The sequence below is a fragment of the Streptomyces sp. NPDC091209 genome (assembly GCF_044757755.1).
GTDB lineage: Bacteria > Actinomycetota > Actinomycetes > Streptomycetales > Streptomycetaceae > Streptomyces.
In genome coordinates this window covers 286,782-371,853 of the sequence record NZ_JBIVVR010000010.1, presented here as the reverse complement: position 1 = coordinate 371,853, position 85,072 = coordinate 286,782, and the positions used below count along the sequence as shown (strand labels likewise).

Annotated in this window: 85 protein-coding genes and 4 pseudogenes (1 of these 89 running past the window's edge); 51 read left to right on the top strand and 38 right to left on the bottom strand. The window is 68.9% G+C overall.

From position 1 onward, the window contains the following. The first annotated feature begins 818 nt into the window (after positions 1-818). Both ACIQRL_RS28940 and ACIQRL_RS28935 read left to right on the top strand, forming a co-directional pair. The gene (locus ACIQRL_RS28940; protein WP_401337022.1) at positions 819-1,466 is read left to right on the top strand and encodes a type III effector protein; all 648 of its coding nucleotides are present in this window, start codon (positions 819-821) and stop codon (positions 1,464-1,466) included. Positions 1,467-1,755: 289 nt separating this feature from the next. Further along, on the top strand, positions 1,756-2,487 hold the full coding sequence (locus ACIQRL_RS28935) for an STAS domain-containing protein (RefSeq protein ID WP_401337020.1): 732 nt from the start codon (positions 1,756-1,758) through the stop codon (positions 2,485-2,487). Positions 2,488-2,575: 88 nt separating this feature from the next. Here the strand turns inward: ACIQRL_RS28935 and ACIQRL_RS28930 are convergent, their stop codons facing one another. The 6 genes and pseudogenes from ACIQRL_RS28930 to ACIQRL_RS28905 all read right to left on the bottom strand — a co-directional run. After that, positions 2,576-2,848, bottom strand: coding sequence for a hypothetical protein (locus ACIQRL_RS28930; protein ID WP_401337018.1), 273 nt, complete (start codon positions 2,846-2,848; stop codon positions 2,576-2,578). 140 nt (positions 2,849-2,988) lie between these two features. Then, positions 2,989-3,987, bottom strand: a complete 999-nt coding sequence (locus tag ACIQRL_RS28925; protein WP_401337016.1) for an iron-containing redox enzyme family protein — start codon at positions 3,985-3,987, stop codon at positions 2,989-2,991. After that, positions 3,984-4,193: a CDGSH iron-sulfur domain-containing protein gene (locus ACIQRL_RS28920; protein ID WP_401337015.1), complete on the bottom strand. Its 210-nt coding sequence runs from the start codon at positions 4,191-4,193 to the stop codon at positions 3,984-3,986. Before ACIQRL_RS28920 ends, ACIQRL_RS28925 begins: the two co-directional genes overlap by 4 nt. After that, the gene (locus ACIQRL_RS28915) at positions 4,177-4,842 is read right to left on the bottom strand and encodes a HemK2/MTQ2 family protein methyltransferase (RefSeq protein ID WP_401337014.1); all 666 of its coding nucleotides are present in this window, start codon (positions 4,840-4,842) and stop codon (positions 4,177-4,179) included. The genes ACIQRL_RS28920 and ACIQRL_RS28915 overlap by 17 nt, the downstream gene beginning before the upstream one ends. 651 nt (positions 4,843-5,493) lie before the next feature. After that, positions 5,494-6,426, bottom strand: a complete 933-nt coding sequence (locus tag ACIQRL_RS28910; RefSeq protein ID WP_401337012.1) for an SDR family NAD(P)-dependent oxidoreductase — start codon at positions 6,424-6,426, stop codon at positions 5,494-5,496. A gap of 119 nt (positions 6,427-6,545) precedes the next feature. Next, positions 6,546-7,616, bottom strand: a pseudogene (locus ACIQRL_RS28905) (complex I subunit 5 family protein); the annotation flags it as partial. Between the two features lie 358 nt (positions 7,617-7,974). On the opposite strand from ACIQRL_RS28905, the gene ACIQRL_RS28900 reads away from it, so the two are divergent. From ACIQRL_RS28900 to ACIQRL_RS28870, 7 genes are all read left to right on the top strand, one after another. Beyond that, positions 7,975-8,166, top strand: coding sequence for a hypothetical protein (locus ACIQRL_RS28900; protein WP_401337011.1), 192 nt, complete (start codon positions 7,975-7,977; stop codon positions 8,164-8,166). An 88-nt stretch (positions 8,167-8,254) separates the two neighbouring features. Further along, on the top strand, positions 8,255-11,500 hold the full coding sequence (fdh, locus tag ACIQRL_RS28895) for a formate dehydrogenase (RefSeq protein ID WP_401337010.1): 3,246 nt from the start codon (positions 8,255-8,257) through the stop codon (positions 11,498-11,500). Beyond that, positions 11,497-12,411, top strand: coding sequence for a 4Fe-4S dicluster domain-containing protein (locus ACIQRL_RS28890; RefSeq protein WP_401337009.1), 915 nt, complete (start codon positions 11,497-11,499; stop codon positions 12,409-12,411). Before fdh ends, ACIQRL_RS28890 begins: the two co-directional genes overlap by 4 nt. After that, entirely contained in the window at positions 12,408-13,322 is a 915-nt protein-coding gene (gene nrfD / locus ACIQRL_RS28885; protein ID WP_401337007.1) for an NrfD/PsrC family molybdoenzyme membrane anchor subunit, read from the top strand. Before ACIQRL_RS28890 ends, nrfD begins: the two co-directional genes overlap by 4 nt. A 4-nt stretch (positions 13,323-13,326) precedes the next feature. Then, positions 13,327-13,671 (top strand): hypothetical protein, encoded by a 345-nt coding sequence (locus ACIQRL_RS28880; RefSeq protein WP_401337006.1) that lies wholly within the window; start codon positions 13,327-13,329, stop codon positions 13,669-13,671. Between the two features lie 137 nt (positions 13,672-13,808). Continuing rightward, complete coding sequence (locus ACIQRL_RS28875) at positions 13,809-14,774, top strand: LLM class F420-dependent oxidoreductase (RefSeq protein ID WP_401337004.1); 966 nt, start codon at positions 13,809-13,811, stop codon at positions 14,772-14,774. 19 nt (positions 14,775-14,793) lie between these two features. Beyond that, the gene (locus ACIQRL_RS28870; RefSeq protein WP_401337003.1) at positions 14,794-15,465 is read left to right on the top strand and encodes an HAD family hydrolase; all 672 of its coding nucleotides are present in this window, start codon (positions 14,794-14,796) and stop codon (positions 15,463-15,465) included. Between the two features lie 127 nt (positions 15,466-15,592). On the opposite strand, the gene ACIQRL_RS28865 is transcribed toward ACIQRL_RS28870, so the two are convergent. From ACIQRL_RS28865 to ACIQRL_RS28855, 3 genes are all read right to left on the bottom strand, one after another. Continuing rightward, entirely contained in the window at positions 15,593-16,135 is a 543-nt protein-coding gene (locus tag ACIQRL_RS28865; protein ID WP_401337001.1) for a type 1 glutamine amidotransferase domain-containing protein, read from the bottom strand. Between the two features lie 179 nt (positions 16,136-16,314). Next, positions 16,315-16,788 (bottom strand): hemerythrin domain-containing protein, encoded by a 474-nt coding sequence (locus ACIQRL_RS28860; protein ID WP_401336999.1) that lies wholly within the window; start codon positions 16,786-16,788, stop codon positions 16,315-16,317. Between the two features lie 335 nt (positions 16,789-17,123). Continuing rightward, positions 17,124-17,519 carry a helix-turn-helix transcriptional regulator gene (locus tag ACIQRL_RS28855; RefSeq protein WP_401336997.1) on the bottom strand — a complete coding sequence of 132 codons (396 nt, stop codon included), beginning with the start codon at positions 17,517-17,519 and terminating at the stop codon, positions 17,124-17,126. A gap of 99 nt (positions 17,520-17,618) precedes the next feature. Between ACIQRL_RS28855 and ACIQRL_RS28850 the strand changes: the two genes are divergently transcribed. Next, a complete protein-coding gene (locus ACIQRL_RS28850; protein ID WP_401336995.1) occupies positions 17,619-18,404 on the top strand; it encodes an ANTAR domain-containing protein in 786 nt (261 codons plus the stop codon). A gap of 274 nt (positions 18,405-18,678) precedes the next feature. Here the strand turns inward: ACIQRL_RS28850 and ACIQRL_RS28845 are convergent, their stop codons facing one another. The 4 genes from ACIQRL_RS28845 to ACIQRL_RS28830 all read right to left on the bottom strand — a co-directional run bounded on the left by ACIQRL_RS28845 (position 18,679) and on the right by ACIQRL_RS28830 (position 22,319). Then, entirely contained in the window at positions 18,679-19,731 is a 1,053-nt protein-coding gene (locus ACIQRL_RS28845) for a YihY/virulence factor BrkB family protein (protein WP_401336993.1), read from the bottom strand. 520 nt (positions 19,732-20,251) lie between these two features. After that, on the bottom strand, positions 20,252-20,767 hold the full coding sequence (locus ACIQRL_RS28840; protein ID WP_401336991.1) for a hypothetical protein: 516 nt from the start codon (positions 20,765-20,767) through the stop codon (positions 20,252-20,254). A gap of 49 nt (positions 20,768-20,816) precedes the next feature. Then, entirely contained in the window at positions 20,817-21,374 is a 558-nt protein-coding gene (locus ACIQRL_RS28835; RefSeq protein ID WP_401336989.1) for a hypothetical protein, read from the bottom strand. A 306-nt stretch (positions 21,375-21,680) separates the two neighbouring features. Further along, on the bottom strand, positions 21,681-22,319 hold the full coding sequence (locus ACIQRL_RS28830) for a hypothetical protein (RefSeq protein WP_401336988.1): 639 nt from the start codon (positions 22,317-22,319) through the stop codon (positions 21,681-21,683). 709 nt (positions 22,320-23,028) lie between these two features. On the opposite strand from ACIQRL_RS28830, the gene ACIQRL_RS28825 reads away from it, so the two are divergent. The 4 genes from ACIQRL_RS28825 (at position 23,029) to ACIQRL_RS28810 (ending at position 25,679) form a co-directional block, all read left to right on the top strand. Continuing rightward, positions 23,029-23,691 carry a hemerythrin domain-containing protein gene (locus ACIQRL_RS28825; protein WP_401336986.1) on the top strand — a complete coding sequence of 221 codons (663 nt, stop codon included), beginning with the start codon at positions 23,029-23,031 and terminating at the stop codon, positions 23,689-23,691. A gap of 1 nt (position 23,692) precedes the next feature. Next, entirely contained in the window at positions 23,693-24,553 is an 861-nt protein-coding gene (locus tag ACIQRL_RS28820; protein ID WP_401336984.1) for a SigB/SigF/SigG family RNA polymerase sigma factor, read from the top strand. Between the two features lie 107 nt (positions 24,554-24,660). Continuing rightward, the gene (locus ACIQRL_RS28815; protein ID WP_401336982.1) at positions 24,661-24,975 is read left to right on the top strand and encodes a DUF5133 domain-containing protein; all 315 of its coding nucleotides are present in this window, start codon (positions 24,661-24,663) and stop codon (positions 24,973-24,975) included. 56 nt (positions 24,976-25,031) lie between these two features. Next, a complete protein-coding gene (locus tag ACIQRL_RS28810; RefSeq protein ID WP_401336980.1) occupies positions 25,032-25,679 on the top strand; it encodes a diguanylate cyclase in 648 nt (215 codons plus the stop codon). Between the two features lie 529 nt (positions 25,680-26,208). Here the strand turns inward: ACIQRL_RS28810 and ACIQRL_RS28805 are convergent. Next, positions 26,209-27,048, bottom strand: a complete 840-nt coding sequence (locus ACIQRL_RS28805) for an RNA polymerase sigma factor SigF (protein WP_401336978.1) — start codon at positions 27,046-27,048, stop codon at positions 26,209-26,211. Between the two features lie 1,297 nt (positions 27,049-28,345). Between ACIQRL_RS28805 and ACIQRL_RS28800 the strand changes: the two genes are divergently transcribed. Beyond that, positions 28,346-28,684 carry a MerR family transcriptional regulator gene (locus ACIQRL_RS28800; RefSeq protein WP_401336976.1) on the top strand — a complete coding sequence of 113 codons (339 nt, stop codon included), beginning with the start codon at positions 28,346-28,348 and terminating at the stop codon, positions 28,682-28,684. Positions 28,685-28,785: 101 nt separating this feature from the next. Here the strand turns inward: ACIQRL_RS28800 and ACIQRL_RS28795 are convergent, their stop codons facing one another. Next, a complete protein-coding gene (locus ACIQRL_RS28795; RefSeq protein ID WP_401336974.1) occupies positions 28,786-29,139 on the bottom strand; it encodes a PRC-barrel domain-containing protein in 354 nt (117 codons plus the stop codon). 332 nt (positions 29,140-29,471) lie between these two features. Beyond that, on the bottom strand, positions 29,472-29,642 hold the full coding sequence (locus ACIQRL_RS28790) for a hydrophobic protein (protein ID WP_261710066.1): 171 nt from the start codon (positions 29,640-29,642) through the stop codon (positions 29,472-29,474). Between the two features lie 183 nt (positions 29,643-29,825). On the opposite strand from ACIQRL_RS28790, the gene ACIQRL_RS28785 reads away from it, so the two are divergent. Further along, positions 29,826-30,002 carry a CsbD family protein gene (locus tag ACIQRL_RS28785; RefSeq protein ID WP_401336972.1) on the top strand — a complete coding sequence of 59 codons (177 nt, stop codon included), beginning with the start codon at positions 29,826-29,828 and terminating at the stop codon, positions 30,000-30,002. Positions 30,003-30,245: 243 nt separating this feature from the next. Here ACIQRL_RS28785 and ACIQRL_RS28780 read toward each other — a convergent pair whose 3' ends face one another. Together ACIQRL_RS28780 and ACIQRL_RS28775 are read right to left on the bottom strand one after the other, a co-directional pair. Beyond that, positions 30,246-30,686: a DUF2267 domain-containing protein gene (locus ACIQRL_RS28780; RefSeq protein WP_401336970.1), complete on the bottom strand. Its 441-nt coding sequence runs from the start codon at positions 30,684-30,686 to the stop codon at positions 30,246-30,248. 181 nt (positions 30,687-30,867) lie between these two features. Beyond that, positions 30,868-31,299, bottom strand: coding sequence for an Hsp20/alpha crystallin family protein (locus tag ACIQRL_RS28775; protein WP_401336968.1), 432 nt, complete (start codon positions 31,297-31,299; stop codon positions 30,868-30,870). Between the two features lie 573 nt (positions 31,300-31,872). Here ACIQRL_RS28775 and ACIQRL_RS28770 point away from each other — a divergent pair. From ACIQRL_RS28770 to ACIQRL_RS28760, 3 genes and pseudogenes are all read left to right on the top strand, one after another. Then, positions 31,873-32,049 (top strand): CsbD family protein, encoded by a 177-nt coding sequence (locus ACIQRL_RS28770; protein ID WP_261710061.1) that lies wholly within the window; start codon positions 31,873-31,875, stop codon positions 32,047-32,049. Between the two features lie 484 nt (positions 32,050-32,533). Further along, positions 32,534-32,800, top strand: coding sequence for a hypothetical protein (locus ACIQRL_RS28765; protein WP_401336966.1), 267 nt, complete (start codon positions 32,534-32,536; stop codon positions 32,798-32,800). Between the two features lie 241 nt (positions 32,801-33,041). After that, a pseudogene (locus tag ACIQRL_RS28760) lies at positions 33,042-33,251 on the top strand (hypothetical protein); the annotation flags it as partial. Positions 33,252-33,583: 332 nt separating this feature from the next. Here ACIQRL_RS28760 and ACIQRL_RS28755 read toward each other — a convergent pair. After that, entirely contained in the window at positions 33,584-34,072 is a 489-nt protein-coding gene (locus tag ACIQRL_RS28755; RefSeq protein ID WP_401336964.1) for a flavin reductase family protein, read from the bottom strand. Positions 34,073-34,320: 248 nt separating this feature from the next. On the opposite strand from ACIQRL_RS28755, the gene ACIQRL_RS28750 reads away from it, so the two are divergent. Both ACIQRL_RS28750 and ACIQRL_RS28745 read left to right on the top strand, forming a co-directional pair. Next, a complete protein-coding gene (locus ACIQRL_RS28750) occupies positions 34,321-35,505 on the top strand; it encodes an AI-2E family transporter (protein WP_401336962.1) in 1,185 nt (394 codons plus the stop codon). A gap of 431 nt (positions 35,506-35,936) precedes the next feature. Beyond that, a complete protein-coding gene (locus ACIQRL_RS28745; RefSeq protein WP_401336960.1) occupies positions 35,937-36,602 on the top strand; it encodes an endonuclease in 666 nt (221 codons plus the stop codon). A gap of 159 nt (positions 36,603-36,761) precedes the next feature. Here ACIQRL_RS28745 and ACIQRL_RS28740 read toward each other — a convergent pair whose 3' ends face one another. Next, complete coding sequence (locus tag ACIQRL_RS28740) at positions 36,762-38,300, bottom strand: CHAD domain-containing protein (protein ID WP_401336958.1); 1,539 nt, start codon at positions 38,298-38,300, stop codon at positions 36,762-36,764. Positions 38,301-38,973: 673 nt separating this feature from the next. Here ACIQRL_RS28740 and ACIQRL_RS28735 point away from each other — a divergent pair. Further along, complete coding sequence (locus tag ACIQRL_RS28735) at positions 38,974-39,300, top strand: plasmid stabilization protein (protein WP_261709731.1); 327 nt, start codon at positions 38,974-38,976, stop codon at positions 39,298-39,300. 200 nt (positions 39,301-39,500) lie between these two features. On the opposite strand, the gene ACIQRL_RS28730 is transcribed toward ACIQRL_RS28735, so the two are convergent. From ACIQRL_RS28730 to ACIQRL_RS28705, 6 genes and pseudogenes are all read right to left on the bottom strand, one after another. Next, positions 39,501-40,940: a tetratricopeptide repeat protein gene (locus ACIQRL_RS28730; protein ID WP_401336956.1), complete on the bottom strand. Its 1,440-nt coding sequence runs from the start codon at positions 40,938-40,940 to the stop codon at positions 39,501-39,503. A gap of 142 nt (positions 40,941-41,082) precedes the next feature. Further along, positions 41,083-41,415 (bottom strand): annotated as a pseudogene (locus ACIQRL_RS28725) (AAA family ATPase); the annotation flags it as partial. 874 nt (positions 41,416-42,289) lie between these two features. Beyond that, positions 42,290-42,739 carry a DUF3618 domain-containing protein gene (locus tag ACIQRL_RS28720; protein ID WP_401336954.1) on the bottom strand — a complete coding sequence of 150 codons (450 nt, stop codon included), beginning with the start codon at positions 42,737-42,739 and terminating at the stop codon, positions 42,290-42,292. Continuing rightward, positions 42,736-43,107, bottom strand: a complete 372-nt coding sequence (locus ACIQRL_RS28715) for a phage holin family protein (RefSeq protein ID WP_401336952.1) — start codon at positions 43,105-43,107, stop codon at positions 42,736-42,738. The genes ACIQRL_RS28720 and ACIQRL_RS28715 overlap by 4 nt, the downstream gene beginning before the upstream one ends. Further along, complete coding sequence (locus tag ACIQRL_RS28710; RefSeq protein WP_401337057.1) at positions 43,071-43,430, bottom strand: hypothetical protein; 360 nt, start codon at positions 43,428-43,430, stop codon at positions 43,071-43,073. The genes ACIQRL_RS28715 and ACIQRL_RS28710 overlap by 37 nt, the downstream gene beginning before the upstream one ends. A gap of 1,171 nt (positions 43,431-44,601) precedes the next feature. Further along, on the bottom strand, positions 44,602-45,063 hold the full coding sequence (locus tag ACIQRL_RS28705; protein WP_401336951.1) for an ATP-binding protein: 462 nt from the start codon (positions 45,061-45,063) through the stop codon (positions 44,602-44,604). 178 nt (positions 45,064-45,241) lie between these two features. Here ACIQRL_RS28705 and ACIQRL_RS28700 point away from each other — a divergent pair, with 178 nt between their 5' ends. Both ACIQRL_RS28700 and ACIQRL_RS28695 read left to right on the top strand, forming a co-directional pair. Then, entirely contained in the window at positions 45,242-45,598 is a 357-nt protein-coding gene (locus ACIQRL_RS28700) for an STAS domain-containing protein (protein ID WP_401337055.1), read from the top strand. Between the two features lie 937 nt (positions 45,599-46,535). Then, positions 46,536-46,754 carry a hypothetical protein gene (locus tag ACIQRL_RS28695; protein WP_392958230.1) on the top strand — a complete coding sequence of 73 codons (219 nt, stop codon included), beginning with the start codon at positions 46,536-46,538 and terminating at the stop codon, positions 46,752-46,754. Positions 46,755-47,051: 297 nt separating this feature from the next. On the opposite strand, the gene ACIQRL_RS28690 is transcribed toward ACIQRL_RS28695, so the two are convergent. Both ACIQRL_RS28690 and ACIQRL_RS28685 read right to left on the bottom strand, forming a co-directional pair. Further along, the gene (locus tag ACIQRL_RS28690; protein ID WP_401336949.1) at positions 47,052-47,282 is read right to left on the bottom strand and encodes a DUF6479 family protein; all 231 of its coding nucleotides are present in this window, start codon (positions 47,280-47,282) and stop codon (positions 47,052-47,054) included. Positions 47,283-47,686: 404 nt separating this feature from the next. After that, a complete protein-coding gene (locus ACIQRL_RS28685) occupies positions 47,687-48,001 on the bottom strand; it encodes a hypothetical protein (RefSeq protein ID WP_401336947.1) in 315 nt (104 codons plus the stop codon). A gap of 690 nt (positions 48,002-48,691) precedes the next feature. On the opposite strand from ACIQRL_RS28685, the gene ACIQRL_RS28680 reads away from it, so the two are divergent. Together ACIQRL_RS28680 and ACIQRL_RS28675 are read left to right on the top strand one after the other, a co-directional pair. Further along, a complete protein-coding gene (locus tag ACIQRL_RS28680; protein WP_401336945.1) occupies positions 48,692-50,062 on the top strand; it encodes a hypothetical protein in 1,371 nt (456 codons plus the stop codon). Between the two features lie 346 nt (positions 50,063-50,408). Next, complete coding sequence (locus ACIQRL_RS28675) at positions 50,409-50,801, top strand: ANTAR domain-containing protein (RefSeq protein ID WP_401336943.1); 393 nt, start codon at positions 50,409-50,411, stop codon at positions 50,799-50,801. Between the two features lie 509 nt (positions 50,802-51,310). Here ACIQRL_RS28675 and ACIQRL_RS28670 read toward each other — a convergent pair. Continuing rightward, positions 51,311-51,649, bottom strand: coding sequence for a MerR family transcriptional regulator (locus ACIQRL_RS28670; protein ID WP_401336941.1), 339 nt, complete (start codon positions 51,647-51,649; stop codon positions 51,311-51,313). A 1,088-nt stretch (positions 51,650-52,737) separates the two neighbouring features. On the opposite strand from ACIQRL_RS28670, the gene ACIQRL_RS28665 reads away from it, so the two are divergent. From ACIQRL_RS28665 to ACIQRL_RS28595, 15 genes are all read left to right on the top strand, one after another. After that, positions 52,738-53,742, top strand: a complete 1,005-nt coding sequence (locus ACIQRL_RS28665; RefSeq protein WP_401336940.1) for an acyl-CoA dehydrogenase family protein — start codon at positions 52,738-52,740, stop codon at positions 53,740-53,742. Beyond that, a complete protein-coding gene (locus ACIQRL_RS28660; protein ID WP_401336939.1) occupies positions 53,739-54,512 on the top strand; it encodes a PIG-L deacetylase family protein in 774 nt (257 codons plus the stop codon). Before ACIQRL_RS28665 ends, ACIQRL_RS28660 begins: the two co-directional genes overlap by 4 nt. Next, positions 54,509-55,123, top strand: a complete 615-nt coding sequence (locus ACIQRL_RS28655; protein ID WP_401336937.1) for a class I SAM-dependent methyltransferase — start codon at positions 54,509-54,511, stop codon at positions 55,121-55,123. Before ACIQRL_RS28660 ends, ACIQRL_RS28655 begins: the two co-directional genes overlap by 4 nt. Beyond that, a complete protein-coding gene (locus ACIQRL_RS28650) occupies positions 55,120-55,890 on the top strand; it encodes a glycosyltransferase (RefSeq protein ID WP_401336935.1) in 771 nt (256 codons plus the stop codon). Before ACIQRL_RS28655 ends, ACIQRL_RS28650 begins: the two co-directional genes overlap by 4 nt. A 132-nt stretch (positions 55,891-56,022) precedes the next feature. Further along, on the top strand, positions 56,023-56,583 hold the full coding sequence (locus ACIQRL_RS28645; protein WP_401337053.1) for a Dps family protein: 561 nt from the start codon (positions 56,023-56,025) through the stop codon (positions 56,581-56,583). 828 nt (positions 56,584-57,411) lie between these two features. Then, positions 57,412-57,732, top strand: coding sequence for a gas vesicle protein (locus ACIQRL_RS28640; RefSeq protein WP_401336933.1), 321 nt, complete (start codon positions 57,412-57,414; stop codon positions 57,730-57,732). 40 nt (positions 57,733-57,772) lie between these two features. Beyond that, the gene (locus ACIQRL_RS28635) at positions 57,773-58,243 is read left to right on the top strand and encodes a gas vesicle structural protein GvpA (protein ID WP_401336931.1); all 471 of its coding nucleotides are present in this window, start codon (positions 57,773-57,775) and stop codon (positions 58,241-58,243) included. A 3-nt stretch (positions 58,244-58,246) separates the two neighbouring features. Further along, on the top strand, positions 58,247-58,996 hold the full coding sequence (locus ACIQRL_RS28630; RefSeq protein WP_401336929.1) for a GvpL/GvpF family gas vesicle protein: 750 nt from the start codon (positions 58,247-58,249) through the stop codon (positions 58,994-58,996). Position 58,997: 1 nt separating this feature from the next. Beyond that, complete coding sequence (locus tag ACIQRL_RS28625; protein ID WP_401336928.1) at positions 58,998-59,252, top strand: gas vesicle protein GvpG; 255 nt, start codon at positions 58,998-59,000, stop codon at positions 59,250-59,252. A gap of 7 nt (positions 59,253-59,259) precedes the next feature. Then, on the top strand, positions 59,260-60,141 hold the full coding sequence (locus tag ACIQRL_RS28620) for a histone protein (protein WP_401336927.1): 882 nt from the start codon (positions 59,260-59,262) through the stop codon (positions 60,139-60,141). A 6-nt stretch (positions 60,142-60,147) separates the two neighbouring features. Continuing rightward, entirely contained in the window at positions 60,148-61,248 is a 1,101-nt protein-coding gene (locus ACIQRL_RS28615) for an SRPBCC family protein (RefSeq protein WP_401336926.1), read from the top strand. After that, the gene (locus ACIQRL_RS28610; RefSeq protein WP_401336924.1) at positions 61,241-61,591 is read left to right on the top strand and encodes a gas vesicle protein; all 351 of its coding nucleotides are present in this window, start codon (positions 61,241-61,243) and stop codon (positions 61,589-61,591) included. Before ACIQRL_RS28615 ends, ACIQRL_RS28610 begins: the two co-directional genes overlap by 8 nt. A 63-nt stretch (positions 61,592-61,654) precedes the next feature. Then, entirely contained in the window at positions 61,655-62,467 is an 813-nt protein-coding gene (locus ACIQRL_RS28605; RefSeq protein WP_401336922.1) for a GvpL/GvpF family gas vesicle protein, read from the top strand. 3 nt (positions 62,468-62,470) lie between these two features. Beyond that, positions 62,471-62,698: a gas vesicle protein gene (locus ACIQRL_RS28600; RefSeq protein WP_401336920.1), complete on the top strand. Its 228-nt coding sequence runs from the start codon at positions 62,471-62,473 to the stop codon at positions 62,696-62,698. Continuing rightward, on the top strand, positions 62,695-62,973 hold the full coding sequence (locus ACIQRL_RS28595) for a gas vesicle protein K (protein WP_351130956.1): 279 nt from the start codon (positions 62,695-62,697) through the stop codon (positions 62,971-62,973). Before ACIQRL_RS28600 ends, ACIQRL_RS28595 begins: the two co-directional genes overlap by 4 nt. Before the next feature lie 137 nt (positions 62,974-63,110). On the opposite strand, the gene ACIQRL_RS28590 is transcribed toward ACIQRL_RS28595, so the two are convergent. Together ACIQRL_RS28590 and ACIQRL_RS28585 are read right to left on the bottom strand one after the other, a co-directional pair. Continuing rightward, a complete protein-coding gene (locus ACIQRL_RS28590; RefSeq protein WP_401336918.1) occupies positions 63,111-63,266 on the bottom strand; it encodes a hypothetical protein in 156 nt (51 codons plus the stop codon). Positions 63,267-63,500: 234 nt separating this feature from the next. Beyond that, positions 63,501-64,088 (bottom strand): DUF2231 domain-containing protein, encoded by a 588-nt coding sequence (locus ACIQRL_RS28585; protein WP_401336916.1) that lies wholly within the window; start codon positions 64,086-64,088, stop codon positions 63,501-63,503. A 202-nt stretch (positions 64,089-64,290) separates the two neighbouring features. Here ACIQRL_RS28585 and ACIQRL_RS28580 point away from each other — a divergent pair, with 202 nt between their 5' ends. Beyond that, positions 64,291-64,788 (top strand): SRPBCC family protein, encoded by a 498-nt coding sequence (locus ACIQRL_RS28580; protein WP_401336915.1) that lies wholly within the window; start codon positions 64,291-64,293, stop codon positions 64,786-64,788. 292 nt (positions 64,789-65,080) lie between these two features. Here ACIQRL_RS28580 and ACIQRL_RS28575 read toward each other — a convergent pair whose 3' ends face one another. After that, positions 65,081-65,251, bottom strand: coding sequence for a hypothetical protein (locus ACIQRL_RS28575; RefSeq protein WP_033279275.1), 171 nt, complete (start codon positions 65,249-65,251; stop codon positions 65,081-65,083). A 179-nt stretch (positions 65,252-65,430) separates the two neighbouring features. Here ACIQRL_RS28575 and ACIQRL_RS28570 point away from each other — a divergent pair, with 179 nt between their 5' ends. The 3 genes from ACIQRL_RS28570 to ACIQRL_RS28560 all read left to right on the top strand — a co-directional run bounded on the left by ACIQRL_RS28570 (position 65,431) and on the right by ACIQRL_RS28560 (position 69,446). Continuing rightward, positions 65,431-65,607, top strand: coding sequence for a CsbD family protein (locus ACIQRL_RS28570; RefSeq protein ID WP_369481069.1), 177 nt, complete (start codon positions 65,431-65,433; stop codon positions 65,605-65,607). A 1,008-nt stretch (positions 65,608-66,615) separates the two neighbouring features. Continuing rightward, complete coding sequence (locus ACIQRL_RS28565; protein WP_401336913.1) at positions 66,616-66,954, top strand: MerR family transcriptional regulator; 339 nt, start codon at positions 66,616-66,618, stop codon at positions 66,952-66,954. Positions 66,955-67,922: 968 nt separating this feature from the next. Beyond that, complete coding sequence (locus ACIQRL_RS28560) at positions 67,923-69,446, top strand: GMC family oxidoreductase (protein ID WP_401336912.1); 1,524 nt, start codon at positions 67,923-67,925, stop codon at positions 69,444-69,446. A gap of 260 nt (positions 69,447-69,706) precedes the next feature. Here the strand turns inward: ACIQRL_RS28560 and ACIQRL_RS28555 are convergent, their stop codons facing one another. Continuing rightward, the gene (locus ACIQRL_RS28555; protein WP_401336911.1) at positions 69,707-70,738 is read right to left on the bottom strand and encodes a helix-turn-helix domain-containing protein; all 1,032 of its coding nucleotides are present in this window, start codon (positions 70,736-70,738) and stop codon (positions 69,707-69,709) included. A gap of 528 nt (positions 70,739-71,266) precedes the next feature. Further along, a complete protein-coding gene (locus ACIQRL_RS28550) occupies positions 71,267-72,277 on the bottom strand; it encodes an NADP-dependent oxidoreductase (protein WP_401337051.1) in 1,011 nt (336 codons plus the stop codon). Positions 72,278-72,389: 112 nt separating this feature from the next. Here ACIQRL_RS28550 and ACIQRL_RS28545 point away from each other — a divergent pair, with 112 nt between their 5' ends. Then, positions 72,390-72,983, top strand: coding sequence for a TetR/AcrR family transcriptional regulator (locus ACIQRL_RS28545; RefSeq protein ID WP_401336909.1), 594 nt, complete (start codon positions 72,390-72,392; stop codon positions 72,981-72,983). 1 nt (position 72,984) lies between these two features. After that, positions 72,985-73,265 (top strand): annotated as a pseudogene (locus ACIQRL_RS28540) ((2Fe-2S) ferredoxin domain-containing protein); the annotation flags it as partial. 28 nt (positions 73,266-73,293) lie between these two features. Here the strand turns inward: ACIQRL_RS28540 and ACIQRL_RS28535 are convergent. Both ACIQRL_RS28535 and ACIQRL_RS28530 read right to left on the bottom strand, forming a co-directional pair. Beyond that, on the bottom strand, positions 73,294-73,617 hold the full coding sequence (locus tag ACIQRL_RS28535) for a hypothetical protein (RefSeq protein ID WP_401336908.1): 324 nt from the start codon (positions 73,615-73,617) through the stop codon (positions 73,294-73,296). Between the two features lie 15 nt (positions 73,618-73,632). Next, the gene (locus tag ACIQRL_RS28530; protein WP_401336906.1) at positions 73,633-75,288 is read right to left on the bottom strand and encodes a nickel/cobalt transporter; all 1,656 of its coding nucleotides are present in this window, start codon (positions 75,286-75,288) and stop codon (positions 73,633-73,635) included. 644 nt (positions 75,289-75,932) lie between these two features. Between ACIQRL_RS28530 and ACIQRL_RS28525 the strand changes: the two genes are divergently transcribed. The 3 genes from ACIQRL_RS28525 to ACIQRL_RS28515 are packed head-to-tail and all read left to right on the top strand — an operon-like array spanning position 75,933 to position 79,695. Further along, complete coding sequence (locus ACIQRL_RS28525; protein ID WP_401336904.1) at positions 75,933-77,612, top strand: DUF4331 domain-containing protein; 1,680 nt, start codon at positions 75,933-75,935, stop codon at positions 77,610-77,612. Next, positions 77,609-78,340: a class F sortase gene (locus ACIQRL_RS28520; protein ID WP_401336902.1), complete on the top strand. Its 732-nt coding sequence runs from the start codon at positions 77,609-77,611 to the stop codon at positions 78,338-78,340. The genes ACIQRL_RS28525 and ACIQRL_RS28520 overlap by 4 nt, the downstream gene beginning before the upstream one ends. Positions 78,341-78,342: 2 nt before the next feature. After that, a complete protein-coding gene (locus ACIQRL_RS28515) occupies positions 78,343-79,695 on the top strand; it encodes a tetratricopeptide repeat protein (protein WP_401336900.1) in 1,353 nt (450 codons plus the stop codon). Between the two features lie 400 nt (positions 79,696-80,095). On the opposite strand, the gene ACIQRL_RS28510 is transcribed toward ACIQRL_RS28515, so the two are convergent. After that, entirely contained in the window at positions 80,096-83,005 is a 2,910-nt protein-coding gene (locus tag ACIQRL_RS28510; RefSeq protein WP_401336899.1) for an ATP-binding protein, read from the bottom strand. 75 nt (positions 83,006-83,080) lie between these two features. Beyond that, positions 83,081-84,046 carry a helix-turn-helix domain-containing protein gene (locus tag ACIQRL_RS28505; protein ID WP_401336897.1) on the bottom strand — a complete coding sequence of 322 codons (966 nt, stop codon included), beginning with the start codon at positions 84,044-84,046 and terminating at the stop codon, positions 83,081-83,083. A gap of 303 nt (positions 84,047-84,349) precedes the next feature. Here ACIQRL_RS28505 and ACIQRL_RS28500 point away from each other — a divergent pair, with 303 nt between their 5' ends. After that, positions 84,350-85,072, top strand: the 5' portion of a protein-coding gene (locus tag ACIQRL_RS28500; protein WP_401336895.1) for an alpha/beta fold hydrolase. 99 nt of this gene lie beyond the right edge of the window; the window shows 723 of its 822 coding nt (coding positions 1-723); its start codon is at positions 84,350-84,352; the stop codon falls past the right edge of the window.

The following is an 85,072-nucleotide window of genomic DNA, read 5'->3' as shown; positions in this document are numbered from 1 at the left end:
GGGGCGTACTGCTGGAGGAGCAGGTTCAGAGTCCGGCAAATATCGGAAAAGGATCATTAGCCCGGGGGACCCCGCACCCGGACCGGCCCTGATGACGGTCCGCCCTGTTTCCTGCCGGACGGTAAGGCGGCGTCTGCCTCGGCTACCTCGCCGAGGTGGGGCCAGGTCTGTCAGCCGGGCCAGGTTCCTGTCAGGCTGCGGTGGTGGCGCCGGATCGACGTCCGGCGTCGGGAGCGAGGAGACGGATCGGTTGGCCCGGTTTCCGTGGAGTCTCGGTCCAGGCAGCGTGACGATAGGCGGCACCGTGATCCGCTCGGGCAACGGGACGACAGGGTCTTCACGCCACCATCGCGTTACACCTGGGTGCCACTCGTAGGCGGATTTCCGGCTCGCTCGCAGCCGCCGCGCGACCTCCGGCGGCTTGATCCTCTGCTCGATCAGCTCGGCTGCCTGCATCCGTTGTCCCGGCGCTGACGCCCCGCGGACGCCCGGGATGGTCGGCGAGCCACTGGGCGGCCGCCGACGTCGCGCGGTCCGGCAACAGGTCGACGGGCTGGTGGGATTCGATGTCGACCAGGATCGTGCCGTGGGTGTCTGGGGCCCTTGCGCAGCACGAAGTCGTCCACTCCCAGCACCCGTGGGGTCAAGGTCCATGGTCGACCCGTGTGCTTGGTCGGACCGGTGCCCACCCTTCGGATCCCGCCCATGCGCTTCACCTGACATCCGCTGTAGCATGTCATCCGAACGACGACAAACCCTGATGTCATCGAACCGATGCCGAATTCCGCTCGGACGGTACGACCTGTGAAGGAGAGGCGATGAGCGACGACAACACCCCGGCACCGGCCTCCCTCCTGGCGGCCGCCACCGCGCTCGAGGCCATCGCTCAGGCCATGCGGACGGCACAGACCGCCGAGACCGCCTCCACCGACGACCCCCAGCGAGCCCTGGCGGCCTTGCTGCTCCTGCGCGAAGTGCGCGAACAGCTGGCCCACTGGGAGCCCGGACTGATCGAGACGGCCCGGAAGGCCGGCGCCAGTTGGGCCGACCTGGCCCGCCCCCTCGGCGTCTCCAGCCGCCAAGCCGCTGAGCGGCGCTACCTCCGTGTGCGTCCCGGCGAGGCCGGCACCACCAAGGAGCAGCGTGTGCAGGCCACCCGCGGGCAGCGGGCCGCGGACCGTTCCGTGGCGTCCTGGGCCCACGACCACGCCGCCGCGCTGCGTCAGCTCGCCGGTACGATCACCGCCCTGCCCGACCTTCCGGCCACCGCGACGGACGCGCTCACGGCTCTTCGGACCGCGCTCGGAGACAGTGACCCGGCCCGTCTCCTGAGCCCCCTCGCCGAGACAGGCCCTCACCTGCGCACCGTTCATCCCGACCTGGCCGACCGTGTCAGCGACGTCGGCCGGCATGCCCGGCAGATGCGCGAGAGCGAGCAGCGCCAGCGCTCTTCCGGCGGGCCGTGACGGCTTCGCGACGACCGGCCCGCGTGTGGCATGCCGCCAGTGGACGCACGGACGCACCGGCCGGACATGCCGTCCGCTCGCGTTGAGGTGGCTTCCTGTCGCCCAGTGGCCTTGGCGCATCACGCTCGGGGAGCATCCCCGGCCGGTGTCGTGGTGGAGATAGGTCGGGGCACTCTCAGCTCGTGGCTGGGGGAGACTCTGCGGCTGATTCCTCGCGGAGCGGAGCCCGACTATTTGTGCCTGGACCAGGTGATCAGCGGCATCCTCGACGCGGAAGAGTAGAAGCTCGGTGAGCGTTCCCGCCCTGCGCGACCAGTTGCGTGCCGGCCTGACGGGCGAGCCGCCCGGTGCACCCGAAATACCCAATGGCCATGGACGCGGCGGGCCGTCCCGGCAGCAGGAGCGGGCAGCGGCCGAACCTCATGAGCCCGTCAACCGGATCGCCGTGGGGGTCCTCTCACCGTGGTCGGCCGGCAGGCCCCCTCTGGGATTTGTGGTGTTCCTGGCGCGGCGGAGTCGAACTGAAGCGGGAGAGAGGCAGGATTGGCCGTTCCTCACCCATATGCGCGTAAGTCGGCCTGAAGGGAAGCTTGCATTGATCACGATGGCGGTTGAGCGGCACGGGGGCACGGTTCTGCTCGGCATCACAGGAGAGATCGACGCGGCGGCCGCCCCGCTCCTCCGACGGGCGCTCGACGGGGTCACCCGTGACGCGGGGGTCATCATGATCGATGTGCATGGTGTCGGGTTCATGGATTCCGCCGGCCTCCTGCACTTCCTGGACCTGCACCGGCAGGCGGAGGACCGGGGACCGCGCGTTCTGGTGATCGGCTGGCAGCGTCAGCCTCAGCAGGTCATGGCGCGGGCCGCCGGCACGCGGGTGGCCGGAGCCCAGGCGGGGGAACGCTCCCCACTGGCGGGCTTTCGTCGCCTGATCGAGGATCGTGCGCGGCGGGAAGCCGATCTGGCGGAGCTCGGTGATGCTCTTCTTCGTTGGCGCAGCGTGGGACTCCTGCGCTAACGATCCACCGCTCGGGCAGGACCACGAAGCTCCCACTCCGACGGACACCCGCAGCCCGGCCAGTCCACCGGGACCCCGGCAGCGGTCCCTACAGGCGCTCCTGCTCCAGCATCTCGCGGAGCAGGAGCGCGGCAGTCCGGACCGACGCGAAGTCGTCGCCGGGCGGATCGAGATCGAAGATCAGCCGATCGGGGTGGTCCGGACGGTCCGCCTTCGACAGGAAACGGCGCGGTGTGATGCGGCCCTGGTCGACGAGATGGAGCGGGGTCGGCCTTGGTGATGCCGTCGTCGGGGAACGGCTGCTTGCCGGGCCGACTGACCCGTACGATACGGCCGCCGACCTTGAATCCGCGAGATTCAAGCGATGTCGAACTCATGTGCTTCCCGGGCCGCCGCTGCCCGTGGCGGGACGTGTTCCGACGGGGACGTTCGCTCGGCGGCGCCCGGCGCCGGCTCGACCGGCTGCGCTGACCGGACGGCGCGTCCGGCCTTTTGTGCCGGTCAGTCGCCCGCGCCGAGCGGAATCCGCAGCGCACTGCGTTGCTGCCTCCACGCGGCCAACAGGTGGGCCGCCAGCCGGTCTTCGAGGAAGCCGGTGACCCGGACGCCGAAGGCGACATCGGGTTCGAGTTCGGGTTCGCTCGCCAGCAGACCGCCGATGACGTCCCGGCGTACCACCTGCTCGTGGACGGCGTCGGCCTCGACGTGCTCGTCGTAGAAGCGTTGTGCCGCTTTGCCCGCGCCGACCCTGCGCAGGGCGGCGGCCAGGCGTCTGGACCCCGGCGAGGAGGTGACTTCCACCGCGGCGAAGTGTCCGACCAGAGCGCCCCGAAGGGCTCGATGCAGGCCCAGCAGGGACATGAGATTGACCGTGGTGACCACCTCCGTGGGGGCCGCGTCGACATAGTGGCCGTAGTCCGTGCGCAGGCCGAGGTCGGCCATGAGGTCCGCGAAGAGCCGGGAATGGACGTCCTCCTCGCGGCCGGCACCGAACTCGTCGAACTCGACCGCCACCATGGCCGCCTTGGCGCGGCCGTGCAGGCGTGGAATGACCCAGGCGTGCGGATCGGCCTCCTTGAGGTGGTACAGCGAGCGCAGGGCGGCGTACTCCCGCAGTTGCCACAGTTGGCCGTCGCGTTCGAGGAAATGACTGACACTGCCTTCGTCGTAGCCGACCGGTTCGAGCAGCAGGGCTTCGAGGGCCTTGTCGGCCTCCGGATCGGCTGTCACATCGTCGCGCAGGGCCTTCAGGAAGCGCAGCTCCAGAGACCGGCGCAGGGCCAGGAGTCCGGGGTCCCATTCTCGTTCGTCGCTCACCTCGGCGAAGCCCCGGTAGTGGAGTTCGTACAGTGTGTAGAGAGCGAGCTGGACATCGTCACCGTACGGTCGGGCATCCTCCAAGCCGTGGGGGAGCGCGGGCAGCGGGGTGCCGTAGCGCAGCGTCGAGGCGAGAGAGCGCGATATCTCGCCCCGCGGTGCCGGAAGGAGGGGGCCTCTCACGTCGTTCCCCGCCTCGCACGACGTCGGTGACTGGTGTCGCACCAGGGATAGGTGCGGCTGCGTCGGCAGGTGCAGATCGCCGCCCGGAAACGGCGGGAAGCCGCGACCGTGCCGTCCTCCAGCACCACCTCGACCGGACCCTCGACGAGGAGGGGGCCCTCGCCGTCCACGGTGACGCGACGCGGGCGCTCAGTCTTGCCAGGCACGGATGACCACCAGCTCTTCCCGGTTGTCGTTCTCGTCGGTGACCAGGCCCTGGTGCCGCAGCCAGGTCCGGCGTGAGTTCAGCACGGGGCCGAAGGGGACGAAGACGCGGTCGGTGACCGTCGCCTCGAACCCCGCGCGGGCGAGTCGCCGCAGCGTCGGCCGGGTCCCGCAGAGGGCGGAGTGGACGAGCAGCAGTACGCCTCCCGCGCGCAGAGCGGCGGGCGCCTCGTCACAGACGCGGTTCACGAAGACACGGCCGTCCGGCCCGGCGTCCCAAGCGCGTTCCGGGGATCGGGACGGCAACCGGATCCCTGGCGATGGGACGTAGGGCGGATTACTCACCACGAGGTCGTATGTCCGTCCGTGTACGGCGGCTGTGAGATCGCCGTGGCGGACGGTGACGCGACGCCTGGCGAGGAGCGCGTTGAGGCGCGTGGTGAACACAGCGCGCCAGTCGATGTCGACGGCGGTCACCCGCGCCCCCAGCCCTGCGGCCCGCAGCGCAAGGGCCCCGCTGCCGGTTCCCAGGTCGAGCACGTCGGTGCAGGGGCCCACGCTCTCCCGCGACAAGGCGTGCATCAGGAGCTCGGTGTCCTGTTGAGGCGCGTAGACACCGGGCGGCGTGATGAGCGGGACCTCGCCGGGCATATTCATCCGGCACCTCCCGATTGCGATTGGTCCGATTGATGCCTATATCTGCAACTCTGCTCTCTGGGTTCCCCTCGATCGGAGACATACGCGCGATCTTCGTGGCCGTGTGCGGGGGCGACCGGGCTCGTGTCGTCGGTCCGGTGTCCGCCGAGGCAGGTGGGAGCAGCCGACATCAGGGTGAAGGCGGCATCGTCCAGCGGCTGGGCGACACTGTCGGGCGTCGGTGACCGCTTCGGTACCCCCGCCCGTCGGTCAGTTCCTGGACGGCCCCGACCAGCTCGGCGCCGTAGCGACGTACGTCGAAGCACGTGACTCCGTGCGCGGAGGCCCCGGAGAGCCGGTCGGCGACGGGATCGATCCCGATGACCAGGCGAGCTCCGCGTTACCGCGCGATCCGTGTGGCCATGTCGCCGATGGGGCCGAGACCGAGGTCCTCGAAAAAGGCTTCGCCCTCGTCCGGGGTCGGCACGTCTCCCCTCCACGGGCCCGCCGCAGCACCTGCAGTCAAACACCGGTCGAGCCGGTACGCACGCCGGGTGGCGTCATCGGCCGCGGGTCGGCCGCTGGTCGGGGGACCCGGCAGGTGCTGGGGGTAGCGGCGGGCGGCCCGGTCGTTGAGCACACTGCCCCAACCGCGCACCTTTTCCGTCACCGTATGGGTGGGACGGCCGATGTCGTGGCCCTGTACCGTGCCGCCTTCAGTCGGGCCTTCGCGCCTTCGCCATGCCCGTCCGGCGGGTTCGGGAGCAGTCGGGCGGCGAGCCCGCTCAGACGGGTGACCGTCGCGGGCGCCACACCGTGTGTCACCGACGCGGCACGTGCCGCGGGAGTGAGGATCAAACGGGTCCGTCGCCGCTCCAGAGCTCGCAGAATGCGCTCGGCCGCGCGCTCGGCGTCCATCGAGACGACGGCGGCTCCGGCGAGCGCGGAGAACCAGGCGAACTCCTTGGAGGCCCGACCGCCGAATTCGGCCTGGAGGTGTGATCCGGTGCGCATCAGCCCGGGGCGGACCGTGGTCACGCTGACGTTCTTCCTTGCCGTCTCGGCCCGCAGCCCCTCACCCAGAGTTCCTACGGCGGCCTTGGCACACGAGTAGGGCAGCAGGTGCGGAACGGCCAGCAGACCGCCGACCGAGCCGATGAGGCAGAGACGGCCACAGGCGTCGCTGCGGTACAGAGGGGGCAGCGCGGCCATCGCCGTGTTCACGGTGCCGCCGAAGACGGTCGACATGGCGTCCTCGAAGGCACTGCTGTCGATCGACGCCACCGGAGCGACCTGGATCACCCCCGCGTTGGCGATGACGACGTCCAGGCCGCCCTGCCGACTGTCCGCCTGCTCGACCATGGCGCCGACCGCGGCCCGGTCGCGTACGCCGCACACGGCGGTGGACACCGTCACGCCGGTCCGTTCCTCGACCCAAGCGGCAACGCGCCGCAGCTCGTCCGCGTCCCGTGCCGCGATGGTCACCCGGCAGCGGCGCCGGGCCAGTCGTGCGCACAGCAACAGCCCCAGTCCCCGCGAACCACCCGTGACCAGTGCGGACAGGCCGTCGAGATCCGACCGGCGTGAGGTCGTTGCCATTTTCGTCACCTCGCCCGTGGAAGGCGTTCCGAGTACCCGCGGCGGGCGCGGGCGGACAGCCGACCGCGACGAGACCGCGGTCCGCGTCCGGCCGGGGCTCGCCGCGTCCTCTTCTCCGGTCACCCCGTGAGGATGCCGGGCAGTCCGAGCGCGCCGAGGAGGGCTGTGCCGGCCAGGAGCCAGACCACGTAGTCGCCGATGTGCCCCGAGTGCAGGCGGCGGAGCGGTTTAGTCCAGTGGTACGGCTGCCGGCCGGCCGGGCCGCGGACGCCGGCCGCGGCCAGTCCCGTCGCGAGTGCGGCCGAGGCCGACCCGAGGACGAGACCGGCCGCGGTCCAGTGCGGTGGCTCCTGCGCGCCGAACGCGTCGCCCACGGAGCCGGCGAGCCCTGGAGCCAGACCGGCCGCGAGCGCTCCGACGAGCAGGACGGTGGGGACCGCCGTCATCGTCGTGGGCACTCTGCGGATCGGCCCCTTGGTCTCCGGTTGTTCCTGCGCGCCCTTCGTCTCGTACGCCGATTCGTCGCCGGGCCGCTCCCCGGCGCCGAGGAACACCCGTGCGGCGACGCGGAGCGCTGCTCCCGCGGTGACGGCTGACACGGCGACGTACACGACGGCGAGGAGCCCACCGGCGGCTTCCTCCGTGACCGCTTTGCCGAGGCCTGTCGCAAACGGCGGCAGCCCGGACAGTGCCAGCGCACCCGCCACGAACAGCGAGCCGATCCACCTCAACTCCGTTGCGCGAGCGTACAGTTCGTGTTCGTCGACGCTGCCGTAGCGATCGCGGAGGATGCCCGTACAGGCGAAGAGGGCGGCCTTCGCCGCCGAGTGCCCCACGATGTAGAGCGCGATGCCCGCCGTCGCCTCGGGGTTCAGCAGCCCGATCCCGACGAGGAAGAGCCCGGTGTGGGCGACGGTGGAAAACGCGAGAAGGCGCTTCACGTGCCGTTGCTGCCAGCACATCACCGCGCCGATCAGCGCGGTCAGCACGCCGATCGTGACCAGGACGCGCTCGGCGTCGGGCGCGGGGATGCCGCCGGGCCCGACGAAGACCGTGTGGTAGACCCGCCACACCCCGTACGAGCCGAGTTCCACCATGACCCCCGACAGCAGCATGCAGACGGGCGTCGGCGCCACCGCGTGCGCGTCGGGCAACCAGAAGTGGAACGGGACAGCGGCGGCCTTCACCAGGTCGTAGGAAACCAGCTCCGAGGAGCCTGAGCCGTCGATGGACCTTGCCCACGCCTCACGTCAGGACGAAAGGACCTGTCCGGCCCCGCGCCGGACGGCGGAGGCCGGGCCGTGCGCGCCGGAACCGCTTCCCCTCCGTCACCGCTGACCGGCACCAGGGCGGTTCGGCGGTCACCGGCATCATCGTCGGCGAGAGGGGTACTTGCGCCTCACGCCACGCCCCGCGCGAGGAAGTGAGGACACCGTGAACGAGCGTCACCCGGATGGCCCTGGGACCGGTGGTGGGCCGGAATCGAAGCCCATACCGAGGGATCCGCCCGACCAGCAGGCCACACCCGACGAAGACCCGTGGGACGCCGTGGGTGCACCGGAGCAGTGGACCGAGGGCGAGGGGCCCGAGGCCGGGAATCCCGGTGCCGGGGGTTCCGGGGACGAGACCCCGGATCCGGAGATCCCCGACACGGACGAGGCCGGCACCGGGCGCAGAGGCACCCCTCACTCCGGCAGCCCCCACCCGGAACATCCCGTGCCCGACGAACCGTCCGACTGACGTGTCGGCGCGCCGGGGGAGCCCGGCCGGGTGAGGCTGGGACGACCCCTGACCGCAGCGAGGGCCCGGCCGCGCGAAAGGACCTGTGATGGGTGTGCGCACGTGGGTCAGTGAATGGCCCGTCTACCGTCAGCTGACCGGATCCGACCCGCTGGGACGCGGCCGGGCCGCCATGTCGCCCCGGACCCGGCAGCTGAGGCCGCGCACCGACACCGCCGAACGGGTCGTCTCCTCGGTCTGCCCCTACTGCGCGGTCGGCTGCGGTCAGCAGATCTACGTCAAGGACGACAAGGTCGTCCAGATCGAAGGCGACCCCGGCTCACCCGTCAGCCGGGGGCGCCTCTGCCCGAAGGGCTCGGCCACCCTCCAGCTCACCACCGGCCCCGCCCGTCGCCACGAGGTCCTCTACCGACGCCCGTACGCCACCGACTGGGAGCCCCTCGACCTGGAGACGGCCATGGACATGGTCGCCGACCGGGTGGTCGAGACGCGGCGCCGCACCTGGGAGTGGGAGAAGGACGGGCTGCGCACCGCCCGCACGCTCGGCATCGCCAGCCTCGGCGGCGCCACCCTCGACAACGAAGAGAACTATCTGATCAAGAAGCTGCTCACCGGCCTCGGTGTCGTCCAGGTGGAGAACCAGGCGAGGGTCTGCCACAGCTCCACCGTCGCGGGCCTCGGAACCTCCTTCGGCCGCGGCGGCGCCACCACCTTCATGCAGGACCTCCAGCACGCCGACTGCATCGTCATCCAGGGCTCCAACTACGCCGAGGCGCACCCGGTCGGCTTCCAGTGGGTCATGGAGGCCAAGAAGCGCGGCGCCCGCATCATCCACGTCGACCCGCGCTTCACACGCACCAGCGCCCTCGCCGATCTGCACGTTCCGATCCGGGCGGGCAGCGACATCGCCTTCCTCGGCGCCGTCATCAACCATGTGCTCACGGAGGAGAAGGACTTCCGGGAGTACGTCCTCGCCTACACCAACGCGGCCGCGATCGTCAGCGAGGACTTCCAGGACACCGAGGACCTGGACGGCGTCTTCTCCGGACTCGACGAGGAGGGGCACCACTACGACCCGCGCAGCTGGCAGTACGAAGGGGTTGAGGTCCAGGCGCCCGCGGGCGATGTCGACGAACAGTACGAGCAGAAGACCCAGGGCTCGGGACGCGCCGAGAGCCACGGTTCGGGAGGCGCCCGCACGGGCGCCCGCCCGCCACGCGACGAGACGCTCAGCCACCCGCGCTGCGTCTACCAGATCCTCAAACGGCACTACGCCCGCTACACCCCCGAACTCGTCGAGGAGACCTGCGGAATCCCCCGCGCGACCTTTCTGCGCGTCTGCGACTCCCTGACCGCCAACTCGGGCCGGGACCGCACCAGCGCCTTCGTGTACGCGGTCGGCTGGACCCAGCACTCCACCGGCTCCCAGTACATCCGCGCCGCCTGCATCCTCCAGCTCCTCCTCGGCAACATCGGCCGGCCCGGCGGCGGCATCCAGGCGCTGCGCGGCCACGCCTCGATCCACGGCTCCAGCGACATCCCGACCCTCTACAACCTCCTCCCGGGCTACCTGCCGATGCCGCACGCCCACGCCCACGAGGACCTGGACACGTTCGTCGAGGCGAGCCGGACCGACAAGGGCTTCTGGGGCAACATGCGGGCCTACTTCGTCAGCCTGCTCAAGGCCTACTACGGCGACGCCGCCACCGCCGACAACGACTTCTGCTTCGACCACCTGCCGCGGCTCACCGGCTCCCACTCCACCTACGAGACCGTCATGGCGCAGCTCGAAGGTGTGTGCAAGGGCTACTTCCTGATGGGCGAGAACCCGGCCGTCGGCTCCGCCAACACCCGCCTGCAACGTCTGGGCATGGCCAACCTGGAGTGGCTGGTCGTCCGGGACTTCTCCCTGATCGAGTCCGCGACCTGGTGGCTCGCCGGCCCCGAGATCGAGACCGGCGAGCTGCGCACCGAGGACGTCGGCACCGAGGTCTTCTTCTTCCCGGCCGCCGCGCACACCGAGAAGTCCGGCTCCTTCACCAACACCAACCGGTGGCTCCAGTGGCATCACGCGGCCGTGGAACCGGAAGGGGACGCGCGAAGCGACCTGTGGTTCATGTACCACCTGGGCCGGCGCGTCAAGGAGCGGCTGGCCGGCTCGACCGACCCCATGGACCGGCCCGTTCAGGACCTCACCTGGGACTACCCCGTCGAGGGCCCGCTGCGGGAACCGGTTGCCGCCAGGGTCCTGGCCGAGATCAACGGACACGGTCCCGACGGCGGACCGCTCTCCGCGTACACGGAGCTGAAGGACGACGGGTCCACCCGCTGCGGCTGCTGGATCTACTGCGGGGTGTACGCCGACGGTGTCAACCACGCCGCTCGTCGTACACCCCACACGGAACAGGACTACGTCGCCGCCGACTGGGCCTGGGCCTGGCCCGCCAACCGCCGCATCCTCTACAACCGTGCCTCCGCCGCGCCCGACGGCAGCCCGTGGAGCGACCGCAAGGCGTACGTGTGGTGGGACTCGGCAGAGGGGGAGTGGACCGGCTGTGACGTGCCCGACTTCGTCCCCGACCGGGCGCCCGACTACGTACCGGCAGAGGACGCGACCGGGCCCGACGCTCTACGCGGCGACGATCCGTTCATCATGCAGGCCGACGGCAAGGGCTGGCTGTACGCGCCCGCGGGGCTGGAGGACGGGCCGCTTCCCACTCACTACGAGCCGCAGGACTCGCACTTCCCCAACGCGCTCCACCCGTCGACTCCGCGCTCGCCGGTACGGCAGTTGCTGCCGCGCGAGGGCAATCGCTACCACCCCAGTGGCGACGAGCCGGGCGCGGAGGTCTATCCGTACATCGTCACCACCCACCGTCTCACCGAACACTTCACCGCGGGCGGCATGAGCCGTTGGTCCCCCTATCTGGCGGAGCTCCAGCCCGAGTTCTTCTGCGAGCTCTCCCCGCAGTTGGCCGCCGAGCGCGGGCTGGAGCACGGCGGCTGGGCGACGATCATCACCGCCCGCAACGCCGTCGAGGCGCGTGTCATGGTCACCGAGCGGCTCACACCCCTGACCGTGCACGGGCGGACCGTCCATCAGATCGGGCTGCCCTTCCACTGGGGGCCCAACGGCGTCTCCACAGGCGACGCGGCCAACGAACTCGTGGCCATCGCGCTCGACCCCAACGCCCACATCCAGGAAGACAAGGCACTCACGGCCGACATCCGCCCAGGCCGCCGCCCCCGCGGCCCCGATCTGCCGAAGCTGGTGGCGGAATACCGCCTACGCGCGGGAATCACCGAGACGACGGGGACGGAGACCCGGAAATGACGGAGCGGAACCTGCTGAACGGCCCCGAACCGGACCCGGCTGGCGATTCCGGCCACCTCGAACGCCCGGAACGCGTCGGCTTCTTCACCGACACATCCGTCTGCATCGGCTGCAAGGCCTGCGAAGTGGCCTGCAAGGAGTGGAACGCGATCCCGGACGACGGGATGCGGTTGAGCGGCATGAGCTACGACAACACCCAGGGGCTGGGCGCCTCCACCTGGCGCCATGTCGCCTTCATCGAGCAGAAGGTGCCCGCTCCGGAGGGGCGCACCGAACTCTCGCTCGTCGAGGAGGCGTCGTCCGCTCCCGAACTCCCGCAGGCGCCGGGCGACATGCGCTGGCTGATGTCATCGGACGTATGCAAGCACTGCACGCACGCGGCCTGCCTGGACGTCTGCCCCACCGGCTCGCTGTTCCGCACGGAATTCGGCACGGTCGTCGTACAGGAGGACATCTGCAACGGCTGCGGCTACTGCGTGCCCGCCTGCCCATACGGAGTCATCGAACAACGCCCGCACGACGGGCGGGCGTTCAAGTGCACCATGTGCTACGACCGCCTCGGTGCCGGCCAGGAACCGGCCTGTGCCAAGGCGTGCCCCACCGAGTCCATCCAGTTCGGACCGCTGGACGAACTGCGCGAACGGGCCGCGCTCCGCGTGGATCAGCTCCATGAACAGGGCGTGGATCAGGCCCAGTTGTACGGGCACGACCCGCAGGACGGGGTCGGGGGTGACGGTGCCTTCTTCCTGCTCCTCGACAAGCCGGAGGTGTACGGCCTCCCGCCTGACCCCGTGGTGACCACCCGCGACCTGCCGGTCATGTGGAAACACGCGGGCGGCGCCGCACTCTCCCTCGCGGGCGGAATCGCGCTCGCCTTCGCCGTGGCGGGCCGGACCAAGGGGACCCGATGACCAGGCAGCGGCGCGGCGAACAACTGATGGTTCCCCGCCTGGAATTCGAGTCCTACTACGGGCGTCCGATCATCCACGCCCCGTCCTGGGCGGCCCGTGACATCGCCGGATACTTCTTCCTCGGCGGCCTCGCCGGAGCAGGATCCGTCTTCGCTGCCGGGGCCCACCTCACCGGACGCCCCCGCACCGCCACCGCGATGAAGGTCTCCTCCCTCACCGCGGTGTCACTGTCCGCCGCTGCCCTCATCCACGACCTGGGCAGGCCCGGCCGGTTCGCCAACATGCTGCGCGTCTTCAAGCCCACCTCCCCGATGAGCATGGGCTCCTGGCTGCTCAGCGCCTACGGCCCGGCCGCCGGTGCGGCGGCCCTCAGCGCCGTCACGGGCCGGGCGCCCCGGGCGGGCGCCGTCGCGGCCGCGACAGCCGCGCTGCTCGGGCCGGCGCTGACCTCTTACACCGCGGTCCTCGCCGCCGACACCGCCGTGCCCGCCTGGCACGGCGCCCACCGCGAACTTCCCTATCTGTTCACGGCGTCCGCGACGGCCGCCGCGTCGGGAATGGCGCTGCTCGTGGCACCGCCGCGCGAGAACGGTCCGGCCCGCCTCGCGGCGGTCCTCGCCGCCGCGGCGGAGAGCGCGGCGACCGAGGCGGCCGAGCGACGCCTGGGCATGGTGGCCGAGACCTGGCGCGAAGGACGCGCGGGCACGCTCATGCGGGCCGCCCGTGTCCTGACCCTGACGGGTGCCGCGACGGCTGCGCTGGCCGGCGGACGCAGCAGGCCGGTCGCCGCGCTGGGCGGGTTCGCGCTGCTCGCGGGCTCGGCCTGCACCCGCTTCGGGGTCTTCGCGGCGGGCATCGCCTCCGCAAAGGACCCGAAGTACATCGTCGTACCCCAGCGGAAAGGAGTGTGACTCGATGGTCACCGTGTCTCTCACCGGAGGGTCCAAGGAGGACGTCGCGACCGTGTTCGGCGTCCTGCGGACGGCGTTCCCGACCGACCGGCCCGCCGACGACATCCCTCACGAGCAGCCGGGCGACCGCCCTCCCGTGTGGACCGCGGACTTCGATCCCACCGAGGAACGCATCCCGACCGGTCCCACCCCTCTGGACGGATCGATCAGCGCCACGTTGCAGGGTGGCTACGTCGCCGTGGACCGGCTCCGTGAAGCTCTGAGCGGCTCGTTCGCCGTCCAGGAACAGGGCACGGCGTCGGGAGACCAGGAGAAGGAGGTCGACCTGCGACTCCGCACGAAGCAATAGAGCGACAGAGTGAAAGGGCGGCAGCATCGGCGAGGAAGAAGGCCGCCAACCCACGCCCACTTGGGTTCCGGCCGCTGACAGGACAGGGGATCCCCTGGCCCACCCCAGCGGCGCCCGGCCACGAGGAGGAGAGCGACATGGTGCAGATCGGGTACACGATGATGACGGAACAGGCCGGCCCGCGTGAGCTCGTCGGTCATGTGGCCGGAGCCGAGCGTGCCGGCTTCGACTTCTCGGTCACGTCCGACCACTACTTCCCCTGGCTGGACTCACAGGGGCACGCCCCGTACGCGTGGAGTGTCCTCGGTGCCGCCGCGCAGGCCACCCAGCGCATTCCCCTGATGACGTACGTGACGTGCCCGACCACCCGCTACCACCCCGCGGTCGTCGCCCAGAAGGCCGCCACCGTGCAACTGCTTTCCCAGGGACGCTTCCGCCTGGGCCTCGGCTCCGGCGAGAACCTCAACGAGCATGTGGTGGGCGGCGGATGGCCGGCCGCACACGTCCGGCTGGAGATGCTCGATGAGGCCGTGGAGATCATCCGCTCGCTCTTCGCGGGCGGGAGCGTCAACCACCACGGTGCCCACTTCGACGTGGAGAACGCCCGACTGTGGGATCTGCCCGACAGGCCCCCGCCGATCGGCGTCGCCGTCTCCGGTGAGCGCTCGTGCGCAGTCGCCGGACACCTCGCCGACTTGCTGATCGCCACCGAACCCAAGGCCGAGCTGATCTCCGCGTTCGACCGGCACGGCGGCGCCGGCAAGCCCAAGGTGGGCCAGCTGCCCATCTGTTACGACACGGACCGGGACGCGGCCGTCGCCCGCGCCCATGACCAGTTCCGCTGGTTCGGCGGCGGCTGGCCGGTCAACGCCGAACTGCCCGGCCCCGAAGGATTCGCCGGCGCGACCCAGTTCGTACGTCCCGAGGACGTGGCCGAGTCCATTCCGTGCGGAGACGACGTGGACTCCGTGGTCGACGCCGTACGGTCCTTCGTGGAAGCGGGGTTCACCGAGGTCGCGCTCATCCAGATCGGCGGTGACCACCAGGAGCCGTACCTGGAATGGGCCGAGCGGAAGCTGCTTCCCGCCCTGCGCGGCCTGTGAGAGGGCGAGGACACCCGCGATGACCACCAAACGCGCCGCCGTCTTCGATGTCGACGGAACACTCGTCGACACCAACCACCTGCATGTCGTCACCTGGTGGGAGGCCTTCCGCCAGGCCGGCCACCGCGTCGCCATGCGTGACATCCACCGGGCCGTGGGCCTCGGCGCCGGCGACCTGATCGAGCACCTGCTCGGCAAGGACCGCGACCCCGGGGACGACGAACAGTTCGTCGCGGCCCACCACGCGCTCTACGCAACGTACTTCGACCGGTTGCCGCCACTGGACGCGGCCGGCGAACTGCTGCGTGCCCTCGCCGGCCGGGGATGGGAGATCGTCCTGGCGACCTCGGCGAGCGGTGCGGAACTCTCCGCGCTGCGCCGTGCCATCGACGCGGACGACGTCATCCTCGGCGCGGCCAGCGCTGACGACGTCGCCGAGGGCAAACCAGCCCCCGATCCTGTCGAGCGGGCCAGAAAGCTCGCCGGAGTACCGAGCGGACGGGCGGTGTTCGTCGGCGACACGGTCTGGGACATGCAGGCCGCGGTCCGGGACGGGGTGACACCCCTGGCGGTCCTGTCCGGCGGCATCCCGAGGACGGACCTGGTGTCGGCGGGCGCCCACGCGGTGTACCGAGACCCTGCCGACCTCCTCGACCACCTGGACACCAGCGTCTTCGCGGACCGGGAATGACGGAAGCCGCCCTGGACGTCACCGTTCGGGGTGCTCGCTCCCTCACCAGCATGGCACGACAGCCCCTGTCCCGAGCGGCCGGATTGCCCGGGACAGGGGTGAGCGCACGCCCGATCCGATTCCGCGTTCAGGTGGTCGCGCGACCGAACTCGTGCACCAGGGCCTCGCAGAACGCCTTCAGGTCGTCCGGCTTGCGGCTGGTGACAAGGGTGTTGGGGCCGCCGTCGCAGACCTTGACCTGTTCGTCCACCCAATTCCCGGCAGCGTTGCGGATGTCGGTACGCAGGCTCGGCCACGAGGTGAGGCTGCGCCCGTGCAGCACATCGGCCTCGACGAGAATCCACGGGGCGTGACAAATGGCCGCCACCGGCTTGCCCGCGTCGAAGAAGGCCTTCACGAAGGCCACGGCCCGCTCGTCCAGGCGCAGTTGGTCGGGGTTGGCGACTCCACCGGGCAGCACCAGACCGTCGAAATCGTCCACGGACGTGTCCCGCACCACTTGGTCGACGGGGAAGGTGTCTGCCTTGTCGAGATGCCGGAAGGCCTGCACCTCTCCCGACTCTGTGGACACGAGTACGGGGGTGCCTCCGCTGCCCGCCACAGCGGCCCACGGCTCGGTCAGTTCGATCTGCTCGATGCCTTCCGGCGCCACGAGAAAAGCGATGCGCATGTGCGTGGATCCTTTCCGCGCTGGATGCCCTGAGGAATAGTCGCGTCTGTGCTGGATGCCCTGGGGGATGGTCGCGGTTGATGCGCCGCCGGCTCGGCGGCATTCGATCGACGAAGCGGCTGTGCCCCCGTCGCCGAGGCCCGTATCGATCCACAGGCTCCTTGAGGTGCCGGTACGATCTACCGTTCGGCGCTGGGAACGGCGAGGGGCTCGCTCGGAGCCTCCTTCTTGGCCGATTCCATCTGTTCGCCCAGTTCGGTGAGCCGGTTGCGACCCATGGTCTTGCGTACGTCGGGGAACCATTCCTGCTCCTCTTCCTCGACGTGGTGGCGGACGTTCTCCATGAGGACGGTCATCTTGGCGTCGAACCGTTCGTCCGCCGCATCGAGACCCTTCAGCTCGGAGAGCATCCACAGCACGACGTGATGCTCCTCGACGCTCTCCAGGACGTGGTCCTTGGTGTCGGGGGCGGCCTCCCGGGCGGCAGGGTAGAAGATCTCCTCTTCGATCCAGGTGTGGGTGGTGAGCTCCTCGACCACCTGATCGGCGATCTTCCGCTTTTCCGCGTGGGCGTTGGCCCCCGCCTTCTCGAACCGCTTGAAGAGCTTTTCCACCCTCTTGTGGTCTTCCTTGAGCAGCACGATCCCGTCCACGGCTTCTCCTCCGATCGCATTCGGACGGCTCGTTGCCGCCCGGGACCGAGTACCCCAGCGGCCGCGGATCGTCACAGGAGGCATGAGGTTGCCCGGAAAGTCGGCCCGGGCCGCGGTGTACGCCTATGGGAGGGCTGCTGGTTCGCGCCTGGTTGCTGAAGGGCACGGCTACGGTGCGTGCGGCCCACGGCATCTTCGAGGACCGCGCCGGGCGGCACTCGGTCCAAGCGGCGATGGCACGCTATCCCGGCCGCCTCGCCGCCGCACCGGTCGGCGCCCTGCCGACAGCGACCGCGCTCCGGCGCGGGAGGGGCCGACCAGGGCCGCAGGGAACCCTACGAGGCCGCTGTGCTGTCGTCGCGAGCGAACGCATCGGGGCGATCGGACGCGGATCGCGCGGTCCGCTGCCCGGGCGGGGCTTCAGCGGGGCTCTCGTGCTGGTCGAGAGCCGCCAGGAGGTCGGCCACCGTCAGGCCCGAGTCGGCCGGGTGTCGAAGGCTGGTCCCGGGCTGGATGTGGTAGTGGTTCGTGCGCCCTCGCCGGGTGTGGTCCAGATAGCCGTCCTGCTCCAGATCGGCAATGATCTTCTGGACTGCCCGCTCGGTGAGCCGGCACCGCGCGGCGATGTCGCGGATCCGCGTGCCTTGCGCCCCGGAGGCGATCGCGGCGAGGACTCGTGCGTGGTTGGTCAGAAAGGTCCAGCCGGTGTGTCCCTCGGGTACCTCAGTCATCCCCCCAGACTAGGCCCTTTCGTTCACGCATTCAAAAGGGTGAAAGAGAGTTCATGTATCCCTTGACGTGTAACCGGATGGAGGGCGAACCTGTATGCCATGCGAGAACATCCGCTCTCTCCCCCTGCGGGAAGCGGGGACGAAGCCGCCCACGATGCACTGGCCTGCGGCGCCAGGGTGGGAGGCGCGTCACCCTTCCTCGAGACCGCCGCGTATCCCTCCGGCTCACGGACGCTGGTCGTCGTCGCCGGTGAGATCGACATCGATACCGCGCAGCCGCTCCAACACGACCTGTGTGCCGCCCTGGCCCAGGCGCGCCAGGGACTGGACCTGGACCTCGCGCGGGTCGACTTCTGTGACTGTTCCGGCCTCCGGGTCCTGTTGCGCCTTCGGAGCCTTGCTCTCGCCCAGGGCAAGACGGTCCACATCCACGTTGCTGGACGCGCTGTCGAGCGGCTGCTCATGCTCACGGGCACGGCATCTCTGTTCGCGCCCTCGAACGGTGCCGGTCCTCACTTGGAGGGGAAGTACGAGAAGGACCTGCTCGCCGAGGTCATCGACCTGAAACGGGCGATGCGGACGCGGCCGGTCATCGACCTCGCCCGCGGAGTCCTGATGGCCACGTTCAGGTTGAACGAGGAAGACGCCTGGGGCGTTCTCGTCGAGGTTTCCCAGCGCAGCAACACCAAACTTCGCCTCATCGCCGAGGAGTTGGTCGCGGCAATCACCGGCGATCCGCTGCCCGCCCATCTGAAGCAGCAGATTTCCGCGGAGGTCGCCAAGGTCTCCGACGAAGCGCAGTCACGTTGTCACCACCGGCGCCGCGACTGGGTTCCGTCCGCAGCCAGGGCCGCGCCCCTGGAAAGCCGCAGACCATCGGCATGACCGCTTCCCGGCTACCGCGTCTGGCGGCGACCGCGTCAGCGATGTGGGTTCCGTATGTGCCGGCCCCGCGCCCACCCGCAGACTCATACGACGGCCACGACGACGGTGACGGCCCGTAGGGCGGAGAAGGCCACGAGATCCACCCCTTGCGGACGTCGACGCCTGGTTTGTCATCTGCCCCAGGGCCCGAACGTGCATCCGACCCGCCGTACAAGCGGTGTGGGCTGCCGCCTGTCCGGACGATCCGATACATGTCCACCCCAGTAGCCAACGGTCATTCTTCGCCTTCGTCGAGGCGGCGCAGGTCTTCCTCGTCCCATGTGCGGGTGTCGCGCGGCTGGGTGTAGGGCTCGGCATCGGGCGGGAGCCCGCCGGCGACGGCCCGCTGGCGCACTGCCTCCGCGTCGAATTCCAGACCGAGGAGGATGGCGAGGTTGCTGATCCACAGCCACACCAGGAAGACGACGACGCCGGCCATCGTCCCGTAGGTCTTGTTGTACGAGGCGAAGTTGGCCACGTAGAACGCGAATCCGGCGGAGGCGATCGTCCAGATCACCAGGGCAAGGAAACTGCCCGGAGTGATCCACTTGAAGCCCTTCACCTTCGCGTTCGGGCTCGCCCAGTACAGGATCGCGATCATCACGGTGACCAGCACGACCAGCACGGGCCACTTGGCGATCGACCACACTGTCAGCGCCGTGTCCCCGATCCCCAGTGCCGTGCCGGCCTGGCGGGCGATGCCGCCGGTGAAGACCACGATCAGCGCGCTGACGACCGCCAGCACCATGAGGACGACGGTCACACCGACGCGCACCGGCAGGATCTTCCAGACGGGACGGCCCTCGGGCATGTCGTAGATGGCGTTGGCGGCGCGGATGAAGGCTGCGACGTAGCCCGAGGCGGACCACACCGCCACCACGATGCCGATGACGGCCACGAGTGAGCCGAGGCCGGCGTTGCCCTGCAACTGTTCCACCGCGCCGGTGAGGATGTCGCGGGCCGAGCCGGGGGTGAGCTGTTTGAGATTGTCGAGCACCCGGTCCGCGGTCGACTTGCCGGTGATGCCCAGCAGGGAGACCAGGACCAGCAGGGCCGGGAACAAGGCGAGCACCCCGTAGTACGTGAGCGCGGCTGCCCGGTCGGTCAGTTCGTCCTTCTTGAACTCCCGCAGGCTCCCGGTGAACACCTTGCCCCAGGCTCTGCGGGGCAGCGCTGTCGGCGTGTCCGGGGCCTGTTGCTCGACTTCAGGGGCGGGTCCGGCCTCGTCCGGCGGCGGCTTGTGGCCACTGTCGTGATTGTTTTGTCCTGGAAGATGCATTTTCGCCATGCTCGCCGAGTACCCCGCCCGACGCACCTGAAGTGCTCAGCCGACCCGGGCTGCATCAGCAAAGCGCTCGGAGAACGCGTGGCCGGCGATGCTGCACCGGCTCTGCCGATGCCGGGCCTGCCGTCGACGCCGCGGGCGGGTTGTCAGCGCTGCCCCTTGCGGTCGCGCTGGTGCAGTCGGTTCTGCAGGTGGGACAGGGCGCCCGTGCGCTGGACCGGGCCGCCCGGCGGGCGGCCGACGCCCGGATACGGGCCGGAGGCAGTGAGTTCCCGTTCCGTGTTTTCCCGAGCCGGGCCGGGGGGCTCGGCAGCGTCAGCGTGACGTGGCATTGTGCTGATCATGGACGGCTACGAGCATCTCGACCTCGATGAGATCGACTTCGCTTCCCTCTGCCGGCCTCGGATGGTGCTGCCGATGTCCGCAGCCGAGCCGACCCACGCCTGCCCGATCCCCCGAAGACAGGTGGGTCCCGCGATCAGAAGGGCGCAGCCCAGGTCAGCCGCTGCGGTGCGGTGTTGTGTCAGGTGACCAGCAGGCGGTTGAAGAACGAACGGTAGTGTCGCAGTGCCAGGCGCAGGTCTTCGGTGTTCGCCTGTTCGCCTCGGTTCCACTGTCCTTCCAGTTCCTGTTTGTGGTCGGCGAATGTGGCGGCCAGCTTTTGCATCACGTCGGCGACGAGGGCGTCGGCGGTGTGCACGGCGTCGCGCGGGTCGTCGACGAATCTGTTCTGTACTTCCTGCCAGCGGCTGCGGAACCCTTCTTCGTCCTCAGCGCTGAGTAGCTGCGGGACGTCCTCCTCGGCTTGGGCGCCCTGGCCCGAGCTCTGGGTGCTGACGTCGGCCTCCGCGGTCCTGTCTTCAGGTCGGCCCGGCGTGTCCGTGCTCTCGCCGGGGAAAGTGGGAACATCGGGCTGCTGCTGCTGCTGCTGCTGCGCGCCGGCCGGGCCCTCTTGTGTGGACCGGTCGCGGGGCTGGGCGAGGTCGTCGGTGGACAGGCCGCTCGCGGTGGCGGTGCCAGGTGTGTCTTCGCGTTGCATGTCTCCTCCGGTCCCGGACGCCGGGGTGGCGGCCCGTTCGCTGAGCTGTTCAGGCCGGTGCATGGCGGGATTGCCCGCCGTCGGCGAGCAGTTCGTCGAACAGGGAGCGGTAGTGCACCATCGCCCCCCGCAGCTGTTCTGTGGTCGCCTCGTGGCGGGTGCTGAGGACGTCGACCTCGTGGGCGGACCGATAGTGCTCGAGCGTGCGGCCGTGCTCGACCGAGAGGTCCTTGAGCTGTTGCTCGAAGTCCTGGGTGGGGTAGCCGCGTTCGTGCATCAGGGAGGTCACCAGGTGGTCCGCGTCGTGCACGGCGTCCTCCGGGCGGTCCACGAACTCGTCCTGCACGCTGGTCCAGTCCCGTGTGTACCGCTCCCTGACACTGCTGTCCAGCGGCTTGATGTCCAGCGCGTCGTGCCGCTTCTCGCGGGCTCTGAGTTCGCGCTCTCCGGCCGTGCGGCTGTCGGCGTCCTCCATCGCGCGCGCGTACTCCGGGCCGAAGCGCTCGCGCAGTTTCCGGCGGCGCATGAGGAGCGAAACCGCGACGGCCGCCAAGGCGATCACCACCGCGACGGGAATGACGATTGCCAGAAGTGTCCCTGTTGACATGGGGTCGAACCCCCTCACGGGTGCGCCGTATGTTCTTATTTGGGCGGGTTCCCGCGCTTCTGTCACTGAAACGAGGCCGTGTGGTTGGCATGGGCGGCGGGCGGGTGGCGGCCAACGCGAGCACGGCAGTGAACCGACGCAACGCTCAGCGCTTGCTGGCCGGGACCGACCGTCAGGCGCAGACGGCGCGCTGTCTTCCGGCGAAGCCGTGATCGCTCGTCCGGGTGGCAGCTCGTGATTCCTGTAGGCCTTCGGGCGGGCAGGACGAGGGGCGCGGGCGCCGGCGAGTGAGGGGCTGTCCGGATGTCAGTGCAGGATGCTCACGGCGCGGGCGATGACGAGGAGCGAGGTAAGGAGGGCGGAGATGCTTTCGATGCTCATCATGACTTTGGCGCGGGTGGTGAGCGGCATGGTGTCCGTCGGGCTGAAGGCCGTTGAGTTCGTGACGGACACGTAGAGGTAGTCGACCAGGGTGGGGACCCAGTCGGAGGAGACGCTGGCGCCGTCGGCGACTTCCTCGACAGCGTCGTCGTTCTCGTCTTGGGAGAAACGGAAATCCGCCAGCGGGAGCTCGGCGCGCGGTGCCTGGGTGCGGCTGACGGGGCCGCCTCGGTCCAGTTCCCAGAACGCGAGACCGAAGACGATGATGTTGGTGAGCCAGACCTGCAGGGCGGCCACCAGGAGCTCGCGTCCGTCCTTCACTCCTGCGTGCACCAATTCGTCGATCAGGATGGCGAGCGCGACGAGGTTGCTCGCAGCGATGACGGCGACGAGGGTCAGCGACAGGAGGCGGAACATTCTGGTCTGACGGGTCAGCCGCCTGGGGTTGATCGCGATGAGCGGAATGAGGAGCAGGACCTCAAGAGTGGGCAGCACGTATCGGGGTGCGATGAGCAGTTGCTGCGGCAATGCGAGGTAGAGGGCGATGGCGGCGAGGGTGGCCAATACTCCGGGAAGTCTCGCCTCACCTCGTCGTTCATGACGAGGGTGCCGTGTCCGGGCGTCAGCGCGGCTCTGCGCCATGATCCGCTCCCCCCCCCGTCATCTCTTCACGATCTCGGAGGAGTCTAGCCGGAGGCTGGATGGTGGGGACTTTCCGCGGCTCCGGCCGGGGAATCTGCCTGCAGCTGTGCAGCTGTGCACCCCGGTGGCAGCAACTTCACTCGATCGCCGACCGGTTGACTCCCGAAGGCCCGTGGTACTCACCGTCCAGGGGACGGAGGGGAGGGGAGAGTGCCACAGGCCTGACGGGATGAGGTCTCCACGGTTCGAGGGGACTGCTGTTAATTGGAGTGCAAGAGGGGTACTCAGGGGCCAGGTCGACCAGGTGGCCTTCCCTGTTGGGGACTGGCTCGGCTCAGGTTTCCCTGGTTCGGCCACTTGTGCCGGGGAAACCGTCCAACCGCTGCGCTCGGTGCCTGCCCTGCTGCAAGGAGGAGGTGGAAGCGGAAGGGTCGTCGACGTAGAACTGCGGCAGACTCCGCGCCGGAGCCCTGTGAGTAGGGTGAGAGGCGGACCGAGCTGCGCAGGCGATGAGCGGGTGTCGAGGCAGGCGTACTTGAGTGGCGCCTCAGTGGCTGGAACATCTCGTGCACCCTTGCCGATCCGGCTCTGGACCCGACGCTTGCCGAGGGCATCGGCGTGACGATCGAGCGTGATCCCGCCCTGTGACCGTGGGCCAGCGGGACGAGCGGTCCCCCCGCTGGATGAGAGCCGTCACCGGCATGCCGAGGCCGAGCGGACGATGAAGGAGCTCGAGAGCCTCGACGCGGATGAACCGGGTTCTGACCTCCTGATCGGCGAGCTGGTGACCGGGCTCCGCTCGCACATCCGCGACGAGGAGGACTACCTGTTCCCCCGGCTGCGGCAGACGGCATCTGAGGATGCGCGCATGAAACGGGGTGACCAGGTCCGCCGGGTCAAGAAGACCGCCCCGACCCGGCCGCATCCGTCCGCTCCGGATAATCCCGCCCCGCCCGGCGTTTCGCGGTGGTGGGTCGGCCTTTGGCCCGCTCCAGGGAGGCATGGGAACGGGCTTTCCGGGCGCCGGACGGGGTGGGGTGGAGGATGTAGCGCGCAGTCGGGAAAGAGGTGTTTACGGTCATGGCTGAGGGGCACACGAGAATTCGTGCTTCGGACCGAAGGCGCACGCCCCGCGGGGATTCCGTTCTCCCTGCCTGCTGCGGTTTCCTTCGGCGGGCAGGGCAGAACTCCCGCGCGGCGAACCTCTGACAGACACGGTTCAGGCCGCGCTCGGTATCTGGCTCCGGGCCCCGTCCTGAACCCCGCGTTCAGGAGCGATCCCCGTGCTCACTGATATGAACCCAGACTGTTCGCAGGTCGACAGCACCTCTGTCTCCCTTCTCACCGGGAGCGCACGCCGAACCCACGACGACTCCCCCCAGACTGCCGCGCTCTTCGAGCGGCTGGCGGAACTGGGCGAGGGGCCTCAGCGGGATGCCGTGCGCGATGAGCTCGTGAGGGCCTGGCTGCCCATGGCGCACCGTATCGCCGGCCGGTTCCGTGATCGCGGTGAAGCCATGGAAGACCTGCGCCAGGTGGCAGCACTCGGGCTGGTCAAGGCCGTCGACCGCTTCGAGCCCGGCCGGGGAGCCTTCGAGAGTTACGCCGTGCCGACCATCACCGGCGAGGTGAAACGGCACTTCCGGGACCGCACGTGGGCCCTACGGGTGCCCCGCCGGGTGCAGGAGCTGCGCAACCAGGTCCGTCTGGCACGCCGCGAGCTCACCCAACGCCCCGGCAGCCCCCAGCCCACCCCCGCCGACATCGCCGCCCGCACCGGCCTCACCGAGGACGAGGTCGCCACGGGCCTGGAAGCGCTGGAGAGTTACAGCACCCTCTCATTGGACGCCGCACTGGCCACCGACGACGACGCGTACAGCCTCGCCGACATTCTGGGCGTCACCGACCCCTCCTACGACGTCATCGTCGACCGCGAGGCGGCCAGGAAGGCGTTGTGCAGGCTCCCCGAACGTGAGCGGACCGTCCTCTACATGCGCTTCTTCCAGGACATGACACAAAGCCGCATAGCCGATCAGCTGGGGTTCTCCCAGATGCACATCTCCCGGCTCATCACCCGCAGCTGCGCCCATGTACGCAGTGAGGTGCTGGGAGAGTGCGAGTGCCGCAGCCGCTCCGGCGGCGGCTCCGCGGCGTGAGGACTGCTCCACTCCCAGGGCCGGGTGGCCGCTTCCTCAGGCCCCACGCACGCTGCCATGACAGTTCCCACAACACGAGAAGGCCTCAGCCTCAAGGAGTCGCACCGATGTTGATGCCCCTCCCCATCACTCTGTACCAGCTGGTCGCCGAATACGAGTCGCTCCTCGTCGAGGAGTCGCCCGACGGCGCGACTCCCCCCAGCCAGCGCCTGCGGGACCTCGCCTACACCCTGTGCGTGTCCACCGGAACCCGCGAAGTCGCAGACGCCCTCGACACCGCCCGCTCCTACCTGGCCAAGGCGGCGGCCACAGTCACAAACTCCCCGGCCGCCACGAGACTCCGAGCCGAACGCCGACCGGCTTCTGCTGCACTTGCACCCCATGCCGCGGGCGCAGGAATGGCAACGGAGGGTGAGGCCTGAGACCCACCCTCCGGGCCGAGAGGCCGCCCTGTCGTCGAGGAAAGGAAGCCATGCGTATGGGTCGCCGTCCGACGCTCACCCGCTGGCAGCGCTGGCGCTCCGGGCCCACGCTTCGCGTTCCGCCCGGGGCGGACGACGTCGAGAACGCCAACCGCAGGTTCCTGCTCTACGGCGTCCTGCCGTTGTGGTTCGTCCTGGCCGTCGCCGACTGGGTGATGCACCGCCGCGCGGACATCGAGCACACCAGTGGCGTACGGGAATCAGCGGTGCACGCCCTCATGATGACCGAGGCCGGCATCCCGGTGGTCGCGGGCCTGACCGCCAGGGTCAACCCGCTGGTGCTCTCGCTCATGGCCGGCGCGGCCGTCGCACACGGGGCCACCGCACTGTGGGACGTGTCTCTGGCTACCGACAAGCGTGAGGTACGGCCTGTCGAACAGCACATCCACAGCTTTCTGGAAGTGCTGCCCTTGACCGCGGCCGCGTTCACCACGTGCCTGCACTGGGACCAGGTCCGTAAGGTGACGAAGGGCGTCGGCCACACCGACGACTGGAAGCTCCTTCCCAAGCAGCGCCCGCTGCCGGCCCGCTACCTCGCCGCGATCGGCGCCGGGGTCGGACTGTGTGTCGTCCTGCCGTACGCGGAAGAGATGATCCGCTGCGTACGGGCCCGCCGTGACCGTGACACCGACCACCCGCGGTAGCGGCGGGTTTGTTCCTCCCGGGCGGTTCTCCAGAGGTGTCGGCCGCGGTGTGACGCGCACTCTGAATCAATCGAGCGCGGTGGGGAGTTCCCGGTGGAAGGAGGGGTTTGCCTCCTACGGTCGAGGTCATCGTGGCGGCGGTCAGGACGGTCGCCACGCTCCTTCGCTGGCCGACAGCCTGCCCCCCCCGTGATGTCCGGCCGGTGCGGGCGAGGTACGCCGAGCGCCGGCACGGACACGGAGCTTGGCCCAACTCCCCTTGTGCAAGAAAAGGTTGGCATCCTCACGGACCTGGAGGACCGGGATTCCCGCCTGCTCCCACACAAGCCGTGTGGGCTGCTTCGGGTGGTTCCTGCTCCGCTGCGCGGCGCGGGCACAGGTGTCCGTCCTACCTACGCTCCACGGGCTGATAACGCCAGCCCGGCGGCCGGGCGACATCGACCACCTAAACAGATCCAGCCGCTCACGGCAGCCGCCCGCCTGCACCGGGGTGTCGGCCGTCATGAGTTCCGGGGTCAGGCGAGCGCATTCACTCGGTGGTGAGCATGCCGGTCCGGAGTTTGGCGAGGGTGCGGTTGAGGAGGCGCGAGACGTGCATCTGGGAGACGCCGAGGTGTTCGCCGATCTGGGCCTGGGTGAGTTCGTCGACGAAGCGCATGTGGATGATGCGTCGTTCGCGGTCGTCGAGTTCGGCGATCAGCGGGGCGAGGGCGTTGAAGTCCTCGACGAGTTCGAGGGCCTGGTCGTCGGTGCCGATGAAATCGGCGAGCGCAGCCTCACCGTCTTCGCTGGAGTTGATGGCGGCGTCGAGGGAGGAGGAGGTGTAGCCGTTGGAGGCCTTGCGGGCCTCGATGACCTCTTCCTCCGACAGCGACATCAGCTCGGAAAGTTCCCGCGTGCTGGGGGTGCGGCCGAGCCGGCTGCGCAGCTCCTCGGTGGCCTTGGCGAGCGCCACGCGTGCTTCCTGCAGGCGGCGTGGGACATGGACGGCCCACGTGGTGTCGCGGAAGAAGCGCTTGATCTCGCCGACGATGTAGGGAACGGCGAAGGAGGTGAACTCGACCTCACGGGACAGCTCGAAACGGTCGATGGCCTTGATGAGGCCGATCGTGCCGACCTGGACGATGTCCTCCATCTCGTCCTGGCCGCGGCTGCGGAAACGCGAGGCCGCGAACTGGACGAGGGTGATGTTCATTTCGATGAGGGTGTTGCGCGCGTACTGGTACTCGGGCGTGCCCTCTTCCAGGACGGCGAGCTGGTCGAAGAACAGCCTCGACAGCTCACGGGCGTCCTTCGGAGCGACCTGCGACGGGTCGCTGATCTCCGGCAGCACGACGGCCTGCGCCCCGGTCGTCTCGGTCACTGTCATGCTCGTCCCCTCCTACGTGATCCAGCCTCGATGCCGTGCCGCCTGCTCCTGAGCGGCCAGAGACGGGGTACCCCGTCTTGAGGCATGCATGCCAGGTGATTCCACGGTAGACCTGCCGCCCCGTCTCAGGAGTGAAAGCGGAACGGAGGTTGACCCATTGTGCCCGCGAGGTCCGACGTGGGCCTTGCCGGCCCCCGGGATACCGTGCGGGCGAAGCCTCGGGTGGACGATCTCTTCAGCCAGTCCGCCGAGCAGTGCACCACGCGACGTCAGGACTGTTCCTGTGCGGTCGCTTCCCCGGCAAGGAGTGCCACCCGACGCCTGACGCCGTGAGGCGCGGGCGAGGTGGTTGGTCATGGGTCAGCCGAAGCCTCCGGGGCCGTTCAGGTCGAGCCCCTGACGAAGGCCCGGACCCTCTCGCGTGCGCCAGCGGTGGATGCCGCGGGCCGTGTCCGGTGGGGCGTCGGCACTCATCGTGTCCATCAAGGTTGGCCGGGCCCTTCCGTCGTCGCCGTTCGAGGTCGACTTGCTCTCCCTCGAACACGCGAAAATCTATGGTGGCTGGAGTAGACATTAGGAGATCGCGTCATTATGGTTTCTCTCGTAGTCGAAGTCAGCAGGGCCCGGCAGACACGAACTGTCGGGCAGCGGTGCAGGTAGTGGCAGTGCAGGACGGTGCGGTGGTGGAGTCGCGAAGCCAGGCTCGTGCAGGACGGCGACGGGGCTGACGACCGGACCGGGTGGCCCGCAGTGATCAGGGGCCGCCGCGAGCGGGACCGCAGTTGAGGCAAGCGCGTTACCCGTTGGTGCAGTTAGCAGTACTCAGCAGTGAAGTCAGTGCGTGGTACTTCGGTGAAGGCGTCGGCTGCGGGCGCGCGCACCGGGACGTTCGGCAGCGGGGTTTCTAAGCCGGAGCAGTTGTCGCAGGACGGGCGACGGGGCTGGCTGCCGAAGAGCGACGCTTCCTCAGGTCGCAACGAAAAACGCAGTAGAGCAGTGCCGGAAGTACGCAGTCCCCCCTTTGGTAAGTGTTGTCACGAGGGAAAGAACGGAGGGGCCAAAACGCCATCAGGATCGCCCGGGCGTAGTGCTGAGCCCGGGTACCGCAGGACATCGATAGTGAGGTGGTCTCCGGTCAGGCAAGCGCGATCCCCGCACCCCCGACAGCAGTCCGGTCGGGCCCGCGGAAACAGAAGGCCGGCGCGGTATCAGCGCCGGTAGATGGTGTAGCAGTTCCTTCGGGGCCTTGGTGCCGTATGGCACCAAGGCCCCTCCACGCGTTCCGCAGAGAGGTGCAATGACAGCAGACGATTCGTTCGGCCGGCTCGACGATGACGACTACCCCGCTTACACGATGGGCCGGGCCGCCGAACTCCTCGGCACCACCCAGGGCTTCCTCCGCTCGATCGGCGAAGCCCGCCTGATCACCCCGCTGCGCTCCGCGGGCGGACACCGCCGCTACTCCCGCTACCAGCTGCGCATCGCGGCCCGCGCCCGGGAACTCGTCGACCAGGGCATGCCGATCGAGGCCGCCTGCCGCATCGTCATCCTCGAGGACCAGCTCGAAGAGGCCCAGCGCATCAACGACGAACACCGCCGCGCTTCCCAGTCGGCGGATCCAGCGGCCCCGGCCTGAGCGGACTGGCGCCTTGGACTTGCTCGCACCCGCGCGTACGCGAAAGGGGCCGGCCGAAGACACTCCCGGCCGGCCCCTTGGCTTGCGCCAGGGCGCTGATGTCAGATGCCGCGCCGGTCCTGGTAGTAGCTACCGACCTGCTCGTGATAGCCGGCGTCACCGGTGTGCTTGTCCTTGTCGAACTCGGGAGAGTCCTTGATCTGGTCCTTGGTGAGCGCGACGTAGATCTTCCGCTCGGCCTGGTCGACCGACTGCACGGTGCCGGCCGGGAGGAGAACGTGCTTGCCGAAGATCCATACGCCGGTGTCGACGACGAGGTAGGAGGAGTCGACGTCGTCCGAGTGCTTGTCGACCTTCCCGATACTGCCGTCGGTGGCCTCGACTTTGTATCCGGTCAGGTCGGTGCCCGCGGTGTAGCCGGTGGTCGGCTGGTAGCCCCAGATGTTGTCACTCATAGAATCCCTCCTCAAGGAATCAATCGAATGCCGCCCACAGTCGAACTGCGGACTCGTTGAGACGGAGCGTCATCGTTGCTGACGCTCACGGGAGTTCGGGTTCCCAGGCTTCTTGCGCCTATACATAGGCGCTGCGGAAAGAGTGAACGACCGGAGAGGGCGTGCTGGAGGGTCCTGGTTCCTGGCGTCACAGCGGCCTCCGGCCATGGCTTCCAGCTACCCCGAACCGGAAGAATCACCACTTTCGTCCTCCGATCGCCGGGACGGGACATGGGTGGGGCCCGCCGCCGTAGCGTCGGGCCCCACCCATGACGATGTGCTGCTCAGGCCGTCTACCAGCGGTACCAGCGGCCACGCCGGCCGCCGCTTGCTGTCGGACGGATCACGAAGCCGAGGACCCACACGATCAGCACGATCACGGCGATCCACCACAGTGCCTTCAGTGCGAAACCGGCACCGAAGAGGATCAGGGCGAGCAGAAGAACAAGAAGAACGGGAACCATAGTTATCAACCTCCGGACCGTCGTGTGCCCTGCGGATCGATCTCCATTCCTGCGGATCTTATGTATTCCTTAGACGGTCCACGGCTGCGAATGCGTGGCAGTCCTCGGGTTGGTTTGAGGATGCAGGCCCGGGGTGACACGGAGGGCGTAATTGAGTTCCGAATGAGGCGGGGGTGAGTGGTTGTGGCTGCGAACGAGAAGGCTCAGGCCAAGGGCGAGCAGGCCGAAGGCAAGATCAAGAAGGTCGTCGGCGGTGCGGCGGGCAACGAGTCCCTGAAGACCGAGGGACGCGCCGAGGAGTCCAAGGGTGACCTGCGCGCGGCCAAGGAGAAGGCCAAGGACGCCATCCGGCCCAAGTAGGCGCTGAGCACTTCTGATCCCGGCAGCCCGTCGGCTGCCGGGATTTGCGCTGCCGGTGCCGGCTCCGCTTTCGCGACGGATGAACAGAGGGGCTACGTCGTCAGCCCGCGGCGGCACTGCGACCGAGAGGGCGCATGTCTGGGGTTCGACGTGCTCCCGCTGCGGCCGAAACGGTGGCAACTGCGGTCACGACGCAGCGACCACGGACATGTGCGCTGCGTTCTGGGTGCCGGCACCGGACGGTCAGGCGGCCCGGATGAGCTGGGCCCGCCCGAACAGCAGGGCGTAGCCGTCGGGGAGCTGTCCGATGATCCGGGCGGTCAGGTCGTCACCGGCGATGCGACCCACGGCGCCGAGGACCGAGCCGGTGTCCCAACGGGTCGTCGCCGGGGTGCCGCCGGTTCGCTCAGCGAGGTCCTTCACGAAGCCCCAGCCGGTCAGCGGGCTGCTCGTAGGGGGCTGCGAGGAGACGTGGCAGGCCGCTTCCTGAGGGAGGCGAGCGGCGAGTTCCATCCGCTCGCTGCCTGTCAACTGGCGGCCGAGGGCTTCGAGTACTCGGCGTACGACGCCTTCTGCGTGGCGGCGGGTGGGGTACGCGCCGTCATAGCGCACCCTTTCCAGCAGCTGGTCAAAGGTGACGGTTGCCGTTGAGGGAGGGGGCGCGGGGGGAGAGAGAAGAGTCATGAGGGCTTCGGCTTTCCTTGCGTGACCGTCTTCCTGCGGGAGAGCGGCTGTTCCGTGTGAACCGTGTCCTTTGCGGAGGTCGGCTGTCCGGCGTGGAGTGAGGGGGCCGGTGCCGCCGGGGCCCAGGCGGGATTGCGGGCGAACCGTCCTGGGCCCGGCCGGCGGACGCGTGACCGGCGGATCAGCTGTCGAGTACCTTGCGTTCGCCGGTGCCGCGCACGCTGATCTTGCGGGGCTTGGCTCGCTCCGCGATCGGGATGCGGAGGGTCAGGACGCCGGTCTCGTAGTCCGCGGAGATGCGCTCGGTATCGAGGGTGTCGGCCAGGACGAGCTGGCGGGAGAAGACACCCAGAGGCCGCTCGGCCAGTTCCGTCTGGGCGCTTTCCGAGCGCGGCAACGGGCGGCGCTCCGCCTTCACGGTGAGCATGTTCCGCTCGACGTCGATGTCGAGGGCTTCGGGGTCGATGCCCGGCAGGTCGAAGGCGATGACGTACTGGTCACCGTCTCGGTAGGCGTCCATCGGCATCGCGGACGGGCGGGACCACGTTCCCGGACCCATCAGATGCTGGGCCAGCCGGTCGAGTTCCCGGAACGGGTCAGTGCGCATCAACACGGGATACACCTCCAGATGAGTTCAGGCAGTTGCTGCCAATGCGCTTCACCTGACACCGTTGTAACACGTCATCCAAACGACGACAAGTGAAACGTCATCTAGGAGATGACGATGCTGAAGAGGAGGGGAGAGTGGGCGGCAAACTTCCGGCGTCGGCCGCTTCGCGGCGACGGCGCTCGATGCCCTCACGCGGGCCCTGCAGACCGCACGGCGACAGCGACCCGGCCCAACTCTTTGGCCCCCTCGCCGATGCAGGCCCACACCTGCGCGCCGATCACCCGGCCCTGGCCGACCGCCTCACCGAGATGCGCCGCCACACACGAAACGCGCGAGAACGAACAGCGACAACGCTCGTCCCTCGAGTCGTGACCGCGTTGGGTGGCCCTCTGGACGTCTCGCGGCGGTGGATCCGGCGCTGCGGTCGGCAGGCGCAAGCTGGTCCCGGATCATCCGTCATGAGGGGGCGGGGGCGGATGCGCGCAGTCGGCTGTGAGTGCAACGTTTGCCGAGCGATATGCGTATTTCCGTCCTATTTTGTCACTGTCACTGATTTTCCTATGCAAGGAGCAGGGCATGGCTGGCAAGGGCGGCATGGACAAGGCCAAGGGCAAAATGAAGGAAACGGTCGGTAAGGCCACCGGCAACGACCGCATGAAAGCCGAGGGGAAGATGGACCAGGCGGAGGGTGAGGCGAAGGAAGCCCTGGACGACGCCAAGGACTCCATGCGCGGCAAGCACGGCAAGCGCTGAAATCACGGTCCGGCTCCGGTGAAAGGGCCCGCCCTCCGAGGCGGGCCCTTTCACCGGAGCCGGACCGGCATCCGGGCGCTGCGTGCTGACACTGTCGGCCTGCAGAATCCCCATCCGGCCTGAGGAGTCGGAGGCCTTGGCGTGAAGACCCACGCGTATGAGGCGGGCAGCCCTTCGGGGTTGGAGCTCGCCGAGTCCGGTGGACCGCCGCGACACCCGACCGAACGGAAGGCCCGATGGGTGCGCCTTCCGGCAGCCCGCTCCCAGCCCTGGGGCGTCCGGACCGCTCGCTGACCATGGGTGCACCCGGTGGGCTTGGATGAGGTGGGCCGAACTGCCGGTCATCGAGTTCTGAGGGCGTCGCGACGAACTCGCCGTCTGCCGACCCGTGAACCACGCGCAAGTGGACATTTTGTGACTAAGGGTGTGAATAGGGCTAGGCGGTCCGGGTAGTCCGTCAAAGGACTAGCGAACGGAGCGCATCGTGATCATCAAGAAGATGCATGACATGGGTATCCGCAGCGAACATGCGTACCTGGCCGCCATGGCATCCATAGGCCTCACCGTCGTCGCCTGGGCGGGCTCCTTGAAGATAGAGCCCGGCATCGACATCGCCCGAGCCGACCGCTGGGGAATCTACATCGGCGAATGGGCCCCCACCTTCTTCGGTCTTGGCCTTGCACTCTCCCAGTACGAGCAGCAAGAGGACGCCATCGCCAGCGAGTTGCCGGCGCATCAGAGCGCCGGCTGACTGACGGAGGCCCAACTGCGCCCCGGGCAAACGGCGTTCCGTCGAACATCCATGCAGTGGTGCGGCATGCGTATTGCCTGCGAGCGGACCTCTTTGCGCTGATCGGGGTCGAGTCCGTCTCGAAACGGTCACTGCCCAGTGCGGCAGCGAGATCGGCCTGGAGGAGTTCGAACGAGAAGGGGAGCGGCTGCTCGATCGGCTGTAAGTCGAACGGGCCTGTTTCGCGCCCCGAGTGATCGAAGAGGGCACCCTCGTCACTGTCCTGCGCGCCGAACTGGACCTCGTACCGCCCCCGCCGTGCGAAGCCCTCCTGGTCCTCGTCTACGAAGACATCTGCGCGGCGGCCGACGATGCGCCCCGGTTGCTCAAGCACAGCAGTCCGATCCAACTGGAGGCACTCGACGGGCGGATGGCCCAGTTGATGCGCGAGGAAGACGCCTACGTTGACTCGGAGCGTCCACCGCCGCGACGATCCTCGCGAACAAACTGGCCCCCGCCCTGCTGGACCGCTACCTCGCGCGCACCGGCTGCGCGTCGCGGCAGACAGACGACAGTGAATCCGGTACCCGCACGGCCAACCTCTGGCACCCCGCGGACGAAGCCCCGGCACACGACTACGGAGCACACGGCTCCTTCGACGAGACGTCCCATCCCCCCTCGGCCCAGGCGGTACTTGCGCGACACCGTGGGCTTGTGTCGGCCGCCGCGACGGAAGCGGTGGTGGTGGGTCTGGGAGCGGGGATGCGGCGCAGGCGACTGCGTTGGTCGGGGAAGAGGCGTTGCTCAGTTCGCCGGGTGGCCCGGGGTGATGTCATGGGTGTCGTTCAGCGTCAGCAGAGGGGTGCGGCTGCCCGCGAGATTCTCCGCCGCCTCCGGAGCGAGCAGGAAACCGACGTGGTCGCCGCCGTCGATCCGGTTCTCCACGCGGCCGACGAACCAGGCGGGGGCCTCGTCGAGGATCAGTGATCCGCCCGGTCCCGGGTGCCACGGGGCGTCGGTGAACTTGTCCGTACGGTCGCCGGTTTCGCCGCCGAAGAGCCGGGCCAGCCGGTGCTGGTCGCGGCGGAGCAGATGGACCGCGAGCCGTTCGGCGTGTTCGGCCACCCGGTATGTCCGGTTGGCTCTGGACAGCCAGACCATGAACCGGGCGGGCCTGATCGAGCACTGCGAGGCGAATCCGACCAGGCAGGCGGCTCTCTCCCCGTCGGCCTCAGCGGTCACGACGTACATCGGGTAGTCGAGCAGGTCGGTGAAGGGATCGAGATCGGTCACGGTGTTCGGCTCCCGCTTCAAGGGATCGGATGTCGGCCAAGCGTTCACCATTTGCGCGTCTCGGTCGGCTCACGACGCGCTGGGCGGGGCACGGACGCGGTACGAGCGCAGTCCCTGGGTACCCGGATCCGTGCCGCAACGCGTCTCGGACGAAATGCTCGTGGGCGACGGCACAGGGCGGGAGGCGCTCAGGATTCCCGAGTGATGCGCCCCACGCCCGTTCGAGGCAGTCGAGGAGAGGCGTCGCGATGTCTGCGCAGTCCGGGCCCGAGCCCGAGTCCGTTCCGCAGGAGCACGGTGCGGTGGAAGGGACGGGCGTACACGGCTTCGGCTCCGGCCCGGCGGACGTCGTCGAGACGTGGGGGAAGGCGCCTCCGGAGCCACCGCGTCGACATCCACGCGACGGGCGCGGACGGTCGTGGGTGACCGTCGGGTTCGGTCTGGGCCTGGGCGCGAGTCTGGCGTGGCTCGCCGTTCAGACCGTTCTGCGGGTCAGCTCGATGCTGACCTTGCTGCTGCTGGCCGTGTTCATCGCCATCAGTCTGGAACCACTCGTCGTGTGGTTCACGCGCCGGGGTCTGCGGCGCGGCTGGGCCGTCGCGATCGTGCTGACGGGGTTCGTCGTGGTACTCGGCGGGTTCCTGGCTCTGGTCATTCCGCCGGTGACCAAGGAGGTGTCCGCGGTGGTCGACGCGGTGCCCGGCTGGTTGCAGCAGGTCCACGACCATCAGTCGGCGATCGGCCGTCTGGAGGACCGCTACCACCTGGTCGAGAAGGCCAAGCAGCAGATCGGCTCCGGAGGCGGAGCGACCGGCCTGGCGGGGGGTGTCCTGGGCGCAGGCCAGATGGTCCTGAGTACCCTCACGTCGACGGCGATCGTGATCACGGTGACCCTGTACTGCATGGCGGCCTTGCCGGCCATCAAACAGTTCTGCTATCGCTTCGTGGCCGCGAGCCGGCGTGAACGCGTCGAGGGTGTGGCCGAAGAGATCATGAACCGGATCGGGAAGTTCATGCTCGGCAACCTCGTCACCTCGGGGATCGCCGGCTTGGCGACCTTCGCCTGGTGCGCGGGCACCGGCGTCCCCTACGCCGCCGCCCTGGGCATCTTCACCGCCCTGATGGACCTGATCCCGATCGTCGGCTCCACTCTCGCCGGTATCGTCGTCAGCCTCGTCGCGCTGTCCGTGTCCCTGCCCATCGCGATCGCGACCGCGGTCTTCTATGTCCTCTTCCGGGTCGCCGAGGACTACTTCATCGTGCCGAGGGCCATGAAGTTCGCGGTCGACGTCCACCCGCTGGTCACCGTCCTCGCGGTGTTGATCGGCGGGGCGCTCCTCGGCATCATCGGCGCCCTCGTCGCCATCCCGGCGGCCGTCGCCGTCGGCCTGGTCCTCGACGAGTACGTGTTTCCCGACACGGAGCGAAAGTGAAGGCGCGCCGGCCCGGCGCGGCAACGTCTTCGTCGCCTTCCGGGGCACCCGTCGACCCCGGGGGAGGGGCGCCCCGACCGGCTGTGGGGGGCGTGTCCCTGCCCGAGGACCCGCGGCGCGGAGGCCCAGGGGAGGAATCCGAAGGGCTACCGGCCCGCCCCGCCTGGGGAGGCCGGCCCAGCGCCGGCCGATGTCGTGCGCAGCGCGAGCGGGGGCTCCAGCCGCGAGCCGCGTTTCCTCGACCGTGAGCCCGGATCGGCGACCTCGCCGAAGGTCCGCACTCAAGCACGTGAGGCTGCATCGACCAGACCCCGACGGGCACCCGAACGCCATAGAACCAGCCAGCTGCTTCTCACGACAGGCCGCATAGCAGTTGCAGAATATTTGCGGAGGCGGTGATCAGCGTGGCCACGACGCGCCATGAGACGTCCATGCAACGCAATACCCGCGCCAGCGACAGGAAAAGCGACACGAAAGTGGTGAGCGCCCTACTGAAGCGGCAAGAAAGGACCTACGCGGCGCAGGCCGGAATCCGGTTGCGTGACACCCCGGCTCCGCTCTACCAGATGCTCGTACTGGCGAACCTGCTCAGTGCCCGTATCAAGGCGGACATCGCGGTCTCGGCAGCCAGAGCACTGTTCGAAGCCGGGATGCGCGACAGCCGGTCGATGGCGCGGGCGACCTGGCAGGAGCGTGTCGACGCGCTCGGCAAAGGCGGATACCGGCGCTACGACGAGCGCACCTCCACCATGCTCGGTGAGGGAGCGGAACTGCTCCTCGACCGGTACGACGGTGATCTGCGGCGGCTGCGCGAGGAATCCGACCCCGCAAAAGCGCTGCGGTGCTTTCCGGGCATCGGTCCGACGGGGACCGACATCTTCCTCCGCGGCGTACAGGCCGTCTGGCCGGAGTTCCATCCGTACGTGGATCGCAAGGCCCTGGACGGCGCCCGACGGCTCGGACTCCCCGCCTCGCCGGAGAAGCTGGCCGGCCTCGTGCCCCGTCGCGAGGTGCCTTTGCTGGCGGACGGCCTGGTACACGCGGCCCTCGACGAACCCATGGCCGACGCGGTGCTCGCCACCGCGGACCGGGCTTGACGGGGGCTGGCCGGCTCTCGCTGCGCATCGGTGAGCACAAACGCGGCGGTGACTGTTGCGTGTTCAAGGTGACTGTTGCCTGCTCGATCAGGGACGAGCGATCCGAAGAATTGCACCGCCCCGGTACCGAACGAAGCGCACAGACGGTCACATGCGCGATCAGAGGCGGAGACCCTTGCGCCGGGCTGCCGTGCGGGCACGAGCCCACGCCTCGGGGAGCTGCCGTTCCCGGACCCCCGCCGCGGTTCTCTCCTGACCGTGCAGCAGGCCCCAGGTGAAGCCGGCTTCCCCCGCCGCGTGTGCGGCGATCGCAAGACCGCGCAAGGTGTCACGGGCCACGACACTGTCGTGCTGGGCGCCGCTCACCTGCTGTACGGCCTTGACGCGCTTGCCGAGGCGTCGAACAGGCTTGCCCAGGGCGGGACGGGCCGCCTCCGCGGCATAACGAAGCCTCTTGGCGGCCTTGCGGGCGTCGTGGATCCGGGCGTCACGTTCCGGTCCGGACGGCGTGTCGAGTGCACGGTCCATTCGCTGGGCAAGTCGGCCGTATTCCTTCCCAAGCGCCTTGACCATGACCTTCTCCGGTTTTCCAGCCGCCTTCGCGCGCAGCGGCGGCGCCTCGGCCAACCGGTTCAACTGCTCCAGCAGGTTCAGGTAGCGGGGCGTGGCGAGCGCGTCCAGGGTGCGTCGACGGCCCTCGGCCTGCCGCGCCGCGTCCCAGGCCTGCAGCCGTGCGTCGACGGGACCCAGGACCAGTTCACCGGGAAGTTCCCGCACGCCGGAGGTCAGCCGCTCGCGGAGCACCTCATGGTCGCGCTCCACACCGAGTTCGGCGCCGAGCCACCTCAGATCCCGGCGAACGGGGTCGGTGACCTCACGGTCGAGGACGGATCGATAGGAGCGCAGGCAACTGCGCAGACGGCGGGCCGTGGTGCGCATCCGGTGCACGGCGTCGGGCAGGTCGCGACGCACAGCGGGGTCGAGGTCCGTCAGGGCGTCGACCAACCGGCGAACGTACGTGAGCACGTGATCGCCGGCCGACCCTGGGGCGACCCCGGCGCGCGCATCCTCCGTGCCTTCGAGGAGGGACGTCGTCTCGGACAGGGCACGGACGACTTTCGAGGGGTCCTGCGCGCGGTCGACACCGTTCTTCCGGAGTACCTTTTCGATGGCGTCCAGGAGCGCAGGATCACCGTCGTCGGCGAGTTCGACCTCCATCTCCGTCCACTTGGTGTGCGCGTCGTCGTCCAGCAGCGAGTCGGCCCGCACCGCATCAGTAGTCAGCTCGGCCAGGGCGTCACCCCCAGCGCCGAGAAGATGGCACAGGGATCGGGTGGAGCGGATCCGCACGACCGGCCGCAGCTCTGCGCCGCGGGTGCGCGAGACAGCCAGGTCCCGCAGGTCCTCCGGGACCTCTTCTGATGACAGGGGGAGCCGGATCTCCTCCCGGGTGTCTCCCTCCAGGGGCAGCTTCAGGTGCCAGCCGGCGTCGGTTCCGCCCCTTCGGCGCCGCAGGGACGCCCTGGTGCGTGCGAGTCGCAGGTCCTCGGTGTCGTAGTAGACGGCATCCAGCTCCTGCGTCGCAGGTTCTGCGAGATAGGCGACCCGGTCCACCTCCGTCAGCTCGGGCAGCCATGAGATGTCATTCCCCGGCGGCGCCGCATATTTGCGTTCTGTCTCTCGTGTCGAATGGACCATACAGATCGCGTTGACACATTCCCTGGTCTCAAACCCGACGTACGCCACTCCGCAGTTTCACCTTTGCGCGCGTGGTGGATCGGAGGCGGACGCAGACCCGCGGCGTTCCAGCAGCCGGGTGACGGCGCTGTGGTCCAGGCGCATAACCACCCAGGGCGCTGGACGGAGAACAACACCCAGGTCCACCTCGTCGATGGCCTGACCGCACCGCTTCTTCCCCGAGTCCTCGAACTCGCTGCGCGTCTGCGGCGCCAGGGCTGCGCACATCGCCGCCCGGTCGCCTCCGCTGACAGCCCGCTCGAAAAGCCGCGGCTGCGTCGGAGGCGGCATCAACGCGCTGGCCGGGGGCGTCACAGGCGGTGAGGCCGGCGATGAGGGAGCACACGGCGAGGAGTGCCGACGAGGTCGGCCGCCGTGGTCTGTTCACACTCGGCTTCTTCGTGCAGGTCTGGCTGCCATGGTGGGCGGCCTTCTCCCCGGAACAGTGCGCGACAGGCTTCAGTCTTCTTTCATGGTCACGAAGCGTGTCGCGGCTCTTCTCTCCCAGAGGGCTCCCCGCCGCTTCGGGGGAAATGCTCCGAAGCGGCGTGACGGGAGGCGGCATGCGGGTACGCGCAATGCGATCGTCCTTGACGGAGCGGCTCCCTGGCCGCCGGTGTGGAAGGAGAGCGTCATGCCGCGGGGTTCCAACGCGAAGCGTGAGCGTCAGTACGAGCACATCAAGGAAAGCGCCGAGAAGCGCGGCACCTCCGAAGGGCGGGCGAAGGAGATCGCGGCGCGCACGGTGAACAAGGAGCGCGCCCGCTCGGGAGAGTCGAAGTCGGCGAGCAAGACCTCCACGAAGGATCCGAAGTCCGCCTCCCAGCGCGGCGGGGAGCGTTCCCACAGCGGTTCCCAGGGGCCGACGAAGGACCAGCTGTACGCGGAGGCGAAGAAGCGCAACATCGACGGCCGTTCGTCCATGAACAAGAAGGAGCTGGCCAAGGCCCTCGGTCGCTGACCGGCCGGCGCAAAGCCAGCCCCAGCACGCAACCGGTAAGGCGTCCTCGCGTGCGCCTGCCGAGTCAGGAGACCCATGCCTTCCCCCACCCCAAGCCCCGGCGCCCAGCGGGCGAGAAGCATCCGAAAAGAATCGTCAGGGCGTGGCCGCGTTGGGCCCGTCCGTGCCTTCGTGCGGTGCTTGTGTGTGGGGGGCGGCTCCTAGCGTCGCGAGGGGCGCAGCCAGGTCTGTCGCTGTCGTGCAGCACGCCAGGCAGCCGAAGCTGTCTCCAGGTCGTCGCGGGTGCGCACGGTGTGCGGGTGCTCAGGGCCCAGCACACGGACGCGGTCAGCGAGGGTCTGTCGCAGCAGGCGCAGCGCCTCTTCTTGCGCGCCCATCCTGGCCAGTGCGCTGGCGAGGTTGTGGCGGCTGAGCAAGGTGAGGGGGTGTTCGGGGCCCAGCGCACGGATGCGGTCGTCAACGGTCTGCCGGTGCAGGCGGACCGCCTCCGCGTGTTCGCCCATCCCGTCCAGGGCGAGACCGAGGCTGTCACGGCTGGCCAGGGTGTGCGGATGCATGACTCCCAGCACACGGGCACGGTCGGCGAGGGTCTGTCGCAGCAAAGACACCGCTTCTGCATGCTGCCCCGTCCCGTCTAGGGCACAGGCGAGGTCATGACGGCTGATCAGGGTGTCAGGGTGCGCGGGGCCTAGGACACGGTTACGGTCCTCCAGGGTCTGCCGGAGCAGCCGTATCGACTCAGCTGGCTCGCCCATTCCGAACAAGGCGTTGGCCAGGTGGTTGCGGCTGGTCAAGGTGTCGGGGTGCTCGGAGCCCAGGGTGCGGCTCTCGAAGTCGAGGACGCGTTCGTGGACCAGGCGGGCTGCGCTGAAGGCGCCGGCGCTTTCCAGTACTTGCGCGAACGTGCTGAGGGCGGTGCGGTGGTGTGTGGCGGAGCGTGGGTCCGGGAGGTCGAGCAGCACCGGCAGGTGAGGGGCGAGGAGTACGGCGGCAGGCCAACCGGCGCGCCCCCGCTCGTCTACCTCGTGCACGGCCGCGGTCAGCCGCTCGGCAAGGGCTCGGTGCCACGTGGCGAGATGGGATGCCTCGGCCGCTAGAGCGACGGCATTGATCTCTCGGATCAATGGGTGCAGCACCACCTGCGCCGGGCCGCTGATGCCCGATGTCTGCCCGGCGTTGCCGGGAGAGTGAGGAAGGTCAAGCAGGCCATACCGGTGCAGACCTGCAAATGCAGCCTCCAACGCTGGGACGGTGACGTCGTCTCCGGTGACGGCAGACAGCAGGTCCGGGGTGATGAGGGACAGCGGGATGGGAGCTTCGGCCAGTGCTGCTAGTAGTCGCAACACGGGGCGGGCCAAAGCGTTGCCTTCGCGGGCGAGCTGGTCCAGGGACACCTCCCAGGTGTGCCGCACCACAGTGCGGGCGGCTCGCGGATGAGAGGCGTCCGGGTGTTCGGCTCCCAGCAGGAAGGGCAGTTCATGCTCCAGGGCCTGGCGGTAGGTGGTGAAGGTGCGGTAAGCGGCTGGTGGGCCCGGCCAGGTAAGTACCGGCCGCGTGCAGCGCCAGCGGAAGCCCGCCCAGCCGCATGGCCAGGTCCCGAGCCTGCTCGGCTGTGCCAGCTGCGGGCGCAGCGTCGACAAGGATCTGGCCTGCAGGCTGTTCGGGCAGCGGCTTCAAGGGCAGTAGCCGGGCACGCGGCCCCCATGTCTGCGGGCTGCTATCTCGGCTAGTCATCACCAGCAGGCCTCGGCCGTGTGGGCGGATCCAACCGCGGTAATCGGCCAACGGCTCCCCTGCCGGGCCGATCTCTTGCGGCTCGTCGGCGTTGTCCAACACCAGCAGCCACCGCCGCGCCCGGCCCAGCTGTCGCCACACTACATCGGGCAGACTCGCCCGCCCGGCCCGCGCGGACTCCAACTCTGCCTCGGGCAGCCCACAAGCCAGTGCCGTCTGCACCATCTGCTGCGCCAGCTCGGCGGAATCGCGCCAGCGCACCCAAAACACTCGCCAGCCCGCCGCGTTGGCCTGCGAGGCGAACTGCGCGGCTACCGTTGTTTTGCCCATCCCGCCAGCCGCGCACAACACCGCGAACCGTCCTCGTGGCCGCCGAAGCATGCCTGCCAGCTCGGTTTCACGTCCGCGCACGCGCTCCACATGTGGGGAGCGCAAGGAATCCTGCTGGCCCCTGGCCGGTCGGCCCACCGGTCCCAGCCGCGCTGGCGGTCCTGCTGCAACATCCAGCCGTCGGCTCCACAACACCAGCCCGATGCTGGCCGTCACCAGCACGGCGAACAGCGGCCAGATTACCCATGCGTGAGCCGCCCATCCTGGCACGGTGGCACTGGCGTAGTTGGTCACCGGCCCCAGCCCCGCCGCCACGACTGCAGCCGTCCCCGTCACGGCCGACCCAGCCCACGCACCCTGCCTACGCCGCATCGTCGCCACCCCCGGTCCACCGTCATCAGCATGCCCAAACCGAGACCACCTGCGCAGGAGGTTGAAAGACTGGTAGTCAAGCTGGTGAGGCGCCCCTCTCTCACGACCAGCGCACCCGTCCCGAAGGAGCCAGCAATCAGGTAGCCGCGGCGGTCGAACTTGCTGGGTACGTAGCCGTGTACCGGGCTCGCCACTTTCACGCGAACGCCGACATCAGCGCGGGGTGGATCCACAGGGGCCGGCCAACAAGCCCCTGTGCCGTCAGTCCGAAGGTCATGGCGACCACGAGGGGCTGCACCAAGCCAGCACCCGGATAACCACTCAAAGCGGCAACAACCAACCCGACACCGGGTAGATCCCAGCGCACAAAAGGTGACTGCTCCGGAAGAAGAAGCACTCCCTGCCACGGTGCGCAGGAACGCATCGAAGCCGACTACGACTACGACAACAGCGACGAGGACCGGCTGACCTGAGCGACCGGACCCGAAGCTGCCGAGGACCCGGGCCCGATCCCCTGAGGATTCGGGCCCGGGCCGCGTTCAGCAGCTCTCGTTCAGCCCTTCCTGCGGCGGCCGGCCAGCCACAGGACGGTGACGCCCGCCGCGGCGAGCAGCAGCACGGCACGGTGCTCCCGCGTCAGCCGCACGGATCGTGCCGCCTGCTGTCGCAGAGGCTCGGGCGCCTTCTCTTCCCACATCCGTCCCACCTGGGCTGTCGCGGCGCGGGCTTGTCCGGCGGCCTGGGCGGCCTTCTCCTTGACCGGGTCGGGGAGTTTGTCCTGGACCTGGGAGCTGGCCTTCACCGCCTGCGCCTTCAGCTCACCGGCCGTGACGGCTGCCTGCTCCTTCAGCCGGCCGGCCTTTTGCTGGGCGCGGGCCTTGACGTCGGTCTTGTCCGCGAGGGCCTGGACCGTCTCCCCGAGTTCGCGGCGGGTGTGTTCGATCTGCTCGCGGAGCTCGGCGGGTGTAGGGGTGCTGTGCTGGTCGGGGGGCGTGTGGGTCATCGGTGTGCGCTCCTCTTGATCTCGGCCACATCGGCCTTGACGTTTTCGATCGTGCTCTGGGGTGTCGGCGGGGATGCCTTGCCGACCTGCTTCTTGCCGCTGAGGGCCAGGGCCGCGGCGATCGCGCCGAGGACGGCGGTGACGATGAGGGCAGCCGCCCACACCGGCAGCAGCAATGCCACGGCCGCGATCACGCTCGTCACCAGCGCTTGAAGCATCAGGAAACCGGCCAGCGAAGCCCCGCCGAACAGGCCGCCGCTCTTGCCGTAGCGCTTGCCCTTCTCCTTCATCTCGGCCTGCGCCAGCTTCATCTCGCCGCGGACCAATTCAGTCAGCTGCTGAGAGGCCTGCTGGACCAGCTCGCCCACCGGCTCGTGCCCAACGTCGTGCGCAAGTGGGCCCTGCGGTTGTGTACTCGACACGCGATCCCCTCCTGCTCTGTGTCGTTCCTGCCCTTCGAGCCGTGCCACGGCGGCCGGCCCGGCCTTCGGCGAGAAGCCGAGTACCCCGAACCGTGCAGTTCAGGAGGGAAACACTCAGCGGTGAGAAGTGGCTGCGTTGCGGGGCGTTGTGTGGCCACTACAGCAAGTGCCGCAGCAGATGCGGGACATGGCCGAGTAAGCCAGGCGCCGCCCAGCCCGATCAAGGCACCGGCGACGACATCGGTGGGGTAGTGGGCTCCCGACCGCACGCGCTCGACGGCCGGCAGAGCGGCCGGCACCGCGCAGGCGGCAGCGGCCGGCGGCCGGACGGGATCGACGAAGGCACACCGCGGCCGCGGTGTGGCCCGAAGGGAGAGAGGAGGAGTCAGGCCCGGTCCTCAACCTCGTTGTGATCGATCCACTCCTCGGGCGGGCGGGGCCGGTCGACCAGCTACTGACCCACCCGTTTGGAGACCAACTGCGCGACAGCGAGCGCCGCAACCCCCAGCACGGCTGATCTGCGCCCGCGCCGCCCACCGAACGCCGCCATGACGGCGGCTGCACCGCACCACATCTTGCTGCTCTCCGCTGCCTCCTCCACCGCGGACAGCGAACAGCAACCGGCCGATGCCGGGCGGGATACGGCCGGCCGCCCGCTGTGTCAGCCGCCGATCTGCTTTGCGGACATCCGCCGTCAGTTTTCAGGCCCTGCTGTTTTCGCTTGTGAAGATCGGGCACTCAGGGCGCAGGCCGGTCAGGTGGCCTTCACCTTTAGGGACTGGCCGACCGTAGGTTCCCCCGGTTCGGCCACGTGTGCTGGGGGAGCCGCCCTTTCTTCAGGGAGCGGACAGCGCCGGGGGCGCGGGTCGGGGCAGGGAACAGAGCCTTGCGCGTCCTGCGCCGGGTATTCGTACAGATGGATGATCCGTGGCGGCCGGAGGAGGCTGGAAACCTCATGCTGTCGCACTCGTCGGAGCACGGTGTGACGGTCCTGAGGGGACGTTGTTCCAGGGACGGAAGCGGCGCTGATCGGCGACTTGGTCCACGTCCATGCTTCGGCGCCAGGTGGTGATCGTTCTCGGCGCCGGGGCGAGTGCAGGTGTGTCGCAAGCGGTCGCTGATGCGCACCCACATGTGCCGTCTGCGGAGGTCCTGGTATCGGTGGCCACGCCGTCTGCCTTCGCCCGCCGAGTCCTGCAGGCGCAGGCCGCCGCTTCTGGTGCGCCTCTGGTGGTCCACGCTCGTACCGATACAGCCATCACCACCGCGGGTGCCGCCACGGCATAGCCATCCGGCGGCCACCCACTGTTGCGGCGCCGAGTGCGCAGGCGCCGGTGTCCCGGGGCTGGCTGTACTTCTCGATCTGGCGGTCGAGCTCGTCGCGGATATCGGTGAACTCCCGCCCGGCGGGGTGTGTGCAGCGGACTGTGCCCGGTTCGTCTAGCCGGGACCCGCTGCGCGGGCGAGGTCGACGGTGACGGTGAGGCGTTTGCCGTGCAGTGTCACTTCTGTGGTGAGGGACTGGGCGAGGGCGGTGACGATCTCCAGGCCGTGCTGGCCGACGCGCTTGGGATCGGTCGCCCTGGCTGCCGGGAGCACGGGGTTGCCGTCCCACAGGTCGATGCGCAGGACGCTGCCCGCCACGCGCAGACGCAACCGGGCCGGGCCGGGAGCGTATTTGCGGGCGTTGGTGACCAGCTCGCTGACGATCAGTTGGACGATCTCGACCGAGGCCCTGGCCACCGGAATGCCGTGAAACTCCTCTACCGCGGTGAGGAAGTCTTCCGCGAGGTGCCGGGCCTCGGCTATCCGTGCGCCCGCGCCGTCCAACGTAAGCGATGCTTCCAGCGGCGAGGCGGCCCCTGGCCGTACCCCGCCCGCAGCGTCCCGTGATGGATCCATGCCTGCCCGCTTCCGTGTTCCCGCCGGATACCCCCACCGGTAGCGGCCAAGCACGCCCAGAACGTTACCTGCGGCACAGCTATCTGGATGCAACACCCGTAGGATCCAACGGGCCGCCTGGCGAGGGCAGGTGGCCTGTTGGATACCTCAAAAAGAGCTGGTGAAGGGCGTGGCCGACATGCACGACACCGCCGGACGGTTTGCCCGGCTGACGATCACCCGGACCACCACCGCGGGCATCCGCGTGCTGTCCCTGGCCGGTGAACTCGACGCCGACACCGCCGACACCCTGCGACAGGCCCTACACCCAGACAACACCGGCGTGCCGCGGACGGTGCTCGACTTCGGCGCCGTCACCTTCATGGACTCCAGCGCCATCAACGTCCTGGCCGCCGCCCGCCGCGACGCCGTCACGGCCGACGGGTGGATCCGCCTGGCCGTCCTGACCGAGCCGGTCCAGCGCGTCCTGGAGATCGTAGGCCTCGACACGATCATCGCCTGCTATCCCACCCTCGCGCAGGCCCTCACACCCTGATCATGCCCGGGCGTACATGCCGACATGCCGCGCCGACCTCAGTCAGCAGTACCCGACCCTGCGACAGGCTCTCTGTGCAGCGGTGGGACGCTCCGCAGGACGGCGGCCGTGACGGGAAAGGCCGGTGGATCTCGGACCGGGCGGCAGCGAGAAGCGACGCCAGGTATCCCGCGTCGATAGCGATAGCGATAGCGATAGCGATGGCGCTGCCGCTCACGGACCCGTCAGCAGCCACGCGAAGCACGTAGCCCGGCCCGCAGATGGTACGGAGCCGGACCGCAGCTGCGGGGCCGAGACAGGGTGCGGGTCTGCTCAGTTGCAGGAGGGCCGAGGGACCGTGCGGATGCGCCAGGGCCAGGATTCCGTCGGCGGCAGGGTCGGCCACGTGTGACGGCAGCGCGCTGCATGAGCGGCTGCGCCTGGGGAGAGCCCGCGCCGGGGTGGACGCTGCCTCGCATCGGGCCGTCCGGCCGTCGGCCAGACGCACTGCCACCAGCACGCGGTACCCCGCGACGTCCGGCTGGGGCCCGACCGAGGGAAGTCAGCAAGCGCAGAGGCCAATGCTTGGGCGCCTGTTCGGTGACGTGATGCCCGGAGCCGTGGCCGCGGACGTTGCAGGCCCACCGTGCTCCAGGTCGCGCGGGGACATTTGTACGGCGCCGAGTGGCCGAAGAAGGACGACTGTACGGCGTCATGCCGATCACGCTGCAGGAATATCAGCCGCAGAAGGACGTGCGGGTTCTCCGGGACCCGCACGGCCATCCGTTCTGCCTCTCCCTTCCGGGTGCCTGAATGCCAGGGCCTGCACCGGGTCAGCGACGCGCGGCCGAGACCTCAGCGGCGATCAAGGGAAGATGGCCCCGGCCGCTGACGCGGTCACCGCGGCGATCACGGCGGGTGAGATGCGGCGGCCGGGAGGTTGGCTGATCATGAGCTCATGCCTGGGTTTCGTGTGGTCGTCTCTCCGCCGTCCCCGACCGGGGGCCGGCGGGTCCGGGTGGATGGGGAGATCCTCGGGCTGGCGTACTCGGTGCGGGACCTGGTGGAGTTTCTGCGTCGGGTGGGGCTGGAGATGGAGCCGGCCGAGGTGATCGAGTCTCCGATCATCGACTGGCACGGGGTCGGGCCGGACCGGTGGGGTCCCGATCCGTCGTGAGTGGCGTCAGGCTGTTGCGTGGGTACCGTCGCTGGTGACGGCGGCACCTGCGGTGCAGGGTGTGCTCGTCGCTGAACGCCGCGTGCTCGTACGTTGGAAGGTCGGCCGACTGTACGGAACGGCGCTCCGCATCAAGGGGTAGATCCTGTTGAAAGTGCTGGTCACAGGGTTTGCGCGGCGGACGCGATGACAGTTTCGGCCAGAACCTGTACAAGCGCTGTCACGCGGTGAAATCAACGGCCTCAATCAGCGCAGGGCCGTGGTGACTGAGTGCCAGGCATGACGGTGGGGGGCGGGTCAATGCCCGGGCTGTCCGTCGGTGTCGTCGTCAGGTGTCTGCCAGGAATCCTGACGGGGTGCCGTCTGCGGATTTGGCGCCGCCGGCCTGGCGCCGGGATTCTTCCGGTGTGCTGCGCGTCGGCTGCCGTACCAGAACGCGCTGATCAGAAGGGCAGCCACCACTACACCGGCGACGATCAGGAAGAGCGACGACGAGCCGTCGGCCGCGAGGACTTGAGAGGCGATCATGGTGGCCGTGTACCCCGTTCTCCGGCCTTCAGGGCGCGCGGATACTTGAACGTTGCGAACTTGGTCAAATTGCCGTGCTCAGGAACGATCCCGGGTGTGACAAGCCGCTGAGCGGGCTTTTGCCCCGCCGGCGCATGAGCCTGGGTGCGGAGACCGTCTACCGGTTGAGTCGGGGAGACGTCCGGGCAGGCTCAGGGCTGAACGGTCCGAGCGGAGCTCGTCCAGGAGGCGTGCGGCGTCGGCGAGGAGGGTGCCCTGCAGAGTGGATGCTGTCCGCGAAGTATCAGAGCCAGACAGGGAATGCTGCTGGATGAGGCCGAGTGTCGTGGCCGCCTCATCGATCACCTCGGAGAGATGGCCTGGCGCAGTGGTGGAGGCCCGGCTTCTTTACTCCATCGCGGTGGTCACCGTTCGCGGCAGGGAGCTGTAGCTGGGAGGGCGGCGAGCAGGGAGCGCCACAGCAGCGCTTTGCCAGTCACGGCCCTGCGTATGGCTTCGAGTTCGATCAACAGTGCGAGACCGGAGCGGCGCAGTGGACGGCCGTTGGGCTTCACCTGTCCGAGATTCTCGCCCAGCCAGGCTCCGTAGACCTTGTAGCGTCTCGCGGGAAAATGCAGGTCTGTCATCAGCCGCACCAGGGCTCGCCGGTCCTGCGGGATGTCCGTCTCCAGGGCCCGCAGTTCCTGGCCGTAGGGCGAATCGCCGTGCTCCTGGACCATGCGGCACCGGCCGTCGCACCCGCCAGATGATCATTGAGATAGATGCCGCGGATTTTCTGCAGGCCAGGGCCCTCGCTGGAGCTTCGTAGGGGAGCGCTCATGGTGTTCTCGGCGTTCTGACAATCTCGTGGTGGTGCGCGAATGCCCCCGCTGAGGTTGTCAACCGCTCTATGCGCACCCCTGCCTGCCGTCGACGCATGCCGCAGCCGCATCGTGGAGCGCGCCGTCGCCCGCCTGCGCTGGTTCAGGCGCCTGCGAGTCCGCTGGGAGATCCGCGACTACAGGCGGCCGTCTTCGGATGTTCCTGTGACCTTGCGGGCGACTTCTGCCCAGGGCGTTCTGCCCCTCCTGGGACGGGTGATCCGAGGGAACGGAGCGTGAACGGTTGTGATCGTTCCTGCCTGTCGGCAGCAGACGCCGCGGCAGGTGACGGGATCATCGGCAGGTGATTGCGCGGTCCGGCTCTAGCCGGACCGCGCCCGCTCCGATCTTCGGGAAGCAGATGGGGCAGTGTTCGGCAGCCGGGCCATGAACAGGGGGGCGAAGGTACGGGGAGCTCCTGGACAGGCTGCGTGCTTGTGGTGGATGAACGACGATGGAGGTACAGGGGCTGGCCGGTCCTGCGGTATCCGCCCCTAAGGGCGCATACCGCCGTAGTGCGCCGAGGACTGCGCGCGGAGGGAGTTCGCCGTGGACTCGTCTGCCGCCCCCGGCCCGTCAGAGCATGGCAGGCACAAGCTGTACCGCCCTTCGGGCCATGCCGAACGAGCGGAGGACGAGCGGCTGCAGCGCCCTCTCGGGATGCGAAGCCGTCGCCTGCGCCTTTGCGGAGCGTCCCTGCTCCTCCTCCTGGCTGTTCTGATGGCGCCCATCAGCGTCGTCGCCACCTGGGTAAATTCCGAGGTCACCGACGTTGATCGGTATGCGCAGACCGTCTCACCCCTCGCCAGAGATCCCGCCGTCCAGGATCTGATCATCGATCGTGCTACCGATGGCCTGGTCCACAAGATCGACGTTCGCAAGATCACCGACACGCTCGCCGACACCCTGGCCGACCATGACGCACCCCGCTTCCTTGTCGACGAGGCCAGATCACTGGATGGAGAGCTCAAGGGCGGGCTGAGGGCCGGCGTGCGTTATACCGTCGCCAGGGTGGTGACGAGCGACGCCTTTGCCAAGGCGTGGGACAGCATCCATCGCGGTGCGCACACCGCCGCGACGAACGTTCTCACCGGGGAGGCAGGCGGAGCGATCGAGGTCAAGGGCGACACCATCACGCTGAACGTCGGCGCTGTCATCGAGGAACTTCAGAAGCAGTTGATCGGTGTGACCCTTGTCGGGGCGGAAGACATTCCCGGGGCAGACAAGTCGATCGTGCTGGTGCACAACGACCATCTGAGTGAGGCCCGTGATGCTGCCCGCTGGCTCAGCGTCGTCGCCCCGTGGTTGCCCTGGACGGTGGTTGTGCTCGCCGGGTTGGGCATCTGGGCGGCACCCTCGCACCGGCTTGCGCTGATGGCCGCAGGCATCGGCATCGGTGCCATGATGTGCGTGCTGCTCATCGCACTCGCCGTGATCCGCCAGATCTGTCTGGACGCGGTGCCTCCGGCAGCCCAGTCGCAGGACGCGGCAGCAGCCCTCTACGACACCCTGGTGAGGTTCCTCCGGCAAACCGTTCTCACCGTGCTCCTCACCGCACTGCTCACCGTGATCGCCGGGTATCTGTACGGACATGGTCGCGGTGCCGTCGCCGTGCGCGCAGCTGCCGCCCGAGGTACCCAGACCGCCGGACACGCCCTTGCCCGGACGGGACTGAAGCCAGGTGCCGTCGGACAGTGGCTGCGCATGCACAGGCCCCTGACCACGGGTGTCGTCATCGCGGCCGGTGCCCTGGCCCTCGTCCTGTGGCGCTACCCCACGCCCGCCTCCGTGGCCCTTGTGCTCCTGGTCGTCGTGGTTGTCCTGGCGACCCTGGGCGTCCTGGCTGCTGCTGACGCTGCGGAGCAACGCTTATCCGGCGAGGGCGGCCCTGGTTTGCCACTGAGAGTCGCAGGGCCCTGAAGCGGCCGATTGCCGCCCCTGACGAAGCACGAGCAACTTCTCTGTCAGTTCAGCGTGTTGAACGAGCTTGGCCTTGGATCCCGAGCCCGCCAGGGGAGCCCAGAGACGCCATGGGCCCTTTGGTGGCCGATGTTTGCTGACGTGACGGCGGGGCATACGCGAATCAGTGCTTCGGACCGGAGGCGCAAGCCGAGCAGGGGATCACCCCGCCTGCTGCGATTTCCTCTGGCCATGCAGATCCCCACACGGCGAACCCTGGCAGCCCGTTCTTGCCATGGTCGGGCGATCCGTTCCCCGTACGGCAGGAGCCCGGTTATCGGCCCAGATCAACGAGGAGGCGAGTCGGATGCGGGAGCTGTTGGCCTCCGGCCACGACCGAAAGGGTGACCCGGACTCCGAGCAGCCGACCACCACGACCATCCCGCGCAGCGCGGCCACCGCACATGAGGCGGGGGTGCTGCCAGAGCGACCGGCCATGCCGCAGAACCCCGGCGCGAACACGGTGAGAGAGCAGGCAGTGGGCATTGTGATGGCGCTCGGACGCCTGCCCGCCGACCAGGCGCGAACCGTGCTGATGGAAGTCTCCCAGCGCGCCGGCGTCACGCTGCTCCGCATCGCCGGACTCCTCACCGCCTGGGTGTCCTGCGGCGAACTCAACCTTGGTATCCGCATCGCCCTGGAGGAAGCGATCCGGGCCCAGCGCCGCACTGCCCGGCCGGCCGGTCCAGCGACCGACTGAGCACCCTGGAGCACCGGACGAAGGTGCGCCGGCCGACCGCTGCCCGAACCTGTGCCGGCGCAGCGCGGTGAAGCGGGAACCCGGCTGCGGTACGGCGTTGTGTCAGGTGACCAGCAGGCGGTTGAAGAACGAAATGGAGGACTGCGGCCAGTGCCCGGTCAAGTCCAGTTGCACCCGCAGCGACCGGCGGACACCGGCCTTCCTGCCGCAGCTGTCGCCGACAGCAGCAACTCTACGAACGGCAGGCTGCCGTCCGGGCCGGCCACGCAGCAGAACCAGTCCCTGGCCGGCGAACTACGCGATGCAGGCCGGTATCGAGAGTAGCTGCGTATCGGGCGATGGAAGCGGTACTTGAATGCTCGCCCTGACGGCGAATCCCAGCCCTCTGCCCTGCTCCGCAGGAGTCCGTTTCTCCCCCGCAAGCGGGAGGTACCACCACACCGACCTGAAGGCCGGGGAATCCAGGGAGGAGTTCCGACGCGGCTTCTTGCCGGCGGCTCCCGGCGTCCTCACGGGCGCTCTGTCGGCTTCGTCGATTCGGTGGCGCGGCGGTATTCGGCGTTGATGCGCTGTGCTTCTTCGAGTTGGTCCTCGAGGACGACGATGCGGCAGGCGGCTTCGATCGGGGTGCCGTTGTCGACGAGTTCCCGGGCGCGGGCGGCGATGCGCAGCTGGTAGCCGGAGTAGCGACGGTGGCCGCCCGCGGAGCGTAGCGGGGTGATCAGGCGGGCTTCGCCGAGGGCACGGAGGAAGCCCTGGGTGGTGTTGAGCATCTCGGCGGCCCGGCCCATCGTGTAGGCGGGGTAGTCGTCATCGTCGAGTCGGCCGAACGAGTCGTCTGCTGTCATCGCACCTCTTCTTGGAACGCGTCGAGGGGCCCTGGTGCCGTACCGGCACCAGGGCCCCGAAGGAACTGCACACCATCTGCCGGCCCTAGAACTTGGCCGGCCTTCTGTTTCCGCGGATCCGACCGTGATGCTGTCGGGTGCGCGGGGATCGCGGTTGCTTGACCGGAGACCACCTCACTATCGATGTCCTGCGGTACCCGGGCTCAGCCATTCCGCCCGGGCGATCCTGATGGCGCGAGATTCCTCCGTTCTTCCCTCTGATCAACATTTACTCATGGGGACTGCGCACTGCTCTGTACTGCGGGTGATGCGTACTGCTGGTGGCCTGGGGGAGCGCCACGCTTCGGCAGCCAGCCCCGTCGCCCGTCGTGCATCTGCTCTGGCTTGGAACCCCACTGCCGAACTTCCCGGCACGCGCGCCCGCAGCCGACGCCATTTACCGGGGAACTACTGACTCTCACTGCGGGTACTGCCACTGCGGTCCTGCTCACGGCGTCCCCTGATCACTGCGGGCCGCCCGGTCCGGTCGTCAGTCCCGTCGCCGTCCTGCAACAACCCTGGCTTCGCAACTCCACCACCGCACCGCGATGCGCACTGCAACTACGTCCTGCTGCCAGGCGGTTCATCTCTGCCCGGCCCTGCGGTCTTCCTGGCTACGAGAGAAACCATATCCAGGTGATCTCTCAATGTCTACTCTGACCAACATAGATTTCGGCGAGTTCTGCAGTGAGGTAATCGGCTTCGAGCGGCAACGGTGCGCCACGCTCCGGGCGCCCCTGGGCATCCCTGCGCATCGGTGCCAACGGCTCTCATGGGCGTGCCCCCGGAAGTGGCGGCGGCCCGCGTGCTGTCGGATGCTGGGCTGGAGGAGCGCGCGTGCCAGGCCCACTCAGCCGACTTTCCCGGCGCCCTGAACGACACCTCCGCAGCCCAAGGCGCGTGGGACCTGCCGGGGCAGGACCTGTGCAGCCAGGTCGGAACCGTATGCCGTCAGCTCCTGGACCGGCTGTGTTGCGTGTTTTGAGCAGGACCCTGCGGATACCCAGACGCCTGCTGACGCTTTTCGACGATGTATGCAGGAGGTCCGCGTGATTGTCACGCCCCCCGAGTCGCCTCATCACCTCCGCACCCCGCAACGGCGCACGGCGGATCTGTTCGCCGACTTCGTCGAACGCGAGGCCCCGAGCGTGCCGCTGCCAGGCCGCTCGACGGCCCGCCGCTTCGCCGTCCTCATGGCCCTGGGGCGGCGGGACCTGTCGCTTGCACGGCTCGCCGAGGGGCACCTGGACGCTGCGGCGATCCTGCACGAACTGGACCACCACCGCCTGCCCGCCGAAGGGGAGCGGTGGGGAGTGTGGGCCGCGCGCCCACCGGGCCCCGGCACGCACGCGACACGCACCGGTCGGGGGTGGACGCTCAGTGGCGTGAAGCCCTACTGCTCCGGTGCCCACGCCTGCACCCACGCTCTGGTGAGCGCGGACGCCGAGGACGGCTACCGGCTGTTCGCCGTCGCGCTGGACCACCCGGGCGCGCAGCCCGTGGAAGGGACGTGGCCGGCGATCGGTATGGCCGGGAGCGACAGCCTGGAGATGTCCTTCACGGATGTCCCCGCGAAGGCCGTCGGCGGGGTGGAGGGCTATCTGGAGCGGCCCGGTTTCCAGCACGGTGGAATCGGTGTCGCGGCCTGCTGGCTGGGCGGTGCCCACGCCGTCGCCGCGCCGTTGTACGAGCGAGGCGCTGCTGGACGGTTGAACGCGCACGCGGCCGCCCATCTCGGAGCCGTTGATGTGCTGCTGCACACGGCGGACGCAATGCTGCGGCAAGCGGGTGAGGACATCGACGCCGATCCTCTCGACGCACGTGACGAAGCGCGGGTGCGCAGTCTGCGCGTGCGGGCCCTCGCCGAAAAGGTGTGCACCGAGGTACTGGACCACGTGGGGCGTGCCACGGGTGCCGGGCCTTTGTGCTCCGACGAACGGCATGCTCGCGCGGTTGCGGACCTGACGGTCTACCTGCGCCAGCACCACGCGGAGGCGGACCTGGCCGAACTCGGCCGCCTGGTCACGGCGGACCCGGCGGAGGCGACACGGTGAGCTCGTCGGAGACCGCTGACGCCGCGAGACTGGCCGCCGCCGCGGCGATCGACTCGCCGGGCACCGACGAGGCGGAGTGGCAGGCGGCGCGACTGCCGGACCATCTGCCCCACCTGGTGCTTCCGACAGGTCCGGTTGTCGTCGTGGCGGCTCACCCTGACGACGAGGTTCTGGGTTTCGGCGGTGCCATGGCCACCCTTCTCGACGCCGCTGTGGCGGTCCACACGGTGTGCCTGAGCGACGGGGAAGCGTCCCACGGTCCTGCGTCGCCGTCGGCCCGGGAACAGTTGGCCGCCCGCCGCCGTGGCGAACTGGCCGCAGCGCTGGGCGAGCTCGGGGACCTGCCTGCCCCGGTGCATGCCGCTCTGCCCGATACGGGCCTCGACGAGTACGAGACCCGGGCGCAAGCCGTGATCGGCGAGGTGCTGGACTCCGTCGGGGCTGCGGTGTGTGTGGCGCCGTGGGTGGGTGACCTGCACAGTGACCACGAGGCCGCCGGCCGAGCCGCCGAACGTGCCGGCCGCGACCGCTCCACGCCGGTGTGGTTCTACCCCGTGTGGATGTGGCACTGGGCTCGTCCCGGCGACCCCCGTGTGCCGTGGAACCGGGCCTGTGTACTTCCTCTGGCCCAGAGGGCGGTCGACCGTAAGAAGGCAGCGCTGTCACGGTTCACCAGCCAACTTGAGCCCCGCGGCTACGGCGTGGGGCCGGTATTGCCGGCGCAGGAGATCGCCCACCACACCCGCACCTTCGAGACGGTGCTGCGTTGAACACCCCCGCCCGCTACTTCGACGACCAGTACGCCCGCGCCGCCGACCCATGGCATCTCGGGGAACGGTGGTACGACCGCCGCAAGTACAACCTCACCGTGGCGGCCCTGCCCCGCCCCCGCTACTTGCGGGCCTTCGAGCCGGGCTGCTCGGTGGGCGTACTGAGCGAACTGCTGGCTGCCCGATGCGATCAACTGCTCTCCACCGACCGCGTCGCCGCGGCCGTCGAAGCCGCGACTCGACGCACCTCGGCTTTGGAGCACGTCACCGTGAAACGGATGACCGTGCCAGAGCAGTGGCCCCAGGATTCCTTCGATCTGATCGTGCTGTCGGAACTCCTCTACTACTTCGATCCCAGCACCCGTACACGGCTGCTCGAGCGGAGTGCGGAGAGCCTGGGGGAGGGCGGTCACCTGGTCACGGTGCACTGGAACCACCCGGTGGCCGAGCACACCTGCACAGGCCGCGACATCGCCGACCGCCTGGACACCCTGACAGGCCTGAGCCGCCTCGCCCGCTACGACGATCCGGACTTCACCCTCACCGTCCACGAACACCGCCCAGGCCCGGGCCCGGTGCCGTCCCCGGCCCGCGCGGAGGGTCTGGCGTGACCCCCGCAGCCCTCGCTGTCGTCATCCCGGCACACAACGAGGAACACCGCATCCATGCCTGTATGCGCAGCGTGCACACGGCCGTCGAGCACGTGGCGCCGATGCCCGTCGTGATCGTGGTGGCGGCGGATGCCTGTACAGACGCCACAGCGACTCTGGCCGCCCGCGCCGGAGCCCATGTCGTCACCACCCCGAGCCGCAATGTCGGAGCCGCACGGGCGGTCGGCATCGACCACGCCCTGAAGCTGCTGGCAGATGCCGGCCCGGACGTATGGCTGGCCATGACGGACGCCGACACCACCGTGCCGGCCACGTGGCTCACCCACCAGGTCGCCTGGGCGCGGCGGGGCTACGACGCCGTTCTGGGCACCATCCGCCTCGCCCCCATCACGGCCGGTGCCTTTCATGTGGCCCGTCACGACGCCGACTACTTCCGCACCCGTCCGCTCAAGGAGACGGAGCAGATATGGGAGCACCAGCACGTCCACGGAGCCAACCTGGGCGTGTCCGCCGCCGCTTACCTGCGGGTGGGCGGCTTCGCACCCCTGCCTACTGGCGAAGACCGCGACCTCGCGGTCCGGCTGGTCGCGGCGGGCTACCGGATCGCCCGTACCGACCGGCATGCCGTGCACACTGCGGCCCGTCTGCGCGGACGGGCTCCCGGCGGCCTCGCGGATCTCCTCGCCTCCCTGCATCCCCCACCGCATAGCCCCGATTCCGTTCGTCACCACAACCCTGAACCACTGGGCCCGGTGAAGCCGGTCTGACACCAGGTACCCCAAGACGCGCGGTCCGCCGAGGCGGGAGGGCTGTCCGGTCCGGAGGAGGCCGCGGTGGTTGTGTCCTTGGATCACGGGTACCGGGAGGGGGCAAACCGCATGAGAACAGGAGACATGGCCATGCCTTCCGAGGTCACCCCCCGCTACACCGTCCCGGGCCTCACCGTGCAGGACGCCGGCTCGCTCATCGAGGTGCTCCAGCAGCGCCTGCATAGCCTCAACGATCTCCACCTCACCCTCAAGCACGTCCACTGGAACGTGGTGGGCCCGCACTTCATCGCCGTGCACGAGATGCTCGACCCGCAGGTCGACCGCGTTCGCGCCATGGCAGACGACGTCGCCGAGCGCCTCGCCGCCCTGGGAGGCATCGCCCACGGCACCCCGGGCGTGCTGGTCGAAGAACGAACCTGGAAGGACTACAGCGTCGGCCGCGCCGACGCCATCGCCCACCTCGGCGCGCTCGACCTCGTGTACACCGGACTGATCGAGGACCTGCGCGTCGCGGTCAAGACAGTGGGGGAGATCGACCCGGCCACCGAGGACCTGCTGATCGAGCAACTGCGCGACCTGGAGCAGTTCCAGTGGTTCGTCCGGGCACATCTGGAGACCGCAGGCGGCACGCTCACCACAGCCGACGCCACCACCGAGACGGAAGCCGCCCAGCAGGTCATGAACCAGTGACATCGACAGCAGAGGCGGCGGGAACGGTTGGCGCCCGGATCACACGAGCGGGATCCGGCGAGCCATCGCGGCGTCCACGGCTTTCACGCCTTCGGCGGGCGTAGGGGGAGTGATCAGGTACGAGAGCTGCTCCGGTCGGTCCGGCTAGGCGGATAGCTATCCGCCTACTGGGCTATTGGGCCTGTCGGGGTGTAGATCTGCATCCCGCGGCCCTACAAGCGAGACCCCGGCCGCCGCGCTTGAACAGGAGCCCGGTTCACGGGTAGGCATGTATCCGGCTGTCGCCGAGGACCTTGTTACCCATGCCCTGGTCATTGACGTAGAGGCAGCAGGCCATCGACGCCTTCGAAACAGATCATTCAGGGCCTGGTTTCCGGGCGGGTTTAGTCCAGTTGCCTTCCACCGCGGTGATATCGCAGTCGGCCCCGGATCGGCGATCCGCCGCATCGCCAGGCCGCCAGGTAGGCGACCTTGCAGCCCGCGTCCTGGTCATCGGGAGCCGGGTGTGCGGCACCTCCAGCTCTGGCGGGGCACGCGGCACGATTTTGGCATCGGCTCGATCGTCGGCATTGCGCTGGCGGTCTGCTCGGCGTCCGGGTAGGTGACGGCGTTCATCCGTACCGCGAACGACGTTCGCGACGGGACCGAGGGCCGCCCGGAGTGGAAGAACCCGCCGGTGTGCGTCGGCGCCTGGGCCGGTGTGATCCCCGCCCAGCGCGGTCCTGCGCCGCCGAGCCGTACGCCGGCGCAGACGACCACGATGCGGGAATGAACGCTCGACTGGCCCACTCAAGGTGCGTCGAACCCGATACGCAACAGACTTGATTCATGGCAGAAGAGCGTCGGCCGCGCCCCAGGAAATCCTCGACGACAAAAGCTCGCCGCACACCGTCCGTGCGTGGAGCGGAAGGCGCTGCGCACGCTGCCTGCCGGAGCCTGGAAGGCTTGATCGGGCATCCCACGGAGGGCGTATCGGCAGTGGGGCGTGAGGGCGACGGTTGGTGTGTCGTCGTCGACGTTCTTGAGTTGCCGCGGATTCCGGACACGACGAGCCTTCTCGCTTCGTACGAGGTGCGGCTCGACGAGGACGGCGAACTCATGGAGTACCGCCGGGTCCGCCGCTATCGGCGGGGGTCCGCCGACGAGTGACCAGTGACTGAGGTCTGCCCGACAACCGGAAGGATTCCCCATGCCTGCGACCACCTACTCCGACGAGGTAGTGGCGTGCCCACCGCGCGCCGGCACGTTGTACGACGTGCTCGAACTCATCCTCGACCGGGGCATGGTGATCGACGTGTTCGTCCGGGTGTCCCTGGTCGGCATCGAGATCCTCAAGATAGATGCGCGCATCGTGGTGGCGAGTGTCGACACGTACCTGCGCTTCGCGGAAGCGTGCAACCGGCTTGACCTGGAGCGTGACTCCGGCAGCACCACCATCCCCGAGCTGCTCAGCGGCGGTGCAGCCAAGTCCATCGGCAAACGCAAGGTGCGCAAGGCAGCGGAAAGTGTGGGGGACACCGTTCGCAAGGTGGTCGGCGGTGGTGACGACGACTCCGACGAGCCGGATGAGGAAGAGGAAGAGCAGCAGGAACGCCCGAGGAAGCGGCGTGCTCCGGCCCGGGGCGGTAGCAGCCGCCGCCGACGACCCGTGGAGGCGTGAACCGTGAACGGCGATGGTGTGTACGTCTACGCGATCATCCGGGCGGGAGTGCCGCTGCCGGTGGACGCGACCGGTGTGGGCAGCCCGGCTGCCCCGCTGCGGGCGATCCGGCAGGGGCATGTCGCCGCTGTTGTGAGCGACGCTCCCCCTGAGCTCCGCGCCAGACGGCGCGATCTGCTCGCTCACCAGGACTTGCTGTTGCGCCTGTCGGAGCAGGGGTCGGTGCTGCCGATGCGGTTCGGCATGGTCGCCTCCGACGAGGAGGCGGTGCGCGCCCAGTTGAAGGCTCGCGAGGCGGACCACGTGGCCGCGCTGGAACACCTCTCCGACGGGGTCGAGGTGAACCTCAAGGCGCTCCCGGCCAAGGACGCCTTGGCAAGCCTCGTGGTGGAGGACAAGACCGTCCGCCGGCTACGGGACGAAGTGCGTCGACGGCCCGGATACGAAGCCAGCCTGCGACTGGGCGAGGCCGTCTCGGCCGCTCTGGAGAGCCGGGCCGTCGAAGCCGGTCGGCGAGTTCTGCGCGAGCTCACGCCCAGGGCCCGTGCGGTGGCCGCGGGTCCCGAAGTCCAGGGATGCGTGCTCAATGCGTCGTTCCTCGTCAATCGCGGGGACGGCGATGCCTTCCGAAGCGCTGCAGAGCATTTCGGCCGTACGCATCGCGACCGTGTGGAACTGCGACTCACGGGCCCGCTGCCGTGTTACAGCTTCGTCTCCGCCGAAGGAACTCCCGGCCGAGCCATTGGAGTCTGAGATGGGACTCATCACCGGCTTGCTCACCCTCCCCATCGCGCCGGTCCGCGGCGTGATCTGGGTGGCGGAGAAGCTCAATGACGCCGCCGAGCGTGAGTTGCACGACCCGGGCGTACTCCGTGCCCAACTGGCTCTGCTGAACCGGGAGCTCGAGGACGGAGACATCAGCCTGGAGGAGTTCGAACGAGAAGAGGAACGACTGCTCGACCGGCTGCATGCCGCACAGACCCGTTCCACGCCGAACGATCGAAGGTGACGAGATCATGAAAGACACGGAGAAGGTGGCTCTCGCGGCTGCGGTAGTGGGCGGCTATGTGCTGGGCCGTACCAAGAAGGGCCGACTGGCGCTGTCCATTGCGACCTACCTGGCGGGCCGGCGATTCGGCCTTGAACCTCGCCAGCTCGCCACCGAAGGGATGCGCAGACTGGGGGAGATCCCACAGGTCGCCGAGTTGCAGGAGCAATTGCGCGGGGAAGTGCTGGAGGCGGGCCGCCAGGCACTGACCGCCGCCGCCGACCGAGGCATGGCCACGCTTGCCGGCACCCTCAGCGACCGTACGGCCCGTCTCCTGGAGCAGGCGGACGAGGGGGAGGGGAACGAGGAGGAGTACGCCCCGGAAGGGGAGGACGCGGAGTACGAGGAGGGAGAGGAGGAAGAGGAGGAAGAAGAGCCGGAGGCCGAGTACGAAGAGGACCAGCCCGAGGAGGAAGAGGAAGAGCCGGAGGACGAGTTCGAGGACGAGGAAGAGCCGGAAGAAGAGGAGCCGGAAGAAGAGCCGGAAGAAGAACCGGAAGAGAAGCCGCGGAGGCGCCGCGGCCCCCGATCGGCTCGGTCCGGCAGGGCACCCGCACGATCGGCGGCCAAGAAGCCTGCGCCGGCGAAGAAGACCACCTCCAGCAAGACGGCTGCGAAGAAGACGGCGCCCAGCAAGAAGACCGCGGAAAGCGACAAGACGGCGTCCAGCAGGACTGCGAAGAAGACCACGGCCAAGAAGACTGCTCCGGCCAAGAAGACCGCCGCGAAGAAGACGGCTCCGAGCAAGAAGACGGCGGCCAAGAAGACTGCTCCGGCCAAGAAGTCCGCGGCGAAGAAGACGGCGTCTTCCAAGCGAGCAGCATCCAAGCGTGCCGATCGTCGGAGGTAGGCAGCGATGACCAAGACCGAAAAGGACGAGTCGGCAGAGGGTACGTCGGGTGTGGACAAGCTCCGTGAGGAGTTGTCCAAGTTCGTGTCCGCGCAGGTGGAGAATCTTGCCGAGAAGGCCGGCGACAAACTGACGGACGTCGCCGGGCAGCTCAGCGATTCGGCCGAGAGTGGCTCGCTTCCCGCCATCGGGTCCCGCATCCTCCAGGGCGACTCACCGGTGAAGGCCTTCGTGTCGGAGAAGGCCAAGGGAGTCAAGGACAACGTCGTAGAAAAGGCCAAGAGCGCCTTTGGAGGCGGGAAAGGGAAGCGGAAGGCCAGCGGCGGCAAGGTCATGAACATCATCGAGGTTCTCGATGTCGGAGTGCCGCTCCGGGACACCTACGACTACTGGACGCAGTACGACAAATTCAGCAGCTTCGCCAAGGGCGTTCGCGACGTCTCCAAGGACGATGAGGGCGGGAGCGACTGGAAGGTCAAAGTCGGCCCTTCGTCGCGCAGCTTCAAGGCGACCGTCCAGGAACAGATTCCTGACGACCGTATCGTGTGGACCTCCGAAGGAGCCAAGGGCTCCACCCGGGGCGCGGTCAGTTTCCATGAGCTGGGGCCCACCCTGACCCGGATTGTCCTTGTAGTGGAGTACTACCCGTCCGGGTTCTTCGAGAAGACGGGCAACCTCTGGCGGGCGCAAGGGCGCCGTATGCGACTGGACTTCAAGAACTTCCAGCGATACGTGACCCTCACCAACGAAGAACCAGAAGGCTGGCGCGGCGAAATCCGTGACGGAGAAGTCGTCGTGTCCCACGATGACGCCGTAGAAGAGGAAGAGGCCGAGCAGGAGGAGTCGGAGGGCGAGGAGCCCGAGGGCGATGCCGAGGAAGGCGCCGACTCCGCATATGAGGACGAGGACGAGGACGAAGACGGAGGCGATGAGGGGGCGGAGGGCTCGTACGAGGACGAGGAGGACGCATACGAAGACGACGGCGAAGAGGGGGCGGACGACGCCTACGAGGGCGAGGACGAAGAGGGGGCGGAGGCCGAAGACGAGACGGAGGACGAGGAGGAAGCTCCCAAGAAGAGAAGAGGACAGAGGCGAAGCCGTGAGTGACGTCGACTTCCGGCAGGGTTCGTACCCCGTCTCCGGCCCTCAGACCACCAACCTGGCCGATATCCTCGAACGCGTTCTGGACAAAGGAATCGTGATTGCCGGGGACATCAAGGTAGATCTCCTCGACATCGAACTCCTCACCATTCGGCTTCGCCTGTTCGTGGCATCCGTGGATACCGCGAAGAAGGCGGGAATCGACTGGTGGGAAAACGACCCGGCACTCAGCTCACGCGCTTCACGCGACGCCTTGCGGGACGAGAACCGTGAATTGCGCGAGCGGCTGGCAGCGCTCGAATCCGAGTTGCCGGAGAAAGCACTCGAATCCGAGACGGCTGAGAAATAGCCTCAACGACGTCCCCACAGGGCAACACCCCGAGGCAGCGAGGAACAAGGAGAACCGAGGCACATGACGGAGCGCGGTCCCGAGCCTTCGGGCGCCAACACCATCTACGTGTTCGCTGTCTGCTGGAACCCGGATCTCTCGGCCGTCGTCGGGCTACCAGGTGTCGGTGACGAGGTGCCTGTGAGCTCACTGTCGCTGGGGGCACTGACGGCGATCGTCCAGACCGTCCGGGCGAGCGACTTCACTGACGAAGCCTGGCAGGCGCGTCTGTCCGACCAGCGGGAACTTGAACGATACGCACGCGCCCACCATGATGTCGTCGCCGCCGTCGCGGCTTGCTGCCCGACAGTTCCGCTGCCCATGGCCACTCTCTACCACGGCGAGGAGAGGGCGCGAGAGGCCCTGGCCAAAGAGGCGGATCGATTCGATGCCGCGCTCAAGCGCATTGCACACCACGCCGAATGGGGTGTGAAGGTCTACGCGCCGCCCTGCCCGCGAGACGACACGGCGCAGGCGCCGGTCCGGCAGGTCACGCCGACTGAGCGGTCTCGCCCGGAACCTGGAGCCGGCCTCGCCTACCTGAACCGCAAACGAGGTGCGCAGGAGCGCCGCGAGCGGATCCAGGACGAGGCCATGAAGACCGCGGAAGCGGTTGATACCGAAGTCCGGGGCCTCGCCGCCGCGTCCCGTAGGTTGCGGCCGCACGCCCAGCCTGCCGGGGAACTCCGGGTCCAGGTCCTCAACGCGACGTATCTGGTGGCCGAACATCGCGCTGAGGAACTGGCCCTGCTGACACGGACATTGCGGGAACGTACCGGGGCGGACATCGAGCTGTCCGGGCCGTGGGTGCCCTACTCATTCGTCGGGGAGGTGTAGACCGTGCCGCACGACGTGGTGCCCTGGGACGCCCCCGGGCCCCTGAGCGGCCCCATCGGGGTACCGCTCGTCGATCTGTTGGACCGTGTCCTGGCAACGGGCGTGGTGATCAGTGGGGATCTGGTCATTGCCATCGCTGACGTTCCGTTGGTGCGACTGTCCCTTCATGCCCTGCTGTCCTCCGTCAACGAGCGTGTCCCGGCTCCCTGGGCGGACGGCGGCCCGCTGTGAGCGGATCCCGACTCGACCTGGACTCCGATCAGATGGGGCGTGACCTGGTCGCCCTGGTCCTCACCGTGGTCGAACTCCTCAGGCAGCTGATGGAGCGCCAGGCGATTCGCCGTGTCGAGCAGGGTGACCTCAGTGATGAGCAGGTCGACGAGATCGGGACCACGCTCATGTTGCTCGACCAGCGGATGGCGGAACTCTGTGAGCAGCACGGAGTGCGTCCGGAAGATCTGAATCTGGACCTCGGCCCGCTGGGAACCCTTTTGCCCAGGAGCTGAAGACGCGGATCCAGCGCTGCTGGATCCGCAGCAACCCTGGCCGCGCCGAAGGACTGCGAGACATTCCGCCCGGCCGGGGTGTCGGCCACGAATCATTGCCGCCGATGGTCAGGCGAATTCCGGGACAAGGGCGGCCCCTACCAGTAGTGCCGTCGTCCGCCGACCTCACGTCCTACCGCGCCCAGAATCCACAGCACGACTCCGATCGCGACCAGGATGATTCCGATGGTCCAAAGGATTCCCATGCCCGCGACGAGGCCGACGACGAGCAGAATGACTCCGAGGATGATCATGGCTTCCTCCGATGACGGGACGTCGTCCGCGGGCGTCCTCGTCCTTGTCGCGAGTCCCCGTCCTGCCGTGAGGCAAACAACGGCTCCGAGACGTCCTCCGAGTGGAGCTCCGGGACTTCCTCCCACTGGAGCGAGCCGTCGGAGTGGTCGTCAGGGTCGTGCATGTCCGGCTGATCGCGGAGTCGGTCAAGGGCGGGCGGGATCGGAGGCGGGGCGTGGCCGGACGCGGTCTGCCTATGCCGTGGGATTCGCTCCTACGGCCTGCCGATACGCCACGTGACCGCCCAGCGCACCGCTCACGGCGACGGCTGTCAAACCGCCCACCGACCACAGCCTGCCCTTCGTCGGATGGCGGCGGAGCCGCGCCGTCAGGGAGGCGGTGTAGAACGCCACCGCGGCCGCGTTCGAGACCGCGTGGGCCAGTCCGACCCGAGCCTGCTCGGGTGGCAGGTCCGCCCAGTCGGCCCAGCCCGCGATGGCCGCCGGGGCGACCCCGGCCAAACCGACGGCCGTGAGGGTGGTGGGCGCATGCCCTCCTCCCGGCACGATGTCCAGTACGGCGGCCGACAGCCAGCAACCGATCGGTACCTGTACCAGAAGGGGATGGACAGGATGGCCCAGTGGCCGGCCGCGCAGCAGGTCGCGTACCTCACCCAGGGGAAGTGAGCGGATTCCGCGTTGGAGAGCTCGGATCGCCGGATCCGCGACCGTCGACCGTTCCATGCGGTCCAGGGTCGTCAGCCACCATGTCGACGCCGAGTCCAGGGGGGAGGCCTTCCTGGCCTGGGTGGGGGTGTCGAAGTCGAAGGCGTGTGTGTTCATGTACAACGGCTACCCGGCGGCACGCCGCCATCTCACCGTGGCGTCGACTGCACCCGAACGGTCTTCCTCTCAACGGTGGAGTCAGGCCGGCGCTGTGCGTCGTGGCAGCCGCACCGACGCCTGAGGTCCTCCCGCGCATGATGCCGGTATGGAGGGGTACTCGCCGATCTCGACCTATTCATCACTCTTCAAGAGGTTTGTCATGGCGATTCGACACCAAGTGATCGAACAGCCCCCTGACGCCGTCTGGGCGGTTCTGGAGAATCCCAGGCTTTACGGCGACTGGGTCGTGGGGACCTCCGCCTCCTGGCCGCTGGACAATCGGTGGCCGCAGGTCGACGCGGCGCTGGCGTATCGAGTGGATCTGGGTCCATGGACGATCGAGGGGCGGACGGTGGTTCGTCGGGCGGAACCGCCGCGCTGGCTGGAGCTCGAGGCCGACAGCGGTCGCCTGGGTACGGCGCGCATCGCCATCGAGGTACGTCCATGGGGCAGACAGGCCTTGGTCCTCGTGGACGAACACCCGCTGCGCGGACCGGGAGGAGCTCTGCACGCCGCACCCCTCGATCTCCTGATCCAGCTACGGCACCGGAGCATGCTGCCCCGCCTGGCCCGAACCGTGGAGCGCGTCGCCGCGGCGGCACCGGGCAGCACATCAAGGGCCACGGCGGGAGACCGTGCGCCCAGTGGCCGGGCTTGAACGGCCGAAGCCCCGCACAGACGTCATGGAATTCGTGACGCTTCTTCAGAAAGCCGGGTGCGTTTCCTCCCAGGCCTCACATTCACGCCGAGAAGAGATATGGATGACCGGAGGTGCCGTGCTGGAGGCCGTGGTTCCTGGCGTCACGGCCGCCTCCGGTCATGACCTCCCGGTACCCCGTAGCGGAAGAACCACCACTTTCATCCCTGCGGTAACAAGGAGACGGAAAACGGGTGGGGCCCGACGCCGTAGCGTCGGGCCCCACCCGTGTTGGTGCGCTGTTCTGGCCCGCTTACCAGCGGTACCAGCGGCCGCGCTTGCCGCCGCTTGCCGCGGGTCGGATCACGAAGCCGAGGACCCACACCACCAGCACGATGACGGCGATCCACCACAGGGCCTTCAGTGCGAAACCGGCACCGAAGAGGATCAGGGCGAGCAGAAGAACAAGAAGAATAGGAACCATGGTTATCAACCTCCGATCCGTCGTGTGCCCTGCGGATCGATCTCCACTCCTGCGGATCTTATTTGGCTTTTAGAGTGCCCATGGCTACGAAGTCTGTGCGGCAGCCTTGCGGTTTAGCAGTGGAATCTGGGGTGACACGGGGGGTGAACCTATTTCGAGTGAGACAGGGTGTGAGTGTTGTGGCTGCGGACGAGAAGGCTCAGGCCAAGGGTGAGCAGGTCGAGGGCAAGGTCAAGAAGGTCGTCGGCGGTGCGGTCGGCAACGAGTCCCTGAAGGCCAAGGGGCAGGCCGAGGAGTCCAAGGGTGACCTGCGCGCCGCCAAGGAGAAGGCCAAGGACGCCATCAAGCCCAAGTAGGCGCACCACCCCTGATCCCGGCGGCTTGTTGGCTGCCGGGATCAGTGCTGTCTGCCCCTCCGCGGAGGGGCAGACAGGCGCCCGCGTCCATCCGGAGTGTGCTCTCTCGGCCGTCAGACGGCGAGTCCGAGTCGCGGATTCCGCACCGTGGCGCGGGGCATTGGTGACGAGCTCCGAGACTTGACGGCTCTCCTCCTGCCGTAGCTGTTCGAGGCCGACTACCTCTCCGTCGGACACGCGAAAATCTATGGTGGACAGAGTAGACATTGGGTGGTGGCGTGGCTATGGTTTCTCTCGTAGCCCAGAGGGACAGCAGGGCCCGGCAGAGACGAACTGCCAGGCAGCGGTACGTAGTTGCAGTGCGCAGGACGGTGCGGTGGTGGAGTTTTCGAAGCCAGGGTGGTTGCAGGACGGCGACGGGACTGACGGCCGGACCGGGTGGCCCGCAGTGATCAGGGGCCGCCGCGAGCAGGACCGCAGTTGATGCAAAGGCAGTACCCGTAAGTGCAGTTCGCGGTACCCAGCAGTGAAGTCAGTGAGCAGCACCTCGGTAAAGGCGTCGGCTGCGGGCGCGCGTACCGGGAAGTTCGGCAGTGGGGTTCCAAGCCAGAGCAGACGCAGGACGGGCGACGGGGCTGGCTGCCGAAGAGTGGCGCTGTCGCAGGCCGCTGAGCAGTTCGCATCACCAGCAGTGCGCAGTAGGGCGGTACCGGCAGTATGCAGTCCCCTGTTCGGTAGGGGATTGATCACCGAGGGAAGAACGGAGGGGCCGATCGCCATCAGGATCGCCCGGGCGGACGATGTGAGCCCGGGTACCGCAGGACATCGATAGTGAGGTGGTCTCCGGTCGAGCAACCGCGATCCCCGCACCCCCGACAGCATCTCGGTCGGGTCTGCGGAAACATGAGGCCGGCGCAGTACCAGGGCCGGCAGATGGTGTAGCAGTTCCTTCGGGGCCCTGGCGCCAATGGCGCCAGGGCCCCTCCACGCGTTCCACAGAGAGGTGCAATGACAGCAGACGACTCGTACGGCCGACTCGATGACGACGACTACCCCGCCTACACCATGGGCCGGGCCGCCGAGATGCTCGGCACCACCCAGGGCTTCCTCCGCGCCCTCGGCGAAGCCCGTCTCATCTCCCCGCTGCGCTCCGCGGGCGGACACCGCCGCTACTCCGGCTACCAGCTGCGCATCGCAGCCCGCGCCCGGGAACTCGTCGATCAGGGCACCCCCATCGAGGCCGCCTGCCGCATCGTCATCCTCGAAGACCAGCTGGAAGAAGCACAGCGCATCAACGCCGAACACCGCCGCGCCGCCGAATCGGCGAACCCGACGGCCGCGGCCTGAGACGGCCAAGACCTAAAACTCCCCAGCAGCTTCGCGGCTGCCGCCCCCGCAGACTGCCCGGAACGCAAAGCGCCCCGGGCGGGTTCGTCTTCTGCGGCGCTTGAGGCTGGGAGCGAGCGGCCCAATGCACGGAGAGCCACTCTCGCGAGAGCCGACTGCCGTACGGGTGGAGCACCACGTGCAGGCGTGCTCGTTCTCGTCCGTGTCGCTGTTGGTGTCGGGCCTGGGTGTCAGGCAGCCCGGACCAGCTCGGCCCGTCCGAACAGCAGGGCGTAGCCGTCGGGGAGCTGTCCGATGATCGGCGGCTGGGCTTGCGGCGACGCTGATGGCGCCGACCGTGCGGGGCTCCCTGCCGCAGTGCTGTGTGACGCCGGCTGTCTCGGCACCCTGCCCGCCCGTGAACGAACCGAAGCATGTGCTCCAACGTTGTCTTATGGCGCTCAGGTTCCGAACGGACGTCGCGGTGGTTCAAGTGCGTGCCGTGTCGGTTTTCCTAAGCTTCGAGGGCAGAGGGAAGACCCGGGCTGTTCCTGGACGGAAAAACACCAAAGACGAGAAACTCGTGAACCAAGAGAATTCCGGCCGCGTGGTCGTCATCGCAGGTACCGGCGCCGATATGGACATCCCCAGCGGGGTGATCGGCAGTGTGCGGATCGCGGGCCCGCGGGATCAAGGTGATCGTTTGTCATCGGGTCACCACGGTGTCCGTCGGCACCGGCAACGCCCACACCAGCAGGGGTGCGTGGCGGGCATCCATCCGGACAGCCAAGCTCCACCGGGGCCCGCTCGCTGTTGATCAGCCGGTTCCACGCCTTCTGCGCGCCGAGCCCGGACGCGGCTGGGCGACCCACAGGGCTGACGCGAAGACAACCATCCTCGCTTTTGGCCCCCTTTAGTGCATAAGCACAATCAGCTCCTTGATCGTCGAGGAGCTGATTTCTGAAATCCGGTGGCCGGACAAGGCTGCCGTGGAAAGCGGAGACATGATGGGCAAGAGTCCTTATGACTATGTCGTGGTGGGAGCGGGGACGGCGGGATGCGTGATTGCCTCCCGGCTTTCGGAACGCCTCGGCGTGCGGGTGTTGCTGCTGGAGGCCGGAGCCCGGGACGCAACCGAGACGATGGCATCTCCTTGGGGCTTCCTGGGGTTTGACCCGTCATCCCTCTGGCTGGGCGCCTCGACCGTGCAGGCCGGTACAGGCAGGGCCGCTGACGTGCTGCGCGGCAAGGCCCTCGGCGGATCGTCGAGCATCAACGGCCTCTACCACCTGCGGGGGCACCGCTCCGGTTACGACGAATGGCCCGGCCTCGGTGCTCCAGGCTGGGGTTTCGACGATCTGCTGCCCTATTTCCGCCGCAGCGAGAGCACGCGCGGCCGCAATGCCTCCGTGCGGGGCACGGACGGGCCGGTCGCGGTCGCCCCGGTCCCGGAACCCCATCCCCTGGCCACGGCGGGCGTCGACGCCGCGGTGGAGGCTGGGTTCGCACGCGCCGATGACATCGGCAGCGGGCTGGAGACCGGGTTCGGGTGGAGTGACATGAATCTGCCCGGCGGCGCCCGCCAGAGCGCGGCCGACGCCTACATCCGTCCGTTCCTCGACCGGCCGAACCTGGACGTCGTCACGGACGCGACCGTGCAGCGGCTGCTCACCACCGCGGGCCGCTGCACCGGCGTCGAGTACACCATCGGTGGGGAGCACCTGTCCGTCGACAGCGCCGAGGTGGTACTGACCGCGGGAGCCATCGGTTCCGCACACCTCCTGATGCTGTCAGGGCTCGGCCCGGCACAACACCTTGAGGAACACGGTATCGACGTCGTCGCCGACCTGTCGGGAGTGGGCTCCCATCTGCAGGACCATCCGATGGCGGGCGTGGTGTACGAGGCCATCCAGCCCGTGCCGTTCGTTCCTGCCAACCCGCCGGCCGAAATGATGGGCCTGCTGTACAGCGACCCCGCCGCGGCCCGGCCGGACCTTCAGGTCTACGTCGTCGCCGCACCGCTCCCGTCGGCATGGGGCCGGCCACCGGCCAACGGCTACTCCATCGCCTTCTCCGCGATGGCTCCGCACAGCAGCGGCACCGTGCGCCTGGCGGACGCCGATCCCGGCAGCGCTCCCGTCGTCGACCCCGGCTACCTGAGCGACGACCGTGACCTGGAGGTCATGCGCAAGGGCCTGGCCCTGGCACGCCGCATCGGGGAGGCCGACGCGTTCGCCGACTGGCGCAAGCAGGAAGCGGTGCCGGGCGCCGGGACGAGCGGCGAATCGGTGGACGAGTTCATCCGCAAGGCCACCGGCCCCTACTTCCACTTCACCGGCACCTGCCGCATGGGAACCGACGCCGATGCCGTCGTCGACCCTGCGAACCTTCGCGTGCACGGAATAGGCGGACTGCGGGTCGCCGATGCCTCGGTGATGCCGTCCATCCCGTCGGCCAACACCAACGCGACCGTCTACGCCATCGCCGAACGGGCCGCCGAACTGATCGACTGAGCCTTCTTCAGCGCCCACGGCGCTTCCGCAACGCGCTCATCCCCGATGCCTGGACCGCCGGCAGCCGGCCGGAGTCTTCGACCAGCTGCCGGCATCCTGCTTGCGAGGGCCCCGCGGGCAGCGCCGGCGAGGTCCCCCGGACCCGCACCCTCGTCGACAACATCCCGCCGCGGTCACATGCCCAGGCCGCCCACAGCGTCGCGCTGCCTTGCCTGGGACACGCTTGGGCGGCATCGGCTGAACTGCGGTCGTACCTTTGGTCATGCGCCTTCGGCCGGCCAGTGGCCCGGCGGGTGCCGGTGCGACGCGAGCGAGGCTGCTCCGGTCGAGCGGGCGTACTCGGTGGGAGTCTGACCGTAGTGCTTCTTGAAGGTCCGGGTGAAGTGGCTGCTGTCGGCGAACTGCCAGTGTGCGGCGATTTCCGAGATGCTCAGGCGACCTGACGGCGCGGTGAGGGCGAGCCGGGCCTCTTGCAGTCGCCGGTGGCGGATGTAGGTGGCCACCTGCTCTCCCACCGCGGCGAATGCCCGGTGCAGCGTACGGACGGAGACGTTGAGTTCACGCGCGAGCATCGCGGGAGAGAGTTCGGGATCAGCGAGCCGGCGGTCCGCGAGGTCCTTGGCCGCCTGGGTGAGCGCGGGAGCCAGCCGGGGTTCCACGTCGTCGAACCGGCCCTTCGTCACCGCCTTGGCCAGCTCGATCAGGGCGGCGTGGGCGGCTTCCACACCGGCCGGGCCGAGGTCGGCCACAGTTGTGTGGATCATGTCCGTGAGGGCCGTCAGCAGGCGTATCTCGGCCGAGTCCGCCGGCCCGGTGATGGCCCGGTTCCCGAGCAGGGGTTTGAGCTCGCCGGGGGGCAGGACGAGGAACTTCGCCGTGAGGTGCGCCGTCGTCTCGAAGGCCGTCAGGGGCCCGAGGTGCCGGACGAGGAACTGCCCGGCCGATACGGTCTGCTCGCCGCAACCGGGCGGGCCACCCAGAGTCCATGCGCCGCGCTGCACCACGTACATGGCCACCAGATCCTGATCGCCGCCCGGGACGTCCGCGGTCCGGGTCGCCGACGCGGCGTGAAGATCGGCGATCGCCGCGCCCTGCACCTTGGTCACGTGGCCCTTGACCCGGAAGTCACCGATCGTGTCCGGGCTGAAGGCCGGCAGTCGGAAGACATCGTCGCCGATCTGCGACTCCCACCCGCGCCGGAAGGCGTCGAGTCCTCGCGGTGCGGCGCCCGGGGCGGTCGAGTCCACTGATAACACCCCGCGCGCGCCGTCGACCTCCGCAGCACTGTTCATCACTCCCCGATCCCTCACATTCATTGCTTCAACGCGGTGCTCGTGTTCCGTACGGACGTCGCGTGGTTCATGTGGGCGCTGTGCCAATCTTCCTGCAGACGGCCCGCATGGCAGCGGTCGAGGGGCAGAGCTGATGCGTTCTGATTCGGCGAGATGAGCAGACCGCCTGCGTACGGGCCGCCGTGGTCGGTTCGCCCGGTTCGGCAACGAGAGACGCGACCCCCTGATGATCAAGCTTCTCGAAGCCTTTGATCACGAACAGGGGGCGCGTTCGCGTGCCATCCTCCCTGATCGGCGTCCATCAACGCCACTGCGCGGACACCGATTCCACCTGCCCGGAACCGTCCCAGCTCACCTGCCTGGCGGCCGTGTTGGGCCGGATACCCGATCCCCGCCGGGTCCGGGGCCGCTACCGCCTACCGAGCGTCGCGGTCGCCAGGACTCGCCCCAAGTTCTCCGCGTCGGCGTCTCGACGGCCGCCTGTGCCCCGCGGACGGGTTCCGGACGCGTCGGTGAAACGGCTCGTTCCTAAGCGACCGTGAGCACGATCTTGCCCTGGATGTGCCCTCGGGCGGCCCGTTCGTGCGCGGCTCGGGCATCCGCGAGCGCAAACGTGCTGTCGATCGCGACGCGGACCGTGCCCGCGTCGAGCAGGTGCCCCAGTTCAGCGAGTTGCGCGCCGTTGGAGCGGACCTGGGCGCTCGAGACCGTGACGCCCAGCTTCGCGGTCTCTTCTTCGTCGAAGTCCCCCGGAAGTACGGGGAACTGGGCGCCGCCGCGCTTGAGCGTGCGCAGGAAGCGTTTGCTGTCGGGGCCGCCGACGGTGTCGAGCACGAGGTCGACGTCGTGCACGAGTTCCTCGGGACGACTCTTGGTGTAGTCGATGAACTGGTCGGCGCCGAGTTCGCTCAGGAACGATTCATGCGGGCCCGACGCCACCGCGATGACACGTGCGCCCTTCCATTTCGCCAGCTGTAGTGCGAAGTGCCCCACGCCGCCCGCGGCGCCGTTGATGAGCACCGTCGTGTCGGCGTCGAGTGCCGTCGGGCGATGCCGTGCCTCCTGGAAGGGCGAGAGGTGATCGTGTCCGACCTCGATCAGGAACTGCCAGGCGGTGAGCCCGGCCATGGGCGCCCCGGCGGCGTGTACGTGGTCGACGCCGGCCGGCTTGCGTGCGAGGTCCGACGCGGGCGCGGCCACGTACTCGGCGTATGCGCTGCCGTTGAAGCTGGGAAAACGCAGAAGCCCGAATACTTCATCACCTACGGCGAGGCAGTCCACGTCCGCGGCGACGGCCTCGATGACGCCCGAGATGTCCGTCCCCGGAATCACCGGCAGGCTGACCGTCGATTCGGTCTCCCCGGGCATCCTGGTCAGCCCGCCGCGCAGGTACCAGTCCGGAGGGTTGATGCCGACCGCGTGAACGCGAACGAGCACTTCGCCCGGCCCCGGCTCGGGAATCGGCACCTCGTCGTGACGCAGAACTTCAGGGCCACCGTGTTCATGGAGCCGGACCGCCCTCATCGTGTGTGTCGGCATCGTGTTCTCCCTGCCCGCGCTGCGGGATAGACTTATCCGGATCAGTGGTCCATATAAACGGATCACTGATCCGAATATATGGACCACTGATCCGGATAGTCAAGGGGGACAGGTGCGGGCCGACGCCAGGAAGAACCGCGACCACCTGCTCGCAGTAGCGGGCACCGCCATCACCGAGCAAGGCGTCGACGTGTCACTGCGCGACATCGCACGCAGGGCCGATGTCGGGCTCGCGACGCTGCTGCGTCACTTCCCGACGCGCGAGGCGCTGCTCGATGCCCTGCTCCGTACGAGCTTCGACGAGTTGGCGGCACAGGCAGCCGAGCTGGAAACGTCGAGCTCACCCGAGGACGCTCTCGTTTCGTGGCTACGCGACTGCGTCGCGTGGACAACCGAGTACCGAGGCGTGACCGTGCTGATGGCAGCCGCCATCGAGGACACCGAATCCGCACTCCACGCTTCGTGCGTCACCCTGCGCGCGGCCGGTGCGCGGCTCCTCACCCGTGCCCAGGCCACGGGCGTGGCGCGGAGCGACATCGATGGCGCCGATCTGTTTGCGCTGGTGGCCATGCTCGCTTGGCTCGGCGATCAACCCTCGCTCGCGCCACGCGCCGACCACCTCTTCGAGGTTGTCGCGAGCGCGATTCTGACGAGCGCAGGGAGCAGCGACGCCGGCGAGGAGCGCCGCCCTCGGGCCCGTAGCTGAAATCATCGCGCACGCGGACCAGCGAACTCGGCCGCGGGTCACCGTGTGCCGGGGCTGCTGCTGCGGCACGGCAAAAGGTCTCCGGAGTTGACCACTCAGCCCAACTCGACACGCTCCAAGCAGAACTGGTTCCGTCGCCCAGATCCGGGCAGTGAGCTTCCTCGACCCGTGCGAACAGGCCAACGTCATCGTCGTACAGCCTTCCCCGGCGGGGGAGTCGAGGGCGGGCGGCCGGCCTGGCTCGGTCTGGTCAACGACCCGGAAGCGACAGGAGACACCGTCGCCCGGGTGCGTGAACGGAGTTCGCCTCCTAGCGTTTCGCCGCGGTGGTTGTGCCGCCGAGTGCGGTGTAGAGGTCTGTCCAGCGTCGGTCGGTGCCGGTTGATGGTTTGCCGTCGCAGAAGGCTTTGGTTCCGTTGGCCGTGTAGTAGCGCAGCATCTGCAGGACGGCCCGGGTGTCGGCCTTGGCGCCCGCGGTGTATCTGTTGCCGGGCGGTTGTTTCTGGTGGACTCGGCACACGGGGGTTGGGTCGTTTGCCTGTACGTCCAGTCGGCCGTCGGCCGAGGTGCCGCATCCGCTGAGGGCGATGGCGCCGAGCAGGGCGGCGACGGGGGCGATCGGTCGGCATGCCATGGGATCTCCCGGGTGCTACAGGACGGTTTGCAGGCTGCGGGCCATCATGCCCAGGCCGACGACGAGAACGAGAGCGGCGGTGAGCAGCGCGGTGTAGGGGGCGATGCGGCGTACCCGGGCGAGCAGCGGGCGGTTGGCGAGGTGTCCGGCCCGGTCGCCGAGGCGGACCAGGAGCAGTCCGACGGCGGTGAGTGTGGCCGCCATGCCGAGGCCGTAGGCCAGCACGAGGGCGGTCCCGAAGACGGTCCGGCTCAGTGCGATCGCGCCGAGGAGGACGACCAGTGCGGACGGGCTGGGGACGAGGCCTCCGGCGACGCCGAGACCGATCAGGCCGCGGGTGGAGAACGGTGGCGCTTCGCCGTCGCCCGGTGGGTGGGCGTGGTGGTGCCCGAACAGTCCGTGGCGATGCGACTCGCTGTGAGTGTGGTCTTGGGTGGGGACGCGATGATCCGCGTGGCCGTGGTGGTGATCGTGTGGCTGGTGGTCGGCATGGCCGTGGGTGTGTCCGTGCTCAGACGCTGTCCGGCTCGCAGCGGCGTCCGGCTCGTTGTTTGCAGGAGTGGGGCTTGGGGCGCCGACCAGGGCCGGGGTCATCTGCAAGGAGCTGGGGCTGTCGGCTGCGGCGGACCGCGGCCGTCGGCGTGAACGTCGTACGGTGTCGGCCAGCAGGGCCCCTCCGACCGCGGCCACCAGCGCGCCGCTGACGACGCCGAGCCAGTTCAGTACAGCGTCGCCGGCCAGCGAGGAGAACGTGGTGAGGCACAGGCCGATCACGAGCACGCCTGCCGTGTGCGTGATGGTCACGGTGGCGCCGACCGTCACCGCGTCGCGGGTCCTGCCGCGCCGGCCGGCCAGGTAGGCGGCCATGACGGTCTTGCCGTGGCCCGGCAGCAGCGCGTGGCCGGCGCCCAGCACGATCGAGAGCAGCACGGCCAGCAAGCCGACCGGAACGGTGAGGTGTTTGGCGCCGGCCAGTGACGTCAGCTGCCGGGACAGGGCCTCGACCCGGCCGATGAGACCGCCGGAACCCGGCCCGGCCGTCGGGTCGGCGGCGCCGGAAGCGCCCTCGCCAGCGACCGCCGTGAAGTGGGCCCGGGTGTCCCCGCGCGGGGTGGACAGCAGGTCACGGGGGTAGTCGCGCAGTTCGTCGGTGACCGAGGCAGCCGGCACGGTGGACTGCCGCAAGTGGGTGCCGTCGCCCTTGGCGGTGATCTCGTTCCAGCCGACCCGGGTCGCGTCCTCGCCGGTGGCCACCTCCAGTGTCGCCGGGCCGCCCGCCAGGTCCAGTGGCCCGTGAAGGCGGCACTCCAGACGGCTGGTGCGCAGTCCGGCCTGGCCCGGCCGGTATGTGAAGGCGGCCGAATCCATCGTCCAGGCCAGGCGCCGCGGTGTGGTGACGGTCAGACGGCGGGTCGTGTCGGCGCAGCGTGCCGCGGCCCACGCGGCGCGTTCGGAAGCGCTCTGGCTGCCGTCCTGGTCGGCGTCGACGGTGGTAGCCGCTTGCAGGGTCGGGATCTCGGCGGTGTCGGTCACGGCGAGCACATCCACCCGGTCGGGGCGGACCGTGAAGCCGGTGTAGTGGTTGATGGAGAAGTTGCCGAGCGGATGGGCCTGCGCCGGGGGCGCAGCCGTGCCGAACAGCCACAGCGCGATGCCAGCCACCGCTGTCACACGCCGACCGAGGTGACGGTGTCTCATGGGACGCCTCCGCGCCGGTGCCGTAGGAGGGACGCCGAACGGCATCCGAAGGCGTCGCCCGCCCTGGTGACCGCAGTGATACCCGTCTGCGCTCCGCGGGGGCCGACCGGCCGGCCCTGTCACCCGCGCGGCTCACCACGGCCACCGAAACGGCCCAACGGGAGACTCCCAGGCCCAGATCTCAGTGCCGCGCCCCGGACGGCCGGGAGAGCGTGGCGCCAAGGCGGCAGCGCGTCTGAGCGCTCCTCGAATGCATCACTCGCACCTGATCTCAAGTCTCAACTGCTCATATATTGCAACAAGGGGCTCCGTGCGGTGCGGATGCTCGTGCCCCGCCACGCGAAAGGCGAGTCCGCCGGGCGAAGCGGTGACCGAATGAGCGGTATCCCCGTAGTCCGCCGCGGCTGGGACGCCCGTTCGGCTTCCCAGCGTTGCAGGCCTGACACGCCCGTGGTGACTTGTTCGTAACTTGAGTCGCATCGCGGACGCATTGCAGTGAGGCCCGCGCCCATGTCGGGCGGGGTCAGGACGGTCCGTTTGGGGCTTCGAGTGTCCACCGCCGTCAGCCTGCCCTCCCGTCCCCGGAGCGGCGGGCTCCCACCCGAAACGGATGGCCCATGGATTGCTCCCGCTCGCGCCGGAGGTCCCCGACCGGCCCGGCCGAACGCGCGCTCGCCACCACCGGCGTCCTCGCCCTGGTGTCCGCCGCCGCCCTCACCGGTCTGACGCCAGGCGTCAGTTCGGCCTCCAGCCACCGCGAGGCGCCGCTGATCGCCGGCGACCCCAAGGCGGACAACACCGACGTCTACGCCTTCACCAGCCCGGACAAGCCCGACACGGTGACGATGGTGGCGAACTGGATCCCGTTCGAGGAACCCAACGGCGGCCCGAACTTCTACCCGTTCGCCAACGACGCCCACTACAACATCAAGATCGACAGCAACGGCGACGGCAAGGCCGACACCACCTACACCTGGTCGTTCACCGACCACATCCGTGACGCCGCCCACCAGTTCCTGTACAACACCGGCGTCGTCAACAAGCTGGACGACCCGACCCTGAACTTCCGCCAGACCTACGACCTGAAGGTCACCGACGCCCGCGGCACCAGGACCCTGCTCAAGGACGCCCCCGCCGCGCCCTCCAATGTCGGCAAGGCCTCGACACCGAACTACGCCTCGCTGCGCAAGCAGGCCACCCTGCAGCTCCCGGACGGCGGACAGACCTACGCCGGGCAGGCGTCCGACCCGTTCTTCGCGGACCTGCGGGTCTTCGACCTTCTCTACGGAGGGAACCTTTCGGAGACCGGCCACAACACGCTTGCGGGCTACAACGTCAACACCGTCACCATCCAGGTGCCCAAGAAGGACCTCGCGCTGGGCGGCGACCCGACCCGCAACCCGGTGATCGGCGTATGGTCCACCACCGACCGCCAGGGCGCTCAGGTCAGCTCGTCCGGGAGCAAGGGCGCGCAAGGCACCTCCTCGAACCGCAACACGGACGCTGTAAACGACGGGAAGGCGTCGGGCAGGGACGGGTCGGGTGCCGGATCCGGATGGCACCAGGTCTCCCGCCTCGGCAACCCACTGGTCAACGAGGTGGTCGTCCCACTGAAGTACAAGGACGCCTTCAACACGCTCAGCCCTTACCAGGACCACACGGTCACCCCGGTCGTCAACGCGGTCAAGGACCCGATCCTCCCCAAGGTCGTACAGAGCATCTACGGCGTGCCGGCCCCCGCGACCCCTCGCAACGACCTGGTGGAGATCTTCCTCTCCGGGATCTGCAAGGCCTGCGGACCGATCAAGGCGGACCTCAACTCCCAGCTCCTCAACGGCGACGTCGACAAGAACGCGTTCACCCCGAGCGAGGAGCTGCGGCTGAACATGTCCGTGGCACCCGCTGCCAAGCCCAACCGCCTCGGCGTCCTCGGCCAGGACCTGGCCGGCTTCCCCAACGGGCGCCGGCTCACCGACGACGTCCTCGACATCGAGCTCCAGGCACTGGAAGGCGCAGCGCAGAGCGGCAAGATCGTGCCCGCCCTCGCGGCCGGCGACGGCGTCAACGCCCCTTACAGCACGCCCGGCGCATCGTTCCCCTACGTCGCACTGCCCAGCACCGCCGCAGTCAACCAGGCAGGTTCCCTGAGCCCCGACGGCGGCGTCGGAGCGGGCTTCGGCGGCACCGCCTTCGGCGGCAACTTCCCTGTCGTCGCGGCGACCGCTGCCGGCGGCGGCGTCCTGCTGGCGGGGGCCGGAGTCCTCGCCTTGCGCCGCCGGCGGACTGACCGGGCGTGACCGCCCCCGTCGCACCGGGTCGCCCGCCCTCCGGACCGGAGGGCGGGCGACCGCGCCGTGTCCGCGGACTCTCCGCAGCCGCCGTGGTCGCCGGCCTGAGCCTGGCCGCGGCCGGCGCCACCGGACTGGTCACCGACCACACCCGGACCCCGGCCCACGTAGACATAGGGGCTCTGCCCCTCCCCGAGGCTCCCGGCCCCCGGCGCACCGCCGACGCGGACGCGTCGGCCGCCCGGCCCGTACGGATACGCATACCCGGCATCGGCGTGGACCGCCCGCTGATCGACCTGCGGGTCCAGTCGGACGGCCACCTGGCCGCCCCGGAAGACCCCGGCCAGGTCGGATGGTGGAGCGACGGTCCACGCCCCGGTGATCCGGGTGCCGCGATCGTGGTCGGCCACGTCGACTCCCTGACCGGTCCGGCCGCCTTCTACGGCATATCCGCACTGCGCCCAGGCGACTCCATATCCATCGACCGGGCCGACCACACACACGCCGACTTCACCGTCCGAGCACTTCGGCAGTACGCGAAGGACGACTTCCCCGACAACGAGGTCTACGCGACCACCGGTCCCCCCGAACTGCGGTTGATCACCTGCGGCGGCACCTACGACCCGGCAGAAGGCGGCTACCTCGACAACGTCGTCGCCTACGCCACACTCGCCCACCCCAGCCCACCACACCCGTCCACAACGCCCCCACGCGCCCAACCCCGGAGCGGGAATTGACCATGGCCCTCCGCCGACGCCCACCGCGCCGACGCATTCTGCTGTCCGCCACTGTCACCGGCGTCCTCGGCGTGGGGCTGTTCCTCGCCGGAGGGCTGGGCCTGGCCCCGTGGCCCACGGCGCCCACCGGCCTCCGCGCCGCCTTGCCCGTCAAAGCGGGCAGCCCGCCGGCCGGGGCCGACCCGCTCGCCGCGGACATCACCCGGCTTCAGGCCAAGCTCACGGAGACGCCACGGGACGAGGTCGCACTGGCCACCCTCGGACTCGACTACGTCCAGCAGGCCAAGAGCACCGCCGACCCGGCGTACTACCCCAAGGCCGAAGCGGTCCTCAAACGCTCACTGGCCCTTCGCGTCGGCGACAACTTCACCGCGATGGGCGGCATGGCCGCTCTCGAAGCCGGTCGCCACCACTTCACCCAGGCGCTGGACTGGTCCCGCAAAGCCGTCGCCGTCAACCCCTACAACTCCTCCCTGTACGGAACCCTTGCCGACGCCTACACCCAGCTCGGCCGCTACTCCGAGGCAGCCGACGCCGTCCAGCGAATGGTCGACCTGCGCCCCGGAGCACCGTCCCTGTCCCGAGCCTCCTACGTCGCTGAACTCAGCGGCGACATCACCACCGCACGCACCGACATGCGCCGAGCCCTCAACGACGCCGCCGGACCCGCCGACGCGGCCTTCGCGCACTACTACCTCGGCGAACTCGCCTTCAACAACGGCGACCCGGCCACCGAACTCACCGAAGCCGAAGCGGGCCTGACCACCGCCCCCGGCTACACCCCCCTGCTCCAGGCCAAGGCACAGGCCGAAGCCGCCCTCGGAAACACCCATGCGGCACTCGCCAACCTCACCCGGGCCGTGCAACGGGTTCCCCAGCCCGAATACGTCCTGCAACTCGGCGAGCTCTACCAGTCCCTCGGCCGCAATCAGGAAGCCACCCAGCAATACCAGGTCTTCCGCGCCGAGCAGAAGCTCTTCACCAGCAACGGAGTCGCCCCCGACTCCGACGCAGCCCTGTTCGAAGCCGACCACGGCGACCCCGGACAGGCCCTGGCCATCGCCCGGCAGGGCCTGAAAACCCGGCCGTTCATGGACACCCACGACGCCCTGGCCTGGGCCCTTCATGCCAATGGTCAGGACCGCGAAGCCCTCACCGAGTCCGACCAAGCCCTCGCCCAGGGCACCCGCAACGCTCTCTTCCACTACCACCGGGCAGTCATCGAACTAGCCCTCCTCGACCAGAACGCCGCACACCGCGACCTCACCAAGGCACTGGCCATCAACCCCCACTTCAACCCTCTCCTCGCCCCCAAGGCGCACACCGCTCTGACCGCCCTGAACAGGTCCGCATAAGCCAAGCGGGTGGAACCGTTGAGCCACTCCGCTACGCCAGCGCCAGCCGCCGCTGCCGAACCCCGTCTACGGCCACCCAGAACAAAGCCTTCCGTAACACGGCGTTGGACCTGACCTGACATGGACTCTCGGTCTCCGAGGGCAGCAGCAGGGATGGCGACAATCTCTGGAACCCGACGTCGCTCTGGCTGAAGCCCGCCGCGGACGTGCTGGCCAGGAGAGCGGGGGAGATGGGCGGGACCGCACGGGGTGGTGGCCCGTTCGGTTGCCGCCCCTCATGCGATGGCGGTCATGAGACGGTCGTCGCGATCCTGCGTATACGCGCCACGCCGACCAGGCCAGCCGTACAGAGATCCGCGGTAGTTGCAGATGGGCACCGGCCTTGGCGATGCGACGGGACCTATCGGACCGTGGGCTCCAAGGAGCTGAGCGCGTCGGCGAGTTGTGTTCGGGTGGTGATGCCGAGCTTGGGGAAGATCCGGTAGAGGTGGGAGCCGATGGTGCGGTGGGAGAGGTAGAGACGCTGGCTGATCTGGCGGTTGGTCAAGCCGGTGGCAGCGAGTGTGGCGATCTGGAGTTCTTGCGGGCTGAGGCGGTCACGGGCAGATGGTGATCGTGGGGTGCTGCTTTCGCCCGCGGAGCGCAGTAGCTGACGAGTGTGGTCGCTCCAGCGTGGTGCGCCGAGGGTGTCGTAGATATCCCTTGCTTCGCGCAAGGGTCCCCTGGATTCGACGGTACGGCGCCTGCGGCGAAGCCAGCGACTGTAGGCGAGAAGGAGGCGTGCGCGGTAGGGCGGCCATCGGCTCGGGTCGCCTGCCAGCGCTTGCTTGAAAGGGAGTTCAGCGTTGTCGTCGTCGGCGAGGACGGCCCGGGTGTAGTGCAGGCACATCTGGATCATGGGTGAGGAAAGCTGGTCGGCGAGGTGCTGGAGGCCGGCCAAGATGATCCGAGCCTCGTCCTGTCGTCCTGTGTGGGCGGCTGCGTCGGCGAGGTCGGGGGCGACCCACCAGCGCATTTCGTGAAAGGTGGCTTCGGCGGGGTCGAAGAGGCGTCGCAGGATGTCGAATGCCTCCTCATAGCGGCCGGTGCCGATCGCCGTGACGGCGCGGACTTGCTGGATGCTGTTGAGAAGGAAGCGCACACCCGTGACGTTGAGGCTGTCCTGTGCGTTCTGCGCGAGCGTCAGGGCGATGTCGTGCTCGCCGCGCAGGGCCGCGAGCATCGCAAGGTTGGTGGTGGCGGAGGTGGCCCAGAAGGTCTCGCCGGTCTCTTTCGCGAGCGCCGCGGCTTCTTCGCTCTCGGAGCGGGCACGGTCCCACTCGCCGGTCCAGATCCTGCCCCAGCTTCCCGCGCCGAGCGTGCGCGCCAGGAGGGCGAGACGACCCTGGGAGCGGCAGGTGTCGGCGGCGACGCTCATGTAGGACGAGGCCGTATGGAAGTCTCCGAGGATGAGGGAGGCGCCGCCGAGGAAGCGCATGACGTCGGGATCGGACCGGTCGGGGGTCAGGGTGGACATGCGGCTGAGTACCGCGTTTCCGTGCGTCCGCGGAAGGGCGTAGGCCAGGACTGCCAGGGTGCGGGGGGCGTCAGGGGGCAGGCCAAGGTGGTCGACCTCTTGCGCGACGGCCGTGCGCAGATCAGTGGGCAGGTTGCCCCACCAGCACCGTGAAGCGGCCCGCCACAGCAGGTCGGCGGCCAGGTCGGGGTGGCCACTGGCCCGGGCGGCACCGGCGGCTTCCAGGAGAGTGCGGATACGGGCTTCGTCGAGCATCTCGCCCGGGTCGACGATCTCTTGGACGACAGCCAGGCGGCCGCGGTCCTCCGGGCCCATCAGCGACGGGTCGGAGCGTTGGACGAGTTCGGCGGCGGCTGTACGTTCTCCGAGTTCGCTGGCGAGCTCCGCGGCCCGCAGCAGGAGCGAGGTGCGTCGCCCAGGAGCGGCGGTCAGGTCGGATCCGCGTTCGAGGGCGGTGACGGCGATGGTGACGGCGCCGCGCGGCCGGGCCCTTGCCGCGAATGCCTCCAGGTCGGAGACGACGTCTTCGTCGGTTCCCAGGGTGGCGGCGGCCCGGTGCCAGACCTGCCGGTCCGGGTCGGTCTCAAGGACGACGGCCAGCGCCGCGTGGATCGCCAGCCGTTCGGCGACCGTGGCCCGGGTGTAGACCGCGGATCGGATCAGCGGGTGGCGGAACTGGACGCGCAGGGTGTCCGGACCGATGAGGGACTTGTCGACGGCGGGCTGGAGCGCCCCGGTACCGACGGGTGTGCCGCCGGCGATCGCCGCGGCGCGCAGCAGTTGGGGCAGGTCGCAGCTGGTGTCGGCGGATGCTGCGAGGAGGAGCGTCCTGCTGTCCGCGGGCAGATCGGTGTAGCGGATCCCGAAGGCCCGCTCGAGACGCTCGTTGAGTGGGAGAAGGCCGCGGGGTTGCCCGGCCGACGGGTTGGATCGGATCAGGGATTTGGGGAGTTCGACCAGGGCCAGCGGGTTGCCGGCCGACTGGCTCAGGATCAGGGAGCGCTGGGTGTCGGTCAGTTGTGGGGCGCTTGCCGCGAGGAGTGCTTGCGCGGCGGTGGATTCCAGCGGATGCAGGGATATCTCACGCAGGCCGCCGCCTCTGAGGGGGTCCGGGTGGCCGGTGCGTGAGGCGGTGAGGATGAGGACGGGGTCGGTGGTCACCCTGCGGGCCACGAAGGCCAGCACGTCGGCGCTCGGCCGGTCGATCCATTGGGTGTCGTCGGCGACCGCCACCACGGGGGTAAGGGCGGCGCACTCCGTCAGGAGCTCCAGGGTGGCCAGTGCGACGCTGAACAGGTCGGGGACAGTACCCTGCGCGTCGAAGGCGGTGCGCAGGGCCCGGCGCTGACCCGGCTCCAGCCGGTGCGCGTGCCGTCGGAGCGGGAGCAGGAGCTGGTGAAGTCCCGCGAAGGGCATCTGGCTCTCGGGTTCGACGCCCAGGGCGGTGAGCACGGTCATGTTCCGGCGGGTGGCATCGGCGCAGGCCCAGGCAAGCAGAGCGGACTTCCCGATACCGGCCCCACCGCTGAGGACCAGCGCGTTTCCCTGCCCGTTCGCCGCCTGATCGAGCAACTGCTCCAGCAGTGCCCTCTCACTCTGTCTTCCCACGAGGTCGCTCTCGCTGCCGCCAAACGGCACGGACTGGGACAGGGGGCCATTCACGGGCTGCTCCGCCGGGGTGTGGGCGTGGTGTACGACGCTCGCCGAGCGCGTAAAGCGGCGTCGGCAGGGAGAACGTACGACGGGGCGGACGGCTCCGGCACGCAGTGCCGGATTTGCCACAATGGCCGTCATGGTGAGGCTGATTGTCAGAGAGGCAGGCACGGTCGGACCGGAGCGACTCGCGGCCAGGGAGGCGAGTCGTGCCGGCTAGGAGGCTTCGCGTTCCTCGGTGGTGACCCGGCGCCATTCGCGTGGGGTGAGGCCGTAGGCCGCCCGGAATCGCCGCGTGAAGTGAGAGGGATCGCGAAAGCCCCAGGAGCGGGCGACATCCGTGATCGAACGCCGCTCCCGCGAGCGGGCAAGATCGGTCCGGGCTCCGGCCAGGCGTCTGGTGACGATCCACTGCTCAAGAGTCGTGTCTGGTGGCTGGATCAGCCGGTAGAGCTGACGCAGCGAAATGTTGTGCGCGGCGGCGATCACCGCGGGCCGTAGCTCCGGGTCACGCAGATGAGTTTCGATGTAGGCATTGATCTGGGCGGGCAATGTGTCATCCAGGGCTGCGGCCGCGTCCCTGTGCTCGCTGTCGGTGGATGCGAGCAGGGCGCGGACCAGGGCGATGCTCGCCTCACCGACGGCCGGCGCCTGGCCGTCACGACTGACAGCGTCGGCCTGCCTCGTGAGCGTGGCCAGGTGGTGGCGGACCAGCGGGAACAGCGCGCTGGCGTGCAGTCTGGGGGCGGCGCGGCGCACCAGGTCGACCGGCAGCCCGAGCCGGTCGTAGGGGACGGACAGAGCACTGGCGCAGCCGAGACCGGACCAGACGTAGTCGTAGGGGGCGGTGAGATCAGAAAGCAGAAGGTCGCCGCGGCCGAGGTCGAGTGTGTGCTCGGCCTGGGTGCGGCGGGCCCGGCCGTACTCCTGAAGCGCCAGCGCGACGGTCTCGGGTGCGTCCCGACGGATGTGCGTGGGGGTGCGGGTCATCCGCATGCCCGTCCCGTCGTGCCGCCACAGGAAGGCATCCCCGAAGTGCCACAGGTCGATCCGGGCGCGAGGACTGCTGCCGGAGTCCTGATGGTGGAGTCTGCAGGCCGGTGTGGCGGTCAGCATCGCGGCGCGGACGGCCTCGCCCCGATCGCGCTCCGGTACGTCCGCGGTGTCGAGAACCAGAACCATGTCGTTCCTCCCCCAGCCGCTCGCAGCGGCTGCCCCTCCCCGATCCCATCGTAATGACCAGCCACGACGGGACGTTGCCTCCAAGCCCTCCGGCAGTCGTACCGCTCCCGTACGACTCAAGGCTCAGCACCGGCCGGGACGACGACTCAAGCGGCAGGCACAGTCGGATGACTCAATCCTGCGCTGGGCCCGGCACGGGAGATTGAGGGCACCAAGCACGACGGACCACCCGGTGTGACAGCGCCGGCCGACCACCGTGCCGGCCCCACCCCACCGACACCTGTTCGCTCACGGAGGACCAGCATGCCCACCATCACCACCCGCGACGGCGCCGAGATCTTCTTCAAGGACTGGGGCAGCGGGCGCCCGGTCGTCTTCAGCCACGGCTGGCCGCTGAACGCCGACGCCTGGGACAACCAGGCCAACCTGGTCGCCTCGCACGGCTTCAGGGCCATCGCTCACGACCGCCGCGGACACGGCCGCTCCTCCCAGACCTGGGACGGCAACCACATGGATCAGTACGCCGACGACCTTGCTGAGCTGATCGAGCAGCTCGACCTGACCGACGCCGTCCTGGTCGGTCACTCCACCGGCGGTGGCGAGGTCGCCCACTACCTCGGCCGCCATGGCACCTCGCGGGTGTCCAAGGCCGTCCTGCTCGGTGCCGTCCCACCACTGATGCTCAAGACCGCCGCGAACCCCGAAGGCACCCCCATCGAGAACTTCGACGCGATCCGGGCCGGCGTCGCCGCCGACCGCTCGCAGTTCTACCAGGACCTCAGTTCCCCGTTCTACGGCGCCAACCGTGACGGCGCGAACGTCTCCCAAGGCCTGCGCGACGCGTTCTGGCTGATGAGCATGCAAGTCGGCATCAAGGGCGCCCTCGACTGCATCAAGGCGTTCTCGGAGACCGACTTCACCGAGGACCTCAAGAGCATCGACATCCCCGTCCTGGTCGCACACGGCGACGACGACCAGATCGTCCCCATCCAGGCCGCCGCCCTGCAGACCGTCAACTTCGTCAAG

Coding starts and splice junctions, on each gene's coding strand:
- ACIQRL_RS28940 (WP_401337022.1), top strand. CDS start 819: ATGAGCGACGACAACACCCCGGCACCGGCCTCCCTCCTGGCGGCCGCC.
- ACIQRL_RS28915 (WP_401337014.1), bottom strand. CDS start 4,842: ATGCCCGGCGAGGTCCCGCTCATCACGCCGCCCGGTGTCTACGCGCCT.
- ACIQRL_RS28910 (WP_401337012.1), bottom strand. CDS start 6,426: ATGGCAACGACCTCACGCCGGTCGGATCTCGACGGCCTGTCCGCACTG.
- fdh (WP_401337010.1), top strand. CDS start 8,255: ATGGGTGTGCGCACGTGGGTCAGTGAATGGCCCGTCTACCGTCAGCTG.
- ACIQRL_RS28890 (WP_401337009.1), top strand. CDS start 11,497: ATGACGGAGCGGAACCTGCTGAACGGCCCCGAACCGGACCCGGCTGGC.
- nrfD (WP_401337007.1), top strand. CDS start 12,408: ATGACCAGGCAGCGGCGCGGCGAACAACTGATGGTTCCCCGCCTGGAA.
- ACIQRL_RS28880 (WP_401337006.1), top strand. CDS start 13,327: ATGGTCACCGTGTCTCTCACCGGAGGGTCCAAGGAGGACGTCGCGACC.
- ACIQRL_RS28875 (WP_401337004.1), top strand. CDS start 13,809: ATGGTGCAGATCGGGTACACGATGATGACGGAACAGGCCGGCCCGCGT.
- ACIQRL_RS28870 (WP_401337003.1), top strand. CDS start 14,794: ATGACCACCAAACGCGCCGCCGTCTTCGATGTCGACGGAACACTCGTC.
- ACIQRL_RS28865 (WP_401337001.1), bottom strand. CDS start 16,135: ATGCGCATCGCTTTTCTCGTGGCGCCGGAAGGCATCGAGCAGATCGAA.
- ACIQRL_RS28855 (WP_401336997.1), bottom strand. CDS start 17,519: ATGACTGAGGTACCCGAGGGACACACCGGCTGGACCTTTCTGACCAAC.
- ACIQRL_RS28850 (WP_401336995.1), top strand. CDS start 17,619: ATGCGAGAACATCCGCTCTCTCCCCCTGCGGGAAGCGGGGACGAAGCC.
- ACIQRL_RS28845 (WP_401336993.1), bottom strand. CDS start 19,731: ATGGCGAAAATGCATCTTCCAGGACAAAACAATCACGACAGTGGCCAC.
- ACIQRL_RS28840 (WP_401336991.1), bottom strand. CDS start 20,767: ATGCAACGCGAAGACACACCTGGCACCGCCACCGCGAGCGGCCTGTCC.
- ACIQRL_RS28835 (WP_401336989.1), bottom strand. CDS start 21,374: ATGTCAACAGGGACACTTCTGGCAATCGTCATTCCCGTCGCGGTGGTG.
- ACIQRL_RS28820 (WP_401336984.1), top strand. CDS start 23,693: ATGAACCCAGACTGTTCGCAGGTCGACAGCACCTCTGTCTCCCTTCTC.
- ACIQRL_RS28815 (WP_401336982.1), top strand. CDS start 24,661: ATGTTGATGCCCCTCCCCATCACTCTGTACCAGCTGGTCGCCGAATAC.
- ACIQRL_RS28810 (WP_401336980.1), top strand. CDS start 25,032: ATGGGTCGCCGTCCGACGCTCACCCGCTGGCAGCGCTGGCGCTCCGGG.
- ACIQRL_RS28805 (WP_401336978.1), bottom strand. CDS start 27,048: ATGACAGTGACCGAGACGACCGGGGCGCAGGCCGTCGTGCTGCCGGAG.
- ACIQRL_RS28800 (WP_401336976.1), top strand. CDS start 28,346: ATGACAGCAGACGATTCGTTCGGCCGGCTCGACGATGACGACTACCCC.
- ACIQRL_RS28795 (WP_401336974.1), bottom strand. CDS start 29,139: ATGAGTGACAACATCTGGGGCTACCAGCCGACCACCGGCTACACCGCG.
- ACIQRL_RS28790 (WP_261710066.1), bottom strand. CDS start 29,642: ATGGTTCCCGTTCTTCTTGTTCTTCTGCTCGCCCTGATCCTCTTCGGT.
- ACIQRL_RS28780 (WP_401336970.1), bottom strand. CDS start 30,686: ATGACTCTTCTCTCTCCCCCCGCGCCCCCTCCCTCAACGGCAACCGTC.
- ACIQRL_RS28770 (WP_261710061.1), top strand. CDS start 31,873: ATGGCTGGCAAGGGCGGCATGGACAAGGCCAAGGGCAAAATGAAGGAA.
- ACIQRL_RS28750 (WP_401336962.1), top strand. CDS start 34,321: ATGTCTGCGCAGTCCGGGCCCGAGCCCGAGTCCGTTCCGCAGGAGCAC.
- ACIQRL_RS28745 (WP_401336960.1), top strand. CDS start 35,937: ATGCAACGCAATACCCGCGCCAGCGACAGGAAAAGCGACACGAAAGTG.
- ACIQRL_RS28740 (WP_401336958.1), bottom strand. CDS start 38,300: ATGGTCCATTCGACACGAGAGACAGAACGCAAATATGCGGCGCCGCCG.
- ACIQRL_RS28735 (WP_261709731.1), top strand. CDS start 38,974: ATGCCGCGGGGTTCCAACGCGAAGCGTGAGCGTCAGTACGAGCACATC.
- ACIQRL_RS28720 (WP_401336954.1), bottom strand. CDS start 42,739: ATGACCCACACGCCCCCCGACCAGCACAGCACCCCTACACCCGCCGAG.
- ACIQRL_RS28705 (WP_401336951.1), bottom strand. CDS start 45,063: ATGGATCCATCACGGGACGCTGCGGGCGGGGTACGGCCAGGGGCCGCC.
- ACIQRL_RS28700 (WP_401337055.1), top strand. CDS start 45,242: ATGCACGACACCGCCGGACGGTTTGCCCGGCTGACGATCACCCGGACC.
- ACIQRL_RS28695 (WP_392958230.1), top strand. CDS start 46,536: ATGCCTGGGTTTCGTGTGGTCGTCTCTCCGCCGTCCCCGACCGGGGGC.
- ACIQRL_RS28690 (WP_401336949.1), bottom strand. CDS start 47,282: ATGATCGCCTCTCAAGTCCTCGCGGCCGACGGCTCGTCGTCGCTCTTC.
- ACIQRL_RS28685 (WP_401336947.1), bottom strand. CDS start 48,001: ATGGTCCAGGAGCACGGCGATTCGCCCTACGGCCAGGAACTGCGGGCC.
- ACIQRL_RS28675 (WP_401336943.1), top strand. CDS start 50,409: ATGCGGGAGCTGTTGGCCTCCGGCCACGACCGAAAGGGTGACCCGGAC.
- ACIQRL_RS28670 (WP_401336941.1), bottom strand. CDS start 51,649: ATGACAGCAGACGACTCGTTCGGCCGACTCGACGATGACGACTACCCC.
- ACIQRL_RS28645 (WP_401337053.1), top strand. CDS start 56,023: ATGCCTTCCGAGGTCACCCCCCGCTACACCGTCCCGGGCCTCACCGTG.
- ACIQRL_RS28640 (WP_401336933.1), top strand. CDS start 57,412: ATGGCAGAAGAGCGTCGGCCGCGCCCCAGGAAATCCTCGACGACAAAA.
- ACIQRL_RS28635 (WP_401336931.1), top strand. CDS start 57,773: ATGCCTGCGACCACCTACTCCGACGAGGTAGTGGCGTGCCCACCGCGC.
- ACIQRL_RS28625 (WP_401336928.1), top strand. CDS start 58,998: ATGGGACTCATCACCGGCTTGCTCACCCTCCCCATCGCGCCGGTCCGC.
- ACIQRL_RS28620 (WP_401336927.1), top strand. CDS start 59,260: ATGAAAGACACGGAGAAGGTGGCTCTCGCGGCTGCGGTAGTGGGCGGC.
- ACIQRL_RS28615 (WP_401336926.1), top strand. CDS start 60,148: ATGACCAAGACCGAAAAGGACGAGTCGGCAGAGGGTACGTCGGGTGTG.
- ACIQRL_RS28605 (WP_401336922.1), top strand. CDS start 61,655: ATGACGGAGCGCGGTCCCGAGCCTTCGGGCGCCAACACCATCTACGTG.
- ACIQRL_RS28590 (WP_401336918.1), bottom strand. CDS start 63,266: ATGATCATCCTCGGAGTCATTCTGCTCGTCGTCGGCCTCGTCGCGGGC.
- ACIQRL_RS28585 (WP_401336916.1), bottom strand. CDS start 64,088: ATGAACACACACGCCTTCGACTTCGACACCCCCACCCAGGCCAGGAAG.
- ACIQRL_RS28580 (WP_401336915.1), top strand. CDS start 64,291: ATGGCGATTCGACACCAAGTGATCGAACAGCCCCCTGACGCCGTCTGG.
- ACIQRL_RS28575 (WP_033279275.1), bottom strand. CDS start 65,251: ATGGTTCCTATTCTTCTTGTTCTTCTGCTCGCCCTGATCCTCTTCGGT.
- ACIQRL_RS28565 (WP_401336913.1), top strand. CDS start 66,616: ATGACAGCAGACGACTCGTACGGCCGACTCGATGACGACGACTACCCC.
- ACIQRL_RS28555 (WP_401336911.1), bottom strand. CDS start 70,738: ATGAACAGTGCTGCGGAGGTCGACGGCGCGCGCGGGGTGTTATCAGTG.
- ACIQRL_RS28550 (WP_401337051.1), bottom strand. CDS start 72,277: ATGCCGACACACACGATGAGGGCGGTCCGGCTCCATGAACACGGTGGC.
- ACIQRL_RS28535 (WP_401336908.1), bottom strand. CDS start 73,617: ATGGCATGCCGACCGATCGCCCCCGTCGCCGCCCTGCTCGGCGCCATC.
- ACIQRL_RS28525 (WP_401336904.1), top strand. CDS start 75,933: ATGGATTGCTCCCGCTCGCGCCGGAGGTCCCCGACCGGCCCGGCCGAA.
- ACIQRL_RS28515 (WP_401336900.1), top strand. CDS start 78,343: ATGGCCCTCCGCCGACGCCCACCGCGCCGACGCATTCTGCTGTCCGCC.
- ACIQRL_RS28510 (WP_401336899.1), bottom strand. CDS start 83,005: ATGACGGCCATTGTGGCAAATCCGGCACTGCGTGCCGGAGCCGTCCGC.
- ACIQRL_RS28505 (WP_401336897.1), bottom strand. CDS start 84,046: ATGGTTCTGGTTCTCGACACCGCGGACGTACCGGAGCGCGATCGGGGC.